This window comes from Nonomuraea fuscirosea (assembly GCF_003001935.1).
GTDB lineage: Bacteria > Actinomycetota > Actinomycetes > Streptosporangiales > Streptosporangiaceae > Nonomuraea > Nonomuraea fuscirosea.
Window position 1 is genome coordinate 281,893 of sequence record NZ_PVNG01000010.1, and the last position, 84,603, is coordinate 366,495.

Sequence of the window (84,603 nt, forward strand, 5' to 3'; positions counted from 1 at the left end):
TACCCGCCGGGAGCCGTTCTGCCCTCCCTCAGAGCGCGAGCTTATTGCTCGGTATCGGGTGTCAACCGCGACCGTCCACAAGGTCATCACTCAGCTCAAGTCTGAGGGTGTGGTGGTGAGCGAGGTGGGGCGCGGCGTCTTTGTCCCCCGGGCGCGCGAACCGCTGACGTCTCCCGCTCCCGGCACGCTGGAAGATCGGCTGTCGGCCATCGAAACCAGCATCGCTGAACTCAGACACGATGTTGCCCGCCTCATCGCTCGGATGGACGGCGCAGAGCAACTGCCCGCCGTCTGACCTCGAAGGGTGCATGATGGCACGCCCCCGGCTCCGGAAGGACCGGGGGCATCGTCTGCCGCTACCCGCGGGCGAGAACGACCCTCTCGCGCATGAAGAGCCGTTGCCCCTGCTCGGCGCGCATGTGGACGTTGATCCCGAAGACCGGCCACAGCGGGATCGACTCGTCTGCCCCGAGCACCGTGAACCCGCGCTTGCGGTAGAACTTCACAAGGTGCGGCTGTGTGGGCTCGATCTGGCCGTACATCAGCCTGTAGCCACACCCGAAGAACACCTGACGGCAGCGCCTGAGCAGTTCGGAGCCGATCCGGCCGCCGCGCGTCGGCTCCGCCACCACCACCGCTTTCACCTTCACCAGATCGACGATTCCCGCCGACGGTGAGGCGCCGTGAATCACCGCCACCTCGCGGAACTGCTCCACAAAACGGAGCGGCGGGTAGGCCAGCAACGTCCCCACGACGCCCTCACGGTCATGCTCGGCAACGAGCACGAGGGCTGAGTGCATGTAGGCGAGAACGGGGCTCGGGGATTTCTCCAGCAGGGAGAGGATCAGGTCGTGGAACGCCGAGACGCTTTCGTGTACGCCGATCAGAAGGCCAGCGGCGGCATACCCTTCGGTCACCGCGTCCGCAAGCGGCTTTTCCAGCTCTACGCCGTCACCGGCGAGGGGCGCGAGCTCGCGGACGATGGGCAGGTCTTCCGAGACGGCTTGGCGGATGCGGATGTGCGGGCCGTGGCCCCACGCGAGGCTGGTCACGACTCAGCGTGAGGTGCGATCGGCACGTCTTGCAAGGTCACATCCTCGTGACCTCCGCCAGAGAACTGTGACCTGCACCACCAGTGACCAGCCATTGCAGCGCGCCTACCGTGAGCCAGTGGGGATCTCTCGGCTCGCGCAGCTACGCGCGCACTACCAGGCAGCCCTGTCCACGGTCGGCATACCGCCAGCCGGCGTCCGCCCCATCCCGCCCCGCCCGCCCCTCACGGCCGCCGTGGTGGCAGCGTGGCTCGCCTCGATCCCGTGGCCGATCGTGGGCGGCGTCGAGCGTGACAACGACTGGGCGTTCCTCCTCGCGCCTCTCCCGATCGCTTCGCTGCTGTTCCTGGCGAGCCTCCCCACCCTCTTTCCGCAGCTCCTTCCCATGTGGCCGCTTCGGGCGGCACTGGCTCTCGCCATCCTCGTCATGGCGCTCACCGGCTGGGATGGCGGGCAGGTGCTCGGCGGTCTCTTCCTCGCCATCGTGTGCGGCGTGATTCCCGCTGTCACGGCGACATGGGCTGTCCTCCTGCTGCGGCGTCATGGTGCAGCAGACGGGCAGGACCCTCAGTCACCGCCCGACGTAGACCGTCGCCCCTGACTTGCGCCTCGGGGCGACAGGTACGACTCAGGCGCGCGGTGGCTCTTCAGCCGCGAGTTCCGTTTTCAGCTTGATGACCCGCAGTCCTGCCTGTCGCCCGCGGGTGGCCTGGCTGGTGTCGTAGGTGAGCAAGGTAATTGCGCGGGCGGCCAGCGGTTCGATCGCCTTCGCCCTGTCGATGATCTCGTCATCGTTGATCGGCAACCGTGTGTGTCCTGGCGGGTCGAGGACAACCTCAACGGTTACGTCTATCTTGGCAACCTCGCCGTTGAGTCCTACCGCGCCACGACTGGAGAAGATGCCGTGCGTGGGGGAAACAAGCACCCGGTCTAGGACGGCGAGGGTATGCCCGGCTCGCCACCGGGTGTGGTTCTTGCCGTGTTGCTTCAGCCCGTCGAGCTCGTCAACGACCACCATGGGGAAGAGGAGGTTGACCGTCTCGTACTCGCGTGCTCCGACGAGGGTGCCGAAGTCGGTCTTGTCGAAGCGGTCGGTGTGCTGGATGTAGAAACTGGAGTCGGCCACGACGAACAGACCCAGGCTGCTCCAGTTCTGCACCTGGTCCTCGAACGCCTCAATCGCCTTCTTCAGGTCGTCTACCCGTTCGGCCAGCTCCGTGCGGACGACGTGAGCGACACCGGCGATCTTCGCGCTTCCCGGCATCCCGAACGTCGTGGACCCGATGATCTGTTGCAGAGCCCAATGCCTGCGGGTCAGGATCAGTCGATCGATGTCACGGGCGGTGATATGGCCTCGCAAATGGGCCGCCATCTCTGCAGACCAGTGCAGGTAACTCACGCACAGGTCGTCCGGTTCTTCGCTGAAATGACGGAGGTTGGTGGTCTTTTCCAGCACGTAGCCCAGGGCCTGGCGCACATTTCGACGCTCCGCACCTGGCAGGAGGGTAATCAGCACCGCAACAGGATCGCAGGGGTGCGGCGATAGTGACCTAGGAACGGCCGACGTAGTGTCTCCCATGCACGGTATGACATCGTCCTGCTGTTGCAGTTCCTGTTGCGATTCGCCCACGATCATGCAAGGTCGCCAAAGCGCAATAGGGCCATCTACCAGGGAAGATGACCTGCAGCACCCTTAGGCGACCTTTCGCACCGGGAACTCGTAATGAAGGGGTCTGGGGTTCGAATCCCCAAGGCGGCTCCCAACTAAAAGGCCCTCCCGGGAGATCCGGGAGGGCCTTTTGCATGGGCGTACAGTAGCGAAGTACAGCTACGGGTTCTCACGCTCTCCGGCCGGTCGCGGCCAGCACCGCCCACACGCTGCACTCTGCCGGGCTGCCGGGCTGCCGGGCTGCCGAGCTGCTGGACGGCTGGACGAGCGGGCGGTTGCACCTCGCCCTGGTCCGTGACGGCGCCGTGCTCGCCCGCTCGGCCGTGGACGTGGACGACCACACCGGGTTCGTCATCGGCGACGACCAATCCTGACGCCCGTCACGCGCTGCTGACCCGCTGATCACGCCGGCCCGGTGGATCTCTGTGAGGGTCGCGCCGTTGGCTCAGCCGCCATCCGCGCGGCACAGGGTGTCAGTCCTGGGCGGAGAGGACGCGACGGGCGGCCGCGAGCTGCTGATCCTTGGCCGTTCGCAGCGCCTGGAACTCGGCGGCGTGCGCGCGGACGGTGCCGTCCTGGATGCGTTTCTCCACAGCGGACCAGACGGAGATGAGAGCCGTCTCCGCCTTGCACCGGACATCCACCTGTGCCGCGCGGATCTCTTCTCGGGTGGGGGCGCCGTCGCCCGTCCATCGTTCGTCGGCGACCGCGGCGAGCGGATCGGTGTAGCGCAGGCCGTGCTCCCGCATGCAGGCACTCCATGCCTGAAAGACCCGCTCGACCTCCGGGTCCTGCTGGGACCGCTCGAACGTCTCCGTGATGAGCCGGTTGAACAACGCCTCGTCGACCTGCGGCGTCCCGCGTTCGAGGTGATCGCGCGCCTCCCCCAGGCAACTGCCCGTCTTGCCGTACGCCGCCTCCCGGGCCGCCGTCGGCAGGCGTCGCGTGCGGGTCTCCCGCGCGGCGAAGCGCCGGGCCACGGAGGGGCGGTCCGGGGGGACGCGGAACCCGTAGAGGCCGGCGACCTCTGCCTCCACGACGCCGTAGCGGCGCCGGTTGGGCGGTTCGACGTCGTCGGCCACGGCCGATGGCAACACCTCCCACTCCATGCCCCGCCGCCGCATGCAGTCGCGGATCAGGAGGTCCTCGGCGGCCTCCAGGATCATGATGTCCGCCGGAGAGAAGTTGTACCTGTCGAAAGGCACGGAGAGCTCGCGCGCTTCCGTCCCTGGCATCGGCACCGGGGGCGCGGGTTCCGTTCCCTCAGCGGTGGCGCAGGCCGCCACCGCGGCCAGGAGGACCACCACCGAGCCCAGCAGCCGAACCGACACGCGAACTCCTCTGGTGGGTACGGGGGTGGACGCTGTGATCAGCCGGGCTTGATGGAGCTGGCCTTGTTGTCGAAGCCGTTGTTCGACAGGTCAGCGTCTTCCGACCGGGGTTGGGCCGTGTAGCCGTAGGAACCGGCGCAGCCGGAGGCGTTGTAGAACCGCACCCGGGTGTTGGAGGGGTTCCTCATGGAGCTCACCCGGTCGCTCAGCCTGCCCGTGGTCTGACACTCATTGCCGCTGATGGTGAAGACCCACTTGTCTCCCTTGAAGTTGTCGTGCTCGTACACGCAGAGGCTGTACTTGCACGCGAAGATGTCGGCCTGCGCGCTGGGGCTGATCCCCAGGACCCCGGTCAGGACCAGAGCTGCGACGCCGGCTGTGCGCATGATCTGCCGCTTCATAGAACCCCCTTCGTCTGAAGATCGAAATCAGGCGGGATCATAGCCACATGAGGTGACCGGTGCACCCGGAAGCCATATTTCGAGACAGCCTAAAAGGCAGGCGAAACGACAACGCCGAAGCTCGCACCATGGTACGAATCGGCCGGCTTGCTCGTCTCGTGCAGGGGATCACGGTTCCCCGGACCAGCAGGGAGCTGCGATGGCAGGAGCGACGGAAATCCAGGAGCTGCGACCGCCGCTGTTCTCGATCTCCTACCGACCCTGGGTGCGTGGCCGAGGCCGAGGACGCCGTCCAGGAGCTCGGCTGCGTTTCGAGGCATCCTCCCCCCGGCCTGCGTCGACCAGGGCATTCCTCTCGACGACGATCACCAGGATCTCGATCGACGTGCTGCGCTCCGCCCGGCTGAGCCGCGAGGAGTACGTCGGCGAGTGGTTCCCGGAGCCGCTGCTCGCCGACCCCCACCGGGACCCGGAACGCTCGGTGAAACTGGCCGACTCGGTGTCGACGGCGGCGCTGCTGCTGGAGCGGCTCAGCCCGCTCGAACGCGCGGCCTTCGTGCTCCGGGAGGTGTTCCGGTTCGACTTCGCGGAGGTCGCCTCGACGGGCGCGTTCGGCCCACACCCTGGCGGTGCTCCACTCGCTGAAGCGGCGGCGACCGGGTGACCAAGCTGAGGTGACAGCAGCGCTGAAAGCAACGTCCCCACACCCGGACGCATCCGTGCCACCGTCCACACACGCCTGACCACTGCTCCGATCACTCGAGCAGGGCGATTTCTCCGCCTGAAAGCGACGGTCAGGCTGCCGCGCCGCTTCCGGTGCTCGGGCCTGGCGGCCCTGCGCTCCGGGTCGGCTTGCCACTGGATATGCGGGTTGCTGTACAGCAGGGAAGTACAGCAACGCCGCCTCACGCAGCCTGATCGTCTCGTACGGCGTCACACGGTTGAGCAGCGGCGCCGGCTCTCGACCACGGTCCTCCGCTTCACTCGTAATGATGGAGTCTGGGGTTCGAATCCCCAAGGCGGCTCCAGGTCAGAGGCCCTCCGCGAGATCGGGGAGGGCCTCTGTGTGTCTGAGTGAGTGACTATGCCCCCACCAGGCGAGATCAGAAAGGTGCTCCTGGCTGGTCGATCCAGCGAAACCAAGCACCCTGATCGCCTGCTGGAACGGGCTCAAGGCTCGGCTAACTTGCGGGATACCACGCGGTCGGCGTTCCTCGTTCAGGAGACGTGCGACGTACTGAACGAGTGCTCCCGAGACGTCGAGCGTGGCACGATGGGCGATCACGGTGACTGTTCCCGCGGATAGGGATCGCAGCGCCTCGGGTGGTGTGTCGGCGAAGCCGTCGCTGTAGCACCCGTGGCTGCCTGACACCTCCGGGCTCACCGCCAGTCGCAAGGTTCGGTGCCACGACTGGAATGCGGCACTCTTCGCCCGGATGTCGATCCGCGGCGTGTCTGGTGGTACGTCTTCGATCAGTGGTCGATGGCGGCCATGTTGTCCGCGTCGTAGCGCTCGCCGGAGGCCGGGGGCAGGTCGTTCAGGCGGGCGATGTGGTCGGCGGTGAGCTTGATGTGGTCGGCGGCGGCGTTCTCCTCCAGCCGGGCGACTCGCTTGGTGCCGGGGATGGGCGCGATGTCGTCGCCCTCGGCGAGCAGCCAGGCCAATGCGACCTGTGCGGGCGTGGTGTCGATCTCGGCGGCTACGGCCCGGACTTCGTCGACGATGCGCAGGTTGCGTTCCAGGTTGCCGTCGGCGAAGCGGTGGTTGGTGCGGCGCCAGTCGTCGGTGTCAAGATCGTTCACGGAACGGATGCTGCCGGTCAGGAAGCCGCGGCCAAGCGGGGAGTACGGCACGAAGCCGATACCCAGTTCGCGCAGGATCGGCAGGATCTCGGCCTCCGGGTCGCGGGTCCACAGGGAGTATTCGGATTGGACCGCGGTGACCGGATGCACGGCGTGAGCGCGGCGGATCGTGGCGGGGCCGACCTCCGACAGGCCGATGTGGCGGATCTTGCCTTCGGCCACCAGTTCGGCCAGCGCGCCAACGGTCTCTTCGACGGGCGTGCCGGGGTCCAACCGGTGCTGGTAGTAGAGGTCGATGTAGTCGGTGCCCAGGCGCTTCAGTGATCCCTCCACGGCCAGGCGGATGTTGGCCGGCGTGCTGTCCGGGGCCGTGCCACCGAGGTGGGAGATCAGTCCGAACTTGGTCGCCAGCACGACCTCGTCCCGGCGCCCCTGCACGGCCCGGCGGACCAGCTCCTCGTTGATGAAGGGGCCGTACGCCTCAGCGGTGTCGATATGGGTGACCCCGAGGTCCAGGGCGCGGTGGATCGTGCGGATCGACTCGTCGTCGAACTGGCCGGCGCCGGTGTAGAACGCCGACATTCCCATGGCTCCGAGACCGATGCGCGAGACCTTGAGGCTGCCGAGCGAAACGGTTTTCATGGCGCGGACTTCCCTTCTCATCTACTTAAGTACCGTTCGGTTCAGAACTCTAGCACATCAAGACTGATCGGTACTTAAGTTCGTTCGCCGCCCATGTGGGAGGGTCAACGTAGATCTGTACCGACAGGTACGCTTCTGGCATGGGCGACTCCCGTAGGGCCGTCATGGGCCGGCCTCGAGAATTCGACATCGACCAGGCGCTGGAACGCGCGATGCGGGTGTTCTGGGCCCGAGGGTACGAAGGTGCGAGCCTCGCTGAACTGACCGGCGCCATGGGGATCACCAAGACGAGCATGTACGCGGCCTTCGGCAACAAGGAGCAGTTGTTCCGTAAGGCCCTTCAGCGCTACGGCGCGGGGCCGGCCGCCTATGCCACGCGCGCCCTGGAGGAGCCCACCGCACGGGCGGTGGCCTTGGCGTTCCTCCGCGGAGCGGTCTGCACCACGACTCCTCCCGACGGTCCGTCCGGGTGCCTGACCGTGCAGGGCGCGCTGGCGTCGAGCGACGAGAGCCGGGCCGTCCACGACCTGCTTGTCGAGTGGCGCAACGACGCGGGGGTCCGGCTTGAGGAGCGCTTCCGGCGTGCCGTCGACGAGGGTGATCTTCCGCGTGACGCCGACCCGCGGCGTCTTGCCCGGTTCATTATGACGATGGGTTTCGGCATCGCGGTGCAGGCCGCCAACGGCCTCGGTCCTGCTGAGCTCGATGAGATCGTCGACGCGGCGTTGCTCGGCTGGCCCGCATAGCGGCTGCAACCCTGCGCTCGCGCCGATGAGACACTCTCCGCGCATGAGGGCCATGACGGTGCGGCAAAACTTCGGTACCGTTTGGAACAGAAGTTTTCGAGCAGTGGTTCCTTCCCTTGCCGACGTACCGCGACGAAACCGTCAAGAGCCGTCGCGAAACACTGAGCCTGACCCCCGCTCCGGGAGTTGAAACAGGAGATCATGTCCGACACCGACCTGCGCTGCATCGGGGTGCTCAACGCACACGTGATCAGCAACGACGAGACCGTCCTGAACGGCGAGCCAGGCGCTCGGGACCAGGGCATCGCTGTGCTGAACGGCGACATCGACGCGGTTCCCGACTTTCACGGGGAGCCCCGGGAGATCGCGGTCGGTGGTGATCGCCTGCTCGCCCGTCTGACCAACCCGGGCACGCCTGCCAGGAGTGGCTCGGCGTGGCTCCCGCCGCCGCCTCGTTCGAGATCGTCGCGTACGCCATTTATCAGGTTCGTGACGGGCGGCGGTTCGTGCACATGACGGCCCCGCACGGCGCCGAGACCCTGAGGCGGCAGTTCGGTGGCTGACCTCCGTAAGCCGATCGGCGTCGGCATCGTCGGCCTGAGCGCCACGGGAGGCTGGGCGGCCGGGGCTCACCTGCCCGCGCTGCGAGCCGTCGACGGGATGGAGCTTCGCGCGTTGGCGGCGAGCTCAGAAGCTTCGGCGCGGGCCGCGGGAGCGGCGTATGGCGTGCCCGCGTACACGTCGGTCGAGCAGCTCGCCGGCGACGAGAACGTCGACCTCGTCGTTGTCGCCGTCAAAGTGCCCCGGCATCGCGAGCTCGTGTTGCCCGTGCTGAAGGCGGGGGTGCCGGTGCTCTCCGAGTGGCCGCTCGCCGTCGACCTGCACGAGGCCGAGGAGATGGAGCGTGCCGCCGGGGCCACGCGCACCTTCGTCGGTCTTCAGGGACGTTCCTCGCCTACCTTCCGCCGGCTGGCCGACCTCGTGTCCGAAGGATTCGTTGGGGAAACGCTCTCCGCCACCGTCGTGGCGTCTTCGACCGAATGGGGCACTCCGGTGTCTCAGAACATGGTCTACACGCTCGACCGCAAGCTCGGGGCCACGATGCTGACCATCGCGTTCGGACACGCGATCGACCTGGTGTCGATGGTCGTCGGCGAGCTTCAGGACGTGGTCGCTACGACCGCGACCCGGCGCCGCCAGGTTCCCCTGGGGCGCACCGGGCAGGTCGTTCCGATGACCGCCGAGGACCAGATCGCGATCTCGGGCACCGTGGCGGGCGGGGCGATCCTGTCCGTCCACCACCGTGGTGGCGCGGCATCGGGTGCAGGGTTCTCGCTGATCATCGACGGAACGGAGGGGAGACTCGAGGTCACCGCCGCCGAGTTCCCGCACATCGGTCCGGTCACGGTGCGTGGCACACGCGGCGACGGCCGGCCTACGAAGCTCACGCTGCCCAGCGGCTACGACGACTATCCCGCTTTGGCCGGGACAGTGATCCACACGCTGGTGCACGCCTACGCCGCGATCCGGGACGACCTCGTCCACGGAACGGCTGTCGCCCCGGACTTCGCCCACGCCGTCAAGCGCCACCGCCTTCTTGACGCGATCGTACGGTCCGCCGCCACAGGCCGACGCGTAGCGGTTGATGGTGCGTGACCTGGGGTTACCGGGTGAGTCCTGCGGACTTCTCGGAGACCAGGCCGGCGATGGCGTTGAGGGGCTCCGGCGTTGGGAGGCGACAGCGAGGTGGAGTCAGTATTCGAGGACGGCGTGAGCGGCTACTGCGGCGCTTGAGGCGTTTGGTCGGACTTGGGTGATGCGTTCGGCGAGCTGGAGTGCGGCGGGGAGGCCGCCGTCTGTCTTGTCACCGGTCAGGCCGAGTTCGATCCGGTCGGCCAGGTAGTCCTGCGGGAGGTCGTCTTCATTGCCGCCGTACAGTGGATCGAAGGACAGGACTTTGCGACCGTCGGCGTAATGGTCGAAGGACGCGACCAAGTTCACGTTGACGAAGACACTGGCCGTGACCGTCCCCGCGGATAAGGATCGCAGCACCTCGGGTAGCGTTCCGGCGAAGCCGTTCCATTCGCTCAGGATGGTCCCGCCCTCGGCCGGGCGGGCGCAGACGAGGCCCTCCTCGAAGTCGCCTTCCTCGTCATCTCCGTCGAACACGTCAACGCCGAGGCGGGTGAGCGCCTCGTGGGGGGTGAGTCCGCGGACGAAGGTCGCGCAGAATGCTTCGTCGTCGAGCCAGTCGTAGCCGCTCATGGGTGGGTCCACTTCTCTCGGGGCTGATCATGGAGATGATGGCAGGCGGGTCCGACGAAAGTCGGCACGATGATCTTTGAGAGGTGGCGGTTCCGGGGGTTCTTGCGCGATTGTCGTGCGCCGTCGCTACAGTCCGGGTGTGGTTGAGGATCTGGAGAATGGGCTCATCTGGTGGTCCACGGAGCGGGCCACCGTTGGACTGGTCGTGCGTGACGGGGTCGTGGTTGAGACTGCGCCGTACGCTCGGCGGTGGGCGCAGGGGCGCGATGCCCGCGAGATTTACCGCAAAGGGGAGCGGCAGGAGGGAGTCGCTCTCGTGTGGGTGCCGGCGACTGCGGCTGAGGGTGAGCAAGCGTGAGGGCTGGGGTTTGTTGTTGCTCTTAGCGATGCCGACGGCCGCTCTGGGTGATCATGGACGTCGGTGGGTGATGTCCCGACCATGAGGTTGTCTGAGGGAGCGTCGTCGTCGTCCCATCTGGACGGCCTGAGCGAGCGTGTTCGGCCGGTCGACGCTTCGGTGGTTGGCGGTGTCAGTGGTCGGGGAGCGTTGGGTGGGGAGTCTTGGGAACGATGCCGTGCATGTCGTTGGTGAGGGCCCAGCGGTCGTGGCCGTGCCATGCGCCGTTGATGAACAGGAGGTCAGGGGAGTAACCCTCGTAACGGAAGCCGTGGCGTTTCACCAGTTTGATGGAGGCCTGGTTGTCGGGGCTGATCTGGGCTTCCAGTCGGTGCAGCTTCAGTGTGTTGAACGCATGGCGTAGCACCAGGCCGAGACCTTCTGACATGTATCCGCGACCGCCGTAGGGCGCGAAGGCGGCGTAGCCCAGGGAGCCATTCTGGAAGCGTCCGCGAATGATGCTGTTGATGTTGACGTTGCCGGCGATGGCGCCGGTGTCGCGCAGGCAGATCAGTAAGCCGTCGGCGGATTGTCCCTCGTCGAAGCGGGCGAAGAACCTCTGGAACGCCTCTGGGGTCGCGGGCAGGTTCAGGCCGGTGCTGGCGCGGACTCCTTCGAGGAATTCGTCCTGGTCGTGGCTGGTGATGCGGCGCAGGAACACGCGAAGCGTGTGTCCCAGGTCAACGTGGGGCGGGTTGGAAGTTTGCCGGTGCTCCTCGAATCCGTTGCTGTCGATCACGGATGGAACGATATCGCCGGACGGGGCTTTTCCCATGAGTCAGCTCTCTTGTGGTTCTCGCCCAAGCGGTTTCGGTTTCCGGGCTCATGGTGGGCGCGATGGGGATGAGGGTCAGTGCTCGTAGTGGTGGTAGTGGGCGGCCTTGGCTTCGCTTTCCTGGCAGAAGAAGGTGTCGTGGAGTGGGGTCACGGCGTAGTTCTCGTCGTCGGGGGTGTTGTAGCTCTTGGCGGCCGCGAAATTGGTGGCGACGATGGGCAGGCCGCCGCACCTGATCACGTGGTACGGGTAAGTGGTCAGCGAGCCGGCCAGTGGTGTGATCGTGGCGATGGCGTACACGGCGATGCCTGCTACGAGGGCGCGTAGCCAGTCCGGGCGGAAGCGTAGTACGGCGAGGAGGAGCAGGCCGGCGAGGTAGGCCAGGACGAACAGGAGCAGGTACGTTCCCGCGAGCAGTGTCCATGACCGGCCACGCAGCGCGATGAGCAACGCGATCAAGCCGAGTGCGGGTAGACCGATGACGAACGCGGCCAGCCATGTGCTCGCTCGGCGAAATGACCTCATGGTTAGTGTGATGAACGGGTGTGGGGGCTGGTTCCCGGAACGGGTCGGCAGGGTGAGGGCGGGCGTCTGTCCGGGGATGGGTTGGTCGCTCTTGGAAGACGCCCAGAGGTGATCACCTGCTGTTATGCGGAGCGCCTGCGATGAATCCTTCTGTGTCTGCCTTTGTTGTTACACCTTTTCGTGGGTCCAGCCCGCGCGCCAGGCGCCGTAGGTGGTTTTGTAGGCGGTGGCGCACGTGCCGCTGCTGCAGCGGTGGTAGCCGATCTTGAGTCGGCTTACCTTTCCGCTCGCTACGCCGTAGTAGTGCGAATACCACTTGTAGACGCCGGGGCCCTGCCCTCGGACGCAGCTCGGTTCGACGCGGGCGCGGTTGTAGGCTCGCTGACGTGCGACGCTCTTGCCCTCGGGATATCCGTAGTTCATGCGGATGTGCCGCTCGTCGTACAGGTGGCGGGTGATGGAGGTTTCGTACGCCTTTTTCTTGTCGCCCTGTTTGCAGTTCGCGCCCCACTTGGAATAAAGGAAACCCGGGGATGCCGATGCCGATGCCGTCTGTGGGGCGATCGTTGTTGCTCCGAAGGCGATGATGGACAAAGCCAGTCCTGCGGCGAATCGGTGGGCTAGTGGCGTGATCGGGGTCCGCATGAGCCTGCCTTTTGCTCTCGTCGGTTATTGGGCGGGTTCATGCGAAGTTCAGCACGGTGAGGTATGCCGTGGGTATGTCGTAGGTGCGCAGGCAGGTATTGCGGTGCGTTGCGGGGTGCGTGTTTTCTACGCGTTGTGCCGATCCGTGTGGCTGTCGGTCAGTTCGTCGGCGGCGCCGGTGAACTCGGCGATGGCGGCGGGGTGGCCGTCGAGGGCGGCGCGGCGGAACCAGCCGGCCGCAACCCAGGGCTCGCCTCTGCTGCGGTGGGCGCAGCCGAGTTGGTACGCGGCCTCCGTATGGCCGCTGTCACCCGCCAGGCGGTAGAAGAACATCGCCATGCTCAGATGGCCGGGGCGCTGCTGTTGGAAGTCCTGGCCGTACTGATAGGCGAGGTGGGCGGCCAGTTCCCGGTGATTGGGCCGGTTGAGCAGTTCGGTGGCCTGTGGGTGGCCGGCTTCTTCGGCGCGGCGCAGCCACGGGCGGGCGTCTTCCGGCCAGTCGCGGAGCAGGGCGATGACGGCCAGGCGCATGCAGTCCTGGGCGTTGCGGGCGTCGCTGGCGAACAGGACGCGGATGCCGCTCCGGCCGAAGACTCGGAGGAGGTACTCCCTTGAGGGGGCGGGCGAGGGGGCGGGCGAAGACGAGGGTGACGTCTCCTTCTGCTCCTGCTCGTCGTTGGCTGGAGGAGCAGGGCGGGCGGGGGCGGGGTGGTTGGCGCGGGCCGCGCGCCACAGGTCGTGCCAGGCCTTCACGTCGCTCAGAGGCTGGATGTCCAAGCCGGTCTGCTCGGCGGCGGTTCGGCAGGCGGTGATGAAAGAGAACACCCAGGGCCATTCCGGTGCTCGCTTGCGTTTACCGGCCAAAATGTCGTGCGTGGTGCTTTCTGCCAGCTCCCTGCTGCTGTTTCGCGAAAATTTTCGCAGGTCGGACAGGGAGGGGGATCCCGCCAGTGTGACCAGCTCATTCAGCTGGTCGACCAGCGTGCACAGTGTCGCGTCGCGAGGTTGCTCAGCCATCGCCCCAAGCCGGAGATGAGTGATCTTCGAGTTATGTGTGTGACGGTGGTCATATTGGCATCATTCTGTGGTCAATCTGGCGCAGATCGCATATTCAGCCTCATTTCAGATCGGTGACGACTGAGTCGCCACTCAGGATCGGGGCTCAGGAGTTGGGGTCGGGGTCGGGGTTCAGAAGTTGGGGTCGGGGGTCAGGGCTCGGGGGTTGAGGGGGTTGGGGGCCTGAGGTTGAGGGGCTGGGCCAGGGGACTGGGTGCTGGTCGGGCGGGTGTCGTTGCGGCTCGCCGAGGTGTCGGGATTGAGCGCGCCGCGATCTGTTGAACGGGGTCGGGGTCTGTGTGGGTCGGGGGTGGAGTCGATGTTGAGTGTGCGGTGGTCGGGTGGGGGCGGGGTCGGTTGGTCATGGGTGTGGTGGCTGCAGGGGACAGGGGCGGTCTTGGATGCGTGGTGGTCGGGGCGGCAGGGGTGATGGGCAGGGATGAGAAGAGACGGGAAGTGGCTGGCGGACAAGGCCGGATGGGGTCGGACGGGATCGGAAGAGGAAGGTCGCGACAGGGCTGGACCGGGGATGAGGAGGTCGGGCGGGGTTGGGACGGGGTCGGACGGGCTCGGGCTGGGAGAGCAAGGGGAGGCCGGATGAGGAGGTCGGGGGAGTCCGGACGAGGAGGTCAGGATGGGGTTCGGGCAGGAGGTCGGGGCGGGGGGCGGGTGAAGGTGGGTGGGGGTGTTGGGGCATTCGGTCCGGGATCGTCCGGAGTTGCGAGGAGTGGTGGACGGGTGACTCGCCGCTGCCACAGGATCGGTGACCGCAGCCCTCTCCGCAGTGCTCACCAGCCACGTGAGTCAGACGGACGGGAGCGGATCGGGACGGTTCTCGGGCGGCCGTAAGTCTGGAGGTGGTGTTCGCGGTGCGGGGGCCGGCTGATGGAGATCAAGTGTCCTGGCGGTGGGTGACCGGGGTTCAGGGTGTTGTTGTGGTTCGTGAGGACGGTTCACGTGTTGTCCCGATTCCTAAGCACAGTCCGCGCAGTGGGTGGGGGTCTGGAGGGTGGGGACGAGTTGAGGGGGAGAGTGGATGAATCGTACTGAATCAGGATAAGTCAGCGATGGGGAGGTGTAGGGGGATGAACTGGGAGTATGGGGATGGGATCCATGCCGAACCATTATGGCGACTTGAGAAGCGGTGACGAGCCATGCTTCAGTGCCTACACTTCGCATCAAAACAGTTCAAACTGACTCGGCGGTTGACCGGGTCGACAGGATCGGGGACAGATGGAAGACCTCGCGGGTGAGGGAGGGAGGGGTCGGAGCAAGCGCCAGCGGTTGGCGGGGGAGTTGCGGCGGTTGCGTGACCTCGCCGGCATCTCCGGGCGGGATCTCGCTCACCGCATCGGCATCAGTCAGTCCAAGGTCTCGCGGATCGAGTCCGGCAGCGTGGTCCCCTCGTTGCCGGAGGTGACGGCGTGGAGTGAGGCGGTGGAGGCGCCGACCCCCACGCGGGAGTTTCTCGCCGACCTGACCCAGGCGGCCTTCACCGAGATGCACACCTGGCGGGCGGCCCTGCAGCGGCAGACGCATCTGCAGGACGAGATCCGCGAGCAGGAGGACCAGGCGCAGGTGGTGCGGGTGTATCAGCCGACGATCGTGCCCGGGTTGCTGCAGACCGCGGAGTACGCCCGCCGCGTCTTCTCGCTCTTCGACCCGCCCTACTCCGAGGGCGACCTGCCCATGGTGGTCGCGGCGCGGCTGCAACGCCAGCTCGCGCTGTACGACGAGAGCCGCACCTTCGAGTTCCTGATCACGGAGGCGGCGCTGCGGCTGCGGCCGGGTGCGCCCCGTCTCCTGCTGGCCCAACTGGACCGGGTCGCATCGCTGAGCACGCTGGAGAACGTCCGCATCGGGCTGATCCCGCAGGACGGCGAGGCGCTGGTCTGTCCTTCGCACGGATTCACGCTCTACGAAAGTGACGGCAGCGCGGGTGACAGTTTCGTGGAAGTTGAGGTTACGCACATGAGGTTGACCGTTCGCGACGCCGATGACATGGCGACGTACCATCGGCAATGGTCCGTGCTGACCGGGATGGCGATTTACGACGACGCGGCGCGGCAATTTCTCGCGAAACTGAGCGCCGATATTCGTGCCATGGCCCGATGACCCGCCATGCGCGCCCGTCCGGCCCCGGGGCCCGGCACTCCTGCGCCGGCTCCGGGGCCGGGGGAGGCGCCGCGGTCCGCGTGCCGCGGCGTCTCCCCTGGGAGCGGCCGTGCGTTACGTCAGGTCGAACTCCCCGGCGTAGACCCCGGAAAGGAACGCGTCCCACTCCGAGTTGCTGAAGTTGAGCGTCGGCCCGGTCGGATTCTTCGAGTCGCGGAGTCCGACCCAGTTGTCGCCGAAGGCGACCTCGACGCAGCCGCCGCCGTGGTCGCTGAAGGTGGCCTTGCGCCACGCGGCGCCCGTCGACTCATTCCGCTTGGCCTCGTTCATTTCGTTCTCCTTTTTCTTGGGGATGCCTTGTGCGTCCCTCTGGAATTAAGGATCGAATAGCGAGTCAGAGACCGGATAAGCGGGCTGATGCAAGGCCCGTCATAGGTCCTTCATAACAATTCCCGAGTGGAGGAAGTGGCCGTGAGATATCAACTGCTCAATGGGATGCAGGCATTCCGGGACGACCGGCCGGTTCACCTCGGGGAGCGGCAGCAGCGGCTGCTGCTGGCTCTGCTGCTGCTCGCCGAGGGCAAGCCGGTCACCATTGAGCAGGCCATCGACAAGATCTGGGGCGAGAAGCCGATCAGCAGCGCCCGCCATGTCCTGTCGCAGTACGCCAGCGACCTGCGTAGCCGGCTCGGCCGCACGCCCAAGGGAAAGCTCGTCCTGCCCACCCACACGACCGGCTACCTGGTGCTGGCCGAGCGGGACCAGGTCGACGCGCATCGCTTCCACGACTTGGTCGGCGAGGCGCGGGCACTGCTGCGCCAGGACGACGCGCGGGCCGTGGAGCTGCTGCGGGACGGCCTGAGGCAGTGGGGCGGCGACGGCCTGCGACCCGGTGAGCCGCTCAGCGGGCTGCCGGGCCCGGGCGCGGCCAACGCGCGGACCAGGCTGCTGGAGGAGCACCGCGCCGCGGTCGTCGAGTGCATGAAGGCCGAGCTGCGGCTCGGCCGCCACATCCAGGTGGTGCCCGAGATCCAGGACCTCGTCGAGACCTGGCCGCTGGACGAGGAGGCGACCTGGCTGCTGATGCTGGCGCTGCATCGCGTCGGCCGGTCGTCGGACGCCCTGGCCGCCTGCGACGAGCTGCGGCGCAGGCTGCGGGACGAGCTGGGGAGCGACCCCGGCGTCCGGATCAGGGACCTGCGGCAGCGGATCCTCCAGCAGGATCCCGGGCTCGAACCACCAGCCGATTCCACCGTCATCGATTCCTCAGGAGCGAACATGAGATCAGCCGCGGAGATCGGGAAGGACGCCGCCCGCCTCGTCGCCGAAGCCGTGACAGGCGGTGGGACCGCGCACCCCGAAGAGCAGGCCGGGGTGTCCTGGGCCGAGGCTTCCTGGGGCCGGCACTCCGTCCAGCTCGTGGAGATGATGCGCGTACGGTTCGCCGGGGACACGGCAGCGACGAGCGCGCTCGCCCAGGTCGAGGCCGATCCCGTCGACTCGGCGGCGCTCGCGACCCTGGAACGGGTGCTCGTCGCGCACCTCGGCCGCGACCGTGCCTTCCTGGAAGGCGTCGAGCGCCTGGTCCGGCGGCTGTCCCGGGCGAAGGACGGCTCGCCGTCGATCGTCGCCGACACGATCAAGAACGCCAGCGTCTACCACGCGCCCGTGCACTTCTCGGGCGACTTCACCATCTCCTGAACACGGCGGAGGCCGGAGCATGAGCCAGTCAGTCGATGATCCTCCGATCGAGGAGGCGGGCGACAAAGCGGCGGCGGGAAGTGCGGAGGCGGAGCAGCCGCCCCAGGCCCGCCAGGACAAGGAAGAAAAACCGCTGAGCGAGGAGGACGCCCTGCGGGCGCTCCACAGCAAGGGCGAGAGCGAGGACGAGGCCGAACGCGCGGAGGCGGCGAGGGCCGCCGCGATCGCGGCCAGCGTGATGGAACGGCTGAACGCCGACCCGTTCGGCATGCGGATCGGCACGGTGGCGCTGTTCAACGACGCGGTCAGCTTCGGCGGCGGGATGAACTTCGGCGACGGCGCACGCCGCACCGGACAGCCGACGGCGCGGATCAGCGAGCGGCGGATCGCCCGCTGGACCGTGGGTCATCTTCCGCTGCCCCGCTTCGACGAGGCCCTGCGGATCCTGGTCGAACGCCGGCTGCTGATCCTTGCCCTCCCGCCCGGCGGACGAAAGGCCACCGGGGTGAACCTGCTGGTCAAGGCGGTAAGGGGTCAGGCGGTCGCCGGCCAGATGGATGGGGAGCAGGCGGCCGGCGGGCAGGAGGCGGGCGGTGGTTGTCATGAGGTGCTGGACGCGTCCGTGCTGCGGGACGGGCAGTGGCGGCCGCCCGAGCAGGACAGCGGCTACCTCCTCGTCCTCGACGACACCACCCCCGGCCTCACCCCGCACCTGATCGACGAGCAGTGGATCGACGACCTGACGGCCTGCCTGAACGAGCACGGCAGCTACCTGGTCGTGCTGACAGGACCGCCGCGCGGGGCGCTGATGGAGGCCGAGCGTTCCGGGCAGGTGCTGACCACGCTGGGCGGGCTCGATCTGGTACGTCTCATCGAACGGCGCGTCCACGACCGCGAGCCGACGCCCGAGGAGTCGGCCGGCCTGCGGCTGCGGCTCATCGAGGCGGGCGCGCTTGAGCTCCTGCGCGAGGACACCCGCCCCCGCACCGCGCTGCACCTGGCCACCGTGATCCGCGAGCGGGCGGATCTGGCGGCCAGGGTCAAGGAGTTGCGCGATCCGACGGGCCGGGTCCATGACTGGTTCAGCCGTCATCGCACGCCCGAGGCCATGTGTTTCGCGCTGGCCGCCGCGGCGCTGGAGGACGCCACGTACCTGACGGTCTCGGACGCCGCCGCGCAGCTCTACGAGCTGCTCACGCCGGCCGCGGAGGCGCCGCCCGACCTGCGTTTCCGGGAGCGGATCGGCTCCGACCACCCGTGGATCGACGTCTCGGTGGAGCCGGGCGGGACACCCGGTGACGTGGCGCCGCGGGTCCGCTATCTCCATCCGCTCGTCCGGCAGGCGGTGCTCGGCTACGCCTGGACGTACCTGGACGGTCAGCGCTCGGCGTTCCTCGACTGGATCCGCCTGCTGGTCGCTCATCCGGACATCGGGGTACGGGCGCGGGCGTCGGTGGCCGCGGGCGTGATCGCCTGGAGCGACTACGACCATGCGCTGCACCGGTTCCTGCGGCCGTGGGCCAGGCACGGCTCCGTCGTGGTGCGCCAGAGCGCGGCGACGGCGCTCGACGTCGTGGGCGGTCATCCCGACCTGGCCGAGGCCGTGTGGCTGCTGCTCGAAGCCTGGGTGGCGGAGCAGGACACGGCCGCGCAGCGCAGGCAGGGGCTGACCGCCGCCGCGGTGCTCGGCGGCGGGCTGGGAGCGGCCCAGCCGCGTCGTGCGGTCAAGGCGCTGCACGTGCTGCTGGACGGTGAGGACTGGGGCACGCTGCTGCCGGCCGGGCTCGCGTTGTTCCGCCTGATGGAGCGCGGGAGGGTGACCGAGGTGCTGACGGCGCTGGTCGAGTGGTCGGCGCCCCGGGACGGGTCGCCGATGGTGACGAAGGCGCTGGCGGCCTTCGTCTACCTGGCCGCCCAACCGGCCATCCAGCCGTCCGTCCGAACGTCCGCCCAGACGGCCACGCAGCCGTCCGCCCAACGAGCGGGCGAGGCGGATGGCCGGAGCCGGTTCTCGTCGATGCCGCTGCTGCTGGCCGGCGCGGAGGAGCACCGGTCGCAGCTGATCGAGCTGTGGGCCCGTGCCCTGGACCGCAGGCCGGCGCAGCAGCCGGCGCTGGAGACGCTGCGCGCATACCTGGACGTGCACGCGGAGCGCGACGGGACCGCCTACCGCAACGTCCGCGACATCGTGCTCGCCGTGGCCGCCCGGTCGGGCCGGCACCGGGAGCGGCTGCAGTACCACCTCGACGACTGGGCCAGGGCCGCCGGGCGTCGCGATCATCCGGCCGCCCGGCTGCTCGCCGAGCTCGGCCGTTCCTCGTACGCGAACGGAAGGACCTGACATGGAGCTGTACACCTACAACCCGATCACGAAGAGCACCAACCTGTCCCCCCTGCTGCCCCGCATGCCCCTGCGCCCGCCCGCGCCGGGGACGGCGCTGGTCCTGGCTCCGCGCAAGGGCGACCTGGTGACGATCCGGCACGGCGAGTCCGTCCCCGACGCCTGGTACGGCACCTACCGGCAGGTCTACGCGGTCGACGTGACCGAGCACCGGCTGGTGCTGAGCATGCCGCTGCTCAGCCGGAATCCCGCCTTCGGCTTCCCGAGCCTGGTCCGGCTGAACTGCCGGGTCGCGGATCCGGCGGAGATCGTGCTGCGCGGCATCATGGACGTCAGCGGCGCCCTGTACCTGCCCGTACAGCGGATGCTCCGCCGGGTCTCGCGGGACTTCGACATCGGCGAGCTGCACCAGGCCGAGGACGCGCTCACCGAGTCGATGCGCACCTTCAGCGGCGACGCCGCGCTCCGGCTCCGCAACGTCACCGTCGAGGTGGTGGTCGACGGCAACGAGATCGTGGCGAGCGGGCGGGCGTACCGCGACATCGAGCGTGACACCCGGCTCATGGAGATGCGCAGGGAGCGGCATCTGCGCATGTTGCGCAAGGACGGCGCGGAAGGGCTGATCGCCGAGATCATGGAGCGCGAGGGCCCGCGGGCGGCGTACGACATGATCGCGAACGCGGAACGTGAGGAGCGGCAGGAGCTGCTGGTCGCCTGGCAGGCGGTGCTCAAGAACTCGGAGGCGGACCGGGAGCCGTGGGAGTCGCTGCAGGCCGAGCGCGCTCTGCGCGACCGGATGAACGGAGGCTCCTCGTCGCCGTTCGGCGGGATCCGCTCGACCCGGCTGCGCGGCACGCTCGCGCCGGCTCCGTCCCTGGAGGAGGAGTCCCGCGACGGCGGCGACGGCCGGCGCACCAGCCGGGTCCGCGGCCTGCGGCCGACGAAGATCGAGGACCCGGACAGGTGACGGAGATCAGGGTCAGGGGCGTCGCCGCCGGCGCTCCGGGCGCGGGGACGATCTGGCACTACCGCGACGAAGGGGTCATGGCCGTAGGGGTGTGGACGGAACGGCTCGACGGGCGGGGCGAGGACGCCGAGCCGCTCTTCGCCCACCGCGTTCCCGCGGCTGAGGGGATCGTGGGCGTCTTCGACGGGCTGGGCGGGTCGGGCGCGGGCGCGGCCTGCGAACTGCGCGACGGTACGCGGCGCAGCGGGGCCTGGGTGGGGGCGCGGCTGGTCAGATCCGGCGTGCTGTCCTGGTTCCTGGACGCGGCGGCGCGAACGACCTCCACGGACGGGACGGCGCTCTCGGATGGGACGGCGCTCGCGGACGGGGAGGCGCGGGAGGCGGCCGCAGCAGGGGCGAAGCCGACGGAGGCTCTGCGGACACGGCTGGTGGAGGTGCTGGCGGACGTGCCGGCGCCGCCGCGCAGCAAGATCGTGAGCCGGATGCGCCGGTGGCTGCCCACGACCATGGCCGCCGCGCACTACCGGCTCGGCGGGGAGCAGGCCGAGTGCCGGGTCCTCTGGGCGGGCGACTCGCGGGCGTACGCGCTGAGCCGCGGCGGCGGGCTGCAGGCGCTGACCAGGGATCACACGGACGAAACCGACAGCCTTCAGCAACTGGTGCAGGACCCGCCGATGACGAACGTGATCTGCGCCGACCAGGAGTTCACGATCGCGGAGCACGTGCTGCTGCTGCCGCTGCCGTGCGTCCTGGTCTGCGCGACCGACGGCTTCTTCGGCTACGTCGAGACCCCGGCCCATTTCGAGTGTCACCTGCTCAGCACGTTGCGGGCGGCGGCGGACGAGCGGGAGTGGGCGGAGCGGCTGGCCCGGCAGGTGTCGGGGTACACGGGCGACGACGCCTCGCTGAGCCTCGCGGCCCTGGGTTACGCGGGGTTCGCGGAGCTCAGGGAGAGCTTCGCCGCGCGCTCGCAGGAGATGGAGGCACGCTATCCGCTGGTCCGCGCGGCCGAGGACGGCGTGGACCGGGAGTGGCGGGCGCGTACCTGGGAGGACTACCGGCCCGGCTACGAGCGGCTCATGCCCGCGACCGCGGAGCCGGGATGAGGGCGGGCGACGTCATCAGGGGGTACCGCATCGTCACCGAGCCGACGAACAGCGGCGGCGGGCGATGCGTGTGGGCCTTCGCCGAACGCGACGGGCGGCCGTACTTCATCAAGCGGTTCCTGGACCCGAAACGGCCCAAGAGCGGGTCCGCGGCGAGTGTGCGGGCGCGGTTGCGGGCGTGCGAGGAGTTCGAACGGCGGCACCGGGCGATCATGAGCCGGCTGCGGCACGACGCGGTCGGCGCCGGCAACCTGGTCCTGGCCTGCGACTTCTTCCACCACGGCGCCTCCTACTACAAGGTGACCGAGCGGATCGACGCGGTCGGCACGCCGCGGCCCGGCTCGCTCACGGCGGCGGAGAAGGCGGTGCTGCTGCGCACCCTGGCGCTCAGCCTGGGGCTGCTGCACGCCATCGGACTGGTGCACGGCGACCTCAAGCCCGGCAACGTGCTGATCGTCAAGCGCGGGAAGGGCGCCTTCCACACGGCCAAGCTCATCGACTTCGACGACGCCTACGTGTCCGGCCGTCCCCCGGACCGCGAGGACATCGCCGGGGACCTGGTCTACGGGGCTCCCGAATGGCGCCGCTACGTGCGGGGGGACGAGGACGTGCGGCCGGAGTGGCTGACGACCGGGGCCGACGTCTTCGCCCTCGGCCTGCTCGCCCATCACTACCTGACCGGCGCGCTGCCGGGGTTCGGCGACCGGTTCGGGTCACCGGCCGACGCGGTGAACGCCGGGACGGCGCTGCGCCTCGACGACCGGCTGTGCGCGCCCATGAGAGACCTCCTGGGCGCGATGACGGCCAGGACGCCCGGCGCCCGGCCGGGCACGGCGGCGTTCCTGGAGGCGCTCAGGAACCCGGCGGTCTGCGAACTGCGCTCCCGGTACGTCACGTCACCGGGCTCACGAGTGCGAATCAGCATGCGAACAGAGGAGAACCAGCCATGACCTCCGGCGGCGAGTACCAGGGGAACCTGCGGTACGCGGTGGACATCGTGCTCTGCGTCGACGTGACCGAGAGCATGGCTCCGGTCCTCGACACGGTGAAGAAGAGCGCCCTGACCTTCCACGAGCGGTTGAGCCAGGTGATGGGCGGCAAGGGCAAGGAGATCAGCCGGCTCCGGCTCAAGGTCATCGCGTTCCGCGACTTCGGCGACTTCGCCGAGGACGCCATCGAGGAGACCGGCTTTCTGGTCTTCCCCGAGCAGGCGGACGAGTTCGACGGGTTCGTCCGGCGGTTGCGCGCGACCGGCGGCGGCGACGAGCCGGAGTCGGGCCTGGAGGCGCTGGCCCTGGCCATCGACTCGCCCTGGGAACGGGGGCTGGACCGGCGTCGGCACGTCATCGTGATGTTCACCGACGCGTCGGCGCATCCCCTGCGCACCCCGCAGGCCGTCTCCGCGCACACCTATCCCCAGCATCTCCCCCAGGACATGGACGGCCTGTTCGAGCAGTGGGGTTACGCCGGGAGCAGGACGGCCGTGATGGAGAACTCGGCCAAGCGCCTGGTGATCTTCGCGCCCGACGTCTATCCGTGGCGCGACATCACCGAGGAGTGGAACATGACGCTGCACTTCCCCTCCACCGCCGGGCAGGGGCTGGAGGAGCTGGAGCTGGACGAGATCATCGACACGATCGCGAACAGCCTGTGACCGTTCCCGGGCCGAACTGGCGGTGTGCGCTGTGCGACGTGTGGAACGCCTGCGCCGACGCCGCCTGCCAGGGCTGCGACACCCGCCGCGGCCCGGTCGTGACTTCCCAGCCCGACCTCTTCTTCGCCCCGCCGCCACGGGGGCCGGGACCTGGATCGAGGCCGGGATGGGGAGCGGGCGGGTTCGGGGGACCGGGGCCGTGGGTGACGGTCGTGGGCAGGACGCACGCGCCGTCGCCTCCGCCCCATCACGCCTTCCACCCGCCGCCACCACCTGCGCCGTGGGCTGCGCCACCACCTGGGCCGAGGCCCGCGCCTCCGCCGCCGGCCGCGTGGCCGGCCGGGTCGGCGCAGTCCGCCGGCACGGGCTGCTTTCTGACGCTCGTGGGCGTGGGGGTGCTCCTGCTGCTGCTGTACGTCATGGCGGTCCTCGTCAAGGCCGTGTCGATCAGCGGCACGACGTCGTACGACGGTCAGCGGGTGTCGACCGTGCCGTGCGCCTCGATCGACAGATCCTGCCAGTCGGACCAGGTCTTGAGCCGGGCCGCGTACGCCTGCTCGATCAGCGGCTGGAAGCCCTTGCCGAACAGCACCCGCACCGGCGGGTTGGCGGAGTCGACCAGCTTCAGCAGCGCCTGCGCCGCGGCGGCCGGGTCTCCCGCGGGCATCTTGCCCGCTATCGCGCCCAGCCGCTGACGGAGAGCGTCGTAGGCCGGGTCGGTGGTGGCCATGTGACCGTTCGCGAGAGGGTCGGGGTTGTTGCCGTCGCGGGTGGCGAAGCCGGCCGGTTCGATGATGGTCAGCTTGACGCCGAACTCGGCCACCTCGCCGGCGAGCGCCTCGTTCAGCCCCTCCAGGGCCCACTTGGAGGCGTGGTAGGCGCCGCCGAGCGGCATCGCGATGATCCCGGCCGCCGAGGACAACTGGACGATGTGCCCCGAGCGCTGCTCGCGCAGGTACGGCAGCGCGGCCTGAACCACCCACACCGCGCCGAACAGGTTGGTCTCGAGCTGGTCGCGCAGCTCCTGCTCGGTCAGCTCCTCGACCGCGCCGACCTGGGCGTAGCCGGCGTTGTTCACGATGACGTCGAGCCGGCCGAAGTGCTCCTTGGCCTGCTTCACGGTCTCGAAGACGGCGGCCCTGTCGGTGACGTCCAGCTCCAGGGGGAGGATCGCGTCGCCGTAGGTGTCGCTCAGCTCCTTGAGGGCGGCGGTGCTCCTGGCGGTGGCGGCGACCTTGTCACCGCGCGCCAGGGCCGCCTGGACGAAGTTGCGGCCCAGGCCGCGGGACGAGCCGGTGACGAACCAGACCTTCTGCATGATGTGCTCCTCTTTGCCGGTTGCTTCAACCCCCTGGACGAGACAGCCCCGCACGGATGTGAGCCGGCCTCGGTGTGACCTGCGACACCATGCCGCTTCTGTCCGGGAGGATGATGTAACAGTGGATGGCGTGACCCGTACGGAGGAGTTCCAAGAGCTGAGGCCGCTGCTGTTCGCGATCGCGTACCGGATCCTGGGCAGCGTGAGCGAGGCCGAGGACGCCGTACAGGAGGCGTGGCTGCGCTACGACGGCTCCGCGACCAGGGCCGAGTCGCCCAAGGCGTTCCTGTCGGCCACGGTGACCCGGATCTCGATCGACGTGCTGCGCTCGGCCCGCGTCCGGCGTGAGGCGTACGTCGGGCCGTGGTTCCCCGAGCCGCTGCTGACCGACCCGTACCAGGATCCGGAGCGGTCGGCGGAGCTGGCCGACTCGGTGTCGATGGCGGCGCTGATCCTGCTGGAGCGGCTCAGCCCGCTCGAACGGGCGGTCTTCGTGCTGCGCGAGGTGTTCGCGTTCAGCTACCGGGAGATCGCCGCCGCCGTGGAACGGTCGGAGGCCGCCTGCCGCCAGCTCGCGGTGAAGGCGCGCCGCCACATGGACGCGGGCCTGCCCCGCTTCGAGGCCGATCGCCGCTCGCGCGACCTGCTCGCCGCGCGGTTCTTCGGCGCGCTCAAGGAAGGGGACGTGGACGGGCTGCGGGAGTTGCTGGCCGCCGAGGTGCAGCTGGTCAACGACGGCGGCGGCAAGATCGGCAGTACGGTTCCGCTCTTCGGCGCGGACAAGGTCGCCCGGGTGCTGGCCGTCACCATCCCGCCGTTCGCGTGGATCGGCGCGGTGCTGGAGGCGCACGAGGTGAACGGCCAGCCGGGCGCGATCATCCGCGACCGCGACGGGCTGATCGTCATCGCCTGGGCGATCGAGATCGTGGACGGACACGTCCAGACCATCCGCTCGATCGTCAACCCCGACAAGCTCGGGCATCTCGGTCCAGTCGGCGACGCCGTCGCGGTCATCAACGAGAAGAAGCAGCTCCGCCGCGACCGGCAGACGCCGTGACCCCGGTGCCGAGGTCGGCGTAGGAGGTCGTGCGGCCCGGCGCCGAGGCCCGCGTGGGTGCCTGGTGACCTGGTGGGGACGTCAGCGCAGGAGGGCGCGGGTCTGGGCGAGGGCGTCCACCTGGGTGCGCCAGTCGCCGCCCGCGATGCCGATGACGGCGTGGCTCGCCCCCGCCTCCCGATACTCGGCCAGCCGCTCGGCCGCCTGCTCGGGCGAGCCGGTGAGGGGGATGTCGAGCACCTCGTCCAGCGGGCGGCCGTAGCCGCCGCTGATGCCGGCGGCGATCTCCTCCCGGGTGGGCAGGCCGTCACCGGCGCCCAGGGCCGACGTGCCGCCGATCGCGATGACCGGGGTACGGCGGCCGTGCCCGGATGCCAGCTCGGCCAGTCTGGCCCGGCCGGTGGCGACCTCTTCGGGGGAGATCAGGGACGGGAACCAGCCGTCGCCCAGGCGGGCCGCTCGCCGGATCGCCACCGACGACGCGTTCCCGACCCACACGGGCGGCGGCTCGACGGCCGGGGCCAGCTCGACCACCGGTCCGTGCTCAGGCGTGAGGTGGGTGGGCTTGCCTGTCAGGAGGTCGGGCAGGAGCTCCAGTGCGGCGTCCGTGCGGGGGCCGCGTTCTCCGTACGGGACGCCGGCCGCGGCCCACTGCTCAGGGCCGCCTCCCGAGCCGACGCCGAGGACGAGGCGGCCGGCGGAGACGTACTGGAGGGAGGCGATCTGCTTGGCGGCCCAGGCGAGCGGGCGGATGGCGGGGACGAACACGCTGGCGCCGATCGTGATCCGGGTGGTGGCCGCGGCGGCGGTGGCCAGGGCGACGGGCGCGTCCAGGGTCGGTCCGCCGACGGCGAGGTGGTCGCCGTGCCAGGCTCCGTCGAGTCCTGCCTGCTCCAGGTGTCTGGCGGCCTCCCACAGCGTGAGGCCGTCCCTGCGCTGCCCGCCGACTCCGGGCAGGATGACGCCGATCGCGAAATGTTGCATGGGCTCAACGATGCAACCTCAAGCCGGGTCGAGGTCAACGGCGAAATCCGGTGGCGATCGGGACGGCCGGAAGCCACGATCGTCCCTATGCCGAAACCCATGACACGTGAGCGGCCCGCCGTGCCGCAGGAACCGGGGATCCCGGTCCGGCCTCATCGATCCAGCTCCGATCCGCGTGATCGCGCGCCGATGCGGCGCGTTCCGGGGCAGGGGCAGTGAGCGGCTTCGCGGCTCGGCGGTTCGTCGGGGCCGATGACGTGGCACCGCTGGCGCGGGAGGTCTTCGGTCCGAGCCGGAGGCCGGTGACGGTCGAGCGGGTGCGCGGCGGCACCAGCAAGGGCGTCTACCGGCTGGCGGCGGACGATGGGCGCAGCGCGATCCTCTACGTGTGGAGCCAGGACGAGGACTTCTGGCGTACCCCCAGCGCCCCGAGCACGCCCGGCGTCGTCGGCGGTCAGGCCGGTCAAGGCGGTCAGGCCGGTCAGGGCGGTCAGGGCGGTCAGGGCGGGACGGTGGGTGAGCCGTCCGGGCTGGAGTTGTTCGAGGCGAGCCGGGCGCGGTTCGAAGGGCTCGGGGTGCGGGTGCCGCGCCTGCTCCTCGCCTCCCGCGCGGGCCAGTGGCTGCCCGCGGACGCCGCCGTCGTCGAGGACCTGCGCGGCGGCACCCTGGAGGCGCGGCTGCTGGCGGATCCCGAGGGTGCCGCGCCCCTGATGGATCGCCTGGCGGAGTCGCTGCGGCTGATGAGCGAGTGCCGGGCGCCCCGCCCCGGCCGGGTCGCCGAGATCGATCGCGGCCAGGCGGGGGAGAGCGACGGCGATGCCGCCATCGGCCGCGGAGGTGACGCCGAGGAGGTGCGTGACGGCGGCCCCGGCGGGGGGTCGTGTCCTGGGATCGTGTTGCGGTGGGCGTTGAAGGATCTGGGGGAGGCCGCCGGTCGGGTCGGGCGGATCGCGGCTGAGCGGGGCGCGTTCGAGGACGCTCTGCGTGGCCTGCACGCCGCCGTGCGCCCACGCGCCGGTCACGGGCTCATCCACGGTGAGCTCGGCCCGGATCACGTCCTGATCGACGATCGGGACGAGCCGGTGCTCATCGACATCGAGGGGGCGTCGTACTTCGACGTCGAGTGGGAGCACGTCTTCCTGAAGATCCGTTTCGGCGATCACTACGAGCGGCTGCGGGTGGACGGGCTGGACGAGCGGCGGCTGCGCTTCTACCGGCTGGCGCACCATATGTCGCTGGTGGCGGGGCCGTTGCGGCTGCTGGACGGTGACTTTCCCGACCGCGACTTCATGACGGGGATCGCGACGCAGCACACCGAGGCCGCGCTGAGCTTTCTGAACACTCTCAGGTAGGTCGAGAGCGGTCCCGTGTCCGGATGTGGACAGGGGCGGGCGGCAGGGGCAGCAGATCGCGCTGTCGGACCTGGAGGAGTCCAAGGAGAACAACGGCCTGTTCGAGCTGCGTTACGACGACGACCGGTACCTGCCGTTCGAGGGCACGAGCGCGGTCTCGCGGTGGCGTCTTGAGCTGTCCGCCGCCGGCGCGCCCGAGCTGCGGGACGTCGTCGTCACCGTCAAGTACACGGCCGAGCAGAGCGGCGAGCCGTTCGCCGACGCGGTCAGAGGGATGGCCAAGCCGTACCCGGCCGCCCGTTACGTGGACGTGGCGGCCGAGTTCCCCGACGAGTGGGCGGAGTTCGTCCAGGGCGAGGGTCGCTGCGGTTCGAGGGCGACAAGGCGGCGCTGACCGGCTTCGGGCTGGTCCTGACCTATAAGGCCCGCGGCCGATGCTCTTGCGCCCCCGCCTCACATCATTTAGGAACATTTCCTAAAAGGAGCTGATGCGGGTGCGCGCACTCTTAGCCGTCCTGACGCTCCTGCTGGCCGCCGCGTGCGGGCAGCAGGAGCCGGAGGAGCCGGTCAACGCCGAGGACGTGATGTTCGTGCAGATGATGGTCAAGCACCATCGGCAGGGCATCGAGATCGCTAAGACCGGCACGTCGCGCGCGACCACCTCGGAGCTGAAGACGCTGACCGCGGCGATCGAGAGCACCCAGCAGGACGAGGTCGAGATGATGCTGCGCTGGCTGCACTCCTGGCAGCAGCCGCTCACCCCGGCCTCGGAGGCGCACGACCACCACGGCGGGCAGCCGGAGACCGACGTCAAGCAGATCCAGGCGCTGAAGGCGTCGAAGAACTTCGAGTACGACCTGTGCAACCTGCTGATCGCGCACCAGGACGACGCCGTGCAGATGGCCGCCGGCGAGGTGGCGGACGGGGCGAACCCGGAGGTGCAGCGGTGGGCGGCCCAAGTGCAGGCGTCCCGCCGGGGGCAGATCGACCTGTTGATGGACCTGATCAAGAAGTGACCACCTGGGCTGATCCGCCCATATAGCCACAAACCTCAAGAAAACTCCGCTCCTCATAGACGCCAGCGCCGAGAAGTGATTAGATCACTTGATATGTCCGAGGTAGCGCGGCCTACGCTTTCCGACGCTCTCACCGAGCGCATGCTGGAGCTCATCCGTACAGGAGGGCACCGGCCCGGCGACAGGCTGCCTTCGACCAGGGAACTCTCCCAGCGCTTCGCCGTCACCACTCCTACCCTGCGCGAGGCGCTGCGCCGTCTTGAGGCCACCGGGGCCATCGAGATGCGGCACGGCTCCGGCATCTACGTCGGAGCCGCCATAGAACGGCTGGTCCTGCCCAACCCCAACATGCGCGAGATCCACGCGGTTCAGCTCCTTGAGCTGCTCGACGCGCGGATCGTGATCGAGCCCCCGCTGGCCGCCATGGCCGCCGAGCGCGCCGGCCAGGAGGAGCTGGCGCCGCTCAAGCAGGTGCTCGACGAGGCGGGCAGGCATCTGCGCGGCGAGGACGCCGAGCTGCACGACGCGAACATGACCTTCCACCGGGCCACGGCGCGGCTGGCGGGCAACAGCGTCCTGCACGAGGTCGTCGACTCGCTGCTCACCGTGCACGGCCCGGAGCAGCGCGAGATCCTGCAGATCTTCGACGACCGGCGCCGTGACTACGAGGAGCACGTGGCGATCCTCGCGGCCATCGAGGCGCGCGACGCCGCGCGGGCCGAAGAGCTCATGCGCAGCCACCTGGCGGACGTGAAGACGGTTATAGAGCACAGGATGCGATCCCCCCGATGAAAGCCCCCCGATGAGAACCAAGGAGGCCGGCCCATGTTCCGGTCACGTGTGGCCACGCTCGGCGTGGCGGCGCTCGTCCTGACCGCGTGCGGTGGCAACAGCGCCGAGGCGCCGCAGAAGAAGACCGAGCTGACGCTGTACAACGACAAGGGCGCGTGGACCAAGTACTTCGACGAGATGGGCGCGCTGTCCAAACAGCGGATCGGTCTCGGCATGAAGCCCACGGGCTACACCGACTCGGCCCAGTACCAGGCCTTCATCAAGGCGTCGTTCCGGACGAAGGTCAAGCCTGATCTGTTCACCTGGCAGACCGGGGGGATGCTGGCGGAGGTCGTCAAGCAGAAGCAGGTGGCCGAGACCACCGCCATCTGGCAGGAGGCCATCAAGGCCGGCGACCTGTCGCAGGACCTCCTGCCCTACTACACGGTCGGCGGCAAGCAGTACTGCGTGCCGATGAACGTCGCCTACTGGGGGATGTTCTACAACAAGAAGATCTTCGACAAGTACGGGCTCAAGCCGCCGCAGACCTGGGACGACCTGGTCGCCACCGCCGAGACGCTGAAGAAGAACGGCGTCAAGGCCTTCTACCACACCAGCGTGCTGTTCTCCTTCGTCTGGTTCGAGCAGCTCCTCGCCGGCACCGACCCCGACCTGTACGACCGCCTGTCCACCGGCAAGGCCAAGTACACCGACCCGGGCGTGGTCCAGGTGATGGAGCGGTGGAAGCAGCTCATCGACGCCGGCTACTTCATCAACCCGGGCGACAAGACCGACCCCGGCGACGTGCTGAAGAACGGCAAGGCCGCGATGGTCTCGTTCGGCTCCTGGTTCAACACCAGCATGACCACGCGGGACATGAAGGCGGGCACCGACTACGACTTCTTCGTCATCCCGAACGTGAACCCCGCGCTGCCCAAGACCTCGATGATCTTCGAGAGCGGCCCGCTGTGCTCGCTGACCAAGGCGGACGACCCCGACGCCAGCCAGAAGTACCTGAAGTGGTGGACGAGCGCGGAGGCCCAGGAGAAGTGGGCGACCAGCCGCGGCGACGTGAGCGCCAACCCGAAGGTGACGATCGGCGACAAGGCGCTCGGCACGGTCACCAAGGACGCGGGCGGCGGCAAGTACCGCCTGGTCAACCGCTACTTCGAAGCCACGCCGCCGCCCGTGCTGACCGCCGCCCTGGACGGTTTCAGCAAGTTCGTCACCGAGCCGGACAGCTACAAGGAGGTCCTGGAGACGATCCAGAAGGCCGCCGACGAGTACTGGAGCACCCACCAGTGAGCGGGGGAACGCCTCACGGGATGAGGCCATGAGAAACACCGCTCCCATGTTCGGCCGGTTCAGGTACGGATACGTCGCGCCCGCGGTCCTGCTGGTCGCCGGGCTGCTCTACGCGCCGTTCGTGTGGACGGCCTACCTGAGCCTGACCCGCTACGACGGCCTCGAACCGCCGGCGTTCGTCGGGCTGGCCAACTTCGCCAAGCTGTTCCAGGACGAGGCGCTGCTCACCTCCACCCGCAACACGCTCATCTGGGTGATCGGCACCATGGTGCTGCCGGTCGGGCTCGGGCTGCTGGTCGCGGTGCTGTCGTACGACATCAAGGGCGGCGCGTGGTACCGGGTGCCGTTCATGCTGCCGTACGCGCTGAGCGGCGCCGGCCTCGCCATGGTGTGGAGCCCGATCCTGTCCCACGACGGCATCGCCAACCTGCTGCTCGGCGTGGACACCGCCTTCCTCCAGGACGCGCCCGCGAACACGTTCGCCATGCTCGCGGTCTGGACCTGGCAGCAACTCGGGGTGAACACGCTGCTGTTCGTCGTCGGGCTGCAGTCCATCCCCAAGGAGCCGATCGAGGCCGCGCGCCTCGACGGGGCCGCGGGATGGCGGCTGTTCCGGCACGTGATCTGGCCGCTCATGCGGCCGCTGACGGCGGTCGTGGTCGGGCTCGCGCTGGTGGCCGGGCTGAAGACGTTCGACATCGTGTGGGTGCTGACGCAGGGCGGTCCAGGACGCAACTCCGAGACGCTCGCGGTGACCATGTACAAGGAGACGTTCGTGGCCAGCGACTACGGCTACGGCTCGGCGGTGGCCGTGATGCTGACCGTCGTCACCGGGCTGGCGTCCTACCTCTACCTCAAGAGGCAGGTGACGGCCACATGATCAGGCGTGCCGTGCTCGTCGTGCTCGGGCTGGTCTGGCTCGGGCCGACGTACCTGCTGCTCGTCAACGCCTCCCGGCCGGCGAGCTCGTACGATCCCGGCAGCGCCTGGATCCCCTCCGGCGACTTCGCCCTGTTCGACAACTTCGCGCAGGCGCTGGAGGGCGCCGACCTGTCGCAGAGCCTGGCCAGCACCGCGCTCTACAGCGTCGTGTCGCCGCTGCTCGGCGTGGTCATCGGGGCGCTGGCCGGTTACGTGATCGTGGTGCTGCGGCTGCGCGGCGGGTTCTGGTGGTTCCTGCTGATCTTCGGCGGCACCGTGTTCCCCTCGCAGATGCTGCTCGTGCCGCTGTTCGTCGGCTACAGCGACGCCGGCCTGTACGACAGCCGCCTCGGCCTGATCCTCGTCTACACGGCGATCAACGTGCCGCTGGCCGCGTTCGTGCTGCGCAACTTCTACTCCGGCGTCGCCTTCTCGATCTTCGAGGCGGCGCGGATGGACGGCGCGTCCACGTGGCGCATCTTCTGGCGCATCTACCTGCCGATCTCGTTCACGGCGCTGACGGCCGTGTTCATCCTGGAGTTCACCTTCATCTGGAACGACCTCATCTTCGGCCTGACCCTCAGCCAGACCGAGGAGGTGCGGCCGGTGATGACCGCCATCGCGGGCCTGATGACCGACGTGTACGCGGGCACCCCGGTCCCCGTCGGCCTGGCCGCCGGGCTGGTGGTCTCGCTGCCGACCGTCGTGCTGTTCCTCGCCACCCAGCGCCTCTTCGCCAGGGGCCTGTCACTAGGGAGTGTTCAATGACCAGCCGGTTGCTGCAGCGCAGCCTGGGAAGCCCCGACTACGACGGGATCAGGCAGGCGCTGCGCGACGACACCTCCACGCCCGTCATCAGCGTGCGCGGCCTGGAGGTGCGGGTCGCGGTGCTGCCGCTGTTCACCCACGACGGCCGCCAGGCCGTGCGCGTCTCCAGCACCGAGCCGCTGACGCACGTGCTCGTGGGCGTGGACAGCGGCTCGGGCAAGGACGTCACGCTGCTGGTGCCCGAGGTCGACGCGCCGCGCGAGCTGACCCTGGAGTGCCGCGACGACGCCGGGGTCGTCGGCACCGCGCGGATCACGGTGACGCCGCAGCGCAAGTGGAGCGTGTTCGTGGTGCACCACTCGCACCTGGACATCGGCTACACCGACCCGCAGGGCACGGTGCTGCGCCACCACCTCGACTACCTCGACTCGGCGCTGCGGCTGGCCGAGGAGACCGCGTCCTGGCCGGACGACGCCAAGTTCCGGTGGACGGTCGAGTCGTCGATGCCGGCGCTGAAGTGGCTCGACGCCCGGCCCAAGGAGATGGTCGACTCCTTCGCCGAGCTGGCCAGGGCGGGCCTGATCGAGGTGACCGCGCTGCCGTTCCAGCTGCACACCGAGGCGTGCTCGACCGAGGAGCTGCACCGCCAGCTGCGCTTCATCGCCCAGCTGGAGCAGCGGCACGGCTTCACCACCAAGTCGGCCATGCACACCGACGTGCCGGGGGCGGTCGTCGGCCTGGTGGACGCGCTCAGCCAGGCGGGCGTGCGCTACCTGGCCGCCGCGCACAACTGGGCCGGGCGCTCGGTGCCCTACCTGCACGGCGGCGACAAGCTCACCCGGCCGTTCCGGTGGCGGGCGCCGAGCGGCAACGAGATCATCGTGTGGTTCACCGACACGCCGCACGGGATGGCGTACATGGAGGGCAACACGGTCGGGCTGACCGACTCCTACGAGCTGGCCGACGACCTGCTGCCGCGCTACCTGTCCGCCCTGTCCACGCGGGGTTACCCGTACGGGCCCGGGACGTTCGGCTGGCAGGGGCCCGACGCGCCGAAGGAGCCGTACGAGCTGGACGTGCTGCACCTGCGGGTGCAGGGCGCGCACGCCGACAACGCGGGCCCGTCGATCGTGCCCGCCTCGATCGCGCGCCGGTGGAACGAGCAGTGGGCCTTCCCGCGCCTGCGCTCGGCGGTGAACAGCGACTTCTTCGAGCACGTCGAGGAGCACTACCACGACCGGCTCTCCGTGCACGAGGGCGACTGGACCGACTGGTGGGCCGACGGGCTCGGCTCGGGGGCGCGCCCGCTCGGGTACGTCCGCCGCGCCCAGTCGGCCCTGCGCGTGGCCGAGACGCTGCACACGCTGGCCGGCGTGGACGCGACCGAGCAGATCGACGCCGCCTACGACAAGGTGGCCCTGTTCAACGAGCACACCTGGGGCGCGGCCAACCCGTGGGAGGACGCCGAGGAGGGCGGCGACTCAGGCGGCCTGCAGTGGACGCGCAAGTCCTCCGGCGCCTACTCCGCCCAGGACGACGCGAGCGACCTGCTGCACGCCGCGACCCGCAGGTTCGCCGCGGCGCTGTCGGAGCGCGGCACCGAGGGCGGCGCGCTGGCCTCCTTCGCCGTCTTCAACCCGGCCACCTGGGCCCGCACCGACGTCGTGCGCGCGTTCCTGCCGCGCGACGTGGTGGGCGCGGACGTGCCGATCGCGCTGGTCGACTCGCGGACCGGTCAGACGCTGCCGCACCACGAGGAGCTGGTGGACCCGGCGGACTGGCCGACCAGGCCGATCGGCCGGCACGTGCACGCGGTCGTGCCGGACATCCCCGGCTACGGCTACGCCCGCATCGACGTGGTCCCCGGTCAGGCGCAGGCGCCCGAGCCGGTCGAGCTCGACCTGGACGGCGTGATCGAGAACGAGTTCTACCGCGTCGCGTACGACGTGCGCGAGGGCTACCTCTGCTCGATCTTCGACAAGCGCGCGGGCCGGGAGTTGATCAACGGCGAGGCCGCGGCCGGCTTCGGCCAGTACGTCTACGACCAGTACGCCACCGCCCCGCACTTCAACCACCTGTCCGGACACGTCGGCGCGCACGACCGCACCCTGCTCGGCGACCGCGCCATCGGCAGGAACGCCACCGTCAAGGAGGTCAGGCGCACGGCCGTGGGCGAGAAGCTGGTCGTGGAGCTGCAGGGCAAGGGCGTCGACTGGATCCGCACCACGATCGAGCTGCACAACGGCGTGCCCAGGCTCGACCTGACCTACCAGCTCGCCAAGCAGGGCACCCCGGCCAAGGAGGCGGTCTTCCTGGCCTTCCCGTTCGCCGCGGGCAAGGCCACCGCCTGGGAGCTGACCGGCGGCGTCGGCGGCCCCGACGTGGCGCGGGTGCCCGGCTCGGCCGAGTACATGCTGCCGATCAGGCACTGGATCGCCTTCGAGGACCCAGGGCTGAGCATCGCGTGGGCCACGCTGGAGGCGCCGCTGGTGCAGCTCGGCACCATCCACATGCCGTACGCGCCGTTCCCGCCGACCCTCGACGAGGAGGACGGCACGGTCTACTCGTGGGCGCTGAACAACATCTGGGACACCAACTTCCCGACGCAGCAGCAGGGCGAGACCACCTTCCGCTACGCGGTGACCTCCAGCACCGAGGCGACCGGCGTCCGGCTCGGTGCCGCGGCCGCGGCCGGGCTGTGCGAGCCGTTCGTCGGCGTGCTGGTCACCGACAGCCCGGACGTCTCGGAGACGTACGCGTCCGTCGACCATCCCGACGTGCTGATCACCTCGCTCGGCCACGACGGCGTCGTCCGGTTGCAGTCGCTGGCCGCCGAGCCGGTGCGGGCGACGGTGACGATGCCGGGATTCGAGCCGGCCGAGGCGAGCCTGCCCGCCTACGGGGTGGCCGTGGTCAGGGGGACGCGTCAGTGAAGATCGTCGACATCAGGGCCACGACGGTCGCGGTCCCGCTGGAGGCGCCGCTGCGGCACAGCAACGGCGCCCACTGGGGCCGGTTCGTCCGCACGATCGTCGAGGTCGAGGCCGACAACGGGCTGATCGGGCTGGGGGAGATGGGCGGCGGGGGCGAGAGCGCCGAGGCGGCGTTCAGCGCGCTGCTGCCGTACCTGAAGGACCACGACCCGTTCCAGCTCGAAGCGCTGCGCTTCAAGATCGCCAACCCGACGGCGTCGCTCTACAACAACCGGACCCAGCTGCTGGCCGCGATCGAGTTCGCCTGCCTGGACCTGATCGGCCAGCACCTCGGCGTTCCGGTGCACGACCTGCTCGGCGGGCGCGTGCGCGACCGGGTGCCGTTCGCCTCCTACCTGTTCTTCCGGTACGCGGCCGAAGGGCATCCCGAGATCCGCACCCCCGACCAGCTCGTCGCGCACACGGCGGCGCTCAAGGCGGCGCACGGGTTCACCGTGCACAAGCTGAAGGGCGGCGTGTTCCCGCCGGACTACGAGCTGGAGTGCTACCGCGCCCTGGCCGAGGCGTTCCCGGGGGACCGGCTCAGGTACGACCCCAACGCCGTGCTGTCGGTGGCCGAGGGCCTGCGCTTCGGCAAGGCCATCGAGCACCTCGACAACGACTACCTGGAGGACCCCGTCTGGGGGCTCGAAGGGCTGCGGATCGTGCGCGAGCAGGTCAAGGTGCCGCTGGCGACCAACACGGTGGTGGTCAACTTCGAACAGCTGGCCTCCAACGTGCTGCGCAGGGGCGCCGACGTGGTGCTGCTGGACACCACGTTCTGGGGCGGCATCAGGCCGTGCGTGAAGGCGGCCGGGGTGTGCGAGACGTTCCAGCTCGGGGTGGCCGTGCACTCGTCGGGCGAGCTGGGCATCCAGCTCGCGACCATGCTGCACCTGGGCGCGGTGCTGCCCAACCTCACCTACTCGGCCGACGCGCACTACCACCAGCTCAGGGACGACGTGATCGAGGGAGGCAAGATGGCGTACTCGGAGGGCGCCATCTCCGTCCCCTCGGGTCCCGGGCTGGGCGTGCGGCTGGACAAGGAGCGGGTGGCGCGGTACGCGGAGCTCTACCGGGAGCAGGGCGGTTACCCGTACGACCGCGATCCGGGGCGTCCCGGCTGGTACGCCACGGTGCCCAACGAGCGCTTCGCGGACCCGACGCGCGATATCGCACCATAATGGGTTGAATGTCTGAAGATTCGAAGCAGGCCCTGGCCGACAACCTCGTCACCACCAGCCACACGCTGCCCTCCGGCCAGTCGTACACCGCGACGACCGGGACCATGGTGCTGCGCGAAGAGGTGGTCGCCGACGGCAAGTTCGAGGGGCTGCGGCCCAAGGCCGAGGTGTTCGTCACCGCGTACACGCTGGACGGGGCCGAGCCGCTGAGCCGGCCGGTCACGTTCGCGTTCAACGGCGGGCCCGGCTCGTCCAGCGTGTGGCTGCACCTGGGCGTGCTCGGGCCTCGCCGGGTCGTCATGGGGGACGCGGGGGCGCTACTGCCGCCCCCGTACGGGCTGGTGGACAACGAGGAGAGCCTGCTCCAGGTGAGCGACCTCGTCTTCATCGACCCGGTCTCCACCGGCTACTCGCGGGTGGCCGAAGGGGAGAAGACCGAGCCCTACCACGGGTTCGCCGGCGACCTGGAGTCCGTCGGCGAGGTGATCAGGCTGTGGACGACCAGGAACGGGCGGTGGATGTCGCCGAAGTTCCTGGCCGGCGAGTCGTACGGGACCGTGCGGGCCGCCGGTCTGGCCGACCACCTGCAGTCGCGCTACGGCATGTACTTCAACGGCGTCATCCTCATCTCGTCCGTGCTCGACTACATCACGGGCGAGTTCAACGACGGCAACGACCTGGCCTACGCCCTCTACCTGCCGACGTACGCGGCCATCGCGCACCACCACGGCCTGCACGGCGACCGGCCGCTGGCCGAGGTGCTGCGCGAGGCCGAGGAGTACGCCTCGGGCGACTACCTGTGGGCGCTCACCCGGGGCAACCGGCTCAGCGCCGAGGAACGCGCCGCGGCGGTCACCAGGGTCGCCTCGCTGGCCGGGCTCAGCGAGGACTACGTCGACCGGGTCAACCTGCGCATCGAGCACATCAGGTACTTCACCGAGGTGCTGCGCCCGCGTCGCCAGGTCGTCGGCCGGCTCGACGGCCGCTTCACCGGGTGGGACCCCGACTCCGGCCGCGAGCACTTCACCGCCGACCCCAGCATGGACGCCATCATGGGGCCCTACAGCGCCGCGCTCAACCACTACCTGCGCACGGAGCTGGGCTACGCCAACGACCTGCCGTACGAGATCCTCACCTCACGCGTGCAGCCGTGGTCGTACAAGGAGTTCGAGAACGCGCACGTGCAGGTCGCCTCCAAGCTCGGAGCCGCGATGCGGGCCAACCCGCACCTGCGGGTGCACGTGGCCTGCGGTTACCACGACGGCGCGACGCCGTACTTCGCCGCCGAGCACACCTTCGCCCACCTGCCCGTGCCCGCCGAGCTGGCCGCCCGGATCGAGTTCAGGTACTACGAGGCCGGCCACATGATGTACGTCCACGAGCCCAGCAGGCTGGCCCAGTCAGCGCACCTGGCGGCCTTCGTGCTCGGCGAGCAGGCGTGAGGCCCGGCCCAGCCGCTGCTTGAGGTTGGCGCGCAGGGCGGCGAAACGGTCGGCGTTGTCACGGATGACGGCGCGCTGCAGCTCGGCGTCGGCCGCGTACCAGGCGGCGACCAGGCCCGCGGACCACTTGCAGGTCGTGTCCGCGGTCGCGACCAGCTTCTCGTCCTCGGTCACGGCCGGCTTGTCGAGGTCCCAGCGGCCGTCGGCGATGGCCGCCTCGGGAGCCGGATAGGTGTGCCCGGCCTGGCTCATGCAGGACTGCCAGCGCCGGACCGCCGCCGTCACCGACGGATGCTTGGCGGCCTGCTCCAGCGTGAGCGAGTCCTGCAGCGCCAGCCACGGCCAGTCCGCCTTGCGCGCGCCTTTGTCCAGGGTGAGCGTGGCGCGGTCCAGGCAGCCGCGGTTCGCGGCGGTGCCGTACAGGCGGTGGCGGGTCCGCTTGGGCAGCTTGCCGGCCCAGGCGGCGGTGGTGTCGGGAGAGGGCGGCCTGGCCAGGTGGTAGCCGTGGCTCCTGGCGGCCGCGATGTCGGTGACGCCGTAACGGCGTGAGTTGCCGGGATCGATCGCCGCGATGGCGGCCGGGTCCTCGGCGGGCGGCGCGACGGTGACGCCCTGCTTGCGCATGCATCGCGCGACGAGTGCGTTGTGGGCGTTGCCCAGCACGGCCCGCTGCTCGGGAGTGGTCTTGTAGGCGTCGAACGGCAGCACCAGCTGCGACACCGAGGTGACGCCCCGCGCGGGCGCCGGTGCGGCGGGCTCGTCGGCGCGGCAGGCCGCGGTGGCCGTCACGAGCAGCAGGGCGCTCGCGATCAGCCCGCGGCAGCCGGTTTCCGGCGGCCAAGCCCGGAAACCGGCACTCCCTGTATTACTCAGTGGCACCAGATGTCGATCGCGCTGGTGCGGTTGTTGCCGATGGCGTTGTTCGCCAGGAACCCGTCGTTGGAGTTGTGCGTGAACGTGCTGTGGGCGCCGGTGTAACCCGGGTGCTGCCAGAGGGTGGCGCTGCAGCCGACCCGGTTCCTGACCGAGCTGGTCTCGTTGTCCATGCTGTGCCAGGAATTGCTGAAGTCCCAGTTCAGCCAGTTGTTGTCGGCGAAGTTGGAGTCGTCCTGGGTGAAGTCCCGCCAGTGGTCGACCTGGCCGCGGTTGTAGTCGAAGCCGGCATACAGGCAGACACGACCGCCGTAGCAGGTCGAGCGGGGGCTGGCCACCGCGGCGGCTGTGGGGGCGAGCGCGGTGAACAGGGCGGCCGCGGCGACGAAGCCGGCGGCCTTCTTGGATAGCCTCACAGGTCTCTCCTCGATCAGTGAGTCGTTTCGACCTCGTAACTTAGCGTGCTGAATCGAATGCGAGTTGTACTGACTCGCCGATTCCAAAAGGGCTCCACGCCCGGGAAAGGGTCGCGTGCCCCGGCCCGCCGACTCACTCGTATCAGGCTGGTGAACTGCGCCTTCACCGCATTGGCCGAAGCCTTGGCGGTGAAGGAGAAACCCGTGGCCTGCGCACTACCTATTCGGGAAGCGCCGCCGGATTCTGCGCCAGCAGACCGCCGTCCACCCGATGCTCGGCCCCCGTGATGAAAGACGACCGCGGTCCGGCCAGAAATGCCACCAATTCCGCCACCTCCTCGGGCCGGCCCACGCGGCCCAGCGGATGGGAGCGGCCCCACTGCGCGATCTGCTCCTCCTGCGACAGCTCGCCGCGCCACAGGTCCGCCGCCCAGCGCAGCATGGGGGTGTCGACCGAGCCCGGGCAGACCACGTTCACCCGGATGCCGTCGGCCGCGTGGTCGAGCGCCATCGACCTGGTCAGGCCGTTGAGCGCGGCCTTGCTCGACGAGTACGCCGCCACCTGCGCCTGCGAGGAGAACGCCTGCACCGACGACATGACCACGATCGAGCCGCCGCCGCGGGCGCGCAACTCGGGCACGGCGGCCTTGCAGGTGAGGTAGACGCCCTTGAGGTTGATGTCGAACACCTCGTCCCAGACCTCTTCCGGGGTGTCCTCGACGGTGCCGTAACGCTGCACCCCGGCGCAGGTCGCCACGATGTCCAGCCCGCCGAACCTGCTCACCGCCAGGTTCACCAGATCGCGCATGTCACCGGCCCTGCGCACGTCGGCGATCCGGCCGACGATCTGACTGTCCTGCCCGGTGTCTTGCTCGGCGCCCTTGTCGACGCCGCAGAACACCACGGACGCCCCGCCGTCGGCCAGCCGGTCGACCACGGCCCGTCCGATCCCCGTCGAACCGCCCGTGACCAGCGCGACCTTGCCGGCGAACTCGCTCATACCCTTACCTCCGCGCGCAAACTCAACACCTTCGTCTCGTAGGGCTCCAACGTCAGGGCCGTGCCGTTGGCCACGGCCGCGGCCAAACCGTCGGTCGGCATGCCGGCGAACGGCTCCAGCCCCACCGTGTACGCCCGCCCCCACCACGGGTAGCCGGTGGACGCGCCGACCTCCTGCCACATCCACAGGTACGGCAGCACCGACGCCTCCCACTCAACACGCATAGCGATATCCCCCGATATTTCGTACCAACCCTCGTCGAAGCCGGTCAGATAGACGATGTCGCTCGGCGCGCCCGGCTCCGGCACCACGCTCAGATCCGTCGTGCCGCCGCCGTCGGCCGGCACGAGCGGCCACTCCCACGGCCCGCCCGCCCTGACCCGGCGGGCCGGCGGGGTGATCGCGCTCTCGTGCGGGATCACCCGGACGCCCTCGGGCAGCCGGATCCTGGCCCCCGGGCGCAGGAACGGCCGGCCGAACACGATGTGCTGGCCCCACATGGCGTGCAGCGGCAGGCCCGACTCGTTCGTGGCCCGCCCCTCGATCTCCAGCGCGGTCGTGCCGGAGCGCAGCCGCAGGACCTTTTCCATCCGGTACGGCAGCCGCCGCGTGCGCACGCTCAGCCGCACCGCGACCTCCTCGGGGGAGTCGGCCACGACCTCGCACTCCCACGGCAGCCCGGACACCTCGCCGTGCTGCGCCAGCCGTGCCCCCCGGTACTCGCTGGGCGCGCCCCCGTTGGGGAAGACCTCCTGCCAGCCGCCCTCGTAGTGGTCGACGAACTGGGCGACCCCGTCGGCCGCGCCCTGGAGATGCTCGCGCGGGTCGCGCAGCCCCTGCGGCGAGAGCCAGACGAAGTCCGTGTCCGTCGGCTTGTGCAGGAACTCGACGACGTCGCCGCCCTTGCCGGGCAGGACGCTCACGCGCAGCCGTTCGTTCTCCAGCGTGACCGCCCGCAGCCCGTCGATCGTGCCGTGCCGCAGCCGGGCCGCCCAGTTGCGCCTCATCCGAACGTCACATCCAGGAACCGGGGGCGGTAGATGGAGACGTCGCGGTAGTGGTCGGTGTTGACGAAGCTGTTCACGTTGTACGACACCACGAGCCCGTCGCCGGCCACGTCGGGATGGGCGTGGGCGTTGTAGGTGAAGATGTTCCCGCTGGTCTCGGGGGTCGTGTAGACGTGCTGCTTGCCGGTGAAGGGGCCGGAGGGCGAGCAGGAGGAGTAGGCCACGATGTTCGCGCTCAGCGCCTCGGTCGTGTCATGCGTGATCAGGACATATCCGGATCCGACCCGGCTCACGCTGTACTCGTTCGCCACGCCGTCCATTACCCGCGCCGAGTCGGCCTGGTTCGCCGACCAGGTGCCGTCGGCCTTGAGGTACTCCCAGCGGCCGAGCAGGCTCTGCCCCTTGACCCTGGCGACGTGCATGTACTTGGGCGAGCCGAGGTCCTCGACCCCGTACACGTAGGTGTGGCCGCCGTCCCTGAGCACGCCGGAGGCCCAGGCCACGCCCTGGCCCGAGGGCAGGTCGTGCACGCTGATCGGCCGGTCGAGCCGCCCGGGCGCGAACCTGGCCACCACGTTCCGGTGCCAGCGCCAGTCCCATGCTCCGGGGCCGAAGCGCTCGTACTCCTGGTAGGTCACCTCCACGATGCCGCCGGCCAGCGTCGCGTCACCGGCCCAGTACCAGTGGTCCTCGTCGCGCGGCGGCATCACGGCCGTCGGCTTCGCGGCGGTGCCGGCGTGGATGGTGGACAGCCTGCCGTCGCGCTCGACGGCGAAGGAGTTGTTCAGGAAGACCGTGCTCCCGCCCTCCTCCACCACGGGCGGGCGGGTCCCGTCGGGGTTGACCCGGCCGAGGAAGGTGTCGGAGAACACCCAGAGCTCCTGCCCGTTGGGCAGTTTGAGTGAGTAGGTGCCGTCGGCGCCCGTCCAGTCGTCCAGGCGGCTGTTGTCGTTGCCGTAGTTGGTGAACAGGGCGGTCAGCCGGGCGTCGGTGCTGGCGCCCGTGACCGTGGGGGCGCAGTCGGAGGCCGCCGCCGGCGCGGCTCGCTGCTCCTGGACGACGGGTACGGGTCTGGGCGGCGCGGCGAGGGCCTGCTGCGGGGCTGCCGTGAGCCCCAGCAACGCGATGGCCAGGGGTGCGAGGGCGGAGCGGAATCGCGTCATCACATGTCCTAGGGGGAGGGGTTCCCTACAGTTCTAGTCATTAGATCACTTACTGTCTAGGGGTCGAGTGAGCGCGCCGATGTCCGGGGTGGCGTGCCGAAATCCATGTGACCGGGGCGCGGGAGGGCGGCTACCCTGCCGGGATGGGACACGTGGAAGTCGGACATTTGACGTACGTGCTGCCCGACGGGCGGCCGCTGCTCGACGACGTGTCCTTCCGGATCGGCGAAGGCGTCAAGGCCGCGCTCGTCGGGCCCAACGGCGCGGGCAAGACCACGCTCATGCGCCTGATCGCCGGCGACCTCCAGCCGGTCGAGGGCAGCGTGGCCGGCTCCGGCGGCCTGGGCGTGATGCGGCAGTTCATCGGCAGCGTGCGCGACGGCAGCAACGTGCGCGACCTGCTCCTGGGCGTCGCGCCGCCCGCGGTGCGGCAGGCCGCCGAGCGGCTCGACCGGGCCGAGCTGGCCATGATGGAGCGCGACGACGAGAAGACGCAGATGCGCTACGCGCAGGCCATCAGCGACTACACCGACGCGGGCGGCTACGAGATCGAGGTGCTCTGGGACACCTGTACGGTGGCCGCGCTCGGCGTCCCGTTCGAAAGACTGAAATATCGGGACGTGGCGACGCTGTCGGGCGGCGAGCAGAAGCGCCTGGTCCTGGAGGCGCTGCTGCGCGGCCCCGACCAGACCCTGCTGCTCGACGAGCCCGACAACTACCTCGACGTCCCCGGCAAGGAATGGCTGGAACAGCAGCTCAGGGAGACGCCCAAGACCGTGCTGCTGGTCAGCCACGACCGCCAGCTGCTGGCGAACGCGGCCGACCGCATCATCACCGTCGAGTCCGGAAACATCTGGATTCATGGGGGCGGCTTCCGTACCTACGCCGAAGCCCGCAGAGCCCGCAACGAGCGCCTCGACGAGCTGCGCCGGCGCTGGGACGAAGAGCACGCCAAGCTCAAGACCCTGGTCAACATGCTGAAGAACAAGGCCAGATACAACGACGGCATGGCCGCCGCCTACCACGCCGCCCAGACGCGGCTGCGCAAGTTCGAGGAGGCCGGGCCGCCCGAGGTGGCGCCGGCCGAGCAGAACATCAAGATGCGCCTGCGCGGCGGCCGCACCGGCAAGCGCGCGGTCATCTGCGAGGAGCTGGAGCTCAAGGGCCTGATGCGCCCGTTCGACCTGGAGATCTGGTACGGCGAGCGGGTCGCCGTGCTCGGCTCCAACGGCTCCGGCAAGTCCCACTTCCTGCGCCTGCTGGCGGGCGAGCAGGTCGCCTGCGAGGGCGTGGCCAGGCTGGGCGCCCGCGTGGTGCCGGGCCACTTCGCCCAGACCCACGCCCGGCCCGACCTGCTCGGCCGCACCCCGGTCGAGATCGTCATGACCGAGCACGCCAGGCTCAAGAACGAGGCGATGAAGATCCTGGCCCGCTACGAGCTGGCGGGGCTGATCGCCGAGCAGCGCTTCGACACCCTGTCGGGCGGTCAGCAGGCGCGGCTGCAGATCCTGCTGCTGGAGCTGTCGGGGGCCACGCTGCTGCTGCTCGACGAGCCGACCGACAACCTCGACCTGGCCAGCGCCGAGGCGCTGCAGGCGGGCCTGGAGGCGTTCGAGGGCACGGTGCTGGCGGTCACCCATGACCGCTGGTTCGCCGCCGATTTCGACCGTTATCTGGTCTTCGGCTCCGACGGCACGGTCTACGAGTCGGCCGAGCCGGTCTGGGACGAGACCAGGGTGGTCCGTCCGCGTTGACAAAGAATTGGTAGGGCTGGCGCGTGTCCCCCGCCAGCCGTGCCCATGCTCGGGTTATCACGGCAAAGTGATCCCGCGTAGCCGAACCGCCAGCCTCCTCGCACTCGGGGCGATCTGCCTCACCGGGTGCGCGAGCGAGGAACAGCCGGTCCAGAAGCTCAAGCCGCTCGCTCTCAAGGAGCAGGTCTCCCACATCGTCAAATCCGCCGACGGATATGCCGTCACCTGGGCGGGCGTGCTCAGCAACGCCAACCCGTGGCACTTCGGCGAGCACGTGGTGGCCACGATCGTCGGGCACGACGCCAAGGGGAGCGAGGTGCTCAAACTGGACCAGCCGCTCGACGCGGTGCCGCCGGGCGGCACGCTGCCCTTCACCGGCCAGGCCGTGGCCACCCAGAAGCCGGCCAAGGTGACGATCCAGTACCGTCCCGCGCGGTGGCGGCCGGCGGCGCGCATTCCTTCGGCGTTCCAGCGGTTCCCGATTTCGCGGGTCCAGACCATGCGCCAGAAAGATGGCACGTACCTTATTACTGGATATGTCGGCAACCCTTATCAAATATCGGCGAGCAGCCTGGTCGTGAACGCGATGCTGCGCGACAAGGCGGGAAAGCTCGTCGGCGGCGGCAGCACCTATGTGGACGACGTGAAGGCCGGCAGCCCGCCGCGGTTCATCCTCACGGTGGGCGGCCTGCCCAGGGGCTCCCAGGTGGCCAGGACCGAGATCGCGGCCAGGACCTGGGGCTCCACCGGCCGTCCCTACGAGGACCTGGCCCTGTCGGGAGCCGTTCCCGTGCACACGGTCAAGCCCACGAGTGAGCCGTTCGCGGTGGACCGGAACACGCAGGTGGCGTCCGAGCACAAGCAATAAATAAGCCGCGCCTATCCGGAATGTCGGGACAATTTTCTGGTTCTTCGCCTGACAAGTGATGCCTTCGGCGTGGAACCGGTAGAACTGCAAGTTACCGATCCATTACCTTCGGTCACATGACTGACCGCGTTCTGGTCGAAGCACTCCGCGCCCGTGATCCAGGAGCGCTCAGCGCGCTCTACGACGCGTACGCGGAGAGCGTCTACCGCTATTGCTGGTCCCTCCTTCTCCGCGCCGACAGCGCGCAGGTGGCGCTCCGCGACACGCTGATCGCCGCCGAGGCGCACGCCGGCGCGCTGACCGCGCCCGACCGGCTGCGCGCCTGGTTGTTCGCGCTGGCGCGCGCCGAATGCCTGCGGCGCAGAGCCGCCGCGCCACCGGGCGCCGCCGAGGCGCTGGCCGAGGCGCCCGCCCCCGACGACCCCGCCGACGCCGACCTGCGCGTCATGGCCTGGAACGCGGTGCACGGCCTGCCCGTGGCCGACCGGGAGCTCCTGGAGCTCGTCCACGGGCACGAGCTGCCCGCGGACGAGCTGGCGCAGGTGCTCGCCACACCGCCGCGCCAGGTGGAGCTGCTCCTCGAAGCGGCTCGCGAACGCCTGGGCGACGCGATCACGGCCGAGGTCCTGGCCAGGAAGGGCCCGTACGACTGCCCGCGGCGCGCCCGCATCCTGGCCGGGTTCGGCGGCGAGCTGACCAGGGAGATGCGCGAGCACCTGATCAGGCACCTGGCGCGGTGCGAGACCTGCGCGCCGCACCGCGCGCGCGAGGTGTCCCCGGCCAAGGTGTACGCGCTGCTGCCCGCGCCCGCGCTGCCCGACACCCTGCGGGTCAGGGTGATGAGCTGCTTCGCCGACCCGGAGCTCCTGCCCTACCGCCGCTACGTCGCCCGGCGGACCGCCGCCCTGGGCGCCGCCGGGTTTCCCGTTCCCCCGCGGCGGCAGGGCCGGCGCTGGCCTCAGGCGGTGGCGGGCGCGCTGGCGGCGATCGCGACCGTGGTGGCGATAGCGGTGATCTTCGATCGGATCGGAAGGGAGAACGGCGGGGTGACAGGCGTCGCGACGGCCGCGTTCCCGGCGACGGGTGAGCCTCCGGGCATCCGGCTGCCCTGGCAGGGCGATCCCCACGATGTGCCGCTGACCGTGGAGCCGATCCTCGACAACACCACCACGCAGCCCCTGGGCGTGACCGGCACGCCGACCGGGGCGCCGGCTCCGGCCGTGCCGTCCCAGGGCCGCTCCTCGCCCACCGGCGCACCGGCCACGTCGTCGTCCCCGCCGGGCAGGTCCCCCAGCGGCGACGACGCCGCGCCGGATCCGGACTCCGTGCCGGACGGGCTGCCGGCCGAGCCGCCCGGGCACGATCAGCAGACCGGCCGGCCGACGACCGGCACCCCGCCCGGCGGGCCGCCCGACGACGCACCCGGCAGGCCGCGCCCGACCAGGCCCGGCACCCGTACCCCGACCCCGACACCCACCCCCACGCCGACACCGACCCAGACCCCCACCCCGACCGCCACGCCGACGGAGACGGCCACCCCGACCCCGACGGAGGAACCGTCGGTGACCCCGTCGGAAACGGGCACCTGACCTCCCTGCGCCCGGCGCCACGACCGAGGCTTCCGCGTCCGGCCCTGTCCCTGACCCGCGCCCGTGAATAGGGAGCCTGTTCACTTTCACGTGACGTTATGTGAGTGAAGTCCCGGGAACTGTGTGCACAGAGTAACCATCTGTGTTCAGGGGGACCTATGCGCGCATTCCGGGCCGGGCTCCTCGCGGGCTGCCTGCTCGTGGCCGCCTGCCCGCCGGTCGACGCCGAGCCGGGGCCCTCCTCGCACGACGTCAAGCAGGCCCGCCAGACTGCGCGCGAGAGGTCGAAGCGGCTCAGCCGGACGACCGCCAAGCTGGCCACCGCGCACTCGCGGCTGGAACGGCTGGCGGCCGAGGTCGAGCGGCTGGTGGAGGCGTACAACGGGGAGATGGTCCGGCTGCGGCAGGCCGAGCAGAACCATCAGCAGGCCAGAGCCAGGCTGGCCGCGGCCGCCGCCGAGGTCGAGCGGGCCAGGCAGGCCGTGACGCTGCTGGCCACCGAGAGCAACGGCGGGCTGGGTTCGCTCGGGCCGGTCGTCGGCATGCTGCTCGACCAGGGCGGCACCGACGGGTTCCTGCACCGCGCCAGCGTGCTCGGGCACCTGAGCGGCGAGCGGGCCGCGGTCCTCGGCCGGATGCGTGACGCCCAGGAGGTGGCCGCGATCCTGCGCATCCACGCCGACAGCGCGTACGCGGCCCAGCAGGCCGCCTCGGAACGCGCCCGGCTGGCCAAGATCGCCGCCGAGCGGGCGGTGGCCGGGCAGCGGCGCGCGACCAGGGAGCTCACCGCGCGCAAGAAGACCTTGCAACGCAGGGTCGACGCTGCCCGCACCCGCGCCGACCTGCTGGCCAGGCGGAGGGAGGCGGCGCTGGCCGGGCTCGTCGCCGGCGGCTCGGCCATGGGCGACGTGGCCGCGAACTGGGCGCTCACCCAGCTCGGCAAGTCCTACGTGTGGGCAGCCGCCGGCCCGGAGACCTACGACTGCTCAGGGCTGACGATGCGGGCGTGGGAGAAGGTCGGCGTACGGCTCGACCACTGGACCGGCACGCAGTGGACCTCGGGCCCCCACGTGCCGCTCGACCAGTTGCGCCGCGGCGACCTGCTCTTCTTCGCCCACGTCACCGGCGACCCCGCGACCATCCACCACGTCGGCATCTACGTCGGACGCGGCCAGATGGTGCACGCCCCGCAGACGGGCGACGTGGTGCGGGTCGCCTCGATCTGGCGCGGAGACCTGGTGGGTGCCACCAGGCCCGCCCCATGAGCCGCCGGCGGTGGCCCCAGTGGCAGCCCCGGCAGCGGCCTCAGCAGCGGCCCCAGCAGGGGACCTAGTGGTGGCCTTCTTCCTTCGCCCGCCGGAACGAGCGCTCGATCTCGGCCTCGGCCTCGATGCGGCCGACCCAGTTGGCGCCCTCGACCGACTTTCCGGGCTCAAGATCCTTGTAGACCTCGAAGAAGTGCTGGATCTCCAGCCGGTCGAACTCCGACACGTGATGGATGTCCTGGATGTGATGCATGCGGGGGTCGGTGGACGGCACGCAGAGCACCTTGTCGTCACCGCCCTTCTCGTCGGTCATCCGGAACATCCCCACCGCGCGGCACGTGATGTAGCACCCGGGGAACGTCGGCTCCTGCAGCAGCACCAGCGCGTCCAGCGGGTCGCCGTCCTCACCGAGGGTGTGCTCGATGAAGCCGTAGTCGGCGGGGTACTGCGTGGAGGTGAACAGGAGCCGGTCAAGCCTGATCTTCCCGGTCTCGTGGTCCACTTCGTACTTGTTCCGTTGCCCCTTGGGAATCTCAACGACAACGTCGAACTCCACCGCGGTTCCTCCGCTCAGGCCCCCGGGAACCCCCGGATGGGCGTTAATGTCTCGTAGGCGAACACAGGAGAGAGGGCAGGCGACGTGGCGCGGCGCGACCAGTGGGTGATGCTGACCACCCTCGCCGTGCTCCAAACCCTGACGATCGTCACCGGCGTCTACGCGATGACCACCGACTTCAGCCTGAGCGCGCTGACGAACGGATCGACACCCACCGGGCCGACGGCGTCGTCACCGGCGGAAGGCTCTTCCCCCGTCCCCGTGGTCACCTCCGGGCCGGTGCTGGCCCGGCTGCCGGTGAAGCCCGGAGACGGACCTCTCCCGACTAAGGGTACTTTGACGCGCCAGCTCACCGGCGCCCTGGGTGACAAAGCACTCGGCGGCCGGGTGGGCGCGGTCGTGATCGACACGGTCACCGGAGAGCAGATCTTCGCCTCCAACGCCGACCTGGCCATCACCCCCGCCTCGACCACGAAGATCGTCACCTGCGCCGCGGCGCTGGCCGCGCTCGGCCCCGACACCCGCCTGTCCACCCGCGTCGTCCAGGGCCCCAAGCCCGGCACCGCGATCCTCGTCGGCGGCGGCGACCCTCTCCTCGCCGGCCCCTCCGCCAAGGACGACGGCTACCCGAAGCAGGCCCGGCTGAGCACCCTCGCCGCCCGCACCGCTGCCACGCTCAAGGCGCAGAACGTACGCAAGATCACCCTTTATTACGACACCTCCCTCTTCACCGGCACCCCCAAGGCACCCGGCTGGAAGACCAACTACATCCCCGACGGCGAGGTGGCCCCCGTCCACGCCCTCACCATGGACGAGGGCAGGCAGGACCCCCGCTTCCGCAGCCCCCGCGTCGCCGACCCGCCCCGCTACGCCGCCGCCGCCTTCGCCCGGCTGCTCGCCAAGCAGGGCATCACCGTCGCCAAGTCCGTACGCCAGGCCAAGGCCCAGCCCGGAGCGGCCGAGCTCGGCAAGGTCGACTCCGCCCCCCTGTACGCCCTCGTCGAGCACACGCTCACCCGCAGCGACAACGACCTCGCCGAGGCCCTGCTGCGCCACGTCGCCATCAAGCAGGGCCGGCCCGCGACCTTCGACGGTGGCGCCGCCGCCGTGATCGCCGTCCTGCAGCGCCTCGGAGCCGGCCAGAACGTGGCGCTGTCCGACGGCAGCGGCCTGTCCATCCGCAACCGCATCAGCCCCAACGCCCTGGCCAAGGTCCTCGCCCTGTCCGGCTCGGCCGCCCACCCCGAACTGCGCGCCGTCGCCTCCGGCATGCCGATCGCGGGCTTCTCCGGCACCCTCGGCAACGGCCGCCGTTTCACCAGGAGCGACAGCAAGGGCCAGGTCGGTCTCGTCCGCGCCAAGACCGGCACCCTCAACAACATCAACACGCTGGCCGGGATGGCCACGACCAAGGACGGGCGGCTGGTCACGTTCGCCTTCATGGCCGACCGCGTACCCCTCAACGCCGAGCCCGTCCTCGACCGGCTCGCCGCCACCGTGGCACGTTCCTGACGCGCTCCTTCGCAGCCGTGCGTTGAACCACGTACGGTGGACGGTATGCAGGTGATCGACTGGGATCTGGCCGTCACGACCGGCACGCGCCTGGTGCGCCCCGGTCCTCAGGTGAGCCGGGAGGAGGCCAGGCAGGCCGTCACCGAGCTCCGCACCCTGTCGCGCGAGGCCGAGGGCCACGTGCGCGAGTTCACGAAGATTCACACCGAGACCGCGCCGCAGCCGGCCACCATCGTGGACCGGCCCGGCTGGATCAAGGCCAACGTCGAGGGCTTCCGCGTGGTGCTGGAGCCGCTGACCCAGCGCATGGCCAGCGGCGACAGCCAGCCGCCCGCCATCGTCACGGCCGTGGGGTCCCGCATCACGGGCGTCGAGGTGGGCGCCGTCCTGGCCTTCCTGGCCTCGCGCGTACTCGGCCAGTACGAGCTGTTCCTCCCACCCGACCCCACGGGCAAGGAGGCCGCCGGCCGCCTGACGCTCGTGGCCCCCAACATCGTCCACGCCGAACGCGAGATGGGCGTCGACCCGCACGACTTCCGCCTCTGGGTCTGCCTGCACGAGGAGACCCACCGGGTGCAGTTCACCGGGGTCAAGTGGCTGCGCGAATACGTGCGCGGGCAGATGACCGAGTTCCTGCTCGCCTCCGACCTCGACCTGCCCACCCTGCTCGAACGGCTCCGCAACGCCGCCGACACGGTGGCCGACGTGGTGCGCGGCGGCGAGGGCAACCTCATCGACGCCATCCAGTCGCCCGGCCAGAAGGAGATCCTCGACCGCCTGACCGCCGTGATGACCCTCGTCGAAGGCCACGGAGACTACGTCATGGACGCGGTCGGCCCGTCGGTGGTCCCCTCGGTGGCCGACATCCGCGCCAAGTTCGCCCAGCGCCGCGAAGGCGGCTCCCGCCTGGACCGCACGGTACGGCGGTTGCTGGGGATCGAGGTCAAGATGAAGCAGTACGCGGAGGGCTCCGCCTTCGTCCGCACGGTGGTGGACCGGGTGGGCATGGACGGCTTCAACAAGATCTGGACCTCCCCGGAAACCTTGCCGACCACCCCGGAAATCGCCGACCCCACCCTCTGGATCACCCGAGTGATCGGCACCCCGGCCCTCCCCGCCTAACGCCCCGCCAAAAACCGGCACGGCGACATCGAGGTCCCCCGGCACCACCGGAGACCGCCACCCCACCACCCAAGCTCTTACACCTCTCACCGCCTCTTCCCGCGCCACGTCAACGGGAGGCGGTGTGGTGGTGTCCGGCGCTTGTGCGCGGTGCCCGGCTCGTCGGCATCGGCGTCGGCTCACACGCCCACGGCCTCTTCACGGGTCACTCCTCGCGCCGCGTCGGCGGGAGGCGGTGCGGTGGTGTCCGGCGCTCGGGCACGGCGCCTGGCCGGGAGACGGTGCTGGTATCCGTCTCCCGACAGGGCCGGCGGGTCGGTGCGCTTGCCTCGCTTCCCCGGCTCTCGCGTCACGCCGGATCATCCGCGCTCCTACGCCACCTTCACCGTCTCTCCACGCACCCCGGCAGTTCCAGGCGCCGCGTCGGCGGGAAGCAGTGCGGTGGTGTCCGGCGCACGTGCGCGGTGCTCGGCCGGGGGTGGCGTGGTGGTTCCGGCGTCCCCCAGCAGGATCGGCGGGTCAGTGCGGCCGCCTTGCTTTCCTGGCTCTTGTCTCGCCAGATCACCCACACGCCTGCGACACCGCCCACCGTCTCTCCCTGCGCTGCGTCGGCGGGAGGTGGTGCGCCGGTGTCCGGCGCTTGTGGGTGGTGCTTGGCTGGGCGTGCGTGCCTCGTTGGGTGAGGGGCGGGAGAATGGGGGCGTGGGTCCGCAACCGGCTGTAGCTGACGTTCGTAGAGCAGTGCGCGAGGCTCTGGTTGACGTGCCGGAAGGTGCGCTGGTGCTGGTGGCGTGTAGTGGTGGGGCCGATTCGTTGGCGTTGGCGGCTGCATCGGCCTTTGTCGCTTCCCGTGCGCGGCTGCGGGCGGGCCTCGTCACTGTGGATCATCAACTGCAGGAGGGGTCGGCGCAGCGGGCGGAAGCGGTGGTGAAAGTGGCTCGGGACGTGGGGCTGGAGCCGGCTGAAGTGCTCACCGTCACCGTGGGCGCCCAAGGTGGGCCCGAGGCGGCGGCGCGGGAGGCCAGGTATGCGGCGCTGGCCGAAGCGGCCGAACGGCTGAAGGCGGAGACGGTGCTGCTGGGGCACACCAGGGACGATCAGGCCGAGACGGTGCTGCTGGGGCTGGCCAGGGGGAGTGGGCTCCGTTCGTTGTCGGGCATGGCCGCCAGGTCGGGGCGCTATCGGCGGCCCTTGCTCGACCTGCCCAGAGCCACCACCGTGGCGGCCTGCCGGGCGATGGGCCTCACTCCCTGGGACGATCCGCACAACGAGGACCCCCGCTACACCCGGGTCCGCGTCCGCCATACGGTGCTGCCGGTGCTGGAGGCGGAGCTGGGGCCGGGGGTGGCCGAGGCGCTCGCGAGGACGGCGGGGCTGGCGCGGCAGGACGCGGACGCGCTCGATGAATGGGCCGATACGGCGTACCAGAATTGCGCTCTAAGCGATATCGGCGGGTTGATAAAGGTGACCGTGGCCGAGCTGGAAAAGCTGCCCGACGCCGTCAGGCGGAGGGTGCTGAGGCGGGCCGCGCTCGCCGCCGGAGCCCCGTCCGGAGCCCTGTCGGCCACCCACGTCCTGGCCGTGGACCGGCTGGTCACGAACTGGCGCGGGCAGAAAGCCGTGGACCTGCCCGGGGGTCTGTCCGCCGTCCGGCGATATGGCACCCTGATATTCGCCATCAGTCCCATCGCGTAAGGAACCACACGTGGACGCAGCCGACATGGGCAATGACCTGGAAAAGGTCCTCATTCCCGAGGACGAGCTCCAGGCCAAGATCAAAGAGCTCGCCGGCCGGATCGACGAGGACTACGCGGGCCAGGACGTCCTGCTCGTGGGCGTGTTGAAGGGCGCGGTGATGGTGATGGCCGACCTGGCCAGAGCCTTGCACGTGCCGGTGCAGATGGACTGGATGGCGGTGTCCTCGTACGGCGCGGGCACCAGGTCGTCCGGCGTCGTCCGCGTGCTGAAGGACCTCGACACCGACATCCTGAACCGCCATGTGCTGATCGTCGAGGACATCATCGACTCCGGCCTGACCTTGCACTGGCTGCTGGAAAACCTCAAGTCGCGTAATCCGGCCTCGCTGGAGATCTGCGCCGCGCTGCGGAAACCCGATGCGGTGAAGGTGACCATCGAGGTGAAATACGTCGGCTTCGACATTCCCAACGAGTTCGTGATCGGTTATGGGCTCGACTACGCGGAGCGATACCGGAATCTTCCGTTCATCGGCACTCTGGCGCCCCACGTATATAAGTAGGACTCTCCGCGATGGCCGGGAACATCGCGGAACGTGACGTACGTTGATAGGGCAAGACCGGTGTAGCGGGCGGGTCCCTCCGTGCGCCGTGCCGGTGTACCTTCAGACTCCGGGAGGGTGACCTCGCGTCCCCTTCGGGTAGTCAGAAGTCGCGGTGTCGGATGCCGCGGCCCCGGGCCAGCCCGGGGTTCCAGGCCATGGTCAGGAAGGGACGGGCCCGCAAGGGGTTCCGCATCGGATGGATCTCAAGCGATTTACACGTGGGCCACTGCTGTGGATCCTGGGCATCGTCGTGCTGCTCCTGCTCGTCACCCAGCTCTGGAGTGGCGGCGGAAATTACAAGACGGCCGACACGTCCTTGGTCCTTCAGCAGATTCGCGCCGGAAACGTCAGCAACGCCAAGATCGTTGACAAGGACAACCGGATCGAGGTGACGCTGACCAACCCTGTCGCGGTCAAACAGGGTGACGCCCCGACGAAGCTGATCCAGTCCGACTGGGTCACCGGTTACGGCGCCAAGCTGACCGACGAGCTGCAGGCTCAGGTCGTCGCGGGCAAGACGAAGAGCTTCACGACCGAGGTGCCGCAGGAGAACATCCTGCTCAGCCTGCTGGTGAGCTTCCTGCCGATCGTCATCATCGTGCTGATCTTCCTGTTCATCATGAACCAGATGCAGGGCGGCGGCTCGCGGGTGATGAACTTCGGCAAGTCGAAGGCCAAGCTCATCACGAAAGACACCCCCAAGACCACCTTCGCCGACGTCGCCGGCGCGGACGAGGCCATCGAGGAGCTCCAGGAGATCAAGGAGTTCCTGCAGGCCCCGGCCAAGTTCCAGGCGATCGGCGCCAAGATCCCCAAGGGCGTGCTGCTGTACGGCCCGCCCGGCACCGGCAAGACGCTGCTGGCGCGCGCCGTCGCCGGCGAGGCCGGGGTGCCGTTCTACTCGATCTCCGGTTCCGACTTCGTCGAGATGTTCGTCGGCGTCGGCGCCTCGCGTGTGCGCGACCTGTTCGAGCAGGCCAAGGCCAACGCCCCGGCGATCATCTTCATCGACGAGATCGACGCCGTCGGCCGCCACCGCGGCGCCGGCCTGGGCGGCGGTCACGACGAGCGCGAGCAGACGCTCAACCAGCTCCTCGTCGAGATGGACGGCTTCGACGTCAAGGGCGGCGTGATCCTCATCGCCGCGACCAACCGGCCCGACATCCTCGACCCGGCGCTGCTGCGTCCCGGCCGCTTCGACCGGCAGGTCACCGTCGACCGGCCCGACCTCGAGGGCCGCAAGGGCGTCCTGCGGGTGCACGGCCGCGGCAAGCCGTTCGCCCCCGACGTCGACCTCGACGTCATCGCGCGCCGCACCCCCGGCTTCACCGGCGCCGACCTGGCCAACGTGATCAACGAGGCCGCCCTGCTGACCGCGCGGGCCGACCAGAAGCTGATCACGATGGACACCCTCGAGGAGTCGATCGACCGTGTCATGGCAGGGCCCGAGCGCAAGACGCGGGTCATGTCCGACAAGGAGAAGAAGATGATCGCCTATCACGAGGGCGGTCACGCACTGGTGGCGCACGCGCTGCCCAACTCCGACCCGGTCCACAAGATCACGATCCTGTCCCGCGGCCGCGCCCTCGGTTACACGATGACGCTGCCGATGGAGGACAAGTTCCTGGCCACCAGGTCCGAGATGATGGACCAGCTCGCGATGCTGCTCGGCGGCCGCGCGGCGGAGGAGCTCGTCTTCCACGAGCCCACCACCGGCGCCTCCAACGACATCGAGAAGGCCACGGCCGTCGCCCGCCGCATGGTGACCGAATACGGCATGAGCGAGCAGCTCGGCGCCCGTAAGTTCGGCAGCGGCCAGGCGGAGGTCTTCCTGGGCCGCGAGATGGGCCACGAGCGCGACTACTCCGAGAAGATCGCCTCCACGATCGACGAGGAGGTCCGCCGGATGATCGAGACGGCGCACGACCAGGCCTGGGACATCCTGGTCCAATACCGCGACGTGCTCGACAACCTGGTGCTGGAGCTCATGGAGAAGGAGACCCTCTCCCGCGACATGGTGCTGCAGATCTTCGCGCCGGTGGTCGTCAAGGAGCACCGCCCGTCCTACGCGGGCTACGGCAAGCGGCTCCCCTCCGACCGTCCGCCGATCCTGACGCCGAAGGAGCAGTCGGCCAACGGCTCGCTCACCTCGGGGCATCAGGGCGCACTGCCGTCAGGGGACAGTGCGTGACTCAGCACGATGTCGACCTGGGGCGGATCGAGAAGGCCGTTCGCGAGATCCTCTACGCCATCGGCGAGGATCCCGATCGTGACGGCCTGATCGAGACGCCCGCCCGGGTCGCCCGCGCGATGGCCGAGCAGTACTCCGGGCTCGGCCAGACGCCGGAGGAGGTGCTCACGAAGGTCTTCGACGTCGATCACGACGAGATGGTGCTCGTGCGCGACATCGAGGTCTACTCGACCTGTGAGCACCACCTGGTCCCGTTCCACGGCCTGGCCCACGTCGGCTACATCCCCAACACGAAGGGCCAGGTCACGGGCCTGTCGAAGCTGGCCCGCCTGGTCGACGTCTACGCCCGCCGCCCCCAGGTGCAGGAGCGCATGACGTCCCAGATCGCCGACGCTCTGATGCGCGTGCTGGAGCCGCGCGGAGTCATCGTGGTGGTGGAGGCCGAGCACCTGTGCATGACGATGCGCGGCGTACGCAAGCCGGGCGCCAAGACCGTCACCTCCGCCGTCCGCGGCAGTTTCCGCAGCAGCGACAGCACCCGATCCGAGGCGATGGCGCTCATCCTGGGCCGCTGAGGACGAACGGGGTACCCACGATGTCAGCAAGTGTGGGGAAGCGCCTAGGCTTGGCCCATGACTAGCGTGCCCATCAGCGTGCCGGGAGGTGCGGAGCGGTGCCTCGTCATGGGCGTGGTCAATGTGACGCCTGATTCGTTCTCCGACGGCGGCCAGTGGTTCGACGAGGCGGCCGCCATCCGGCACGGCCTCGATCTGGTCCGCGAGGGCGCCGACATCGTCGACGTGGGCGGCGAGTCCACCCGTCCCGGCGCGGCCAGGGTCTCCCTCGAAGAGGAGCTGGCCAGGGTCGTCCCGGTGATCAGGGCGCTGCGCTCGGAGGGCGTGGCGGTCAGCGTCGACACGATGCGCGCCGAGGTGGCCAAGGCCGCGGTGGAGGCGGGCGCCCAGCTCGTCAACGACGTGAGCGGCGGCCTGGCCGATCCCGAGATGCCGCGCGTGGTGGCCGCGACCGGGGTCACCTACGTCGTGATGCACTGGCGCGGCCACAGCCATGACATGGACACCCGCGCCGTCTACGCCGACGTGGTCACGGAGGTGCGCGAGGAGCTGAGCAAGCGAGTCGACCTGGTGCTGGCGGAGGGGGTCACGGAGGAGCAGATCGTGCTCGACCCTGGCCTCGGCTTCGCCAAGAACGCCGAGCACAACTGGGCGTTGCTCGCGGGCATCCCGGAGCTGACGGAGCTGGGCTATCCGTTGCTCGTCGGGGCGTCACGCAAGCGTTTCCTGGGGCGGCTGCTGGCCGACGCCGACGGCACGCCCCGGCCGTTCAGCCGCAGCGACGACGCCACGCTGGCCGTGACCGCGCTGGCCGCGCAGGCCGGCGCGTGGTGCGTACGCGTGCACGAAGTAGGTCCCAATGCCGATGCCGTGCGCGTGGCAGCCGCATGGAAGAGAGCCGGAGCCAACACATGAGCGTCGACACCGCCGCCATCGAGACGGTCAACCAGGAGTTCTACACCGCGATCGAGAGCGCGGACCTGGACAAGATGACGGAGATCTGGGCCGAGGACACCGCCGACGACCAGGTGAGCTGCGTCCATCCGGGGTGGACCCTGCTGACGGGCCGCTCGGAGGTGCTGCGGTCGTGGGCCCTGATCATGGCCAACACGACCTACATCCAGTTCGTGCTGACCGACGTGAGCACGACCGTGCTGGGTGACGTGGCCGTCCTGACCTGTGTGGAGAACATCCTGACCGCGGGCGAGGAGGGTGAGGCCAGTTTTGCCGCGGGCAAGGTGGTGGCGAGCAACGTCTACCTCCGCACCTCGCAGGGCTGGCGGCTGTGGATGCACCACGGCTCGCCGGTGCTGCAGGGGGATGACGACGAGGAGGAGGAAGGCGAGCTTGAGCCCTGATCGCATCACTCTCAAGGGCCTGCGGGCCAGGGGGAGACACGGCGTGCTCGCTGCCGAGCGGGAGCTCGGGCAGGAGTTCGTGGTGGACGCGACGCTGTTCCTCGACACCGCGCCGGCGGCGGCCGGCGACGACCTGACCAAGACCGTCCACTACGGGGAGCTGGCGCAGGCCCTGGTCGAGGTGGTCGAGGGCGAGCCGGTCGAGCTGATCGAGACGCTCGCGCAGCGCCTGGCGGACGTGTGTCTGGCGGGCGAGCCGGTACGCAAGGTCGAGGTGAGCGTGCACAAGCCGGCGGCGCCGATCCCGCTGCCGTTCGACGACGTGATCGTGACGATTGAGCGGAGCCGCGGATGAAGGTCGTGCTCTCTCTCGGCAGCAACCTGGGGCACCGGTTCCAGACGTTGCAGGGTGCCGTGGACACGCTGTTCGACGCTCCAGGGCTGGAGTTCGTCAAGGCGTCCCCCGTCTACGAGACCGATCCCGTAGGAGGGCCGGAGGGACAGCGGCCCTTCCTCAACGCGATCGTGGTGGCCGAGACGACGCTGGCGCCGCGCACCCTGCTGGAGCGGGCCCAGGGCGTGGAGAACGCCTTCGGCCGCGTCCGCGAGGAGCGCTGGGGCCCCCGTACCCTCGACATCGACCTGATCGTGGTCGGCGAGCAGGTCAGCGACGACCCCGACCTCACGCTGCCGCATCCACGGGCCCACGAGCGCGCGTTCGTGCTCGTGCCCTGGTCGAAGGCCGACCCCGAGGGCGTGGTCCCCGGGCACGGGCGGGTGGCGGAGCTGCTGGAGGCGGTCGAGGAGCAGGGTGTACGCCTGCGCGACGACCTCAAGCTGCAGAGGCCCGATTGAAGCCGACCCATCCCGGCGTCCTGGCCGGCATCTTCGCTGTCCTCGCCCTGCTGACCTGGGCGGTGATCCGGCAGGCCTACTCCGAGCTGCCCCTCATGCCCTGGACCGCGATCCCCACGGTCCTGCTGCTGGCCATCGGCGAGGGTTACAGCGCCTGGGCGACCAAGGCCAGGATCGCCAGGAAGCCCGGCACCAAGCCGGTCGAACCGCTCGCCGTGGCCCGGCTGGCGGCGCTGGCGAAGGCGTCGGCGTACGCGGGAGCGGCCTTCGGCGGGATCTTCGCCGGGTTCGCCCTGCACACCGTGCAGCTGCTCGACCGGGAGACGCCGCGCGGCGAGTTCTTCGTCTCGGCCGGGTCGCTGGTGTCGTGCGTCGTGCTGGTCTGCGCCGCGCTCTACCTGGAGCACGCCTGCCGCATCCCCAAGGACCCGGAGGAACAGGGCCAGTACCGGCAGAACGGACGAGACTAGGCTCCGGGGCTAGTTGTGCTCGCCGAGGCCCTCCACGGTCCTGCGGGCCGCGGCGGCCAGGCGGTCGTGCCACATTTCGCGCTGGAGCAGGCGCAGCGCGCGGCGCAGGACGTCACTCGGCCGCTCGTCTTCGCGAAGGGCGTTGCGGATGATCCGCTCGTCTTCGGCGTTGGCCCGGAAGGCGATCTCAGCCATGTCCCGAGCTTATGGACCCGCCGACGCCCCTGTCCTGCGTTTGCCCGACGGGGGCCCGCCTGCGGCCGAAGAGGTAGATGACCGGAGCCGTGCAGATGAGCGGCCCGATGACGGCAATCGGGCGTTCCAGCCACCACACCGTGTCCGGCGGGATCCGGTCGCCCAGCGAGCCGAACAGCCACCACGACAGGCCCAGCGAGATGGCCATCCCGGTGGTGTGGAAGAGGAACAGCGGCAGCGCGTACCGGTTGATGAAGTCGTTGAGCCGCCGCCAGCCCGGCCGTTCCAGCACCCGTTCCATGGCCGGCCGTAGCACCTCGACCAGCCCGATCTGGAAGAGCAGCAGCGCCACGATGACGAACGTGGGCGGCGCCATGTTGGACCACTTGTCGCCGGGGACCCCGACCATCGAGCCCGGGTAGATGCCGGAGTAGACCAGCCCGAACAGGGCGAACAGCCCCGTCCACAGCAGCGCCACGTCATAGCGTCGGGGCAGCTCGACGACGCGGTCGTAGAAGAACCCGGCCTGGTGGGCCAGCCCCCAGATGATGATCATGTTGAGCCAGGCGACGCCCTCGACCTCGTACCGGAAGCGCAGCACGTCCACCACCAGCGCCGCGCCGGCGAGCCAGATGAGGGTGAGCACGTCGTAGTGCTTGTGCAGCCAGAGCGCGAGCGGCAGCAGCGCGATCAGGACGAGATAGACGCCGAGGAACCAGAGCGGGCTGAGCACGAGCAGGACGACCCGCCACATCCAGTCCACCTGGAACGTGTACGTCACCGCCGCCCCGATGGCGATCCACACCCCGGACAGGACCAGCGCGGGAAAGGCCAGCGCCTTGATCCGCCGCGCCACGAACGAGCCGATGCCGACGCCGCGCGCCCTGGCCCGCCGCCAGGACAGCAGGTGCACGTGGCCGCCGACGTAGAAGAACAGCGGCAGCACCTGCAGCAGCCAGGTGAGGATCCACAGGCCGGAGGTGAAGCCCAGCGGGCTGGTGGGCTCGGGGCCCTGCGGCTTCCACTCCAGGATGGTGAAGGCCCAGTGCCACACGACCACGACGATCAGGCTCAGCGCGCGCAGCCAGTCGACGTACTTGTCGCGCTCAGGGGAGGGGGCGGGGGCGGGGGAGGGGGTCACTTGTCGATGTCACCTACCACGAAGAACATGGAGCCGAGGATGGCCACCATGTCGGCCACCAGATGCCCCGGCAGCATCTCGCGCAGCACCTGGATGTTGCTGTAGGAGGCCGAGCGCAGCTTGAGCCGCCACGGCGTCTTGTCGCCCTTCGACACCAGGTAGTAGCCGTTGATCCCGAGCGGGTTCTCCGTCCACGCGTACGTGTGGCCCTCCGGCACCTTGAGCACCTTGGGCAGCCGCTGGTTGACCGGGCCGGGCGGCAGCGAGCGCAGCCGTTCGACGCAGGCGTCCGCCAGGTCCAGCGAGACCTTGAGCTGCTCGAACAGCACCTCGAAGCGGTCGTGGCAGTCGCCCGCGCTCCGCGTGACGACCTTCACCGGCAGCTCGGGATAGGCCAGGTACGGCTCGTCGTGGCGCAGGTCGAAGTCGACGCCCGAGGCGCGGGCGATGGGGCCGCTGACGCCGTACTGCATGATCTGCTCGCGGGTGAGCACGCCCACGCCCCTGGTGCGCGCGATGAAGATCTCGTTGTGCAGGATGAGGTTCTCGATGTCGGGCACGCGGCGGCGGGTTCCGGCGACGGCCTCGCTCACCCGGTCGAGCCAGCCGAGCGGCAGGTCCTCCTTGAGCCCGCCGACCCGGTTGAACATGTAGTGCATGCGCCCGCCGGAGATCTCCTCCATGACGGCCTGGATGCGTTCGCGCTCGTCGAAGGAGTAGAACAGCGGCGTCATCGCGCCCAGCTCCAGGGGATAGGAGCCGAGGAACATCAGGTGGTTGAGCACCCGGTTGAGCTCGGCCAGCAGCGTGCGCGCCCATACGGCCCTGACCGGCGGCTCCATGCCCAGCAGGCGTTCGGCGGCGAGCACCACGCCGAGCTCGTTCGCGAAGCCGGACAGCCAGTCGTGCCGGTTGGCCAGCATGATGATCTGACGGTAGTCACGCACCTCGAACAGCTTCTCCGCGCCCCGGTGCATGTAGCCGATGATCGGCTCGGCGGTGGCGATGCGCTCGCCGTCGAGGGTCAGCCGGAGCCTGAGCACCCCGTGGGTGGACGGGTGCTGCGGGCCGATGTTGAGGATCATGTCCTCGGTGGCCAGCTCTTTCGCGCCCGCGCCGATTCCGACCACTCGTTCCGTCATACGGCAATGCTGCCACCGTCCTCGTACGTGATCCAGCGCGGGGGACGGTCAAGAGATGGTACGGAAACGCATCCCGAAGACGGACATGGGGAGGAATACCGGTAACGGGGGGAGAAAACACCATGAAGAGAGTTCTTTTTGATATCGCAGCCCTGATCGCACGCATCGCCACCGGCGTGATCTTCCTGGCACACGGCTGGCAGAAGTGGCAGGGCGGGCTCGGCGCCACCACCCAGGGGTTCCGTGAGATGGGGATCCCGATGCCGGAGATGGCCGCCGGGTTCTCGACCGTCATCGAGACCGTCGGAGGCGTCTTCCTGATCCTCGGCCTGCTGGTGCGCCCGGTGGCGTTGCTGCTGCTGATCGACATGATCGGCGCGATCGCGTTCGTGCACGGGAGCCACGGCGTGCTGTCGGCGAACAACGGCTGGGAGCTGCCGGGGGCGCTCGGCGCGCTGAGCCTGCTGTTCCTCGCGCTGGGCGGCGGGCGCATCGGGCTGGACGCCATCTTCACCTCGGTCTTCCGCAGGCGCGGGGAGCGGCGGGCGGCCGAGGAGGAACTGGCCGCGCACGCCCCGAGCAGGGGCACCGCGGCCGGTACCACCGCCGAGGGCACGGCGCCGGCCGGTCGTACCGGCGGGCCCATGACGCCCGCTGAGCGGGACATGCCGGACGACCGTCCCGAGGTGCCCAGGCAGCCGGCCGCGCCCGACACGACCCGCTCGACCGGCTCCACCGGCTCGGGAAGGCTCAACGACGACGACATGAGGGAGATCGACGCGCTCGTCTCCGACGAGCCGCCGCAGCACCACAAGCCGCCGAACCGCTGACCTCCCGGGCGCGCGCTCCGAGATCGGCTCAGCGGCGGGAGACGAGGTCCCGCACGGCCTCGATCAGCCGGTCCACGTGCTCCTGCGTGCTTCCGATGCCGATCGAGGCCCGCACCGCCGAGCCGGTGTCGTCCGCGCAGTCCCCATCGGAGGCGCCGCCGGACGTGCCCAGCAGGTGCCGGACGAACGGGTGCGCGCAGAACTTCCCGTCGCGCACCCCGATGCCGTACTCGCCGGACAGCGCCTCGGCCACCTCCCGGGCCGAGTATCCGGCCACGGTGAACGACACGATGCCGACGCGCGGGTGGTCGTCCCCCCACAGGGACAGCTCCCGTACGCCGTCGATCGAGGCGAGCCCCGAGCGCAGCCGCGCGATCAGCCGCTCCTCCTCGCGCACCAGCGCGGTCCAGCCGGTCGCGGTCAGCGCGTCGCAGGCGGCGGCCAGGGCGATGGCGCCGAGCACGTTCGGGGTGCCGGCCTCGTGCCTGGGCTCGGGGTCGTCGTGCCACTCCACGCTCTCCCCGACCGAGCGCACCGCGCCCCCGCCCTTGAGGTACGGCTCGCCCTCGGCCAGCCAGTCCCTCCGCCCGACGAGCGCGCCGGCCCCGAAGGGCGCGTACAGCTTGTGCCCGGAGAAGGCCACGTAGTCCAGGTCGAGCGCGGTCAGGTTGAGCCGCCGATGCGGTACGAGCTGCGCCGCGTCCACCAGGATCCTGGCCCCGTGCCGATGCGCGATGTGTGCCAGCGCGGCGATCGGCCACAGCTCGCCGGTGACGTTCGAGGCGGCGGTGACGACCAGCAGCTTGGGGCCCTCGATCGCGGCCAGCGCCTCGTCGGCGGCGCGTACGGCCTCGCCGGGGAACGCGGGCGGCGCCAGTCGCACGGCGTGCCGCCAGGGCAGCAGGGAGGCGTGGTGCTCGGTGTCGAAGACCACCGTGGTGGTGCCCTCGGGCAGGCAGCCGGCCAGCAGGTTCGTGGCGTCGGTGGTGTTGCGGGTGAAGATCACGGAGTCGTCAGGGCGGGCGCCGACGAAGGCCCTGACCGTGTGCCGGGCCTGCTCGTAGCGGGCGGTGGTGAGCTGCGAGGCGTAGCCGGCGCCGCGGTGGACGCTGGAGTAGGCCGGGAGCGCGGCGGTGACGGCGGCGCTGACCGGCTCGAGACAGGGGGCGCTGGCCGCGTAGTCGAGGTTGGCGTACCCCACCAGCCTGCCGCCCTTGACCGGCACCTCCAGGTCGGCGCCCAGCACGGCGGGGATGGGCCGGTTCGTCGCGGACGGCGCGGCGGCCTCGGGCGTACGGGCGGAGCTGAAGATCGTCAGAGTGGACACAGGGGTACCTCCTGAAGGGCCATCGGACCCCTGGAAGCAGCCACGGAGCCCGCGCTTGCCCGCCACACCTCGTGACGGACCAGGTCTTCACCCGGGGCACCCCGCCGCGGACGCGAGGGTTGCCGGCCAGCTAGCCGGGGCTTGTCGCTGGCACTCATGACCTACGAGGGGAACTATAACCGACACCCGGGCATGAATCGCAACCCCGCGAACTAATGCGCGGCCCGGCTCGTTGCTAACGGGAAACCCCCATCAACCCCCCGAGTCATGGAGGTACCCGATGCTGGACTGGGTGGCCGATCCGAACATCTGGATCGGCTTCTTCACCCTGGTCGCCCTGGAGATCGTCCTGGGGATCGACAACATCATTTTCATCTCCATCCTCGCCGGGAAGCTGCCCCCGGAACAGCGCGACCGGGCCCGTGTGCTCGGTCTGGCGGCGGCTCTGATCAGTCGCCTGCTGCTGCTGTTCGGCCTGTCATGGGTGGTCCAGCTCACCGAGCCGCTGTTCACGGTGCTGGGTCAGGAGATCTCGGGACGCGACCTGATCCTGCTGCTCGGCGGGCTGTTCCTGCTGGGCAAGAGCGTCACCGAGATCCACCACGCCATGGAGGCGCCGACCGGTGAGGACGGCAGGAAGCCCGCCGCCGTCTCCTTCACGTCGGTGATCGTGCAGATCATGGTGCTGGACGTGGTGTTCTCGCTGGACTCCGTGATCACCGCCGTCGGCATGGTGGACGAGCTGGGCGTCATGATCGCGGCGGTCGTCGTGGCCGTGGTGGTGATGCTGTTCGCCTCCGGGCCGATCAGCCGGTTCGTGGACGCGCATCCGACCATCAAGATGCTGGCGCTGTCGTTCCTGGTGCTGATCGGGGTGGTGCTCGTCGCCGAGGGTCTCGACCAGCACATCCCGAAGGGCTACATCTACTTCGCGATGGCGTTCTCGGTCATCGTGGAGCTGCTCAACATCCGGGTCCGCAGCCGGCACGCCAAGAAGCAGCAGGCACACCAGGAAGGGGGAACCCCCTCCTAAGATGAAATAGTGGGCTTTGATCCTTGGAATCCGGATTTCGTGGCGTACCCGTACAACGTGTACGACCAGTTGAGGCGCGAGGCGCCCGTCAGCTACTACGAGCCGACGGGCCAGTGGCTCGTCGCGCGGCACGCCGACGTCAACGCGCTGCTCAGAGACCGCCGGCTGGGCCGCTCCTACCTGCACGTGGCCACCCACGAGGAGTTCGGCAGGCCGGCGGAGCCGGAGTTCCAGGAGCCGTTCTGGCGCGTGATCAGAGCGGGCATGCTCGACGTGGAGCCGCCGGTGCACACCAGGCTGCGCCGGCTGGTCTCCAGGGCGTTCACGCCGCGCATGGTCGAGTCGCTGCGCCCCCGCGTCCGCGCCATCGCGGGGGAGCTGGTGGCGGCGTACGTGGACAAGGGCGGCGGTGATCTGATCGCCGAGGTGGCCGAGCCGCTCCCGGTGACCGTCATCGCGGAGATGCTCGGCATCCCCGGCCAGGACCGCCACCTGCTGCGCCCCTGGTCGGCCGACATCTGCGGCATGTACGAGCTCAACCCCGCCCCCGAGGCCCAGCACACCGCGGTGCGCGCGGCCGAGGAGTTCGCCGGCTACCTCAAGTCCCTGGCCGCCGAACGTCGCCGCGCCCCGGGCGAGGACCTGATCTCGGCGCTCACCCAGATCGACGAGCTGACCGAGGACGAGCTGGTCGGCACCTGTGTGCTGCTGCTCAACGCGGGCCACGAGGCCACCGTGAACGTGACGGGCAACGGCTGGTGGTCGCTGTTCAGGAACCCGGGCGAGCTGGCCAGGCTGCGCGGCGACCGGTCCCTGCTGCCCACCGCCGTCGAGGAGCTGATGCGCTGGGACACGCCGTTGCAGATGTTCGAGCGCTGGGTGCTGGAGGACATCGAGGTGCACGGCGTACGGATCCCGCGCGGCTCGGAGGTGGCGCTGCTGTTCGGCTCGGCGAACCGGGACCCCGCCGTGTTCGAGGACCCGGACCGGCTTGACGTGGGCCGCGCCGACAATCCGCACATCTCGTTCGGCGCGGGCATCCACTTCTGCCTGGGCGCGCCGCTGGCCCGGATCGAGCTCGCGGAGTCGTTCGGCGCGCTGCTGGACCGGGCGGGCACGCTGGAGCTGCGCCAGGAGCCGTCCTGGAAGCCCGGTTACGTCATCCGCGGCCTCCAGAGCCTCGACCTGACCGCCACCGCCTCGGCCGCCACTGCTTGAGCCGCCACCGTCTAGGGCCCGGCGCTTGTGTTCAGCGCTTCTGGCTGAGCCAGCCGAAGCCGCCGAGCCCCGACGGATCGATCAGCTCGCCCTCCTCCGAGGCCCGCGCCAGCGCCCTGAGATAGCCGCGCGGATCGGCCCTGGCCAGGTCGAGCGGCGGACGCGCGCCGGTGATCCCCAGCTCGCGCAGCGCCTCGCGTTGTGTGGACAAGGTTGTGGATATCGCACCGGCCGAGATCCCGGCCGCCGCGCACGCGTCGAGTGCGACATGTGCCGTGATGTCGCAGGTCCCGTCGGGTACGGGGATGACGACCGCGCCGTCGCGGTAACCGGTGAGCGTGCCGCACAACGGCCGGTTGTCCACAGGGTGTGCATAATCGATGGCGACCGCCCGGCCCCTGCTGAGACGCACCAGGACGGAGGCCCAGGCCTCGTCGCGGGGTCGGCCGATCTCGGCCCGCGAGCCCACGCGGGTCAGCGGCCACCACCGCTCCAGCCAGGCCCGGTCGGCCGGCCGCAGCGGCCCGCCGAGCCGCTCCTCGCCCGTGCGCACGTCGACCAGGATGAGGCGCGGCCCGTCGGCGGTCTGCTCGGCCACGTCGAGCGGCACGTTGTCCAGCCACTCGTTGGCGATGACCAGCCCGGCGATGCCGGCGGGCACCGTGCCGGACCAGCGGACGCGCTCGGGCAGCCCCGGCGGCCTGGGGGACAGGTCGACGGCGGTGACCCGCAGCCGATCGCGCAACTTCGGCCGCGCCGACTCCAGCACCTGGGTGACCAGCACGCCCTCGCCCGCGCCGATGTCGACCAGGTCGAGCACGTCGGGCTCGCCCAGTTCGGCGTCCACTTCCGCCAGCAGCGCCAGCACGGCATCGGCGAAGGCGGCCGAGGCGCTGACCGAGGTGCGGAAGTGGCCTGACGGGCGTTCGCGGAGGTAGAAGCCCTCCTCGCCGTACAGCGCGCGCTCGGTGGCGGCGCGCCAGGTGAGCCACATGTTCTGGACTATCTCATGACTCGCGATGGGTACGCAGTGTCATCAACTGACTACTCAATGTCTCCGACTTGCGGTAGCGTTTACCCATTGTCATCGAGTGATCGCGTTGCGCCACCCCCAAGGGCGCGGCGGATCTCTTCCCGAGCACTCGCGGCCCGGAGCCGCGAAACTGAGAGGAGCCCTCATGCTGAAGAAGGTCCTGGTCGTCGCCGGTGCCGCCGCCATGCTGTCGATGGCCGCCCCGGCGCACGCCGACATCACCAACGGCGCCGGCGGCGTGCTCTCCGGCAACCAGCTGCACCTGCCGATCACCGCCCCGATCAACGTCTGCGGCAACGCCGTGGCGGTCATCGGCCTCGCGGTGGCGGGCTGCAAGGGCGGGGCGAGCGCGTACGCGCCGAGCCACCACTGACCACGTGAGAACCCGGGCCGGCGCAGGCCGGCCCGGGTCCGTGTCCCCAACTGGTCAGTCGGCGGATGACCAGCCGGCGCACCTCCAAAGGGGTCGCGATGTACGGGCGTCAGGTTCCGGCAAGGGACATGGCGCCCGTTTTCATGCGGTGACCCCTCTCCTCATCTCTTCCGACAGGGGGTGCGTTCTTTGTATGCCCTTGTCGCTTTTGTCGTTAACTCAACGCGCGGCAAAGCACTCGTCACGCTGGCAGTCTCACGAGGCCGTTACGCTGGTCGGCGGTGCCATTACGACAGGGGTGAGACGTCATGGACGCAGGGGATCGCCCGGCCCGGCTGACTGTCGGCGTACTGGGGGCGGGCAAGGTCGGCTCGGCCCTCGGCGCCGCGCTGGCCCAGGCGGGGCACCGGGTGGTGGCCGCCAGCGGCGTGTCCGACAACTCCCAGCGGTGGGCGGCCGAGCGGCTCGGCCTCAAGCCGTCCCGGCCCGACGAGGTGGTGGCCGCGGCCCAGCTCATCCTGCTCACCGTGCCGGACGACCCGCTGCCCGGCCTGGTCAGCGGGCTGGCCAGCACGGGAGCCGACCTCCAGGGCAAGATGCTGGTGCACACCAGCGGGTCGTACGGGCTGTCGGTGCTCGACCCCGCGGCCGAGGCGGGCGCGCTGCCGCTCGCGCTGCACCCGGTGATGACCTTCACCGGCAGGGACGACGACCTCAACAAGCTCACCGGCATCTCGTACGGCGTCACCGCGCCCGACGTGCTGCGGCCGGTGGCCGAGGCGCTGGTGATCGAGATGGGCGGCGAGCCGGTGTGGATCGCCGACGCCGACCGCCCGCTCTACCACGCGGCCCTGGCCGGAGCCGCCAACCACATGGTCACGCTCATCGCGGAGTCCTCCGACCTGCTGCGCGGCATCGGCGTCGAGCATCCGGGCCGGATGCTGGGCCCGCTGCTCGGCGCGGCGCTCGACAACGTGCTGCGGCTGGGCATCGCCGGCCTGACCGGCCCCGTCGTGCGGGGTGACGCCGGTACGGTACGCAAGCACGTCGACGCGCTGATCCTGGCCGCCCCCGAGGCGGCCGACGCCTACATCGCGCTGGCCCGCCTCACGGCGGACCGGGCGCTGGCCGCGGGGTTGCTCAAACCCGAGGAGGCGGAGCGGCTGCTCGACGCGCTGGGGGGCAATATATGGACCTGACCGTCGCGCTTGGAGGGCATTGATGGAGCTGATCGTCGCCGGCAACCGGGAAGACCTGGTCAAGGCGCGCCGGGCCGGTACGGTGGCGCTGGTGCCGACCATGGGGGCGCTGCACGAGGGCCACCGGTCGCTGATCAGGCAGGCTCGGGTGCGCGCCGATCAGGTCGTGGTCAGCATCTTCGTCAATCCTCTGCAATTTTCTCCAAACGAGGATTTTTCGCGCTATCCCCGTACATTCGACTCCGATCTCGACGCGTGCCGCGCCGAAGGCGTGGACGTCGTGTTTCATCCGGCCGTCGAGGACATGTACCCGCCCGACCGGCAGATCTCCGTCTCCTCCGGCGAGATGGGCCGTATCGTCGAGGGCGCCGCGCGGCCCGGCCACTTCGACGGCATGCTCACGGTGGTGCTCAAGCTGTTCAACCTGGTCCAGCCCGACCTGGCCGTCTTCGGGCAGAAGGACGCCCAGCAACTCGCACTCATCCGGCGCATGGTCGCCGACTTCGACCTGCCGATCGAGATCCTGGGGTCGCCGACCGTACGCGAGCCCGACGGCCTGGCCCTGTCCAGCCGCAACCGCTTCCTGTCGGAGGACGACCGGCGGCCGGCCCTGGCGCTCTCGCGGGCGCTGCGCGCGGGGGCGGCCCGGCTCACCCCGTCCGAGATCAGGCGGACGGCCATGGCCGTGCTCGACGAGGCGGGCCCCGGGCTGGAGGTCGACTATCTGGCCCTGGTGGATCCGGCCACGTTCGCCGAAGTGAGCGAGTCGTACGAGGGGCTGGCCGTGCTCGCGGTGGCGGCCAGGGTCGGGTCCACGCGGCTGATCGACAACGTCACGCTCACCCTCAACCCCGCCTGAGGGCCCCCGGGGAAGGGGCACGCCGCGCCTGGCGTTATCGTCATAGTGACGAAATCGCCCTCAGTGAGGAGACCCCCGATGAGTGGACCGGCGATTCCCCTGCGTCTGACCGCCCCCGAGCCCGGCTGGATCACCGACGCCGACCTGGTCGTGGTGGGCTCCGGCATCGCCGGCCTGACCGTGGCCCTGCGCTACGCCGAGCTGGAGCCGGCCGCCAAGGTCCTGGTCGTCACCAAGGACGTGCTGTCGTCGGGCTCGACCCGCTGGGCCCAGGGCGGCATCGCGGCCGTGCTCGACCCGGAGGACACCCCCGACGAGCACCTGAGTGACACGCTGCTCGCGGGAGTCGGGCTGTGCGACGTACGCGCGGTGCGCACGCTGGTGACCGAGGGCCCGGGCGCGCTGCGCCGGCTCATGGCGCGCGGCGCCCGCTTCGACCGGACCGCGGGCGGGGAGCTCCAGCTCACCCGGGAAGGCGGGCACCGGCGCCGCCGGATCGTGCACGCGGGCGGCGACGCCACCGGCGCCGAGGTCCAGCGGGCGCTGGTCGAGGCGGTGCGGGCCGGCTCGATCGAGGTGATCGAGCACGCGCTGGTACTCGACCTGCTCAAGGACGCGAAGGGCCGGGCCAGAGGCGTGACGCTGCACGTCATGGGCGAGGGCGCGCGCGACGGCGTGGGCGCGGTGCACGCCAGGGCGGTGGTGCTGGCGACCGGCGGCATGGGCCAGGTCTACGCCGCCACCACCAACCCGGTCGTCTCCACCGGCGACGGCGTGGCTCTCGCGCTGCGCGCCGGGGCGGTGGTGCGCGACCTGGAGTTCGTTCAGTTCCACCCGACCGTGCTGTGGCTCGGCGAGGGTTCGACCGGGCAGCAGCCGCTGATCTCGGAGGCCGTCAGGGGCGAGGGCGCCTTCCTGATCGACCACGAAGGCCGCCGGTTCATGATCGGCACGCACGAGCTGGGCGACCTCGCGCCCCGCGACGTGGTGGCCAAGGCCATCATGCGCACGATGCGCGCGTCCGGCCGCGACCACGTCTTTCTCGACGGCCGTCACTTCGGCAGGGAGAAGTGGGAGTCGCGCTTCCCCACGATCTACGCCATCTGCCGCGAGCACGGCATCGACCCGGTCACGGAGCCGATCCCGGTCTCGCCGGCCGCCCACTACGCCAGCGGCGGCGTACGGACGGACCTGCACGGCCGTACCTCCATCGAGGGCCTCTACGCCTGCGGGGAGGTCGCCTGCACCGGCGTGCACGGCGCCAACCGGCTGGCCTCCAACTCCCTGCTCGAAGGGCTCGTCTTCGCCGAGCGCATCGCCGCCGACGTGCACGAGCGGCGGCCCGCGCCGGGGAAGCCGGTCCCCGGCGTGGCCGCGGAAGGGCTGATCGACCCGCGGGTCAGGGCCAGGATCCAGGCCCACATGAGCACCGGCGCGAGCGTGCTGCGCAGCCGCGAGTCGCTGGGCGCCACCGCCGGGGCGCTGCGCGACGCCCGCTGGACCCCGGTCGCGGTGCCCGCCTGCACCGAGGCGTGGGAGGCCACGAACCTGCTCACCGTCGCCACCGTCCTCACGGGCGCGGCGGCCGCCAGGCTGGAGACGCGCGGCTCGCACTGGCGCGAGGACCATGAGACCCGCGACGACGACGAATGGCTGGGCCACCTCGACGTGACCCTGACGAAGGAGGGCCTGCGCATGACGTACACGCCGCACGGGGACACGATGACGCCGCGCCTGGCACAGGAGCTCACGGCCGCCGGGCTGGACCCGGCCGAGGTGGACGCGCTGATCGACCGCGCGCTGGCCGAGGATCTGCAGGAGGCCGGCGACGTGACCAGCCTGGCCACGATCCCCGAGGGACAGCGCGCGGTGGCCGACGTGGTGGCCCGCAGGGACGGCGTCGTGGCCGGGCTCGCGGTGGCCGAGGCGGTGTTCGTCCGGCTCGGCGCCGCCCGTGCCGAGCGCGGGGCCAAGGACGGCGAGCGGGTGCGGGCCGGCGACGTGCTGATGACCGTCGAGGGCCCGGTACGCGCCCTGCTGACGGCCGAGCGCACCGCGCTCAACCTGCTCACCCACCTGTCGGGCGTGGCCACGCTGACCGCGCGCTGGGCCGAGGCCATCGGCGGCACGGGAGCGCGGGTGCGCGACAGCCGCAAGACCCTGCCGGGCCTGCGGGCCCTGGAGAAGTACGCGGTACGCAGCGGCGGCGGCGTGAACCACCGGATGTCGCTGTCGGACGCGGCCCTGATCAAGGACAACCACGTCGTGGCCGCTGGGGGCGTGGCCGAGGCGTTCAGGGCGGTCAGGGAGCGCTACCCCGATCTGCCGATCGAGGTGGAGATCGACCGGCTCGACCAGTTGAGCCCCGTGCTCGACGAAGGAGCCGAGCTGATCCTGCTGGACAACTTCACGGTCGAGGACACCGCCCGTGCCGTACATATCGTGAAAAATCGGGCGAAAAACAGGGTTGCTCTTGAGGCGAGCGGGGGATTGACCTTGGAATCGGCCCGTGATGTGGCGGAAACTGGCGTTGACTACCTTGCGGTGGGAGCACTGACGCACTCAGCGCCGGCCCTTGACATCGCACTGGATCTGCGGGGGTAATGAATGCTGCTCACGATCGACGTCGGCAACACGCACACGGTGCTGGGGTTGTTCGAGGGCGAGGACGTCATCGAGCACTGGAGGCTGGCCACCGACGCCCGCCGTACCGCCGACGAGATCGCCGTCGTCCTCCAAGGGCTGCTGACCCAGTCGCCGCTGCTCAAGGGGGCCGACATCGACGGCATCGCCATCTGCTCGACGGTGCCGAGCGTGCTCAACGAGATGCGTGAGATGTGCCGCCGTTACTACGGCGACGTGACGGCCGTGATCGTGGAGCCGGGCATCCGCACCGGGGTGCCCGTACGCATGGACAACCCCAAAGAGGTCGGCAGCGACCGCATCGTGAACGCGCTGGCCGCCATCGACCAGTACGGCGGCCCCTGCGTGATCGTCGACTTCGGCACCGCGACCTCGTTCGACGCCGTCTCCGCCAAGGGCGAGTACGTCGGCGCGGTCACCGCCCCCGGCATCGAGATCTCGGTGGACGCCCTGGCCGCTGCCGGAGCCCAGCTGCACAAGGTGGAGCTGGTCAGGCCGCGTTCGGTGATCGCCAAGAACACCGTCGAGGCGCTGCAGGCCGGCATCATCTACGGCTTCGCCGGCCAGGTGGACGGCATCGTCGAGCGCATGACGGCCGAACTGGCCGACGACCCCGACGAGGTGACGGTCGTCGCCACCGGCGGGCACGCGGCGCTGGTCGTGGGCGAGTCACGTTCGATCGACGTGCACGAGCCGTGGCTGACCCTCATCGGGCTGCGGCTCATCTACCACCGCAACACCGCCTGAACTCCACAGCACACGACGAGCGGCCCCCTGCTCGGGAAGGGGGCCGCTCGCGTTGTGACCCGTCACTCGCCTTCGGCGGTGTAGATGTACTGCCAGTGGCCGCACTTGACGGGGAAGTTGCTGTTGGGGCCGATCTGGCAGACCTTGGTCCGCAGGCTGAGGACGTCGTGCTCCTGGAACTGGAACCACTTCGAGCCTGGGTAGCCGCAGTACTTCTTGTAGTAGACCGGCGACCAGTCGTGGTCGAAGTCACTGGCCTGGAACGCCACGAACGCGCACTTGCCGCCGGCCCGGTAGGTGCGGTTGTCCAGGTCCCACAGCCGGCCTCTGACCGTGACCTCGTTGGACCTGCCGCGGCGGTCCCAGTCGACGCCCACCCAGCCCTGCGCCTTGGCCTGGTGGTGCTGGGCGTAGACGGGGCCCCAGTACTCGGAGTGGTCGTCGGGCGTGCTCGCGTAGGCGGCGGCGGGAAGCGCCAGGGCCAGAGCGCTGGTCGCGGCGACGGCGGCGAGTCCGGTCGCGATCTTCTTCAACATCTCGTCTCCTTGAGCTCCCCTCGGGCCGGCTCCCTGCCGGCTCCCCCCTTCGAGCTCGTGAGACATTGATAGGCCCGGTGCCTTGCAAAGGATCTACAGCAGGCCGACGAGCCCTTGCAGTTCGCCATATCCCCTACCCTTTGATGTTGTGAGCGACGAACTTCCCGAGCAGATGCGCATCCGGAGGGAGAAGCTCGACCGCCTTCGCAGCGAGGGCGTCGACCCTTACCCGGTGAACTTCCCACGTACGGCGACCAACGCCGAGGTCAGGGAGAAATACGAGGGCCTCGATCCCGACACCGCCACCGGCGACCGGGTCTCCGTCGCCGGGCGCGTCATGCTCAACCGCGTGGGCGGCAAGCTCTGCTTCGCCACCCTCCGCGACGGCAGTGCCGACCTCCAGGTGATGATCTCGCTCGACAAGGTCGGTGAGGAGTCCCTGGCCGCCTGGAAGCGTGACGTCGACCTGGGCGACCACGTCGGGGTCAGCGGCGAGGTCATCACCTCGCGCAGGGGCGAGCTGTCGATTCTGGCCGAGAGCTGGCAGATCACCGCCAAGTGCCTGCGCCCGCTGCCGGAGAAGCACGTCGGCCTCACCGACCCCGAGGCGCGGGTGCGTCAGCGCTACGTCGACCTCATCGTCAACGACGAGGCCAGGTCGATGGCGCGGGTACGCAGCGCCACGGTGCGCGCGGTGCGCGACTTCTGGCACGAAGAGGGTTACCTAGAGGTCGAGACGCCGATGTTGCAGCCGATCCACGGCGGCGCGACGGCCCGGCCGTTCAAGACCCACATCAACGCCTACGACATGGAGCTCTACCTTCGCATCGCGATCGAGCTCTACCTCAAGCGGCTCGTGGTGGGCGGCATCGAGAAGGTCTTCGAGATCAACCGCAACTTCCGCAACGAGGGCGCGGACTCCACGCACAACCCCGAGTTCACCATGATCGAGGCGTACGGCACCTACCTCGACTACAACGACATGGCCGACCTCACCCAGCGGATGTACCAGAAGGCCGTGGTGGCCGCCCTCGACACCACGGTGGTCGTCCACGACGGGCAGGAGATCGAGCTCGGTATGCCCGAGTGGCCGCGCATCACCCTCTACGGCGCGGTGTCGCAGGCCGTGGGCGAGGAGATCACCACCTCCACCACCCTGGAGGAGCTGCGCAAGCTGGCCGACCGGCGCGAGATCCACTGGGACCCGAAGTGGGGCTCGGGCAAGATCGTGCAGGAGCTCTTCGAGGAGCTGGTCGAGCACACGCTGATCCAGCCCACGTTCGTCATGGACTACCCGCTGGAGACCTCCCCGCTGGCCCGCAACCACCGCGACGACCCGTTGCTGACGGAGAAGTGGGACCTGATCGGCTTCGGCACCGAGCTGGGCACCGCCTACTCCGAGCTCAACGACCCGATCGAGCAGCGCCGCCGGCTGGTGGAGCAGTCGCTGCTGGCGGCCGGGGGCGACCCCGAGGCCATGCAGGTCGACGAGGACTTCCTGCAGGCGCTCGAATACGCGATGCCGCCCACAGGTGGGATGGGCGCCGGCATCGACCGGATGATCATGGCGTTCACCGGCAGGAACATCCGGGAGACCATCCTGTTCCCGCTGGTCAAGCCCACGCACTGAGGCACTGTCACCCGGTGCGGCCCTCGGCGGGGCCGCACCGGCGGCGCGGCACCCACGTGGAAGCGGTCGCGATCGGCCGGGCCTATCACCGCCGGCGCCGGCGTGCCCTGTGTCCCTCCAGGGCCGGTGGCCGGCGACTCGCGCCCGCTCAGCTCCTGTATCCGCGTCTGTGCGCTCGGGGGCTCGTCTCCCGGGCGCTCGCGGCGGAGTGCGGCGAGCTCGCGGAAGTGGTCGCGAAATTCCCTTTGGGCCTGCCCGGTTTCCGATCCGAGCTCCGCTGTAAGCATCGGGTCAAGGCTGCGCGCCAGTATCTCACTCCGGCCGCGGCAGCGTCCGTGGTCCTCCTGGGGCGCCCCGGGCCTCTCGCTGATCACCAAGACCGGAAGTGGCCGGGCCGGAGCGGACATGAGGCCGCTCCCGCCGGGCGGCGCGACGATCGGGCCGGCGGTGACGGCCTCGACGCGCGGGCGCGGGCGCTGGAACATGCGGGGAGTGAACGCCCTGCTCACCGGGGCGGGCAGCCCAGCGCGGCCGGACGGGTCCGTTCACAGAACCGACACGGCGTGCTGACCTGCGGCTGCGTTCTCCACGGGCGCGGTGCCCCGGCCGGAGCCGGGATCGCGGAGCAGGGTCGCGCGTGGTGGCTGCGAGTGATCCCGCCGCGCGTGCGGAACGACGTGGCCCGCGCACGCGTCTCGTGGAGACGGGGATAAGGATCACGCAGAAATTCGCGGTCGAATGGATCAAAACCCCGCACGTCCGCCGCGTTCGTCATTGCCGGATCCCAGCTTGCCGGAAGGCTCGATGACGTCGTTCATCGTATGACGATCATTGGCGACATATCGCGAGTGCGTCATATATATCGGATCATGTCAATAGCGCTCGTCAAGAGCGCGGATTGTCATGCTTGACGACCTTTCCAGGATGCGTTTACCGTCTGCGAGGAGCGACTTCGGCCCGCTTGAGAGGCCCAAGTTCAGCTGTTGGGGGGGAGGGCTCCCGATGGATTTGCTCGCGGAAGGCGTTGAGCTGAGCCATGCCGACCTTGCGTTGCTGGCGGAGCTGGCCAAGGGAGTCACGGTCGACCGGGTGGGCAGACGTCTGGACATCAGTGGCCGTACCGTACGCCGAAGATTACGGGGCATCTGCGACCGCATCGGCGTGGCCACGGCGATCGAGGCGGTCGCCTGGGCGGCCCGCCGCCAGTTGATCTAGCGACGGGCACGGAGCGCTTACCGCGGCGGCTACGGGCGTGGATACGGGCTCAGTCGGCGATGCGTACGGCACCGGCGAACGGCCGGTTGGCGAGCGAGGCGATGCGCACCACGTCGCCGGTCCGCGGCGCGTGCACCATCATGCCGCCGCCCAGGTAGATGCCGACGTGGTGCAGGTCGCCGTAGAAGAAGACCAGGTCGCCGACGCGCATCTCCGAACGGGTGACGTGCCGGCCCGCCGTCCACTGGCTGCCGGTGTAGTGCGGCAGTGAGATGCCCACCTTCTGGTAGGCGGCCATGACCAGGCCGGAGCAGTCGTAGGAGCTCGGCCCCTCGGCGCCCCAGACGTACGGCTTGAGCTGCTGCGTGAGCGCCCAGCGGGCGGCCTGGGCCGCCTTGCCGGCGCCGACGATCGGCAGGTCCACGCGCGTGGCGCGGGTGCCGGGCCGCCCGGCCTCGCCCAGCGCCCGGCTGAACAGGTTGCTCTCGACCTTGGTGACCAGCTTGGTGATCTTGTCGCGCTTGCCGCCCAGCTCGTCGACGAGCTGCTCGACCTCGTCGATGCGCGACTTGGCGCCGGCCCTGGCCCGCTCGGCGGCCGCCCTGGCCTTGGTGACGGCGTTGACCGCCTCGCCCTGCTGCTGCTCCAGCACGTACGTGGTGGCGGCGCGGTCGAGGAAGGTGTCGGGGTCCTTGGAGGTGGTGAAGGCCAGCACCCGGCCCAGGCCGCCCGTGATGTAGGCGTTCTCGGCGAGCATGGCGGCCTTGGCCCGCTTGGCGGCGAGATCGGCCTCACTGGTGGCCAGGGTCTTCTTCGCGGCCTCAGCGGCCTTCTTGGCGGTCTTGAGCTTCTCCCGCTGGCCGTTGTACTGCTCGCTCAGCGTCTCGATCTCGGTGTGCATCTTCTCGACCCGCTTGGCCAGCTCCTTGAGCGAGGGTTTGGGATCGGCGGACGCGGAACCGACGGGGATCGCGATGAGGAACGCGGCGATCGTGACACTCACCACACCGAAGCGGTGCGGCCGCCGAGACCGTTCCGGAGGGCGGGCGTGCTTGCCCGCCGTCTTCCCCCCACCGTGGTGCGTGCGCTTCACCAACCAGCTCCTCTCATGGACGCCTACCGGGTTAGCTGACGGGTTCGGGCCGGAGCAGCCCTACCGAACGATTCGGATTCACCCCAGTGGTGACGATGGGGGTCGTCACCGGCGGGTCCCCGGCTTCCCTCGCGGGAATTGGGCGTGTCTCTCACGTTGCGACACGTGGGGGACATCGTCGCAGGACACTAATGCACTCCGGGTTCGTGCTCAACCAGAACTGCCGAGTCTGTAGAGGTTTCACAACCGAAGGGTCACAAGGTGATCTCGTGTCCACTCGTACAGAAGCGACTTTATGTCCCCTTTGCCCTTGCTTCCGCCGCGCCCGCGGGGCCGGCGCCAGGGGCGCGCCCATATGACCGGCCCATGTAACAGGATGGGCCGGGACATGGCAGTTAGGGCCGAGCCGTAATGACATCTGTACTCTGGAGAGCCATGGAGCAGGTGGCCGAACTGACGATGCCCGAGACCGCGGTGGTGGTCCGGCGTGCCCGCACGCCGGACGTGCGCGCGGTCAGGAGGCTGGTGGACACCTACGCGGGCGCGGGCTCGCGGCTCCTGGAGAAGGCCACGGTGACCCTGTACGAAGACGTGCAGGAGTTCTGGGTCGCCGAGCGGGGCGGGCAGGTGGTCGGCTGTGGCGCGCTCCACGTGCTGTGGGAGGACCTCGCCGAGGTCCGCACCGTGGCCGTGGATCCCGAGTGCCGGGGCATGGGCGTCGGCCACCGGATCGTCTCGGCGCTGATACAGCAGGCGACGGATCTGGGTCTGCGGCGTGTATTCTGTCTAACTTTTGAGGTCGATTTCTTCGCGAGACTCGGGTTTCGCCCGATTCAGGGCACCCCCGTCTCACCCGAGGTGTACGCCGAACTTCTCGCCTCCTACGACGAGGGCGTGGCGGAGTTCCTCGACCTGGAACACGTCAAACCGAACACCCTGGGCAACACCCGCATGCTGCTCCATCTGACATCGGGTGACGCGGACCTTGACCAGATGGAAAGGTGATTGTTGATACCTATGTCGATACGTTGGGCAGCACAGGCATGTGTCCTGACACGTGCCACATGCGCACTCGAAGCGAGGTGACACGGTGAGCACCGGACAGCCGCCGTATCCACAGGACGACTCCGGAGAAAACTCTGCCCCCGGCACCCCTTACGGGCAGCAGAACTCGGGCCGCCATCCCGGCGAGCCCGACCCCGACGTCACTGTGGTCGGCTACCGGGCGGACGACGCCTACGGGCAGCAGCCCCCGTACGGTCAGCAGCAGGGCTACGGACAGCAGCAGCAGTCCCAGCCCGGCTACGGCCAGCAGGGCTACGGCCAGCAACAGCAATACGGCCAGCAGCAGCCCCAGTACGGCCAGCAGCAGGGTTATGGACAGCAGCAGCAGTCCCAGCCCGGCTACGGTCAGCAGCAGGGTTACGGGCAGCAGGACCAGTACGGTCAGCAGCAGGGTTACGGGCAGCAGCAGCAGTCCCAGCCCGATTACGGCCAGCAGGCCCAGTACGGGCAGCAGGGCTATGGCCAGCAGCCCCAGTCGGGTCAGCAGCCGCAATACGGTCAGCAGCAGCAGTCCCAGCCCGGCTACGGCCAGCAGCAGGGTTACGGGCAGCAGGACCAGTACGGTCAGCAGCAGGGTTACGGGCAGCAGCAGCAGTCCCAGCCCGACTACGGCCAGCAGGCCCAGTACGGGCAGCAGGGCTATGGACAGCAGCCCCAGTCGGGTCAGCAGCCGCAATACGGTCAGCAGCAGCAGTCGCAGCCCGGCTACGGCCAGCAGGACCAGTACGGTCAGCAGCAGGGCTATGGACAGCAGCAGCAGTCCCAGCCCGACTACGGCCAGCAGGCCCCGTACGGACAGCAGGGTTACGACCAGCAGCAGGCCTACGGCCAGCAGGGCTACGGCCAGCAGCAGCAGTCGCAACCCGGCTACGGCCAGGGCTACGACCAGCAGCAGGCCTACGGCCAGCAGGGCTACGGTCAGCCGCAGCAGTACGGCCAGCCCGGCTACGGGCAGCCCTACGGCCAGCCGGTCGGCGTCCAGCCGCCCGGCGCTCCGGCTCCGCTGGCGGAGTGGTGGCAGCGGTTGGTGGCGAGGATCATCGACATCGTCATCCTCTACATCATCAACATCGTCATCGGGATCGTCTTCGGTCTCTTCCTCGTCGCCAGCTACTCCTCGAGCACCGGCGCGAGCAGCGGTTTCCTCACCTCCACGGTGGTGGGGATCCTGACGAGCGTGATCGTGACGGCGCTGTGGGTGGTCTACGACTTCTTCCTGGTGAAGTCGAAGGGCCAGACCGTCGGCAAGATGGTCATGGGCATCAAGGTCGTTCCCGTCGGGCAGATGATGCCGCCGGGCGGCCTGCCCACCGACATGGCGCTCAAGCGCGCCGGCGTGACGTGGGGCGGTTGGATCCTCAACGTGGTCCCGTTCGTCGGGTGGCTGATCGGCTGGGCCGTGGTGGCGCTCAACGGCGCCTCGCAGCTGTGGGACAAGCCGTTGCAGCAGACCTTCGCGGACAAGTTCGCGAAGACCGTGGTGGTGAAGATCAAGTAGTCCTCCCTCCGCGAAACCAGGGGCCGGCCTCGCGCCGGCCCCTATGTTTTGTGCGTGGGCCCGTACACAATGAGAGGCCCCTACGCCGGGACGCGAGGTGGACGTTATGGCCGGGACCGCGCCGCGCCCGGACGCGGTACCCGCTGAATGGTGGGAACGGCTCGGCGCCCGGCTGATTGAAGCACTCGTCTTCGGGGTCTTCTATTACATTCTGTTCATCGGGCTATGGGGGTTCTTCCGAACTGTCGGGATGGCCGAGGTGTTCGGCGGCAGACTGGCCGGCGTGTTGGCGTGGGCGGTGGCCGGGCTCTCATATGCGGGCTATGACTGGCGGGCTCATTCCCGGTACGGCAGGACGTTCGGTAAGGCGATCATGCGGATTCGCCTGGCGCCGCAGGGTCTTCCGGCCGGTGCACTGCTCAAACGAGCACTGATCTATCCCGCGCCCCTCATGCTGATGGGCATTCCGGTGGTCAATCTCCTGGCCGGAATGTTGCTGTTCGGCGTCGGGTTGCTCATCCTGATCGACAAGCCGCTGGAGCGGGGTCCGCACGACAGGGCGGCGGGAACGCGCGTGGTAAAAGATCTTCGCTGAGCCGGGCGTACCTGGGCCGATGTCTTTTCGCAAAATTTTCGCTTGATCCGGTAAGGAGCCTGGAGAGACTGGCATTAGGCTATGGGGCGTCTGGGTTGCCGGGTGTCGGCGCCCCTGTGACACGCAGGGCAGCTGTGTGCCGCTATGGTCGGATGCGGGTGGTTGTCGCCTGCGTGTCTTGAGGGAGCGGGGCTCTCTGCGGTCACGCTCCCAGCGCTTTTTGCGCCCCCGAAACCCCGCTGGCCGTGGAGGCGAGGACGAATGGAAGCCCTAACAGACGTATTGTCAGCGCTCATCCCCCCGGTGGTGGTGGGCGGAGCCTTCATCTTTGGCGTAGTGAAGTTGGTCCGGTCCGAGGCCGTCCAGGGCCGTCGAAACCGCGAGGATCAGCCCGAGAGCCAGAACTGATCGGCTAGTCAGCCGAATCCCCGTAGCGCTGAATTGTCTCCACGCCTTTCCGGGTATATGTTTGGGCAGGCGAATGAAACAATGCTCCGCGAAAGGATTGCGTACATGGCCAAGCAGATCCAGGAGATTCTCATCGATGACCTCGATGGGGGCGAGGCCAATGAGACGGTCAGCTTCGCTATTGACGGCTCCACCTATGAGATTGACCTCAGCGACCTTAACGCGAAGAAGCTGCGGGACGCTCTCACGCCTTTCGTGCAGCATGCGCGCAGGGCGGGCGCCGTCTCCACCCGTCGCCGTGGCCGCGGCGGCAACCGGGCGATGAGCCGCGAGAAGAGCTCGGAGATCCGGCAGTGGGCCAAGGCCCACGGCCTGCCGGTCAGCGAGCGCGGCCGCATCGCCTCCACGGTCGTGGAGAAGTACGAAGCTGCTCACTAAGGGGCCGGCTCTCGACCATGCGCTTATGATGTTCGCCTTGGACCCCGGCGGCCGCCATAAGCGCATGATCGTTCCCTTGGCGTTCCGGAAACCGGAGCGTCTCGGACGATGATCTTCTGAGCGCCCAAATGTGGGCGATTAGGGCGCACGCGTTGCCGGCTCCGCCCTGACGCCGTTTCACTGGGCGAGACGCTGTAATGCGACGGCCCCGCGCGCAAAGCCGTGCGGGGCCGTCGTCATGCCACATTCGGCAGGGTGGATGGGGCTCATTCGGCACGGCGGATGGGCGAGTCGAGAGGCCGGCCGTCGCGGCCCGCCGTGGTCCGCAAAGCCGGCGTCTCACGCCAATGCGCCGATGGAACGGGCCATCGGGAAAACATGGCGGCGGTTAAGCGCGCCGATCTTCACGCGCTGTAACACGAAAGCATGATCCCGCCCGCCGCCGTACGGCGGAAACCGGCCGTGCCGTGATCGGATCCGGTACGGATTACCTCGCTCCAACGGATGCGCGCGACCCCGGATTACCCGGCGCGTACGGATGTGCGGGCTCCGCAAAACCCGGCCAGCGGCGATGTGCGGGCTTCCGGAAATCTTCTCCGCCCGCGATGTGGAGGCAGGGGTGAAAACCCGGCCGGCCCGCGATGCGCACGCAGGTGCAAAACCCTGGCTCGCGCGGGATGCGCGCGAACGGTGGAAAACCCGGCGCCGCAGGGGACCGGCGGGTGATGCGAAACCCGGCCCGCTACGGACCGGACAGCCGCGCAAAACCGACGGGTATGCCGGGCGAAACCTGGTCCCGCCAAGGACGGGGGCGATGCGAAACACCGGCCCGCCGTGGATGGGTGGGGCGCGCAAAACCCGGTCCCGAGGGATGTGCCGGAGCGAGCATAACCCACAAGCATGAGCATGCCTCACAGAATGCTGCTTCCCGGGGCAAGCACTCACAAACTCGTCACTCTGTGAGTGCGCGAGATGGCGTTTGCCGTACCTCCGCGGAGTGCGCCGAGTGACGGCGAATGCCGAGGGCGCCGGGGGCGCCGTCTCAAGATGCGGGATGCGTTCCGGTAACCCGGCTGACCGGATGACGGAAATCCGATTACGGTGAGTACGGTCGGCACCGCCCGGCATGCTTCAGTACGGCGTGAGGGTTCGTACGGCAGTACGGTCTCAGCGGCATGTGTCGGTACGGCCTTAGTGGCATGTGTCAGTAGGGCGTCAGTACCGTGTCGTCAGGGCGTGCGTTCCTTGCCGTGGATACGGTGTGCGTTCCGTGCCGCGTTGTGCTCAGGGCGTAGCGCGCACGTTTGGCCAAGCTTGGGCCGCGACATAGGATGATTGCGTAACAGATACGGACGCGGCATCTGAGATGCAGGAGTGAAGGGCGTCCCCGTGCCGGCCTTCGCACCGAGCGTCCGATGGCCGATCCGTGTGGATCCGCGTACGTCGTGTGCGGCGATATGGAGCCGCTTCCGCCAAGGGTCCTAAACCTCGTTCGCTTGCGGCGTATCGGGAACACGTCACCCCCGAACAGTAGTTGGATGGAGGGTGAACGCCCTGCTCTCGGGGAACGTGTCTGTTATAGAGCGTGTCAGCGGCAGTGGGCACGGTTCGCCGAGCCAGGGCTAGCATGCGGGAGGACGGGACCGGATTTACCGGCCTGACTGACCGCTCTGTGAGGAGCGACGAGATGTTCGAGAGGTTCACCGACCGAGCGAGGCGTGTTGTCGTCTTGGCCCAAGAAGAGGCCAGGATGCTCAACCACAACTACATCGGCACTGAGCACATTCTTCTTGGTTTGATCCACGAAGGTGAGGGCGTAGCCGCCAAGGCTCTGGAGAGCCTCGGCATCAGCCTTGAGGGTGTGCGCCAGCAGGTCGAGGAGATCATCGGCCAGGGCCAGTCGGCTCCGTCGGGGCACATTCCGTTCACCCCGCGGGCCAAGAAGGTCCTCGAGCTGTCGCTCCGTGAGGCTTTGCAGCTGGGTCACAACTACATCGGCACCGAGCACATCCTGCTCGGGCTCATCCGTGAGGGTGAGGGTGTGGCGGCTCAGGTGCTGGTCAAGCTTGGAGCTGATCTCAACCGTGTCAGGCAGCAGGTCATCCAGTTGCTCCACGGTTACCAGGGCAAGGAGCCGGCCGCGGCCGGCGGTCCGCAGGAGTCCGCTCCGTCGACCTCCCTGGTGCTCGACCAGTTCGGCCGCAACCTGACCCAGGCCGCCCGCGAGGGCAAGCTGGATCCGGTCATCGGCCGTGAGAAGGAGATCGAGCGGGTCATGCAGGTCCTCTCCAGGAGGACCAAGAACAACCCCGTTCTCATCGGCGAGCCCGGCGTCGGCAAGACCGCCGTCGTCGAAGGCCTGTCGCAGAAGATCGTCAGGGGCGAGGTGCCCGAGACGCTGAAGGACAAGCAGCTCTACACGCTTGACCTCGGTGCTCTGGTGGCCGGCTCGCGCTACCGCGGTGACTTCGAAGAGCGCCTGAAGAAGGTGCTCAAGGAGATCCGCACGCGCGGCGACATCATCCTGTTCATCGACGAGCTGCACACGCTCGTGGGTGCGGGCGCCGCCGAGGGCGCGATCGACGCCGCCAGCATCCTCAAGCCGATGCTGGCCCGCGGCGAGCTGCAGACGATCGGCGCGACCACGCTCGACGAATACCGCAAGTACCTCGAGAAGGACGCGGCGCTCGAGCGCCGGTTCCAGCCGATCCAGGTGGCCGAGCCTTCGCTCAGCCACACGATCGAGATCCTCAAGGGTCTGCGCGACCGCTACGAGGCGCACCACCGCGTGTCCATCACCGACGACGCGCTGGTCGCCGCCGCGCAGCTGGCCGACCGCTACATCAGCGACCGCTACCTTCCCGACAAGGCGATCGACCTCATCGACGAGGCCGGCTCCCGGATGCGCATCCGCCGGATGACCGCTCCGCCGGACCTGCGCGAATACGACGAGAAGATCGCCAACGTCCGTCGCGACAAGGAGTCCGCGATCGACGCGCAGGACTTCGAGAAGGCCGCTGCCCTCCGTGACCAGGAGAAGCAGCTCCAGCTCAAGCGCGAGCGGCGGGAGAAGGAGTGGAAGGCCGGCGACATGGACGTCGTCGCCGAGGTCACCCAGGAGCTCATCGCCGAGGTCCTGGCGACCGCCACCGGCATCCCGGTCTTCAAGCTGACCGAGGAGGAGTCGCAGCGCCTGCTCCGCATGGAGGACGAGCTGCACAAGCGGATCAT

Annotated in this window: 81 protein-coding genes and 2 riboswitches (1 of these 83 only partly in view); of the genes, 55 read left to right on the plus strand and 26 right to left on the minus strand. The window is 69.5% G+C overall.

Annotated features, from left to right (window positions below; translation table 11 throughout):
- Positions 1–105 carry the final stretch of a GIY-YIG nuclease family protein gene (locus tag B0I32_RS24265; RefSeq protein WP_181307710.1) on the plus strand. 279 nt of this gene lie to the left of the window's left edge, so 105 of the gene's 384 nt are visible here — the last part of the coding sequence; its start codon lies beyond the left edge, outside the window; its stop codon occupies positions 103–105.
- Complete coding sequence (locus B0I32_RS57835) at positions 59–295, plus strand: GntR family transcriptional regulator (protein ID WP_181307711.1); 237 nt, start codon at positions 59–61, stop codon at positions 293–295. The genes B0I32_RS24265 and B0I32_RS57835 overlap by 47 nt, the downstream gene beginning before the upstream one ends.
- A 61-nt stretch (positions 296–356) precedes the next feature.
- On the opposite strand, the gene B0I32_RS24275 is transcribed toward B0I32_RS57835, so the two are convergent.
- Positions 357–1,052, minus strand: a complete 696-nt coding sequence (locus B0I32_RS24275) for a GNAT family N-acetyltransferase (protein ID WP_106243356.1) — start codon at positions 1,050–1,052, stop codon at positions 357–359.
- 238 nt (positions 1,053–1,290) lie between these two features.
- Between B0I32_RS24275 and B0I32_RS24280 the strand changes: the two genes are divergently transcribed.
- A complete protein-coding gene (locus B0I32_RS24280) occupies positions 1,291–1,653 on the plus strand; it encodes a hypothetical protein (RefSeq protein WP_146178297.1) in 363 nt (120 codons plus the stop codon).
- Between the two features lie 27 nt (positions 1,654–1,680).
- On the opposite strand, the gene B0I32_RS24285 is transcribed toward B0I32_RS24280, so the two are convergent.
- The 3 genes from B0I32_RS24285 to B0I32_RS24295 all read right to left on the minus strand — a co-directional run bounded on the left by B0I32_RS24285 (position 1,681) and on the right by B0I32_RS24295 (position 4,453).
- Positions 1,681–2,568 (minus strand): PIN domain-containing protein, encoded by an 888-nt coding sequence (locus B0I32_RS24285; RefSeq protein ID WP_181307712.1) that lies wholly within the window; start codon positions 2,566–2,568, stop codon positions 1,681–1,683.
- Positions 2,569–3,194: 626 nt separating this feature from the next.
- Positions 3,195–4,052, minus strand: a complete 858-nt coding sequence (locus B0I32_RS24290) for a hypothetical protein (protein WP_106243363.1) — start codon at positions 4,050–4,052, stop codon at positions 3,195–3,197.
- 38 nt (positions 4,053–4,090) lie between these two features.
- Entirely contained in the window at positions 4,091–4,453 is a 363-nt protein-coding gene (locus tag B0I32_RS24295; RefSeq protein ID WP_106243365.1) for a peptidase inhibitor family I36 protein, read from the minus strand.
- 199 nt (positions 4,454–4,652) lie between these two features.
- Here B0I32_RS24295 and B0I32_RS24300 point away from each other — a divergent pair, with 199 nt between their 5' ends.
- A complete protein-coding gene (locus B0I32_RS24300; RefSeq protein ID WP_342751765.1) occupies positions 4,653–5,117 on the plus strand; it encodes a sigma-70 family RNA polymerase sigma factor family protein in 465 nt (154 codons plus the stop codon).
- An 809-nt stretch (positions 5,118–5,926) separates the two neighbouring features.
- On the opposite strand, the gene B0I32_RS24305 is transcribed toward B0I32_RS24300, so the two are convergent.
- Positions 5,927–6,898 (minus strand): aldo/keto reductase, encoded by a 972-nt coding sequence (locus tag B0I32_RS24305; protein WP_106243367.1) that lies wholly within the window; start codon positions 6,896–6,898, stop codon positions 5,927–5,929.
- A gap of 140 nt (positions 6,899–7,038) precedes the next feature.
- Between B0I32_RS24305 and B0I32_RS24310 the strand changes: the two genes are divergently transcribed.
- From B0I32_RS24310 to B0I32_RS24320, 3 genes are all read left to right on the plus strand, one after another.
- The gene (locus B0I32_RS24310; protein WP_106243369.1) at positions 7,039–7,644 is read left to right on the plus strand and encodes a TetR/AcrR family transcriptional regulator; all 606 of its coding nucleotides are present in this window, start codon (positions 7,039–7,041) and stop codon (positions 7,642–7,644) included.
- Positions 7,645–7,845: 201 nt separating this feature from the next.
- A complete protein-coding gene (locus tag B0I32_RS24315; RefSeq protein ID WP_219911992.1) occupies positions 7,846–8,160 on the plus strand; it encodes a hypothetical protein in 315 nt (104 codons plus the stop codon).
- 39 nt (positions 8,161–8,199) lie between these two features.
- A complete protein-coding gene (locus B0I32_RS24320) occupies positions 8,200–9,300 on the plus strand; it encodes a Gfo/Idh/MocA family protein (protein ID WP_106243372.1) in 1,101 nt (366 codons plus the stop codon).
- Positions 9,301–9,396: 96 nt separating this feature from the next.
- Here the strand turns inward: B0I32_RS24320 and B0I32_RS24325 are convergent, their stop codons facing one another.
- The 5 genes from B0I32_RS24325 to B0I32_RS24350 form a co-directional block, all read right to left on the minus strand.
- Positions 9,397–9,909 (minus strand): DUF6461 domain-containing protein, encoded by a 513-nt coding sequence (locus B0I32_RS24325; protein WP_106243375.1) that lies wholly within the window; start codon positions 9,907–9,909, stop codon positions 9,397–9,399.
- A gap of 530 nt (positions 9,910–10,439) precedes the next feature.
- Positions 10,440–11,045, minus strand: a complete 606-nt coding sequence (locus B0I32_RS24335; RefSeq protein WP_245955999.1) for a GNAT family N-acetyltransferase — start codon at positions 11,043–11,045, stop codon at positions 10,440–10,442.
- Between the two features lie 111 nt (positions 11,046–11,156).
- Positions 11,157–11,606, minus strand: a complete 450-nt coding sequence (locus B0I32_RS24340; protein WP_181307713.1) for a hypothetical protein — start codon at positions 11,604–11,606, stop codon at positions 11,157–11,159.
- A 168-nt stretch (positions 11,607–11,774) separates the two neighbouring features.
- Positions 11,775–12,200, minus strand: a complete 426-nt coding sequence (locus B0I32_RS56605) for a hypothetical protein (protein WP_146178299.1) — start codon at positions 12,198–12,200, stop codon at positions 11,775–11,777.
- Positions 12,201–12,377: 177 nt separating this feature from the next.
- Positions 12,378–13,028, minus strand: a complete 651-nt coding sequence (locus B0I32_RS24350; RefSeq protein ID WP_146178300.1) for an SEL1-like repeat protein — start codon at positions 13,026–13,028, stop codon at positions 12,378–12,380.
- A 1,512-nt stretch (positions 13,029–14,540) separates the two neighbouring features.
- Between B0I32_RS24350 and B0I32_RS24355 the strand changes: the two genes are divergently transcribed.
- Positions 14,541–15,422: a helix-turn-helix domain-containing protein gene (locus B0I32_RS24355; RefSeq protein ID WP_106243390.1), complete on the plus strand. Its 882-nt coding sequence runs from the start codon at positions 14,541–14,543 to the stop codon at positions 15,420–15,422.
- 114 nt (positions 15,423–15,536) lie between these two features.
- Here B0I32_RS24355 and B0I32_RS24360 read toward each other — a convergent pair whose 3' ends face one another.
- A complete protein-coding gene (locus B0I32_RS24360; protein WP_106243393.1) occupies positions 15,537–15,752 on the minus strand; it encodes a DUF397 domain-containing protein in 216 nt (71 codons plus the stop codon).
- 141 nt (positions 15,753–15,893) lie between these two features.
- Here B0I32_RS24360 and B0I32_RS24365 point away from each other — a divergent pair, with 141 nt between their 5' ends.
- Genes B0I32_RS24365 through B0I32_RS24390 form a run of 6 tightly spaced genes read left to right on the plus strand, consistent with a single transcriptional unit; the run spans position 15,894 to position 23,191 of the window.
- A complete protein-coding gene (locus tag B0I32_RS24365; RefSeq protein ID WP_146178301.1) occupies positions 15,894–17,123 on the plus strand; it encodes an AfsR/SARP family transcriptional regulator in 1,230 nt (409 codons plus the stop codon).
- 19 nt (positions 17,124–17,142) lie between these two features.
- The gene (locus B0I32_RS24370; RefSeq protein ID WP_106243398.1) at positions 17,143–19,464 is read left to right on the plus strand and encodes a hypothetical protein; all 2,322 of its coding nucleotides are present in this window, start codon (positions 17,143–17,145) and stop codon (positions 19,462–19,464) included.
- Between the two features lies 1 nt (position 19,465).
- Entirely contained in the window at positions 19,466–20,431 is a 966-nt protein-coding gene (locus B0I32_RS24375; protein WP_106243401.1) for a hypothetical protein, read from the plus strand.
- On the plus strand, positions 20,428–21,537 hold the full coding sequence (locus tag B0I32_RS57840) for a serine/threonine protein phosphatase (protein WP_181307714.1): 1,110 nt from the start codon (positions 20,428–20,430) through the stop codon (positions 21,535–21,537). The genes B0I32_RS24375 and B0I32_RS57840 overlap by 4 nt, the downstream gene beginning before the upstream one ends.
- Positions 21,534–22,487 (plus strand): protein kinase domain-containing protein, encoded by a 954-nt coding sequence (locus B0I32_RS24385; protein ID WP_106243403.1) that lies wholly within the window; start codon positions 21,534–21,536, stop codon positions 22,485–22,487. Before B0I32_RS57840 ends, B0I32_RS24385 begins: the two co-directional genes overlap by 4 nt.
- Positions 22,484–23,191 carry a vWA domain-containing protein gene (locus B0I32_RS24390; RefSeq protein WP_106243406.1) on the plus strand — a complete coding sequence of 236 codons (708 nt, stop codon included), beginning with the start codon at positions 22,484–22,486 and terminating at the stop codon, positions 23,189–23,191. The genes B0I32_RS24385 and B0I32_RS24390 overlap by 4 nt, the downstream gene beginning before the upstream one ends.
- 472 nt (positions 23,192–23,663) lie before the next feature.
- Here B0I32_RS24390 and B0I32_RS24400 read toward each other — a convergent pair whose 3' ends face one another.
- The gene (locus tag B0I32_RS24400; RefSeq protein ID WP_106243408.1) at positions 23,664–24,509 is read right to left on the minus strand and encodes an SDR family NAD(P)-dependent oxidoreductase; all 846 of its coding nucleotides are present in this window, start codon (positions 24,507–24,509) and stop codon (positions 23,664–23,666) included.
- 130 nt (positions 24,510–24,639) lie between these two features.
- On the opposite strand from B0I32_RS24400, the gene B0I32_RS24405 reads away from it, so the two are divergent.
- Positions 24,640–25,566, plus strand: coding sequence for an RNA polymerase sigma-70 factor (locus B0I32_RS24405; RefSeq protein WP_106243411.1), 927 nt, complete (start codon positions 24,640–24,642; stop codon positions 25,564–25,566).
- An 81-nt stretch (positions 25,567–25,647) separates the two neighbouring features.
- Here the strand turns inward: B0I32_RS24405 and B0I32_RS24410 are convergent, their stop codons facing one another.
- The gene (locus B0I32_RS24410; RefSeq protein WP_106243413.1) at positions 25,648–26,550 is read right to left on the minus strand and encodes an LLM class flavin-dependent oxidoreductase; all 903 of its coding nucleotides are present in this window, start codon (positions 26,548–26,550) and stop codon (positions 25,648–25,650) included.
- 215 nt (positions 26,551–26,765) lie between these two features.
- Between B0I32_RS24410 and B0I32_RS24415 the strand changes: the two genes are divergently transcribed.
- From B0I32_RS24415 to B0I32_RS24460, 10 genes are all read left to right on the plus strand, one after another.
- Positions 26,766–27,902: a phosphotransferase gene (locus B0I32_RS24415; RefSeq protein WP_106243416.1), complete on the plus strand. Its 1,137-nt coding sequence runs from the start codon at positions 26,766–26,768 to the stop codon at positions 27,900–27,902.
- 25 nt (positions 27,903–27,927) lie between these two features.
- Complete coding sequence (locus B0I32_RS24420; RefSeq protein WP_106243418.1) at positions 27,928–28,296, plus strand: Tc toxin subunit A-related protein; 369 nt, start codon at positions 27,928–27,930, stop codon at positions 28,294–28,296.
- 100 nt (positions 28,297–28,396) lie between these two features.
- On the plus strand, positions 28,397–28,918 hold the full coding sequence (locus B0I32_RS24425; RefSeq protein WP_181307715.1) for a DUF305 domain-containing protein: 522 nt from the start codon (positions 28,397–28,399) through the stop codon (positions 28,916–28,918).
- A 93-nt stretch (positions 28,919–29,011) separates the two neighbouring features.
- Positions 29,012–29,710 carry a FadR/GntR family transcriptional regulator gene (locus B0I32_RS24430; RefSeq protein ID WP_106243423.1) on the plus strand — a complete coding sequence of 233 codons (699 nt, stop codon included), beginning with the start codon at positions 29,012–29,014 and terminating at the stop codon, positions 29,708–29,710.
- A gap of 33 nt (positions 29,711–29,743) precedes the next feature.
- Complete coding sequence (locus tag B0I32_RS24435; protein WP_106243425.1) at positions 29,744–30,994, plus strand: ABC transporter substrate-binding protein; 1,251 nt, start codon at positions 29,744–29,746, stop codon at positions 30,992–30,994.
- A gap of 28 nt (positions 30,995–31,022) precedes the next feature.
- Positions 31,023–31,874 (plus strand): carbohydrate ABC transporter permease, encoded by an 852-nt coding sequence (locus tag B0I32_RS24440; RefSeq protein ID WP_245956001.1) that lies wholly within the window; start codon positions 31,023–31,025, stop codon positions 31,872–31,874.
- Positions 31,871–32,683, plus strand: coding sequence for a carbohydrate ABC transporter permease (locus tag B0I32_RS24445; RefSeq protein WP_106243430.1), 813 nt, complete (start codon positions 31,871–31,873; stop codon positions 32,681–32,683). The genes B0I32_RS24440 and B0I32_RS24445 overlap by 4 nt, the downstream gene beginning before the upstream one ends.
- Positions 32,680–35,616: a glycoside hydrolase family 38 N-terminal domain-containing protein gene (locus tag B0I32_RS24450; protein ID WP_106243431.1), complete on the plus strand. Its 2,937-nt coding sequence runs from the start codon at positions 32,680–32,682 to the stop codon at positions 35,614–35,616. Before B0I32_RS24445 ends, B0I32_RS24450 begins: the two co-directional genes overlap by 4 nt.
- The gene (locus tag B0I32_RS24455) at positions 35,613–36,839 is read left to right on the plus strand and encodes an enolase C-terminal domain-like protein (RefSeq protein WP_106243433.1); all 1,227 of its coding nucleotides are present in this window, start codon (positions 35,613–35,615) and stop codon (positions 36,837–36,839) included. Before B0I32_RS24450 ends, B0I32_RS24455 begins: the two co-directional genes overlap by 4 nt.
- A gap of 8 nt (positions 36,840–36,847) precedes the next feature.
- Positions 36,848–38,281 (plus strand): S10 family peptidase, encoded by a 1,434-nt coding sequence (locus B0I32_RS24460; RefSeq protein ID WP_106243435.1) that lies wholly within the window; start codon positions 36,848–36,850, stop codon positions 38,279–38,281.
- Here B0I32_RS24460 and B0I32_RS24465 read toward each other — a convergent pair.
- The 5 genes from B0I32_RS24465 to B0I32_RS24485 all read right to left on the minus strand — a co-directional run bounded on the left by B0I32_RS24465 (position 38,240) and on the right by B0I32_RS24485 (position 42,740).
- Positions 38,240–39,070 (minus strand): hypothetical protein, encoded by an 831-nt coding sequence (locus B0I32_RS24465; protein ID WP_106243438.1) that lies wholly within the window; start codon positions 39,068–39,070, stop codon positions 38,240–38,242. The genes B0I32_RS24460 and B0I32_RS24465 overlap by 42 nt on opposite strands.
- Before the next feature lie 80 nt (positions 39,071–39,150).
- Positions 39,151–39,570: a peptidase inhibitor family I36 protein gene (locus B0I32_RS24470; protein WP_181307717.1), complete on the minus strand. Its 420-nt coding sequence runs from the start codon at positions 39,568–39,570 to the stop codon at positions 39,151–39,153.
- 220 nt (positions 39,571–39,790) lie between these two features.
- Positions 39,791–40,570 carry an SDR family NAD(P)-dependent oxidoreductase gene (locus B0I32_RS24475; RefSeq protein WP_106243443.1) on the minus strand — a complete coding sequence of 260 codons (780 nt, stop codon included), beginning with the start codon at positions 40,568–40,570 and terminating at the stop codon, positions 39,791–39,793.
- Positions 40,567–41,577, minus strand: a complete 1,011-nt coding sequence (locus tag B0I32_RS24480; RefSeq protein ID WP_106243444.1) for a DUF4432 family protein — start codon at positions 41,575–41,577, stop codon at positions 40,567–40,569. Before B0I32_RS24480 ends, B0I32_RS24475 begins: the two co-directional genes overlap by 4 nt.
- Complete coding sequence (locus B0I32_RS24485) at positions 41,574–42,740, minus strand: glycoside hydrolase family 183 protein (protein WP_106243447.1); 1,167 nt, start codon at positions 42,738–42,740, stop codon at positions 41,574–41,576. Before B0I32_RS24485 ends, B0I32_RS24480 begins: the two co-directional genes overlap by 4 nt.
- Before the next feature lie 143 nt (positions 42,741–42,883).
- Here B0I32_RS24485 and B0I32_RS24490 point away from each other — a divergent pair, with 143 nt between their 5' ends.
- From B0I32_RS24490 to B0I32_RS61015, 4 genes are all read left to right on the plus strand, one after another.
- Complete coding sequence (locus B0I32_RS24490; RefSeq protein WP_106243449.1) at positions 42,884–44,494, plus strand: ABC-F family ATP-binding cassette domain-containing protein; 1,611 nt, start codon at positions 42,884–42,886, stop codon at positions 44,492–44,494.
- Between the two features lie 67 nt (positions 44,495–44,561).
- A complete protein-coding gene (locus B0I32_RS24495; RefSeq protein WP_106243450.1) occupies positions 44,562–45,362 on the plus strand; it encodes a hypothetical protein in 801 nt (266 codons plus the stop codon).
- Between the two features lie 116 nt (positions 45,363–45,478).
- Positions 45,479–46,951 carry a sigma-70 family RNA polymerase sigma factor gene (locus B0I32_RS56610; protein ID WP_146178302.1) on the plus strand — a complete coding sequence of 491 codons (1,473 nt, stop codon included), beginning with the start codon at positions 45,479–45,481 and terminating at the stop codon, positions 46,949–46,951.
- A gap of 158 nt (positions 46,952–47,109) precedes the next feature.
- Positions 47,110–48,216, plus strand: a complete 1,107-nt coding sequence (locus B0I32_RS61015; RefSeq protein WP_106243461.1) for a C40 family peptidase — start codon at positions 47,110–47,112, stop codon at positions 48,214–48,216.
- A 64-nt stretch (positions 48,217–48,280) separates the two neighbouring features.
- Here B0I32_RS61015 and B0I32_RS24520 read toward each other — a convergent pair whose 3' ends face one another.
- Positions 48,281–48,772, minus strand: coding sequence for an inorganic diphosphatase (locus B0I32_RS24520; RefSeq protein WP_106243463.1), 492 nt, complete (start codon positions 48,770–48,772; stop codon positions 48,281–48,283).
- 84 nt (positions 48,773–48,856) lie between these two features.
- On the opposite strand from B0I32_RS24520, the gene dacB reads away from it, so the two are divergent.
- The 11 genes from dacB to B0I32_RS24575 all read left to right on the plus strand — a co-directional run bounded on the left by dacB (position 48,857) and on the right by B0I32_RS24575 (position 59,154).
- On the plus strand, positions 48,857–50,284 hold the full coding sequence (gene dacB, locus B0I32_RS24525; RefSeq protein WP_106243466.1) for a D-alanyl-D-alanine carboxypeptidase/D-alanyl-D-alanine endopeptidase: 1,428 nt from the start codon (positions 48,857–48,859) through the stop codon (positions 50,282–50,284).
- A gap of 45 nt (positions 50,285–50,329) precedes the next feature.
- Positions 50,330–51,406 carry a zinc-dependent metalloprotease gene (locus tag B0I32_RS24530; RefSeq protein WP_181307719.1) on the plus strand — a complete coding sequence of 359 codons (1,077 nt, stop codon included), beginning with the start codon at positions 50,330–50,332 and terminating at the stop codon, positions 51,404–51,406.
- A 702-nt stretch (positions 51,407–52,108) separates the two neighbouring features.
- On the plus strand, positions 52,109–53,101 hold the full coding sequence (gene tilS, locus B0I32_RS24535; RefSeq protein ID WP_106243469.1) for a tRNA lysidine(34) synthetase TilS: 993 nt from the start codon (positions 52,109–52,111) through the stop codon (positions 53,099–53,101).
- 10 nt (positions 53,102–53,111) lie between these two features.
- On the plus strand, positions 53,112–53,663 hold the full coding sequence (hpt, locus tag B0I32_RS24540; protein ID WP_219911993.1) for a hypoxanthine phosphoribosyltransferase: 552 nt from the start codon (positions 53,112–53,114) through the stop codon (positions 53,661–53,663).
- A 238-nt stretch (positions 53,664–53,901) separates the two neighbouring features.
- Positions 53,902–55,896: an ATP-dependent zinc metalloprotease FtsH gene (ftsH, locus tag B0I32_RS24545; protein ID WP_106243471.1), complete on the plus strand. Its 1,995-nt coding sequence runs from the start codon at positions 53,902–53,904 to the stop codon at positions 55,894–55,896.
- Complete coding sequence (gene folE, locus B0I32_RS24550) at positions 55,893–56,471, plus strand: GTP cyclohydrolase I FolE (protein WP_106243473.1); 579 nt, start codon at positions 55,893–55,895, stop codon at positions 56,469–56,471. Before ftsH ends, folE begins: the two co-directional genes overlap by 4 nt.
- Positions 56,472–56,528: 57 nt before the next feature.
- A complete protein-coding gene (gene folP / locus B0I32_RS24555) occupies positions 56,529–57,386 on the plus strand; it encodes a dihydropteroate synthase (protein WP_106243475.1) in 858 nt (285 codons plus the stop codon).
- The gene (locus tag B0I32_RS24560; RefSeq protein WP_106243477.1) at positions 57,383–57,829 is read left to right on the plus strand and encodes a nuclear transport factor 2 family protein; all 447 of its coding nucleotides are present in this window, start codon (positions 57,383–57,385) and stop codon (positions 57,827–57,829) included. The genes folP and B0I32_RS24560 overlap by 4 nt, the downstream gene beginning before the upstream one ends.
- On the plus strand, positions 57,792–58,184 hold the full coding sequence (folB, locus tag B0I32_RS24565; RefSeq protein WP_106243479.1) for a dihydroneopterin aldolase: 393 nt from the start codon (positions 57,792–57,794) through the stop codon (positions 58,182–58,184). The genes B0I32_RS24560 and folB overlap by 38 nt, the downstream gene beginning before the upstream one ends.
- Entirely contained in the window at positions 58,181–58,684 is a 504-nt protein-coding gene (gene folK, locus B0I32_RS24570; RefSeq protein WP_106243481.1) for a 2-amino-4-hydroxy-6-hydroxymethyldihydropteridine diphosphokinase, read from the plus strand. Before folB ends, folK begins: the two co-directional genes overlap by 4 nt.
- Complete coding sequence (locus B0I32_RS24575; RefSeq protein ID WP_106243483.1) at positions 58,681–59,154, plus strand: DUF3180 domain-containing protein; 474 nt, start codon at positions 58,681–58,683, stop codon at positions 59,152–59,154. Before folK ends, B0I32_RS24575 begins: the two co-directional genes overlap by 4 nt.
- A gap of 9 nt (positions 59,155–59,163) precedes the next feature.
- Here the strand turns inward: B0I32_RS24575 and B0I32_RS24580 are convergent, their stop codons facing one another.
- Genes B0I32_RS24580 through B0I32_RS24590 form a run of 3 tightly spaced genes read right to left on the minus strand, consistent with a single transcriptional unit; the run spans position 59,164 to position 61,632 of the window.
- Complete coding sequence (locus tag B0I32_RS24580) at positions 59,164–59,349, minus strand: hypothetical protein (protein ID WP_106243485.1); 186 nt, start codon at positions 59,347–59,349, stop codon at positions 59,164–59,166.
- Positions 59,342–60,490, minus strand: a complete 1,149-nt coding sequence (locus B0I32_RS24585; RefSeq protein WP_219911994.1) for an acyltransferase family protein — start codon at positions 60,488–60,490, stop codon at positions 59,342–59,344. Before B0I32_RS24585 ends, B0I32_RS24580 begins: the two co-directional genes overlap by 8 nt.
- A complete protein-coding gene (locus B0I32_RS24590) occupies positions 60,487–61,632 on the minus strand; it encodes an NADH-quinone oxidoreductase subunit D (protein WP_106243487.1) in 1,146 nt (381 codons plus the stop codon). The genes B0I32_RS24585 and B0I32_RS24590 overlap by 4 nt, the downstream gene beginning before the upstream one ends.
- Before the next feature lie 122 nt (positions 61,633–61,754).
- Between B0I32_RS24590 and B0I32_RS58960 the strand changes: the two genes are divergently transcribed.
- Positions 61,755–62,462 (plus strand): DoxX family protein, encoded by a 708-nt coding sequence (locus tag B0I32_RS58960; RefSeq protein WP_219911995.1) that lies wholly within the window; start codon positions 61,755–61,757, stop codon positions 62,460–62,462.
- Positions 62,463–62,490: 28 nt separating this feature from the next.
- Here the strand turns inward: B0I32_RS58960 and B0I32_RS24600 are convergent, their stop codons facing one another.
- Positions 62,491–63,789 carry an aminotransferase class V-fold PLP-dependent enzyme gene (locus tag B0I32_RS24600; RefSeq protein WP_106243490.1) on the minus strand — a complete coding sequence of 433 codons (1,299 nt, stop codon included), beginning with the start codon at positions 63,787–63,789 and terminating at the stop codon, positions 62,491–62,493.
- 46 nt (positions 63,790–63,835) lie between these two features.
- Positions 63,836–63,951: riboswitch (SAM riboswitch) on the minus strand.
- A gap of 118 nt (positions 63,952–64,069) precedes the next feature.
- On the opposite strand from B0I32_RS24600, the gene B0I32_RS24605 reads away from it, so the two are divergent.
- Together B0I32_RS24605 and B0I32_RS24610 are read left to right on the plus strand one after the other, a co-directional pair.
- Positions 64,070–64,822 (plus strand): TerC family protein, encoded by a 753-nt coding sequence (locus tag B0I32_RS24605; protein WP_106243491.1) that lies wholly within the window; start codon positions 64,070–64,072, stop codon positions 64,820–64,822.
- Positions 64,823–64,831: 9 nt separating this feature from the next.
- On the plus strand, positions 64,832–66,040 hold the full coding sequence (locus tag B0I32_RS24610; protein ID WP_106243494.1) for a cytochrome P450: 1,209 nt from the start codon (positions 64,832–64,834) through the stop codon (positions 66,038–66,040).
- A gap of 31 nt (positions 66,041–66,071) precedes the next feature.
- Here B0I32_RS24610 and B0I32_RS24615 read toward each other — a convergent pair whose 3' ends face one another.
- Positions 66,072–67,034: an SAM-dependent methyltransferase gene (locus tag B0I32_RS24615; RefSeq protein WP_106243496.1), complete on the minus strand. Its 963-nt coding sequence runs from the start codon at positions 67,032–67,034 to the stop codon at positions 66,072–66,074.
- A gap of 184 nt (positions 67,035–67,218) precedes the next feature.
- Here B0I32_RS24615 and B0I32_RS24620 point away from each other — a divergent pair, with 184 nt between their 5' ends.
- The 5 genes from B0I32_RS24620 (at position 67,219) to B0I32_RS24640 (ending at position 72,894) form a co-directional block, all read left to right on the plus strand.
- Positions 67,219–67,446 (plus strand): chaplin, encoded by a 228-nt coding sequence (locus B0I32_RS24620; RefSeq protein WP_106243498.1) that lies wholly within the window; start codon positions 67,219–67,221, stop codon positions 67,444–67,446.
- A 308-nt stretch (positions 67,447–67,754) separates the two neighbouring features.
- Positions 67,755–68,645 carry a Rossmann-like and DUF2520 domain-containing protein gene (locus tag B0I32_RS24625; RefSeq protein WP_106243500.1) on the plus strand — a complete coding sequence of 297 codons (891 nt, stop codon included), beginning with the start codon at positions 67,755–67,757 and terminating at the stop codon, positions 68,643–68,645.
- 22 nt (positions 68,646–68,667) lie between these two features.
- On the plus strand, positions 68,668–69,504 hold the full coding sequence (gene panC / locus B0I32_RS24630) for a pantoate--beta-alanine ligase (RefSeq protein ID WP_106243503.1): 837 nt from the start codon (positions 68,668–68,670) through the stop codon (positions 69,502–69,504).
- 78 nt (positions 69,505–69,582) lie between these two features.
- Positions 69,583–72,108, plus strand: coding sequence for an L-aspartate oxidase (locus B0I32_RS24635; protein ID WP_106243506.1), 2,526 nt, complete (start codon positions 69,583–69,585; stop codon positions 72,106–72,108).
- A gap of 3 nt (positions 72,109–72,111) precedes the next feature.
- Entirely contained in the window at positions 72,112–72,894 is a 783-nt protein-coding gene (locus B0I32_RS24640; protein ID WP_106243508.1) for a type III pantothenate kinase, read from the plus strand.
- Positions 72,895–72,956: 62 nt separating this feature from the next.
- Here B0I32_RS24640 and B0I32_RS24645 read toward each other — a convergent pair whose 3' ends face one another.
- On the minus strand, positions 72,957–73,430 hold the full coding sequence (locus B0I32_RS24645) for a hypothetical protein (RefSeq protein ID WP_106243511.1): 474 nt from the start codon (positions 73,428–73,430) through the stop codon (positions 72,957–72,959).
- Between the two features lie 148 nt (positions 73,431–73,578).
- Between B0I32_RS24645 and lysX the strand changes: the two genes are divergently transcribed.
- Together lysX and B0I32_RS24655 are read left to right on the plus strand one after the other, a co-directional pair.
- Positions 73,579–75,060 carry a bifunctional lysylphosphatidylglycerol synthetase/lysine--tRNA ligase LysX gene (lysX, locus tag B0I32_RS24650; RefSeq protein ID WP_106243514.1) on the plus strand — a complete coding sequence of 494 codons (1,482 nt, stop codon included), beginning with the start codon at positions 73,579–73,581 and terminating at the stop codon, positions 75,058–75,060.
- 1,002 nt (positions 75,061–76,062) lie between these two features.
- Positions 76,063–76,275: a LuxR C-terminal-related transcriptional regulator gene (locus B0I32_RS24655; protein WP_106243611.1), complete on the plus strand. Its 213-nt coding sequence runs from the start codon at positions 76,063–76,065 to the stop codon at positions 76,273–76,275.
- A 49-nt stretch (positions 76,276–76,324) separates the two neighbouring features.
- On the opposite strand, the gene B0I32_RS24660 is transcribed toward B0I32_RS24655, so the two are convergent.
- Positions 76,325–77,368 carry a C40 family peptidase gene (locus tag B0I32_RS24660; RefSeq protein ID WP_106243515.1) on the minus strand — a complete coding sequence of 348 codons (1,044 nt, stop codon included), beginning with the start codon at positions 77,366–77,368 and terminating at the stop codon, positions 76,325–76,327.
- Positions 77,369–77,373: 5 nt separating this feature from the next.
- Positions 77,374–77,523, minus strand: a riboswitch (cyclic di-AMP (ydaO/yuaA leader).
- 280 nt (positions 77,524–77,803) lie between these two features.
- Here B0I32_RS24660 and B0I32_RS24665 point away from each other — a divergent pair.
- From B0I32_RS24665 to B0I32_RS24685, 5 genes are all read left to right on the plus strand, one after another.
- A complete protein-coding gene (locus B0I32_RS24665) occupies positions 77,804–78,373 on the plus strand; it encodes an amino-acid N-acetyltransferase (protein ID WP_245956002.1) in 570 nt (189 codons plus the stop codon).
- Positions 78,374–78,458: 85 nt separating this feature from the next.
- Positions 78,459–79,931 (plus strand): RDD family protein, encoded by a 1,473-nt coding sequence (locus tag B0I32_RS24670; protein WP_146178303.1) that lies wholly within the window; start codon positions 78,459–78,461, stop codon positions 79,929–79,931.
- Between the two features lie 106 nt (positions 79,932–80,037).
- On the plus strand, positions 80,038–80,526 hold the full coding sequence (locus B0I32_RS24675) for an RDD family protein (RefSeq protein WP_146178304.1): 489 nt from the start codon (positions 80,038–80,040) through the stop codon (positions 80,524–80,526).
- Between the two features lie 513 nt (positions 80,527–81,039).
- Complete coding sequence (locus tag B0I32_RS24680) at positions 81,040–81,372, plus strand: histone-like nucleoid-structuring protein Lsr2 (RefSeq protein WP_106243615.1); 333 nt, start codon at positions 81,040–81,042, stop codon at positions 81,370–81,372.
- A gap of 1,687 nt (positions 81,373–83,059) precedes the next feature.
- Positions 83,060–84,603: Clp protease N-terminal domain-containing protein (locus B0I32_RS24685; RefSeq protein ID WP_146178305.1), on the plus strand; the 1,544-nt coding region annotated here is incomplete at its 3' end.

Bases quoted from the DNA above. Each gene is read 5' to 3' on its own strand.
- B0I32_RS24295 (WP_106243365.1), bottom strand. From the start codon at position 4,453: ATGAAGCGGCAGATCATGCGCACAGCCGGCGTCGCAGCTCTGGTCCTG.
- B0I32_RS24300 (WP_342751765.1), top strand. From the start codon at position 4,653: ATGGCAGGAGCGACGGAAATCCAGGAGCTGCGACCGCCGCTGTTCTCG.
- B0I32_RS24305 (WP_106243367.1), bottom strand. From the start codon at position 6,898: ATGAAAACCGTTTCGCTCGGCAGCCTCAAGGTCTCGCGCATCGGTCTC.
- B0I32_RS24310 (WP_106243369.1), top strand. From the start codon at position 7,039: ATGGGCGACTCCCGTAGGGCCGTCATGGGCCGGCCTCGAGAATTCGAC.
- B0I32_RS24315 (WP_219911992.1), top strand. From the start codon at position 7,846: ATGTCCGACACCGACCTGCGCTGCATCGGGGTGCTCAACGCACACGTG.
- B0I32_RS24325 (WP_106243375.1), bottom strand. From the start codon at position 9,909: ATGAGCGGCTACGACTGGCTCGACGACGAAGCATTCTGCGCGACCTTC.
- B0I32_RS24340 (WP_181307713.1), bottom strand. From the start codon at position 11,606: ATGAGGTCATTTCGCCGAGCGAGCACATGGCTGGCCGCGTTCGTCATC.
- B0I32_RS24355 (WP_106243390.1), top strand. From the start codon at position 14,541: ATGGAAGACCTCGCGGGTGAGGGAGGGAGGGGTCGGAGCAAGCGCCAG.
- B0I32_RS24360 (WP_106243393.1), bottom strand. From the start codon at position 15,752: ATGAACGAGGCCAAGCGGAATGAGTCGACGGGCGCCGCGTGGCGCAAG.
- B0I32_RS24370 (WP_106243398.1), top strand. From the start codon at position 17,143: ATGAGCCAGTCAGTCGATGATCCTCCGATCGAGGAGGCGGGCGACAAA.
- B0I32_RS24375 (WP_106243401.1), top strand. From the start codon at position 19,466: ATGGAGCTGTACACCTACAACCCGATCACGAAGAGCACCAACCTGTCC.
- B0I32_RS24385 (WP_106243403.1), top strand. From the start codon at position 21,534: ATGAGGGCGGGCGACGTCATCAGGGGGTACCGCATCGTCACCGAGCCG.
- B0I32_RS24390 (WP_106243406.1), top strand. From the start codon at position 22,484: ATGACCTCCGGCGGCGAGTACCAGGGGAACCTGCGGTACGCGGTGGAC.
- B0I32_RS24400 (WP_106243408.1), bottom strand. From the start codon at position 24,509: ATGCAGAAGGTCTGGTTCGTCACCGGCTCGTCCCGCGGCCTGGGCCGC.
- B0I32_RS24410 (WP_106243413.1), bottom strand. From the start codon at position 26,550: ATGCAACATTTCGCGATCGGCGTCATCCTGCCCGGAGTCGGCGGGCAG.
- B0I32_RS24430 (WP_106243423.1), top strand. From the start codon at position 29,012: ATGTCCGAGGTAGCGCGGCCTACGCTTTCCGACGCTCTCACCGAGCGC.
- B0I32_RS24435 (WP_106243425.1), top strand. From the start codon at position 29,744: ATGTTCCGGTCACGTGTGGCCACGCTCGGCGTGGCGGCGCTCGTCCTG.
- B0I32_RS24440 (WP_245956001.1), top strand. From the start codon at position 31,023: ATGAGAAACACCGCTCCCATGTTCGGCCGGTTCAGGTACGGATACGTC.
- B0I32_RS24445 (WP_106243430.1), top strand. From the start codon at position 31,871: ATGATCAGGCGTGCCGTGCTCGTCGTGCTCGGGCTGGTCTGGCTCGGG.
- B0I32_RS24450 (WP_106243431.1), top strand. From the start codon at position 32,680: ATGACCAGCCGGTTGCTGCAGCGCAGCCTGGGAAGCCCCGACTACGAC.
- B0I32_RS24460 (WP_106243435.1), top strand. From the start codon at position 36,848: ATGTCTGAAGATTCGAAGCAGGCCCTGGCCGACAACCTCGTCACCACC.
- B0I32_RS24475 (WP_106243443.1), bottom strand. From the start codon at position 40,570: ATGAGCGAGTTCGCCGGCAAGGTCGCGCTGGTCACGGGCGGTTCGACG.
- B0I32_RS24480 (WP_106243444.1), bottom strand. From the start codon at position 41,577: ATGAGGCGCAACTGGGCGGCCCGGCTGCGGCACGGCACGATCGACGGG.
- B0I32_RS24485 (WP_106243447.1), bottom strand. From the start codon at position 42,740: ATGACGCGATTCCGCTCCGCCCTCGCACCCCTGGCCATCGCGTTGCTG.
- B0I32_RS24490 (WP_106243449.1), top strand. From the start codon at position 42,884: ATGGGACACGTGGAAGTCGGACATTTGACGTACGTGCTGCCCGACGGG.
- B0I32_RS56610 (WP_146178302.1), top strand. From the start codon at position 45,479: ATGACTGACCGCGTTCTGGTCGAAGCACTCCGCGCCCGTGATCCAGGA.
- B0I32_RS61015 (WP_106243461.1), top strand. From the start codon at position 47,110: ATGCGCGCATTCCGGGCCGGGCTCCTCGCGGGCTGCCTGCTCGTGGCC.
- B0I32_RS24530 (WP_181307719.1), top strand. From the start codon at position 50,330: ATGCAGGTGATCGACTGGGATCTGGCCGTCACGACCGGCACGCGCCTG.
- ftsH (WP_106243471.1), top strand. From the start codon at position 53,902: ATGGATCTCAAGCGATTTACACGTGGGCCACTGCTGTGGATCCTGGGC.
- folP (WP_106243475.1), top strand. From the start codon at position 56,529: ATGACTAGCGTGCCCATCAGCGTGCCGGGAGGTGCGGAGCGGTGCCTC.
- B0I32_RS24560 (WP_106243477.1), top strand. From the start codon at position 57,383: ATGAGCGTCGACACCGCCGCCATCGAGACGGTCAACCAGGAGTTCTAC.
- folB (WP_106243479.1), top strand. From the start codon at position 57,792: ATGACGACGAGGAGGAGGAAGGCGAGCTTGAGCCCTGATCGCATCACT.
- folK (WP_106243481.1), top strand. From the start codon at position 58,181: ATGAAGGTCGTGCTCTCTCTCGGCAGCAACCTGGGGCACCGGTTCCAG.
- B0I32_RS24580 (WP_106243485.1), bottom strand. From the start codon at position 59,349: ATGGCTGAGATCGCCTTCCGGGCCAACGCCGAAGACGAGCGGATCATC.
- B0I32_RS24590 (WP_106243487.1), bottom strand. From the start codon at position 61,632: ATGACGGAACGAGTGGTCGGAATCGGCGCGGGCGCGAAAGAGCTGGCC.
- B0I32_RS58960 (WP_219911995.1), top strand. From the start codon at position 61,755: ATGAAGAGAGTTCTTTTTGATATCGCAGCCCTGATCGCACGCATCGCC.
- B0I32_RS24605 (WP_106243491.1), top strand. From the start codon at position 64,070: ATGCTGGACTGGGTGGCCGATCCGAACATCTGGATCGGCTTCTTCACC.
- B0I32_RS24615 (WP_106243496.1), bottom strand. From the start codon at position 67,034: ATGTGGCTCACCTGGCGCGCCGCCACCGAGCGCGCGCTGTACGGCGAG.
- B0I32_RS24620 (WP_106243498.1), top strand. From the start codon at position 67,219: ATGCTGAAGAAGGTCCTGGTCGTCGCCGGTGCCGCCGCCATGCTGTCG.
- B0I32_RS24625 (WP_106243500.1), top strand. From the start codon at position 67,755: ATGGACGCAGGGGATCGCCCGGCCCGGCTGACTGTCGGCGTACTGGGG.
- panC (WP_106243503.1), top strand. From the start codon at position 68,668: ATGGAGCTGATCGTCGCCGGCAACCGGGAAGACCTGGTCAAGGCGCGC.
- B0I32_RS24635 (WP_106243506.1), top strand. From the start codon at position 69,583: ATGAGTGGACCGGCGATTCCCCTGCGTCTGACCGCCCCCGAGCCCGGC.
- B0I32_RS24640 (WP_106243508.1), top strand. From the start codon at position 72,112: ATGCTGCTCACGATCGACGTCGGCAACACGCACACGGTGCTGGGGTTG.
- B0I32_RS24645 (WP_106243511.1), bottom strand. From the start codon at position 73,430: ATGTTGAAGAAGATCGCGACCGGACTCGCCGCCGTCGCCGCGACCAGC.
- B0I32_RS24655 (WP_106243611.1), top strand. From the start codon at position 76,063: ATGGATTTGCTCGCGGAAGGCGTTGAGCTGAGCCATGCCGACCTTGCG.
- B0I32_RS24665 (WP_245956002.1), top strand. From the start codon at position 77,804: ATGGAGCAGGTGGCCGAACTGACGATGCCCGAGACCGCGGTGGTGGTC.
- B0I32_RS24675 (WP_146178304.1), top strand. From the start codon at position 80,038: ATGGCCGGGACCGCGCCGCGCCCGGACGCGGTACCCGCTGAATGGTGG.
- B0I32_RS24680 (WP_106243615.1), top strand. From the start codon at position 81,040: ATGGCCAAGCAGATCCAGGAGATTCTCATCGATGACCTCGATGGGGGC.